Source organism: Bacillus pumilus, assembly GCF_038738535.1.
Classification (GTDB): domain Bacteria; phylum Bacillota; class Bacilli; order Bacillales; family Bacillaceae; genus Bacillus.
Map to the genome: position 1 here is coordinate 1,375,988 of NZ_CP046128.1, position 115,343 is coordinate 1,491,330.

Genomic DNA, 115,343 nt, shown 5'->3' on the forward strand with positions numbered 1-115,343 from the left:
TTTGTGAAGATTGTCGTCATTATCTATCTTGCTGCTGTGTATGCAAAAAAGCAGCATTATATTGATCATATTTTAAGAGGAGTCACACCTCCCATCGTGATTGTCTCGATCTTATGCGGATTTATCATTTTGCAGCCAGACTATGGGACAGCCTTTATCATTGGCATGATTGCTCTCGCGATGATTTTATGCTCAGGGTTTAGCGGGAAAACACTTGCGAAGCTGCTGGCGCTATTTAGTGCCGTGATGGTCGTCGTGACCCCATTTATTATTCTTTTTTGGGATAAAATTTTCACGCAAAATCGTCTCGGGCGTTTTGAGAGTTTCCAAGATCCATTTAAAGATGCAGGGGCGACTGGACATCAATTGATTAATTCCTATTACGCTATTGGATCAGGCGGCTTTTTTGGACTGGGTCTAGGAGAAAGCGTTCAAAAGTACGGATATCTTCCAGAGCCGCATACAGATTTTATCATGGCGATCATTTCAGAAGAGCTTGGCTTTTTCGGTGTATTTTTTGTTCTCGCTCTCCTTGGCTTCATCGTTGTGAAAGGTTTTTATATTGCAAGAAAGTGTGAAGATCCATTTGGAAGTTTGCTTGCAATAGGAATTTCCTCCATGATTGCGATCCAAACATGCATTAATTTAGGCGGTGTTTCAGGTCTGATTCCGATTACAGGGGTCACACTTCCATTTATCAGCTACGGGGGATCGTCCATCATTTTACTTAGCGGCTGTATGGGAATATTGCTGAATATCAGCATGTTTACTGAATATAAAGAGCGTTACAAAAAGAAAAAATCAATGAGCAAGCCATCAGTTCAAAAAAATGGATTGCAGAAAACTTTGAATCTTTAGAAAACAAAAGTGTACAGTTTTCATTTCTTCCTTTATTATAGAGTACATATAAAATTTTAAGGGATATGGAGGAGTGAGAAATGTCACAGAGAACAATTCAAAAGGTTCTAGTTGCAAACAGAGGGGAAATTGCTATCAGAGTCTTCAGGGCCTGTACGGAGCTCAATTTACGTACAGTGGCCATTTATTCCAAAGAAGACTCGGGCTCTTATCATCGCTATAAAGCAGATGAAGCATATCTAGTTGGAGAAGGGAAAAAACCGATTGATGCCTACCTTGATATCGAGGGGATCATCGAAATTGCAAAACGAAATGACGTGGATGCGATCCATCCAGGTTACGGATTTTTATCTGAAAATATTCATTTTGCAAGACGATGCGAAGAGGAAGGCATTCAATTTATCGGTCCAACTTCTCAGCATTTAGATATGTTTGGAGATAAAGTAAAGGCAAGAGATGAAGCGAAAAAAGCTGGAATTCCAGTCATTCCAGGAAGTGACGGACCAGTTGATTCGGTCAAAGAAGTCGAAAAATTCGGTGAAGAATACGGTTACCCGTTTATTATTAAAGCTTCACTAGGCGGCGGCGGCCGAGGTATGCGGATTGTCAGAACGAAAGAGGAGCTGAAGGAAGCCTATGACCGTGCGAAGTCAGAGGCAAAAGCTGCTTTTGGAAATGACGAAGTATACGTTGAAAAACTGATTGAAAATCCGAAACATATTGAGGTGCAGGTGATTGGTGACAATCACGGCAATATCATTCATTTATATGAGCGTGACTGCTCTGTTCAAAGGCGGCATCAAAAGGTCATTGAAGTGGCGCCAAGTGTGTCTCTTACAGATCAACTGCGTGAAGATATTTGCGAAGCGGCTGTTCAGTTGGCCCAGAATGTATCGTATATTAATGCAGGGACTGTAGAATTCCTTGTCGCAAATGGAGAGTTTTACTTTATTGAAGTCAATCCAAGGGTACAGGTAGAACACACGATCACTGAAATGATCACAGGTGTCGATATCGTCCAAACCCAAATTCTTGTCGCAAAGGGTCATGACCTTCACAGCAAGGAAGTCGGTATACCAAAGCAAGAAGATATTTTTACACATGGCTTTGCCATTCAATCAAGGGTCACAACAGAAGATCCTTTAAATGATTTTATGCCAGACACAGGAAAAATTATGGCCTACCGTTCAGGTGGGGGATTTGGTGTACGACTTGATACAGGGAACAGCTTTCAAGGTGCAGTCATTACACCTTATTACGATTCACTATTGGTCAAGCTGTCCACATGGGCGCTCACATTTGACCAAGCGGCTGCTAAAATGGTCCGAAATTTACAGGAATTCAGGATTCGCGGGATTAAAACAAACATTCCGTTTCTTGAAAACGTGGCAAAGCATGAGAAGTTTCTAAAAGGGGAATACGATACGTCGTTTATCGATTCAACGCCAGAGCTATTTAATTTCCCTAAGCAAAAAGACCGTGGAACGAAGATGCTGACTTATATTGGTAACGTGACCATTAATGGATTCCCTGGTATAGCGGAGAAAAAGAAGCCTCATTTTGACAAGCCAATTGTACCGAAGCTTCCTCTACATCAAGAGATTCCGTCTGGGACAAAACAATTGTTAGACACACATGGACCTGAGGGCCTTGCCAATTGGGTGAAAGAACAAAATAGCGTCCTTTTAACAGATACAACCTTTAGGGATGCGCATCAGTCTCTGCTTGCGACACGCTTCAGAACACATGATTTAAAGAAAGTTGCCCAGCCAACAGCAGGTTTATGGCCAGAGCTGTTTAGTATGGAAATGTGGGGCGGTGCTACATTTGATGTTGCGTACCGTTTCTTAAAAGAAGATCCTTGGGAACGATTAAAAGAGCTTCGCCAAGAAGTGCCAAACACGTTGTTCCAAATGCTTTTAAGATCATCAAACGCTGTCGGATATACAAACTATGCGGATAATGTGATTAAAGCATTTGTAAAGGAGTCGGCCGAAGCAGGCATTGACGTCTTCCGTATTTTCGATAGCTTAAACTGGGTCAAAGGCATGACGCTTGCCATTGATTCTGTTCGTGAATCAGGCAAAGTGGCAGAGGCAGCCATTTGTTATACGGGGGACATTCTTGATCCATCTCGTCCGAAATATGATCTTGAGTATTATGTATCTCTTGCCAAAGAGCTTGAATCTGCCGGTGCACATATTTTAGGTATTAAAGATATGGCGGGATTATTAAAGCCGCAGGCAGCTTATGAGTTAGTCTCTGCTTTAAAAGATGAGCTCACGATCCCTATCCATCTTCATACACATGATACGAGTGGAAATGGACTGTTCACCTATGCAAGAGCGATTGATGCAGGCGTTGATATTGTGGATGTGGCCGTCAGCTCTATGGCAGGACTCACATCGCAGCCAAGTGCAAGCTCACTGTATTATGCTTTAGATGGACATGAAAGAAAGCCAGACATGAACGTCCAATCTGTCGAACACCTTTCTCAATACTGGGATTCTGTCAGAAAATACTATCGTGAGTTCGAAAGCGGCATGAACTCACCTCATACAGAAATTTATGAGCATGAAATGCCTGGCGGTCAGTATAGTAACTTGCAGCAGCAGGCGAAAGGTGTTGGCCTTGGCGACCGCTGGAACGAAGTAAAAGAAATGTACAGACGTGTGAATGACATGTTTGGTGATATTGTGAAGGTCACACCTTCCTCTAAAGTAGTTGGAGACATGGCACTTTATATGGTGCAAAATGATTTAACAGAGGAAGATGTCTATGAAAAAGGAGCAACATTAGACTTCCCGGATTCTGTTGTGGAATTATTTAAAGGCTATTTAGGCCAGCCGCATGGCGGATTCCCTGAAAAATTACAAAAGCTGATTTTAAAAGGAGAAGAACCGCTCACTGTCAGACCTGGTGAGAAGCTGAAGCCAGTGGACTTTGAAGACATTAAGCAGCAGTTCAAAGAATCTCATGACCTGACGCTGACAGAGCAAGACGCGATTGCGTATGCCTTATATCCAAAAGTCTTTTCTGAATTTGTCCAAACAGCAGAAAGCTATGGGGACATCTCTGTTCTTGACACTCCAACGTTCTTCTATGGGATGAGGCTTGGTGAAGAGATTGAGGTAGAAATCGAAAAAGGAAAAACCCTGATTGTCAAACTCGTGTCGATTGGAGAACCGAATCCAGATGCCACAAGAGTTCTTTACTTTGAGTTAAATGGCCAGCCGCGTGAAGTGGTGATTAAGGATGAAAGCATCAAATCCTCCGTTCAAGAAAAAATGAAGGCGGACCGTTCAAATCCAAATCACATTGCCGCATCAATGCCAGGCACTGTCATCAAAGTGCTCGTGGAAAAAGGACAGAAAATCTCGCAAGGTGAGCATTTGATGATCAATGAAGCCATGAAAATGGAAACGACTGTACAAGCGCCATTCACTGCGGTCGTAGATGAAATACATGTGACAAATGGAGAACCGATTCAAACCGGTGATCTGCTGATTGTGTTAAAGCCTGAATAATAAGTGAGACACATCCATCGTGATGTGTCTTTTTTTGAGCGCATTAAAATGTGCAGCAGCCTGCGAGAGTGATTACACTATAGAGTGAGGTGAAGAAAGTTGGAAATTGTCGTGATTTGGTTTCGCCGAGATATGCGATTGGATGATCATATCGCCTTATCAAAAGCGATCACATATGCAAAAAAACACGAGTACAAATTATTGGCTCTTTATCATCTAGATCCATTTTTTACTGAAATGGAACTGGATATAAACAACGAACATTTCTTTCAAAACTTGGCGCATTTCGTCAAGGAAGCGAGAGAATCTCAAATTTATGTTCACCTTCTCCATGATGATGTCCTGCGCGCCTTTCAGCAGGTCATGGATGTGTATGACATCAAAGCCGTCTTTTTTAATGAAGATGAAGTGGGTATCGGCCAAAGGCGTGACCAGCAAGTAACCGATTTTTTAGAAAAGAAGGCCATTCATGTGTCAACGTGGCAAGATACACATCTTCACGGGGCACGAGATATTTTAAAAGCAGATGGCTCACATTATCAAGTGTTTACCCCATACTATCAATCATGGCGGAAGCAAGAGAAGCAGCCTGTGATAAAAGTTGACAAATCATTTTTCAGCAGCGAGCATACGATTTGTGATGAGTCACTTTCGCAAAAAGGAAATGACAAACTGTGTGACATGATAAAGGGCTGCTCAAGGAAGTTTGAACAAATCGGCTCTGACAAAGCGATGAACACGCTGCATCACTTTATCCAAAAAAGATTAACGCGTTACCATGAGAAACGAGATATTCCGTCTCTTTTTGGAACGAGCAAGCTGTCGCGTTTCTTAAAAACAGGCACTATTTCCATCCGAACGATTTTTCATGCGATGTATGAAGAAGCGCTATTTGAAGACGAGGGCAGAGAGACCTTTATCAAAGAGCTGGCATGGCGCGATTTTTACCATATGATTTATGCGCATTATCCAGAGATGAAAGAAAAAGAAATCAATTCGGCGTTTCAAGGAATGAAATGGAATGAAGATGAGGCGCTGTTTGAAGCTTGGTGTAAAGGGGAAACAGGCTTTCCGCTCGTTGATGCAGGGATGAGACAGTTAAATGAGGAGGGCTGGATGCATAATCGCTTGCGAATGGTCACAGCCTCATTTTTAACAAAGGATTATTTGATTGATTGGAGAAAGGGCGAAGCGTATTTTGCAAAAAAACTTGTGGATTATGATGAGGCGTCAAATATCGGAGGATTTCAGTGGGCTGCCTCTGTCGGGACAGATGCCGTGCCGTACTTCCGTATTTTTAACCCAACGACCCAGTCGAAGCGATTTGATCCGAGCGGGGAATATATTAGAAGATATGTACCAGAGCTAGAGCATGTCGATGAAAAGTGGATACATGAACCAATTAAAATGCCATTAGATGAACAACTGAAATCGGAATGTGTGCTAGGTGATACATACCCGCTGCCGACAGTTGATCATCAGGAAAGACGCAAAAAAGCCATTTCGCTATTTGAAGAAGCAAAACAACAATAAAACAAATCCCCCATTCCGCATGAAAGGGGGATACAAATTCTTATTTGAATGGTTCTTTGCTTTCATATTTAAACCGGGCAATGAGTAAGCAGAAGTAACAAAGTATCCCAAACAAACCGGAAATAAAGAATGAATGAGCCAGCGCGTAACCAAGTGCAAGCTGAGAATAAACAGACATCACACCTGAAATGGCTTGAAGTGTAATCAGAATGGCTGAAATAATCCATCCATAATACAGCTGCTTCTGTTCTTTATAATATTTCATGGCATGGAACATCGCAACAAATATCCAGACGAATAAAAGAAGTGCTGCTGCTCGGTGAGACATTTGCACCCACTGATTAAAGTACGCTGGAAGTGCACCGTCTTTTGAACAAAACGGGAAGACAGAACAAGCAAGGCTTGACTTTGTATGCCTCACATAAGCACCCGTATACACCACGATATACGTATAGGTGATCAAACCATAAATATGGAACTGCATTTTTTTGCCGATATGAAGCGGCTTCACAAGCTTTGTTTCAGATCTGGTTGCTTCAAATACAAGAAGCGCAAGCAGTAACACTGAAGCAAAAGAAATGAGTGAAATACCGAAGTGCAGTGCCATCACAAGGGCGTTAGAACCAAATACGACGGCAAGAGCCCCTAACAGCGCTTGCAGCAGTAAGAATATAATCGACATGATGACCAAAAATTTGGTTTCACGGAATACTGGACTAATCTTTTTCCAGCATAAGACCGCCAGTGCCAGAACAAGAATGGTGGAAACCCCTGTTGACATGCGGTGACTCCATTCGATAATGGAAGCAGGGTTCATTTCAGGGAAGAAACGTCCGTGGCAAAGGGGCCACTGCCGGCCGCAGCCAAGACCCGAGCCGGTTTTCGTCACAAGCGCACCGCCAATCAAAACGATCAGCATCACAAACGTTGTGATCACGCTCAATAACCTTAAAGCAAATTTCATCAAATTATTTCACCTTCTCTAAAAAACTTCTGATCTAAATGAAAAACCTCATATGCTCTCAAGTTTAAGCCAAATGCGTGTTCTGTTGCAATTCATAATGACCAAAGTTCACAAAAAAATGATATGTTAGTTCACAAAGTTTACAGATTTAGAGTGCTTGATCTTTCTTTGACAGTCTGATAGAAATAGAGGAGAGAATATTTCATTTTGCACCGCCTTCTGAAACACACATAAATCCTTATAAATTCACGAAAAGTTCACAAATAACTTCAAGATTGTCGTTTATTATTTAATAGGATGTTTTTTTACAGCTGTTTATCTTGTATGATAGAGTTGTAACGAATTTACGTTTCATTTGTTCGTTTGAAGGTTTGGGCAAGGGAGGTTATACACATTGGCAAATTCCAAAACAGCCGCGGAAGCAGCTATTCATGGACAAATAGAAGAAACAACAGCTTGGAAAGATTTTCTTGCTCTGATTAAAATGGGCATCGTTAATTCCAACTTCATTACAACATTTACTGGAATGTGGCTTGCTTTTTATTTTACAGGTATGAGTTTCCTTGGGAATCTTGATATTGTGCTGTTAACAATGATTGGTTCTTCTCTTATTATTGCCGGTTCATGCGCCATTAATAATGCGTTTGACCGTGATATTGATATATTAATGGAAAGAACAAAAACAAGACCGACGGTTACAGGTAAGATTCAGCCGGGGCAAGCGTATGCATTTGGTATTTTGCTTGTTGTACTTGGACTCATCATGCTTCTGATGACAACCATAACATCAGCAGTGATTGGATTTATCGGAGTCTTTACTTATGCAGTTCTTTACACCATGTGGTCTAAACGTCATTACACCATCAATACCGTTATTGGAAGTGTATCTGGTGCGGTGCCGCCATTAATCGGCTGGACAGCTGTCACAGGTACAATTGACACAACGGCTTGGGTTTTGTTTATGATTATGTTCATTTGGCAAATCCCTCACTTCCTGTCACTTGCGATTAAGAAAACGGAAGATTACCGTAAGGCAGGTATTCCAATGCTGCCAGTCGTTTATGGCTTTGAAGTCACGAAACGCCAAATTATCATTTGGACAGCATGTCTTCTTCCACTTCCATTTTTCTTAGGTGGATTAGGATGGCCGATTGTCGCACTTGGCACATTGCTGAATATTGGATGGCTCGTCATTGGCCTTATGGGCTTTAAAATGAAAGACGTCATGAAGTGGTCAACGCTCATGTTCGTTTATTCATTAAACTACTTAACCATCTTTTTCGTCGCGATGATTATCATTACACTATTCTAGAGTAAAATACACTTTGATCACTTCAAAACAATGGCTATATCTTATAACACAACATTTTCTAACAACTATGAAAGCCGCCTGATATTCAGTTCTATTTAGGCGGCTTTCTGTTTATACATAGATGGTATTTTGAGTAAAAACATCATTTTTTTATGAAAAGAGGAAATGTAAGTGCTTTTATAAGAGGCGGGGGTTATGAATGGGTGAAAAGTGATTTTATAAATAAGAGGTAAAAAGCGAAAGGCAAAGGAGATCAAGCAAAAGGGGTTGGGACAAATTATGATAAGAAAATGGCGTGTTTATTCACTGTTTCTCTTACTGACGCTCGTTTTGGCGGGCTGTGGTGAACCATACTTATCAACACTCAAACCAGTTGGGGAAGTAGCAGATAAACAGTTTTTCCTAACGGTACTGAGTACACTCATTATGGTTCTTGTCGTCATTGTTGTATCGATCATTTTCTTTTACGTCATCATTAAATTCAAACGTTCTAAAGTGGGAGAAGATACGATTCCAAAGCAGGTGGAAGGGAACCGTAACCTAGAAATTACGTGGACAGCGATTCCGATTCTTCTCCTCATTATTCTCGTTGTGCCTGTTGTGGCATACACGCTTGAGCTTGGGGATACAAGCGCTATGGATAAGAAAAAACGAGATCCTGAAAAGACACTTGTTGTCAATGTAAGAGCCAGTTTATATTGGTGGGAATTCGAATACCCTGATTATGGGATTGTCACAAGTCAGGAATTGATTGTACCGACAGATCAAAAGGTGTACTTTAAGCTGAAAGCATCCGATGTGAAACACTCTTTCTGGGTTCCATCGGCTGGCGGTAAAATTGATACAAACACAGAAAATGAAAACAAGTTTTATTTAACCTTTGATTCAAAACGAACGAAAGATGCAGGAGAATATTTCTACGGGAAATGTGCAGAGCTTTGCGGTCCCTCGCATGCTTTAATGGACTTTAAAGTTAAAACGCTTTCTCAAGATGAGTTTTTAGGATGGACGAAAAAAATGGCTGATTACAAGAAGCCTACATCCACAAAAGATCTCGCTCTTGAAGGTGAAAAATTATTTAAAGAGAAAAACTGCTTGAGCTGTCATGCAGTAGAGCCTGGTGACGAACGGCCGGAAGCGGCAAGGACGGCACCAAACCTTGCGACCTTCGGAGACCGAACGAAAGTAGCTGGAATCAAAGATATGAACAAAGAAAATGTGAAAGCATGGCTGAAAGATCCAGAGAGCTTTAAACCAGGGAATAAAATGACAGGGACGTACCCTAAATTAAATGACTCAGAAGCAGATGCACTTTATGAGTATTTAAAAGGACTTAAAATCGAGTAATTTCTAATGCGAATGTGCAAGAGGGTATGTGATCGATGTGAAGTTTTTGTTAAGAGCTCCCGAATATGTCTCTACAACCGAGAGTAGCCATCTGTCAGACACAGTCTGTGTAAAGTTAAGATAGACATCTATATGAAAAGGGGCAAATGGGAGATAAGAGGGGGATTTCATGGTGAGTACAATAGCTAAAAAGCGGGGGTTTGGCGCTGTCTTATGGGATTACTTGACGACGGTTGACCACAAAAAAATTGCCGTACTATATTTAGTGGCAGGGGGATTTTTCTTTTTAATTGGCGGCCTGGAAGCGATGATTATCCGTATTCAGCTAGCCATCCCTGAAAATGATTTTGTAAGTGCAGGGTTTTACAATGAAGTCATGACGATGCATGGAACAACGATGATTTTCCTTGCAGCAATGCCGCTTTTATTTGCATTAATGAATGCGGTTGTACCCATTCAAATTGGTGCACGTGACGTAGCGTTTCCGTTTGTGAATTCACTTGGTTTTTGGCTGTTCTTTTTCGGAGGAATTTTCTTAAACCTTGGATGGTTTATGGGTGGATCACCTGATGCAGGCTGGACTGCATACGCCTCGCTCACGCTTAATTCAGAAGGGCACGGCATGGATTTCTATATTTTAGGTTTGCAGATAGCGGGTATTGGTACGCTGATTGCCGGGATCAACTTTCTTGCAACGATTATTAATATGAGAACGCCTGGTATGACGTATATGAGAATGCCGCTCTTTACATGGACGACATTTGTCGCCTCAGCACTGATTTTATTCGCATTCCCGCCACTTACAGCAGGGCTTGCGATGCTGATGCTTGATAGAATGTTTGATACGAGCTTTTTCAATCCAGAGCTCGGCGGAAATACAATCATCTGGGAGCATTTGTTCTGGATTTTCGGACACCCAGAAGTATATATCTTAATCCTGCCAGCATTCGGAATATTCTCTGAAATCATTCCAGTGTTTGCAAGAAAAAGGTTGTTTGGCTATTCGTCCATGGTGTTCGCTACTGTATTGATTGGTTTCCTTGGATTCATGGTATGGGCGCATCACATGTTCACAACAGGACTTGGTCCGATTGCCAATGCGATCTTTGCTGTAGCCACAATGGCGATTGCGGTGCCTACAGGAATTAAAGTATTCAACTGGCTGCTCACCATATGGGGCGGTAATGTGAAGTTTACAACGCCGATGCTGTATTCCGTTGCCTTTATACCGTCGTTTTTACTTGGCGGGGTAACCGGAGTCATGCTTGCAGCAGCTGCAGCAGATTATCAGTTCCATGATACGTACTTTGTCGTGGCGCATTTCCACTACGTCATTATTGGCGGGGTCGTATTCGGTATTTTAGCTGGTGTGCATTACTGGTGGCCGAAGATGTTTGGAAAAATACTGAATGAGAAGCTTGGGAAAATTGGCTTTGTGCTGTTTTTCATCGGTTTCCATTTAACCTTCTTTATCCAGCATTTTCTCGGGCTTTGGGGCATGCCGCGCCGAGTCTTTACATTCCTGCCAGGTCAGGGGCTAGACCTTGGGAACTTGATCAGTACGATTGGGGCACTGTTTATGTTTGTAGCTGTTGTCATCATGCTGATTAACATCATCTGGACTACAGCAAAAGGAGAGCGTGTATCGAGCGATCCTTGGGGAGACGGAAGAACGCTTGAATGGGCAGTGTCTTCACCTCCGCCAGAATACAACTTTAAACAGCTTCCGCTTGTCAGAGGACTAGATCCTTTATGGATTGAAAAAATGGATGGTAAAACAGGAATGACAGCATCTGAACCGCTTGATGATATTCACATGCCGAATAATTCCATCTTACCTGTCATTATCTCATTCGGTCTATTTGTTTCAGCGTTTGGCTTCATGTATCGTCAAGAGCACAGCTGGGGACTTCCAGTGATTTTCATTGGTCTTGGCATTACATTTGCCACCATGCTGGTTCGCTCTCTTAAAGATGATCATGGGTACCATATTCACAAAGAAGATTTGACCGATGACGATGATAAAGGGGTGAAAGCATAATGGAACCACAAAAAATGACAGCAGAAACCTTTCCGGCTTCTCCTGAGAAAGCCACGTTAGAAGGAAAGAATAAGTTCGTCGGGTTCTGGTTGTTTCTTGGGGGAGAAACCGTTCTGTTTGCATCGCTCTTTGCCACGTATTTGGCGCTGAAAAACTCTAATGCAGGCGGAGCAAAAACAACTGATATGTTTGATCTCACACTTGTCTTTATTGCCACGATGCTTCTGCTGACGAGCAGTTTAACGAGTGTGTATGCAATGTATCATATGAAAAACTTTGCCTTTAAAAAGATGCAGCTTTGGCTTGGCGTGACTGTGCTATTAGGTGCTTCATTTCTAGGGGTTGAAATTTATGAGTTCTATCATTATGTGCATGCGTATGAATTTACAATTACCAGCTCAGCTCTTGGTTCTTCCTTCTATACACTTGTCGGAACTCACGGGGCTCACGTCGCCTTCGGACTTTGCTGGATTACCGCTCTTATGATTCGAAATATGAGACGCGGACTCGATTTATACAATGCGCCGAAATATTATGTGGCAAGTCTGTATTGGCACTTCATTGATGTTGTGTGGGTCTTCATCTTTACCGTTGTATATTTAATGGGAATGGTGGGATAAGAATGGGAAATAAAAACACAAATCAGTCTAAAGTCGATCTTGTATACCGTAAAAAGAAAAATGCCGAAGAAATGAAGCATCAGCTCATTTCTTTCGGCTTGATGATTGGATTAACCTTTGTTGCCTTTTTAACAATCGCTTCTGAAGACGTTGGGAACTGGTTCGCAGTACCATTTATTTTATTGCTTGCAGTTATTCAGGTGGCTTTTCAGCTTTATTATTTTATGCACATGAACCAAAAAGGGCATGAAACACCCGCATTGTTTCTTTACTCAGGTGTGTTTGTCGCGTTTATTACCGTATTAGCCTTTTTGACCATTATTTGGTGGTAAGCCCGCTTTGCCCTTGAAGGAGGCGCAGCAATGGAGAACTTAGAAATATTCGGATTTCGGGCATTATGGAGCCCTTACTATTTGACTAGTATTGTCATAGCAGCTGCTCTTTATCTGCTTCTTGTGACAAAGGGAAAGCACCGTGCGACGGTGAAAGAGAAAACGTTGTTTCTGACGGGGCTTGTCCTGTTATACGCCGTGAAAGGAAGCCCAATTGATTTAATGGGGCATATTATGTTTAGTGCACATATGGCGCAAATGGCGGTGCTCTATTTAGTCATTCCGCCTCTCCTTATTACAGGATTACCTGCGGCCATTTGGGAGCGGATCATACAAACACCAGGCATTCAGCAAATTTTTCGTTTGTTTTCCAAGCCTTTAATTGCATTGCTTGGATTTAACGGCTTGTTTTCGATGTATCACATTCCGCTTGTGTTTGATTTTGTGAAAACAGATCCGTTTTATCATGCGTTGATGACGGTGGTCATTTTTATCGCTGCCTTTTTCATGTGGTGGCCGCTCGTTCATAAAGTCCAAAGTCAGCCGCAGATTACAGGCATTTTAAAGCTTGGTTATATCATGGCAGACGGAATATTGATGACTCCTGCGTGTGCTCTCATCATGTTTAGTGAGGCACCGATCTATGCAACCTATTCTGATGCTGGCGCTTGGATACAGGCACTGCACTTATGCGTGCCAAGTGATATGCTGGCAGGCCTTGCGCTCACAGGTCCTGAAATGTTCCATACCTTGCCGCTGCTAGAGGACCAGCAGCTAGGCGCGATTTTGATGAAAATTATTCAGGAGATTGTGTACGGCTCGATCCTTGCTGTTGTGTTCTTTGACTGGGCAAGAAAAGAAAGAGCGAAAGATGCCGTACCAGATGCGCTGATTCCGAAATATGAATGAAAAAAGCACAGCCGTATGGCTGTGCTCAGATTGTTGACAAAGGGCTAAAATGATCTTGATTTAGCCCTTTGTCTTCTTTTCATTTTCAGCGTGATAGAAAACCTTTGAAGTCTAGGAAGGACGAGCACTGGCGCGGAGCGAATTTGACATTCGTGAGCACCAGCGCACAGGACTGACAAAGAATGCAAGGGTTTGTCTACACGCTGAAGCACAGCCATATGGCTGTGCTTTCGTTTATGCTTCAGCAGTCATTGCTTCTAGTTTATCTTTCAGCTGTTCAAGCGTTTTCTTGCTTGATTGGATGAGAGATTTAGGGAAATCTTCGCCTTCGCCGTATTCAACACCGTGCGGATAATAATGTTTTCCAAGTAAAGGTGTTAGAAGCTGTATGTGTGCTCTTTTGGAACCAACATCTCCTTCGGTGGCGTAGCCGGAAATCCGTAAATAAAAGGTTCCCTCTACCATGTTATACTTTCTGTCGTACGTCACACGCTCATAATCCCATTGATCGGCTCGTACAAATCCTTCACTTTCCATGATGAAATCTAATTTATTTAAGTCAGCTGCCACCTTTTCAATCCCCGTACCTTCAAACTTCACCCAAAACCCCTCCTTATAAAAATTCCCTTTACTGACAATCATAGTATGAAAGCGTTAAACTTTCAACTGTGAAAGGTATGTTCTTTTATAACCTGGTTACAGTAATAAAGAAAATAACAGATGGAGGAATCGATGTGAAAACGAAAAAAATCAAAGATATTATGACAAAAAAAGTAGTGACATGCCAGCAAGACGACAATACGTATGAAGCGGCAGTCAAAATGAGAGACGCGGACATTGGGGCCATTCCGGTGGTTGACGGAGATCAGCTCGTTGGCATAGTGACAGACCGTGACCTTGTACTCAGAGGCATTGCAGAAAAAAAGCCAAACTCACAGGAAGTGGGCTCGCTGATGACGAAGGAAGTACTGACAGCTGAAGAAGATGCAACGCTTGAAGAAATTGTCCGGCTGATGTCAGAGCACCAGCTCCGCCGCATTCCTGTTGTGAAAAATGGCGCATTAACAGGGATTGTCGCTCTTGGAGATTTATCAGTCGAAGATTTATCAAATGATCGCGCGGGAGATGCACTGACAGAAATCTCTCAACAGGATCAAGATCACGGGCAAGGATTTCTTCATTAAGAGGGGCATATTTTAAATTCGTGTTAAATAGGCTGTATTGTCGTTGATAAATGAAGCGAGTTTTGTTTAAATGACAGTAGAAGGTACTTTTTGTACCTTGCCAATTTAACGGAGGTGTTTATTTGAAAACTGTGCTCAAAACACTCCTCATCCTCCTGATTATATCTGGAACGTACGTTCTGTTTATTCAATATGGATCTTCACCAGAAAAAGAAAACAGCAATGAACCGAAGGTGTCTAATGAAGAAACATCTAGCGATAAGCCGATCAACATCCCGAAAAAGGGGCTCATGTCCTTTATGGGGAAATCTTCAAACGAAGTGCTTAAACAGCTGGGAGAACCAGATCGCATTGATCCTTCCGCATATGATTATGACTGGTGGATATACAACCAATCGAAGAAGCACTATATTCAAGTAGGGGTAAAGGATAGTAAAGTGGTGACCCTGTTTGCAACAGGAGACGGGCTCAATGTCGAACCGTTTAAAATCGGTCAAGCCACAAGTGAAGTATTTAAAAAAACACAAATTGCACCTTACATTCATGTAGAGGATGAACAAAATTCATACCGCTTTGAATTCTCAGAGGATGATATGAATACAAGACCCACTGTGAAAGTGGGAGAAGATGTGTATGTTCAGCTTTACATGGATAAGTTTGAAAGCACTCTTTCAAGTATCAGGGCGTTTAACGCAGATACATTTGTGAAACAAAAGCCATATGAGGTCGTCTATCGTGGTCAATTGATAGAACCTGAGGCAATATCAGGTGAAAAATGGAAAGAGATCGAAGCTTCCAGTCAAAAACAAATTTTTGATATGACCAATATTATCCGTCATAAGTACAAACTGCCGACCTTAAGGTGGGATGATGAAACCTCTGAAGTGGCATTCATGCATAGTGAGGACATGAAAGGGAATCATTATTTCTCCCATGAATCTAAAAAATACGGTACGCTGAAAGACCGGTTAGAAAGAGGCGAGGTGGCATTTCAGCTCGCAGGTGAAAACATTGCCTATAATTATGTAGATGGACCTGCAGCGGTAGAAGGCTGGCTCAATAGTGAAGGTCACAGGAAGGCGTTATTAAATAAAGATTACACACACCTTGGCGTAGGTGTGAAAGAAAAATACTACACTCAAAACTTCATCAAGAAAACATCTTAAACGAAAGCAGCTGCACAATCGCAGCTGTTTTTTTGATTGAAAAAGAGGCTCACCAAAATAGCTGCTGGTGTATATAGTATAGTAGGCATTTGTATGGGGGGTGAGGATTTGACAAACAAACAAAAACAAACATCCATTGATGAATTTAAACAATTCGTCAGACGCCATCCGAAGTTAATTCAAGAAGTGCAAACGCAAGAAAAAAGCTGGCAAAGTGTATACGAAAATTGGATCATGTTTGGTGAAGAAGACGAGATGTGGTCTCCTTACCGGCAAACGCAATCTGAAGGCGGTAAAGAAGAAAAAGCCTCTAAGCCAAGTGAATTGGGAAAAGCAGATTTTATGTCTAAAATGGTTTCTGCTGTGAAAAAAATGGACGCTGATCAAATGAATGAACAAATCAACAAAATGAGCCAGTCTATTTCCTCTTTACAAAGCTTACTCGGACAATTTTCATCAAATGGCTCAAAGAAAGGTTCATCTGGAGGCAGTCAGCACCCATTCTCCTTCAGGAAAGATTAATTGAAAGGGGATGCTTTTGGTGCGGAAAGAAGTACAGGAGTTTGTCATGGCCGAAGAGGATCGAATCAAATTCATCAGACAGCGTCCTCTCTGGTACAGACAGCTGACTCGACATCCTGAAAAGCTATCGTCCTTTGAATTAGATAAAATGAATTTTTACGAAAAAACCATTCCTCATCGTGTGAGTCAGTTGAGCAACAGTGTCCAAATGGCTGAAATGATGATTCAAATGTTCCAAGCAATGCGCAATCAAAATGGAGCCGGGTGAGGCTTTTTTGAGTTGATTAAGATGTCTATTTCCTGAGCATCCTATAAAAGTAGATGAAAGGAGAATCAGAAGATGAAATGGATGCTGTCAATATGCGCATTGCTTTTTCTTGTCACCGGGTGTCAAAGTCAACATGGAGAGAAGCAAGTCACGAAGCAAGATCCAGCTGTACCAGTGATGCAGCAAGCCGAAAGCGAAATGAAGCAGCAAGGCTTTTTAAAATACAAAGTGCAGGGGTCTTCTGTCTATATAGAAAGTACACTACAAGATTTTCATCTTGAACCTTCGCGTCTAAAAAAGAATGAGAAGACGGGATATTTTACAGTGTATGTAGACGGAAAACGTGCAGGCAATGAGTATACTGCTGCATTTGTGGTCAAGCATCTTTCAAAAGGAAAGCATAAAATGACCGTTGTGCTCAATTCCCGTCATCCAGAATATAAGCAGAAAAGAGAAACATGGGATGTATTTGTCACGTAAAAGCATTTTCTGATCCATAGGTTTCGTGGTAAACTATGAATTGGAGGTGCAACATTTATGTATGCGACAATCGAATCTGTGGAGCTCCAAGAGGAAGCGAATCAATTGGCTGCCATGATTCTTCAGTCGGAGGAGGCTGAACATTACCGCAACTGCTTTAAGCGTCTCCAGCAAGACGAAGAAGCCCAACAAATTATTGCCCATTTTACAAAAGTAAAAGAGCAATATGAGGATGTGCAGCGGTTCGGCAAATACCATCCGGACTATAGAACGATCTCAAAGGAAATGCGTGAGGTCAAAAGAAAGTTAGATCTTCACGATACAGTGGTTGATTTCAAAAAAGCAGAAACAGCGATTCAATCCATCTTAGATGAGATTAGTATTGAAATCGGTCAAGCTGTATCAGCATATATCAAAGTTCCAACAGGGAACCCATATTTTGATGGTCTATCATCATGCGGCGGTGGCTGTGGATCAGGTGGCAGCTGTGGCTGTAAAGTATCTTGACGAGACTTGAATGTCTCGTCTTTTACATAATGACTGAAAAGAATTGAAAAAGCGGCAGGTGAAAAGATGGAAACCAAACGTCAAGGGATGGTCGTTTGGCTGCATTCGTTAAAGCAGTCAAAGGCGCTAAGAAAATTTGGAAATGTTCACTATATTTCAAGGAAAATGAAGTATGCAGTGATCTATTGTGATATGAATGATCTCGAGCGTCATATGGCTAAGCTCAGCTCATTGCCATTTGTGAAGCGTGTTGAGCCTTCATATAAACCTTTTATTAAATTAGAGTACGAATCCAAATTGGACAAAGCAAAAGAGTATGATTATAAAGTGGGCTTTTAAAGACACAAAAAAATCCCCGCGGCATCACCCGCGGGGTCCTTCTATTCTTAATGATTCATTAAGGAGAAGGCAAAGGGAGAGGAGAAACCGGAGGAAGAACTTATGGGGAAACGTAAGTCTTCTCCGCGGTTGGCAACAGCACCACATCAGATGCTGTTATAAATAGTATGACCCCGCTTTCCTTGATCTATACATAGAAAATGAATGAAAATCCTTGCATTGTCCCCTGCGGAGTGTTGTGGTAAGATAATGTTGAATTTTTTGTCATAAACAATAACCAATAGAAGCAAGCAGAAAAAGTGGTGGGAAAATGAGAGTCATCTCTGGAACGAGAAAAGGCCGCACACTTAAAGCGGTACCAGGTCAATCAACAAGACCGACGACAGATAAAGTAAAAGAATCGATATTTAATATGATAGGCCCGTATTTTGATGGCGGATGGGCCCTTGATTTATTTGCGGGAAGCGGTGGTTTAGGAATTGAAGCGCTTTCCAGAGGATTCGATCATTGCATTTTCGTTGATCGAGATATGAAGGCAATTCAGACGATTAAAGGAAACCTCAATCAATTGTCGCTGCTCGATCAAAGTGAAGTGTTTCGAAACGAGGCAAAGCGTGCACTCACAGCCGTTGTGAAACGAGAGGAATCCTTTCAAGCGATCTTTCTTGATCCGCCTTATAAAGATCAACAGCTGAAAGCACTTCTTGAAATGATTGACGAGCATGCCTTATTAACAGATGACGGCGTGATCGTGTGTGAGCATGATAAGGACGTCACACTGCCAGAGGAAGCTGGACAGCTTTACATATCAAGACAGGAACTGTACGGGTTGACTGGTATTACGATCTATAGAAAGCGGGGAAATTAAAGCATGGGAAATATAGCCGTTTGTCCGGGCAGCTTTGATCCAGTCACATTGGGCCATTTGGATATCATCAAAAGAGGTGCAAAGATCTTTGATGAAGTGTATGTATGTGTACTAAATAACTCATCCAAACAACCGTTATTTACCGTTGAAGAACGGTGTGAGCTCATTCGCCAGGCGACGAAGGATCTGCCAAATATCAAAGTTGAATCCTTTCACGGTCTGCTTATTGATTATGCGAAACAAAAAGAAGCCAAAGTCATTTTACGCGGATTAAGAGCTGTGACGGACTTTGAATATGAAATGCAAGGCACATCAATGAATAAAGTGTTAAACGATGAAATTGAAACGTTTTTCATGATGACCAACAATCAATATTCCTTCTTAAGTTCCAGCATTGTCAAAGAAGTAGCGAAATATCATGGATCAGTCAAAGATCTTGTCCCAAAAGAGGTAGAAGCAGCGCTGAAAGAAAAATTTAAAGGATGAGTGCACCGTGCACTCATCCTTTTTTAAATTTCTGATAGTATAGCGCGATATACAAGATCAAGCTGCATAGCGTGATCAATGGGCCAGCTGTCACAAGCTGATTCCAAAGCACACTGCTGTACACGACGACCTGCTGGCTTGCTTCAAAGGCACCTGCTGGGAGAGCCATGTCAGATCGAGAGACATAAAGAGGCTTGAACAATAAAAAGGCAAAAACAGCTGCATAAATTCCGTGAAGCAAACGAGCAAAGAAAAACGGTTTAAAGCGTATATCTGTTGCCGCCAGAATGCCGGCGACCTGAGCTTGAACAGAAAACCCGCTGAATCCTAATATAAAGCTGACGACAATCGTTTTAGCAAGAAGGGTGACTTCCTGTGACCCTGTCAGCTGACTTCCTAATGTGATTTCAAATAAACCGGCAATCATCGCAAGATCTAATTCTGGCGGAAGATGCATCGTTTGCAGCATATATCCGATCCCTATGGATAAGAGGTCCGTCACATGAACAACTGACAGCATTTTACTAAATACAGAAAATAAGATAATAAAGCCGCCAATCATAAAGAGAGTTTGGACTGATGACATCACCGCATCACTTAAAATTTGGCCGAGCGGTCTTTTCTCTGCGAGTCTTGCTGTATGAAGAGCGCTGAATGCCTCTTGAAACGGTGGGAATAAAAATCGCTTACGGCTTCTCAGATGTGCATCATGCCGTGCTTTATATCCCCGCATCGTCACACCAACAGCGAGATTCCCTAAATAATGTGCGCATGCCAAAACAATCCCTAAAGCCGGGTGATGAAAAAAACCAACAGCCACCGCACCGAAAATAAACAATGGATTCGATGAATTTGTAAAAGAAACGAGGCGCTCTGCTTCGATTTGTGTCAGTTGTCCTTCCTGCCTGAGTCTTGTGGTTAATTTCGCACCAGAAGGGAAGCCTGATGCCATTCCCATTGCTAGGACAAATCCGCCTACACCAGGCACTCGAAAGATGGGGCGCATAAATGGCTCTAATAATACCCCGACAAATCTGACAATCCCGAAACTAATTAATAGCTCGGACAAAATAAAAAAAGGAAGCAATGATGGAAATACAACCTCCCACCACATTGCAAGTCCATTTTTAGACGCTTGCAAAGAGGCTTGTGGATGTGTAATCACAGTGGCTGTTAAAAAGATAAAAAAAGCAGCGATGAACAGAGTGTTCCATTTTTTCATGGAGATTTCGCCCCTTGCTGTTATGATCTATTGGCGAGCTCGTGATCAAAAAAGAAAGACACTAGCCGAGCCTGTCTTCTATTACTATACGAGCAGAAGGGGCATGTTTAGACCAATAGATTCGTATATATACATAGAAAAGAGGAGGGTGGATTTTCATGAGGCGACCAGTCATTGGACTTGCGTTAGGCTCCGGGGGTGCGAGGGGAATGGCGCATATCGGAGTTTTATCTAGTCTTGAGAAACAAGGAATTCAGGTAGATATGATCGCTGGCAGCAGTATTGGCGCACTTGTTGGGAGCTTTTATGCGGCAGGACAAGACGTAGAAAAAATGAAAAAACTTGCACTTGTCTTCAGAAGAAAGTATTATGCTGACTATACACTGCCAAAAATCGGTCTTTTAAAAGGGAATCGAATGTTGCAGCTGATTCACACGTTTACATATGGGAAGAAATTTGAAGAATTAAGAAAGCCCCTTGCGGTGGTTGCCTGTGACCTCGAGACAGGGGAGAAGGTCGTGTTTAAAAAAGGGTCTGTTTCACAAGCAGTCAGAGCAAGCATCAGCATTCCGGGCGTGTTTGTTCCTCATGAAATGGGCGGCAGACAGCTAGTCGATGGAGCGGTTGTTGACCGCATTCCTGTGTCTGTTTTAAAAGAAATGGGCGCAGACCTCATTATCGCCTCTGATGTATCAAGGGTGAAAAAAACAGAAAAGGCGACGAGATTATCGGATGTGATTATGCAAAGTTTGGACATCCTTCAAAATGAATTGGTCCGTCATCAAACCATTCACGCTGATGTCATGATCCGGCCGAGGCTTGAAACATTTAGCTCGAGTGCATTTACACAGGTGCAGGAGATGATTGAAGCAGGTGAGCTCGCCGCAGATCAACTAACAGGTAAAATGAAAGATGTCATTGATAAATGGGAGTGTTAATCGAATGAAAAAATTGAATATTCGCTGGCTCAGCTTTTTTGTCGTTATCCTTGTATTATTTGGCTTAACCTTTGTCAAACTGCCATATTACGTGACAAAGCCGGGTGATGCAACCGAGATTGCTCCCCACATTCAAGTAGACGGCGGATATGGCGAGAAGGGCAGCTTCTCACTTATGACGATAAAAGTAGGTCCAGCCAATCCGTATACGTATTTGCTTGCGAAAATGAATAAATATGACGAGATCGTCCCGGAAGAAAATATTAAAGCGGACGGGGAGTCGGATGAAGATTATATGAAAAGACAGCTTCAGCTGATGAAAAGCTCTCAAGAAAATGCCATGATTGCAGCGTATACAAAAGCAGGCAAAAAAGTAGATTATACGTTTAACGGGGTATATGCAAGCTACGTGATGAAAGGAATGCCTGCTTACGGCAAAATTGAAGTGGGCGACCGAATCAAAAGCGTTGATGGCAAGACCTATGATTCTGCTGATAAAATGGTTTCGTATATCAGCAGCAAAAAAGCAGGTACATCTGTCCGTTTTGTCCTTGAACGAAATGGCAAAGACATCACGGAGAAAGTGACGTTAAAACCATTTAAAGAAGAGCCGAATCGAGTTGGAATCGGTGTATCATTATTTACAGATCGAAATGTGAAAGTCTCGCCTTCCATTAAGGTGGATATTGAAAATATCGGCGGCCCATCAGCAGGTCTCATGATGTCACTTGAAATTTATAACCAGCTGACAAAAGAAGACGAAACACATGGCTATGCGATTGCGGGAACGGGGACGATTGACGCCGATGGAACGGTCGGTCCAATTGGCGGAATCGATCAAAAGGTCGTGGCGGCAGATAAAGCCGGAAAAGATATATTCTTTGCACCAAACGATAAAGGTGATTCAAATTCAGACTACCGAAATGCTGTCAAAACAGCGAAAGATATTAAAAGTGATATGAAAATTGTGCCTGTAGATACGATGCAAGATGCCCTGAACTATTTAAACAAATTAAAAGAGAAAGCATCTTAATCAAAGAAGAGCAGCCTTCATCAAGGCTGCTCTTCTTGTTAAGACTGGAAGAGACCAGTCTCTTCATCATATCGGATCGGTGAGGTTTTAAACTCCGCTTCCGTTAAGTCCGTTTGCATTGGCTCACTAACGGGCAGACTGAAGACGCGGGACGCGCGAATATCAAGATCAAGTGCGGGATGTGAAAAGGCAGACAGCTTGCTTATGAGCGGCACGTCCAATTCTTTTTTCACAAGAGATAAGTATTGCTGCCCTTTCTTTGACATACCAAGTAAACGAATGTAAGGCGCTTCTCTCTCTTTCAGCAGCTCATGCATGGCACTCTTTTTCACTCTCATTAAGAGATGTGTATTCATCCGCTGCAGCCTTGTCCACGTATATCGTTTTGTTTTCACAAGAGATAGATATTTCTCGTAGGAGGACGCATGTGAAATCGCCTTTTGCATGCGGTGTTCGATGCCTTCTTCGATTTCATAGATGTCTTCTAGTTCTGCTGTATCCATTGTGTGAAAGACTTGTTTTAAGAAGCTAAAGTAGGCTTCTTGCGTATGTAAAAGACCATAAGAAGAATGATAGTCATGTAATTGCTTGAGCGTAGCTTCTGGGAGATATGGGGCGACTGTTTCAAATGTGCCGTGATCTTTTAAGGCTTTTCGTATACTTGTTGCGCTTGCGATTTTCTGATTTTTAGGAAGTTCTTCATCATGATAACCAGATGAAATCCTTTGAGAGGTAAAGGGCTGCATGTGAGGGGATCTCTCCAAGATGGCTTTGACATAATGGAAACCTAAAATGTTATTTGGCTTGGACAGATCCAGTAAGTGCTTAGGATCAATCACCTCTTGAAACGCAGCTGCTGCAGCTGCTGGATAACTAAGGCCTTCTTTCACCTTTTCTTTTGTGAAAAGGTCAATTTCTCCTTTTTTCTCATGCCAAGCATGAGCCGTTCGCTCAAATGCTTTAATGTCACCATCCTCGCTGCCGAAAAAAAGGGAGCGGCATTTTAAAGCATCTAGAATCGCCACAGCACCGTTTGCAAAGGTTTCTGCCTTTTGCACTGCGTATATGTATGGAAGCTCACACACAATGTCTACACCGTTTTGCAGCGCCATTTTTGTCCGCGCCCATTTTGAGACGATGGCAGGCTCACCGCGCTGGAGGAAGGAACCGCTCATGACGGCAATGGCAACATCTGAGGAGGTATGTGTTTTCGCCTGACGAACATGATAGGCATGTCCATAATGAAATGGATTATACTCGACAACGACTCCTGTTGCTTTCAATAGATGTTCCGCCTTTCTTGCTATGGTTAAATGGTCTATGCTACAGTAGCATAAGGGAAAAATGAAGCCCATTTTTTCAGTGTAGGCATTCCGCGAACTGATGTCAAACAACCCTCTGACATCACAAAGGACTGTAAAGAAAAAATATTGACAAATAACATGATGAAAGCTATAATCATGTTTGTTGCTCTTAGAGGTGATACAATTGAAATGGACAGTTTATCAGTTACATCAAAAAGCTAAAAACAGCTTCGATTTTCATGAGACGGTTGACTTAAATGAACTTACTAGCCTTCATTCAGATATACGTCGCATTTCACCGGTAGAGGTGAAAGGGACTGGAGTGATCGAATCAAAGCAAGTCGCATTTGATTTAACCATCACAGGTGAAATGACATTGCCTTGTTCAAGAACGCTTGTTGATGTAAATTATCCATTTGCGATTTCAACGAAAGAACTATTTGTACTTCATAAGACAGACGATATAGAAGATGAAGACGTTTCTATTGTAGAAGACGACATCATCGACTTAACGCCTATAGTCAAGGAAGAAATTCTTCTTGAAGTGCCGATGCAAATCTTTTGCGACCAAACGGATGTAAAAGGTGCTGCACCACAAGAAGGGAATGACTGGGCGGTCATTTCGGAAGATGCACATCAAAACCGAATTGATCCGCGTCTGGAAGGCTTGAAGAAGCTCTTAGAAGAAAATAATGAATCTTAACTCTTTAAGGAGGTGGGAATAATGGCTGTACCTTTTAGAAGAACTTCTAAAATGAAAAAAAGATTGCGTCGTACGCATTTCAAACTACAAGTACCTGGTATGGTAGCTTGCCCAGAATGCGGTGAAATGAAAATTTCTCATCGTGTCTGCAAATCTTGCGGAACATACAAAGGCAAAGACGTAAAAAGCAACTAATGCTTGATAAAAAAACGTGAGGGAATCTTCCCTTGCGTTTTTTTATTTGTCTATTTTTTAGGTTTCTCTCCTGCAAATAGTCTATCTACTCTAGTAGGCGCATATGATGTGGTATTCAGATTCAGGGGGGATGATCAATTGACGATTACAAGGCAGGACGCATGGACACAAGATGAAGATTTACTTTTAGCAGAAGTCGTCTTAAGGCACATTCGAGATGGAGGAACGCAGCTTTCCGCATTTGAGGAAGTCGGGAAAGCATTGTCAAGAACAGCTGCAGCATGTGGTTTCAGGTGGAACTCATACGTTAGAAAACAATATCAGGCAGGCATAGAGCTGGCGAAAAAACAGCGGAAAGAACTGCGTAAAAAAATCGGTATTCATTCCTCTGGTTTACCACAGCATGCGTTAACCATAGAAGAGAAGACATCTTCAATTCAGGCTGAATTGACCCTTCGAGAAGTGATTCAGTTTTTAGAGCAGCTTGAAAAAGAACCTGATGGACCTGCTCATTTACGCGAGAAACTGGCAGATGCACAGCATCAATTGAAGTCACTTACAGAAGAAAATGAACACTTGAAGCGGCAATTAAAAATGACAGAAGAAGATTACCGGGCACTCATTGGTATTGTTGAAAGAGTCAAACAGAATATCAGCTTAAAAGAATATGCTAAATAAAGAGACGCCCCTCACAGAGAAAGGAGGGGCGTTTTGTGATCAGTCTTTAAGCGGATTCACCTGTATTTTTTTGAATATGAGCGGGCTCCCAGATGAGTGGATTTTCACCCTTATCGCGCTCCATATCATATTTTACTGCTTCAAAGCCCATTTTATCCCAAAAACCGGCTGATTTGACGCGCGGATTGGTCCGAATTGGCAACCCGAACGATTTGGCGAATTCAACAAGTGCTTCGCCGTACCCTTTGCGCTGATACCCAGGAAGCACTTCCAGCTTCCACAGCTCTAAATAATCATGGTTGTGGTTAAAATACGTTGTCGTTGAGCCGTCCACTTGATAAAGGCTCATACGTGCCACTAGCTTATCTCCAAAATAAATCCCGTAAAATGGAGAGTTGCTGTCATTTTCAATCATATTGCTTTCAAGGTCTTCAAGCATGGATAGCTCTTGTATGCCGTATTCCTTAAATTGTTTAAATTCCTCTAAAGTTTTGTAATTAATTAGAAGTCGTTTTACTTGTGCCATATGATCTTCCCCCTTACACACATAATGTCGACAGTGATGTCATTGAAGGCGTTTTCATCCCACCCGCCTCGAAAAGTTTTTACACTTATTATTATAGTTTTTAAATTAAAAAAATTCAATCATAGCGCGCCATCTGCTTTTTGCATCACGACATGAACCTGTTACAATAATTGATATAATGAAGTAAACAGAAAAAGGGAAGTGCGGCAGTTGAACATTGGAATCATTGGCGGCGGTGCGATTGGTCTGCTTTGTGCTAGTTATTTATCACAGCATCATGACATCACGGTCATTACAAGAAGAAAAGAGCAGGCAGAAGAGATTCGAGCATCAGGCATTCAGCGAACAGTAAAAGGAGAAACATGTCAGGCGGCTGTTCATGCACAGACAGGAATAACAGGAGTATTTGATTTGCTCATCGTGACGGTGAAATATCATCATTTGCAAGATGTGCTCGATGAACTAACGACATTACCTCGTCAGCGTATCTTATTTTTACAGAACGGAATGGCTCACTTATTAGATTTGGAGAATTGGAAAACGGCACATTCATTATATATAGGTGTGGTAGAGCACGGGGCTATGAAGATGTCAGATCATGCAGTGGACCATACAGGTATCGGTGTTATCAAGTGGGGGGCATTTCAGCATGAGGAAGCAGCTGATATAAAAAATGCATTGAATGAGACATCATCTCATTTTCAAATGATCTATACGGATGAATGGAAAAAGGTGCTGGAGGAAAAACTGCTTGTCAATGTCTGTATTAACCCGCTGACAGCTTTGCTGCATGTGAGAAACGGGGAATTGATCGCAAACCCCTCATATGAATACATGATGAAATGTGCATTTGAAGAAGCGGTATCCATCTTGGGCTTGTCTGAAAAAGAGCGGCTCTGGCCTTATGTCATCTCTATTTGTGAGAAAACGGCTGCTAATCAGTCGTCTATGCTTCAAGATATAGTGAAAGGCCGCCAAACCGAAAGAAAAGCCATCGTTGGCTATCTTTTAAAAAAGGCTCAAGCTCAAGAGATTCTGGCGCCACATCTCACTTTCTTTTATCGAAGCTTGGAAGTATTGGAAAAAAAGCAAACAAAATCTTTTGAGTGAGATCATTTACATGCTATACTTTTTTCGGGAAACTAACTATTTATTGAAGAAAGGAAGTTCTAAACATGCAATTGACTGAACTTTCCATCCGAAGTCAGAATTTATTCATACGTGATTATATAGAAGAAAAAAAAGAGATGACGACTTTTTTTGATTATGATATACATTCTGAGCACACATGGAAAAAGAGATACGACGATCTCATGGAAATGAGCTTCCCGCGCGAGGCTTTAGCGGATTATATGAGCGCATACCATGCAAAGTTTGAATCGGAAGCGATGCGTCAGAACATTGAAAAGATCCGTGATGAACGGAGTGTCATGGTGGTTGGAGGACAGCAGGCTGGTCTATTAACAGGACCGCTTTATACCATACATAAAATCATATCCATCATTCAGTTTGCAAAAGAAAAAGAAACAGAGCTTGGGGTCCCTGTGATTCCGGTCTTTTGGGTAGCCGGTGAGGATCATGACGTAGATGAAATTAATTTTGTATACACGTCTGGCGAAAAAGGACCAGTGAAACAAAAGCTGCCATTACATAACGTCAAAAAAGCGGCTGCGAAAAGAATCCCGCTTGATCAAGAAAAAACCGAGAAATGGCTCCGTGATGTGTTTTCAACATATGAAGAATCTGCGTATACCAATGACTTGCTCGATCAGCTTCTTCGATGTTTACGCAAATCACAAACCTTTACTGATTTCTTTGAATGGATTGTAAGTGACCTCTTTGAAGAAGATGGGCTGCTTTTATTTAATTCAGGCGACTTAGGTGTCAAACCGCTTGAGCGTGCGTTATTCAAGCACATTGTCGAGACAAATGATGCAGTCACTGCTCGCTTAAAAGACACGCAGGCCGCCATGAAACGAGCAGGATATCAGCCGATCATTGAAGCTGGTGACAGTCAGGCAAACCTATTTTACGAATATGATGAGGAACGTTTCCTAATTGAGAAAGAGAACGGCCGGTTTTCTATATCAGAAGTGGGGCTTACATGGACAAAGGAAGAGCTTCTGCAGGAAGTTGAGGAGCACCCAGAACGGTTTAGCAACAATGTGGTGACGCGTCCCTTGATGCAGGAAACCCTTCTCCCAACACTTGCTTTTATGGCAGGATACGGTGAGGTTAACTATTGGGGAGAACTGAAAGGAATCTTTGAGCATTTTAAATTGAAGATGGCGCCTGTTCTTCCAAGACTGCATGTGACCATTCTTGAAAGACACATCAACAAGAAACTGCCGGTTAGAGAACTGTCGGTAGAAGAAGTGCTGACAAGCGGAGTGAATGAAAAGAAAGAAGCGCACTTTCAGCAAAGTCTTCCGGACAGCTTTGTTCAAGCAGTTCAACAGGCTAAACGTGAATTAGCGAATGCTCATGGTGTGATGAGACAAGAAGCACTGGAGATTGAACCAAACTTCGAGCAGCTGCTAGATAAAAATGCCAAATTTATCGAAGACCAGCTTCAATTTGTTTATCAAAAGGTGGCGCAGCGTGTGGAAGAGAAGGAAGGATATATCCTTCGGGACTTTGAACGGATTGAAAATAGTTTAAAACCACTGGACGCCCCGCAAGAAAGAATTTGGAATATCATGTATTTTTTAAACAAATATGGACCAGAATTCTTCAAAACGTTCAAAAATCTGCCATTTTCATTTCAAAACAAGCAACAAATTGTCAAACTTTGAAATAAAGTTTTAATGAACCCTGACTAGTTCAGGGTTTTTTTTTATGTAGAAACAGTGTAGAATAAGTTTTGTGGAGAGAAGTGGTGGATAGTGGAGAGTAAGGGTGAGAAAGTGGGGCTCTGATTATCATGTTCATGGGTGAATACCAGCATACGATTGATACAAAAGGGCGCATGATCATCCCTGCTAAATTTAGAGACGGTCTCGGAGAACAGTTTGTGCTGACGAGAGGGCTTGATCAATGTTTATTTGGCTACCCTATGAGTGAGTGGAAACTAATCGAAGAGAAACTCAAAGCACTACCGCTAACGAAAAAAGATGCACGTGCGTTTACCCGGTTCTTCTTCTCTGGCGCAGTCGAATGCGATCTGGACAAGCAGGGGCGTATAAACATCGCATCAAACCTACTCCAATATGCAAAACTCGAAAAAGAATGTGTGGTCATCGGCGTTTCAAATCGAATTGAGTTGTGGAGTAAGTCGATCTGGGAACAATATACAGAAGAGCAAGAAGATTCTTTTGCTGAAATTGCTGAAAACATGATTGGATTTGATATATAATAATCCCTTGTGCAGCAAGCTTTCTACACATTCATTTCTATTTGAAAAAGGTGGGACCATAACATCATGTTTCAACATGAGACAGTATTATTAAAAGAAACAGTTGACGGTTTAAACGTAAAAGAAGACGGTACATATGTGGACTGCACGCTGGGCGGAGCAGGTCATAGCTCATATTTACTATCTCAATTATCAGAAAAAGGAACATTGATTGGATTTGACCAAGACGATGCTGCACTGGATCATGCACGAGAGAAGCTCGCGGATGCTAAAGCGAACATTCTTTTCATAAAAAGTAACTTCCGATATTTAAAAGAACGTCTGAATGAACAAGGTATTACAAGCGTAGACGGTGTGATTTTTGACCTTGGGGTTTCATCTCCTCAGCTCGACACACCAGAGAGAGGCTTTAGTTATCACCATGATGCACCTCTTGACATGCGAATGGATCAATCAGCCGCATTGTCGGCAAAAAAAGTGGTGAATGAATGGCCATTTGAAGATCTAGTTCGGATTTTCTACAAATATGGGGAAGAAAAATTCAGCAAGCAAATCGCACGCAAAATTGAAGAAGCAAGAAAAAAAGCGCCAATTGAAACAACGGGTGAGCTTGTCGACATTATCAAAGAAGGAATTCCGGCACCTGCAAGACGAACTGGCGGACATCCAGCGAAAAGAGTGTTTCAAGCGATCCGAATTGCCGTAAATGATGAATTGAAAGTATTTGAAGAAGCACTAGAACAAGCAATAGAGTTACTCAATCCGAAGGGGAGAATTTCTGTCATTACATTCCATTCACTTGAAGACCGGATTTGTAAAAGTACATTTAGAGAAATGTCTTCTCTTCCAGAACTTCCGCACGGACTACCAGTGATTCCAGAAGGACTTGAACCAAAGCTGAAGCTGATCACGAGAAAACCGATCGTTGCATCAGAACAAGAGCTGGAACATAACAACCGTGCCCGTTCAGCGAAGCTCCGAATTGCAGAAAAAAAGTAAAACGACACCATAGATGATGATAAAAAGGAGGTTTCTTATGAGTAATTTGGCTTATCAAAGAGAAGTGAAGCAACATCAAACAGAGCAGCAAGGCCAATCGGTTGTCATTAAAAGAAGAGGTTCTATCACACTTGGTGAAAAAATCTTACTTGTCATGTTTGTCATGGCTCTTATGTGCAGCTCCATTCTCATCATTTCTAAAGCCTTTGCTGTCTATCACGCCAATATTGAAGTGCAGAAATTAGAACAGCAAGTATCTTTAGAATCGAAGAAGATCACTGAGCTTCAAAAGGAAAAAGACTTGCTGAGTGAACCAGAAAGAATCATCGAAGCCGCGAAAAAAGCAGGCTTGAGCATATCGAAAGATGTTAAGAAGGTCGATTAACATGGCGATGCCTAAAAAGAATAAAATGATGAACAGAGGCGCGGCAATTGCAAGTATTTGCTTCGCCCTGTTTTTCTTTATCATCCTATCACGTTTTATCTATATTCAGATTACAGGAACGGTTGATGGACAAGTGTTAGCCGCCAAGGCTAATGAACAATATCAATCGAAGAAAACACTTGAAGCCAAAAGAGGGTCTATTTTAGACCGGAATGGAAATGTGATTGCTGAGGATACATCTGTGTATAAGCTCATTGCGGTCATGAGCAAGAAAATGACAGTGGACCCTAAGCACCCAATGCATGTCGTCGATAAAGAAAAGACGGCAAAAGAGCTCTCAAAAGTTATCGATATGAGTGAAAGCGAAATTTTAAAGCGTCTCAATACAAAAGATGCATTCCAAGTTGAGTTTGGTAAAGCGGGGAAAGATATTAGTTTTTCAACGAAGGAAAAAATTGAAAAGCTAAAGCTTCCAGGGGTCGCATTTGAAAAAGACACGAAGCGATATTATCCAAACGGCATGTTTGCTTCTAACCTGATCGGTTATGCCAGATTAGATGAGGCGACAAAGGACATGTCAGGTGCAATGGGACTTGAGAAGGCACTGAACAAATATTTAAAAGAAAAAGACGGCTATGTGACATATAACAGTGACAGAAGCGGATGGGCCTTGCCGAATAGTAAAGAAGACATTGTCGCCCCGAAAGACGGGAAAAATGTCACGCTGACCATCGATCAAAAAATTCAAGCGTTTCTTGAAGAAAGTATGACGCAGGTTGCCAAAAAGTATAAGCCGAAGAAAATCATTGCCACAGTCGTTGATCCGAAAACTGGAAAGGTTCTCGCGATGGGGCAGCGGCCAAGCTTTAATTTAAATGAACTAAACATTACGAATTATAACAATGATGTCATTTCATATGCGTTTGAACCAGGTTCGACGATGAAGATCTTTACCCTCGCTGCGGCGATCCAAGAAGGGGTCTATCAAGGCAGTGACAAATATCAATCTGGTACTTATAAAGTAGGCGGCGGCCTTGTGAGAGACCACAACAACGGAAATGGCTGGGGGAAAATTGACTTTCATCAAGGGGTTCTCCGCTCATCAAACGTGGCCTTTGCAAAGCTGGCGAAAGAAAAACTAGGCTTCACACGATACGAACAATATTTGCAGAAGTTCCATTTCTATGACAAAACGGGGATTGACTTGCCGAACGAAGCGTCTAGCAAAATCAATTATAGATACGAATATGACAAAGCATCGACGGCTTATGGTCAAGCGTCAGCCATCACACCGATTCAACAAATCGAAGCAGCCACAGCGATAGCAAACGGCGGAACAATGATGAAGCCATATGTCATTGACCATATTACAGACCCGAATACAAACAAAACGATTTTGCAGCACGAACCAACAGCAGCAGGAAAACCGATTTCATCTGATACAGCGAAGCAAGTTCGCGACATTTTAGGTGAGGTTGTTTCCTCAAAAATTGGAACAGGTCAGCCTTACCAAATCAAAGGATTCGACGTTGCTGGAAAAACAGGAACGGGGCAAATTGGGGGTGCCGGCGGTTACCTCCAAGGAAGAAACGATTACGTCTTTTCATTTATGGGAATGGCGCCAAAAGATGATCCGAAGCTGCTTGTTTATGTAGCTGTACAGCAGCCGCAGCTGTCTGAAACAGAAACAGGGTCTGCCCCGGTTTCTCAAATCTTTAACCCTGTGATGAAAAATAGTCTGCTATATTTAAATATTGCACCAACAAAAACAGACGATAAAAAATCAGGCGAACAAAAAGTGAAACAAGAAACGATGCCTTCATTCCTTGATTTAGAAGTGAAGCAGGCAGAAACAGAAGCCAAAAATAAACACTTAGCGCCTGTTGTCATCGGCGACGGCCTGTCTATTAAACGCCAGTGGCCGAGTGCGGGCTCTGAATTCTCTGAAAGCCAGAAAGTCTTCTTGAAAACAGCAGGGAAAACCATTAAGATGCCTGACATGACAGGCTGGTCCAGAAGGGAAGTCCTTCAATATGCTTCGATTTCCGGTGTGCATATAGAAACAAATGGACAAGGATATGCTGTAAAACAAAGTGTCAAAAGTGGAGCGGAGATTTCAGACAAAGTCGTCACTGTGACATTTAAAAGCCCAAATTAACTTTAAACCTAGCAAACCGCTTGCTAGGTTTTTTCTTTTGCTCCAGCTGAATATCACGTAGCGTTCTACAAAGGGACGGGCCTGCATATGATGAAAACAAGCCATATGTAAGGAGTGAACCGGGCGTGCGAGTGTCAAGTGTAACAGTGAGAAAACGATTGCTTTTCGTGCTGCTGTTTGGGGTGATCATTTTTTTCATCATAGATACTAGATTAGGATATGTGCAGTTTATTATGGGCGAGAAGCTGACAAGCTTAGCAAAAGATTCATGGAGCCGAAACCTTCCATTCGAACCGGAAAGGGGAGATATTTTGGACCGGAATGGGGTAGAGCTTGCGACGAACAAAAGTGCCCCATCTATATTGGTCGTCCCTCGGCAAATTAAAGATCCCGCAGAAACAAGCAAGAAATTGGCAGCAGTACTGAATATGTCTGAAGAGAAAGCGTACAAGCATGTCACGAAGAAAACATCAATTGAACGAATTTCTCCTGAGGGCAGAAAGGTATCTCATGAAAAAGCAAAAGAAGTAAGAGAGCTTGATTTAGAAGGTGTGTATGTAGCAGAAGACAGCATCAGACATTATCCGTTTGGCAGCTTTCTTTCACATGTACTGGGCTTTGCTGGAATCGATAATCAAGGTTTACTTGGACTGGAAGCCTACTATGACGATGACTTAAAAGGCGAAAAAGGCTCTGTAAAGTTTTATTCCGATGCAAAAGGGCAGAAAATGCCAGATGAAGCAGACGATTATACACCACCTAAAGATGGTCTTGATATGAAATTAACAGTCGATTCAAAAGTACAAACCATTATAGAACGGGAATTAGACAATGCGCAGGCAAAGTATAATCCAGATGGTATGATTGCGATTGCGATGAATCCGAAAAATGGTGAAGTGCTGGGAATGTCAAGCAGACCAGATTTTGATCCAGCTGACTATCAATCAGTTGACCCAAAAGTGTTTAACCGAAATCTTCCGGTGTGGAGCACATATGAGCCGGGTTCGACGTTTAAAATTATTACACTTGCAGCAGCATTAGAAGAGAAGAAAGTTAATTTAAAACGAGATTCATTTTTTGACAGCGGATCTGTGACAGTTGATGGTGCAAGACTCAGGTGCTGGAAAAAAGGCGGGCACGGATCACAGTCATTCTTGGAAGTGGTTCAAAATTCCTGTAACCCCGGCTTTGTAGAGCTAGGAGACCGTCTTGGGAAAGATAAATTATTTTCCTATATTAAAAATTTCGGATTTGGCCAAAAAACAGGAATCGACCTTCAAGGGGAAGGGCGGGGGATTTTGTTCCCGCTTGATCGTGTAGGTCCTGTAGAGCAGGCGACAACGGCCTTTGGGCAAGGTGTATCTGTTACGCCGATTCAGCAAGTAGCTGCAGTAGCAGCTGCGGTAAATGGCGGGACACTTTACACGCCTTATATTGCAAAAGAATGGATAGATCCAATCACAAAAGAGGTCGTGAAAAAGCAATCACCGATTGCCAAAAAGAAAGTGATTTCAGCAGAGACATCTAAAGAAATCAGGTATGCACTTGAAAGTGTAGTCGCCCAAGGAACTGGCCGAAATGCATTTGTTGAAGGGTATCGGGTCGGCGGAAAAACAGGAACAGCACAGAAGGTAAAGGACGGAAAGTATATGGAGAATAACCATATTGTGTCGTTTATCGGATTTGCGCCTGCAGATGACCCAAGTATTGTAGTCTATGTGGCTGTGGATAACCCAAAAGGCACCATTCAATTTGGCGGTACCGTGGCCGCACCAATTGTTGGTCATATTATGCGGGACAGCCTGCCAGAGATGGGTGTGAAAAAAAGAAAAGGGCAAATTGAAAAGAAGTACCAGTGGCTGGACACAAAAACCATTGAAGTACCGAATCTTGTAGGAGGATCTGTTTCAGATCTTGAATCCCTCTTGATCAACCTAAAGATCGATGCCTCAGGAACTGGCAGTAAAGTAGTGAAGCAATCACCTGCTGCTGGGACAAAGATCAAAGAAGGCTCCACGATCAGATTATACTTAAACGATGAATAATAAAGAATGAACAGAGGGTAGCCGCACTCATTCGGCTGCCTCTTTTTGTTGAAAGAGAAGGACCGTTTGAAAAAAAGAGTCCAAAGTGTGTTTTTTCCAACAGAAACTTAAGGAATACGCTGGATGTATCCTTTTTTTTACGATAAAATATAGACTGTGTGTTTTTTTCACAAGACATGCACGTGAACGAATTTGAGAGGTTTGATATGAAAATGAAATTACAAGAACTGCTTACATACTTTAAAAGTGAAAACAACGAATTGATAAACGAAAATCCTGATATCACTTCCATTGAAATGGATTCAAGAGAGGTGAAAAAGGGAAGCCTTTTTGTCTGTATAAAAGGCTATACAGTAGATGGACACGATTATGCTGAAAAAGCGGTGAAAAGCGGGGCTGCAGCAATTGTAGCGGAACACCCTCTTAACATAACAGATGTACCAGTCATTATTGTGAAACACTCTCAAAGAGCACTTGCAAGAATAGCTGATGCGTTTTACGAACAGCCCACTCATAAGCTGAATCTCATCGGGATCACAGGCACAAACGGAAAAACCTCAACAACACACATGATCGAACAAATGATGAGAAAAGCCGAAAAGAAAACAGGCTTAATCGGTACGATGTATATGAAGGTGAATGATGACATTCTCAACGTGAAAAACACCACACCTGAAAGTGTCACACTTCAGAAAACGTTTAAACAGATGCTTGATCAAGATGTAGATACAGCCATTATGGAAGTATCATCACATGCACTCCATCTTGGCAGGGTGCATGGATGTGATTATGATATTGCTGTTTTCACAAACCTTACGCAGGATCATCTTGACTACCACAACACAATGGAAGAATATAAACATGCGAAAAGCTTGCTATTTTCTCAGCTCGGAAGCGCCTTTCATCATAATAAACCCAAGCATGCGATTTTAAATGCAGATGATGAGGCTTCGAGTTATTTTGAAAAAGTCACAGCTGCTGAAGTCATGACGTATGCCTTAGAGCAAAAAGCAGATGTCATGGCAAAGAATATTCAAATTATGCCAAAGGGAACTCAATTTGATTTGGTCACTCCAATCGGCACCAAGAATGTGACGGTTGCCCTCGTCGGAAAGTTCAATGTGTATAATATCCTGGCAGCTGTATCAGTCGGGATCGTATCTGGCTTAACGTTTGAGTCGATCGTTAGTGCGATTGAAGAGCTGGAGGGAGTCAAAGGCAGATTTGAACTTGTAAACTGCGATCAAGATTTCCCTGTCATCGTCGATTACGCGCATACACCTGACAGTTTAGAAAATGTCCTCACAACGTGTAGAGAATTAACAGAGGGCAAAATTTTCTGTGTGATTGGCTGCGGTGGCGACCGTGATAAAACAAAGCGCCCTCAAATGGCCCAAATCGCTGTGAAATATGCAGATGAACCTGTATTTACATCAGACAACCCAAGAAGCGAAGATCCTTCAGCCATTTTAAAAGATATGGAAAATGGGGTGCCAGACGCATATTATCATAGCTTTGTGAATCGGAAACAAGCCATCTTCTTTGCCATTGCCAATGCGAAAAAAGGCGATACAGTCTTAATAGCGGGTAAAGGCCATGAGACATATCAAATCATTGGCGATCAAGTCTATGACTTTGATGATGCAAAGGTTGCTGTTGACGCTATTTTAGATCTAAACAAATCTTAAAATGATGAAAAGAGTGTAATGAAATGAAGCATTTTGTACAAAAACAACATACGAAGAACGCGAATGAATACCATAATAATGAATGCAATTTTCTGATGGAAAACGGCTTTGGAAATTCGGAAGGAGTAAAGAACGATGCTTGAACAGGTGATATTGTTTACAATCATAATGGGATTTTTAATCAGTGTTCTTTTATCCCCGATTTTTATACCGTTTTTAAGAAGACTTAAATTTGGTCAAAGTATTAGAGAAGAAGGCCCGCAGTCTCACCAAAAGAAATCTGGTACTCCGACAATGGGCGGAATTATGATTATCTTTTCTATCACCATTACTACGATTGTGATGATCAACAAATTCTCTGAGATTAGTCCAGAAATGTTTTTACTGTTATTTGTCACACTTGGTTACGGCCTATTAGGATTTTTAGATGATTATATTAAAGTAGCGATGAAACGAAATCTTGGATTAACATCGAAACAGAAATTAATCGGTCAAATTGTGATCGCAGTGATCTTTTATGCAGTTTTCCATTATTATCAGTTTGCAACGACGATTCGCATTCCAGGAACAGACGTCAGCTTTGATTTAGGATGGGCTTACTTTATCCTTGTCGTTTTCATGCTTGTCGGAGGTTCTAATGCCGTGAACTTAACGGATGGACTGGATGGTCTCTTATCTGGAACCGCTGCTATTGCTTTCGGAGCTTTTGCCATACTGGCTTGGAATCAATCCCAGTATGATGTAGCGATCTTTTCAGTAGCTGTTGCAGGAGCCGTCCTTGGTTTCCTTGTGTTTAACGCACATCCTGCAAAAGTATTTATGGGTGATACAGGTTCTCTAGCATTAGGCGGAGCCATTGTAGCAATTGCGATTTTAACGAAGCTTGAAATTTTACTTGTCATTATTGGTGGAGTATTTGTTGTTGAGACGCTATCCGTTATTCTTCAAGTGATCTCCTTTAAAACAACCGGCAAAAGAATCTTTAAGATGAGTCCGCTTCACCACCACTATGAGTTAGTTGGCTGGTCAGAGTGGAGAGTAGTTGTCACCTTCTGGACAGCTGGTTTATTACTTGCTGTTTTAGGAATTTACATCGAGGTGTGGTTATAATTGAATAAGATGCAAATGTTAAAAAACGAACATGTACTAGTATTAGGTCTTGCAAAAAGCGGATATGCGGCAGCTTCAATTCTTCATGAACATGGAGTAAATGTGACGGTAAATGATCAAAAACCGTTTGAAGAAAACGAACCTGCTCAGCTACTTTCTGGAAAGGGGATTGATGTCGTTTGTGGCAGTCATCCTCTTCGTATATTCGAAGATAAAGACATTACGATTTTAATTAAAAATCCAGGAATTCCATATGAAAATGTGATGGTTCAAGAAGCGCTTCGCCGCCAAATTCCAGTTTGGACGGAAATAGAATTAGCGTATCATTTAACCTCATCCCCTTTTATTGGGATTACTGGATCGAATGGAAAAACCACTACCACGACTTTGATTTATGAAATGCTGAAAAAAGACAGCCAAAAAACATTAGTGGCGGGTAATATTGGAACAGTTGCCAGCGAAGTCGCTGCAAATGCAGCTGGCGATGAGTGGATCGTAACGGAACTCTCTTCTTTTCAGTTAATGGGAACAGTTGAGTTTAGACCTAAAATCAGTTTAATATTAAATATTTTTGATGCACATTTAGACTATCACCACACTCGTGATGAGTATGAAAAAGCAAAGCAGAAAGTATTCGCACATCAACATGAAGATGATATCGCTGTAATTAACCTAGATGATCCATCGGTCGTAAAACTGGCAGAAGGTTCAAAAGCAAAAAAAGTGTTTTTCTCAGTGAAAGAGCCAGTAGAACATGGTGCGTTTATTCAACATGGTGCAATTTACTACATGAATGAACATATCATTGATGTAAAGGATGTTGTCCTTCCTGGTGAGCATAACCAAGAAAACATTCTGGCAGCTATTTGTGTTGTGAAAAATGCAGGCTGCTCAAATGAAGCAATCGTACACGTTCTCACGACATTTAGTGGAGTGAAGCATCGTCTGCAGTTTGTAGATACAATTCAAAGTCGGAAATTTTATAACGATAGTAAAGCAACCAATATTTTGGCAACAAGTAAAGCATTGTCAGCCTTCGAACAACCGACCATTTTATTAGCAGGTGGACTTGATCGCGGCAATGAATTTGATGAATTGAAACCTTTCATGAAAAATGTAAAAGGAATTATCACATTTGGTGAGACTGCACCTAAGTTTGTGAAGCTTGGTGAAGAGCTTGGAATACATCACGTAAAACATGTCGATAATGTTGAACAAGCAGTACCTGCGGCGTTTAACATATCTGAAGAAGAAGACGTGATTTTATTATCTCCGGCTTGTGCAAGCTGGGATCAACATAAAACATTTGAAGAACGTGGAGACATGTTTGTAAACGCCGTGCATATGCTTAAATAAGGGCTTGTCTCTCATATGACTGACAGCCCAAATGAAATTATGCTTGGGGTGTCGGTCTCTTGACGAATAAGAAAACTTCTCCGGATTTTTTGCTTGTTGTCATTACGTTACTTTTATTGACGATTGGTTTAATTATGGTGTACAGCGCTAGTGCTGTGTGGGCATCGTATAAATTTGATGATTCGTTTTATTTTGCAAAAAGACAGCTTTTGTTTGCCGGAATCGGAGTTATCGCAATGTTTTTCATTATGCGAGTCGATTATTGGACGTGGCGGACTTGGTCAAAGATATTGATTGCTGTTTGTTTTCTCCTTTTGCTGCTTGTACTCATTCCTGGTATCGGTATGGAGAGAAATGGATCAAGAAGCTGGATCGGTGTCGGTGCGTTTAGTATTCAGCCCTCTGAATTTATGAAGCTTGCGATGATTGCGTTTCTTGCAAAATTCTTATCTGAAAAACAAAAAAATATCACATCCTTTCGCAAAGGTTTTGCCCCAGCTTTAGGCATTGTATTTTCTGCATTTGCCATCATTATGCTTCAGCCGGATCTGGGAACAGGAACGGTGATGGTTGGAACCTGTATTATTATGATATTTGTTTCAGGTGCGAGAATTGCTCACTTTATATTTCTCGGTCTTATAGGACTCAGCGGGTTTGCTGCACTTGTCTTATCAGCACCCTACCGAATAAAACGAATTACATCGTACTTAAATCCTTGGGAAGATCCGCTAGGCAGTGGGTTTCAAATTATTCAATCCTTATACGCTGTTGGTCCAGGTGGTCTGTTCGGAATGGGACTTGGTCAAAGTAGACAAAAATTCTTCTATTTACCTGAGCCCCAAACGGACTTCATCTTTGCGATATTGTCTGAAGAGCTTGGCTTTATAGGGGGATCACTCATTTTACTCCTCTTTAGTGTTCTATTATGGAGAGGCATACGAATAGCACTTGGAGCCCCAGATTTATATGGAAGTTTCCTGGCAGTTGGTATTATTTCAATGGTTGCCATTCAAGTAATGATTAACATCGCAGTTGTCACTGGACTTATTCCTGTGACAGGTATCACGCTCCCATTCCTTAGTTATGGCGGCTCATCACTGACATTAATGCTGATGGCGATTGGCGTACTTTTGAATGTAAGCAGGTACGCAAGATATTAACGTGCTGAAGCTCATGAAACCATGTTGACGTTTATTTTGCAAAAGTACAAAAAAATGATTTGAAGAGTGAAAATGACAGTTTTTGTTTCGAAAACGTGTTTTTTGACTCTTCTTTACAGGTTTTAACGGAGCCCTGTTGTTTAAAACAGGGTTTATACTTTGTTCAGAGCAGAAAAAAATTGAGGGGAAATGGTATAATGCGTATAGTAATCAGTGGAGGCGGAACAGGCGGACATATTTATCCGGCCTTAGCCTTTATTAAAGAAGTGAAAAGACTGCATCCTGATGTGGAATTTTTATATATCGGTACTGAAAATGGACTTGAAAAGAAAATTGTAGAAAGAGAAAATATCCCTTTCAAGGCGATAGAAATTTCAGGTTTTAAACGAAAGCTTTCCTTTGATAACGTCAAAACGGTGATGAGATTTTTGAAAGGCGTTCAAAAAAGCAAATCTTACTTAAAAGAATTCAAACCTGATGCGGTCATTGGAACAGGCGGTTATGTGTGTGGGCCTGTGGTTTATGCGGCTTCTAAGCTGAAGATCCCGACTATTATACACGAACAAAACAGCCTGCCTGGTATTACAAATAAGTTCCTAGCGAGATATGTTAATAAAGTAGCCATCTGCTTTGACGAAGCAAAGGCACATTTTCCTTCTGAAAAGGTTGTATTTACGGGAAACCCTAGAGCCTCTGAAGTCGTCTCTATAAAAGAGGGGAAATCTCTTAAAGAATTTGGGCTCGATGAACAGAAAAAAACGGTTCTTATTTTCGGCGGGAGCCGAGGTGCTGCTCCTATCAATAGAGCAGTGATCGAAATGCAAGATGATTTAAAGGCTAAAAACTACCAGCTTTTATATATCACAGGTGAGGTTCATTATGAAAAAGTGTTGAATGAACTAAAGGAAAAAGGTGCAGCACCTAATATGATCACAAAACCTTTCTTGCATCAAATGCCGGAGTACCTGAAATCGATCGATGTGATTGTTGCAAGAGCGGGAGCTACAACAATTGCTGAAGTAACGGCTCTTGGAATCCCAACCATTTTTATTCCGAGCCCATACGTGACGGCAAATCATCAGGAAATCAATGCAAGATCACTTGAAAAACATGATGCTGCGATTGTTTTAAGAGAATCAGAGCTTTCAGGGGATCGTCTGCTGCATGCAATTGATGAAATTGCCGGTAATGAAGAAAAACTCAACCAAATGAGCCGTTTAACGAAAGAACTCGGAGTACCAGATGCGGCTGCACGTTTATATAATGTGTTAAAAGAAATTACGACTACATGATGGAATGATATTAGGTAAGGCGGAGGGTAATATGGAGAACTTGAAGAATGAATTATTAGAAGCGCAAGTTGGTAAAGTACTTGAAAATGAGCCGCTTGCTAATCATACAACAATGAAAATAGGCGGACCAGCAGATCTTTTGATCATCCCTAAAGATATCGATGCAGTTAAAACGATCATGGATCAGGTGAAAAAACACCATACGAATTGGACGGTCATTGGAAGAGGATCGAATTTACTTGTACTTGATAAGGGAATTCGTGGAGTTGTTCTCAAGCTAGGTGCTGGACTGGATCACCTAACTGTAAATGATGAAGAAATTACAGTTGGCGGCGGCTATTCTGTCGTAAGGCTCGCGACATCTCTTAGTAAGCAGGGTCTTTCAGGGTTGGAATTCGCAGCTGGTATTCCAGGGTCTATTGGAGGCGCTGTTTATATGAACGCAGGTGCACATGGATCTGACATCAGTAAGATTCTTGTGAAAGCTAGAATCTTATTTGAGGATGGAAGCATCGAGTGGCTCACAAATGAACAGATGAATTTCAGCTATCGAACATCAGTCCTTCAAAAGGAACGACCTGGCATTGTTCTCGAAGCCGTGTTTAAGCTCAAACAGGATGATCGCGAAAAAATCACTAAGAAAATGCAGCAAAATAAAGATTATCGTAAAGAAACCCAGCCTTATAACCGGCCATGTGCTGGCAGTATTTTTCGAAATCCGCTGCCTGAATATGCAGGACAGCTTGTAGAAAAAGCGAATTTAAAAGGATACCAAATCGGCGGAGCTAGAATTTCTGATATGCACGGCAACTTTATTGTCAACGCTGGTGGAGCTACTGCTCAAGACGTGCTGGACTTAATTCAGTACATCCAAAAGAAAATTAAAGAAGACTACAACGTAGATATGCATACAGAGGTAGAAATTATCGGTGAAGAAATTTAACAGCTAGTTTTTATGAATGATGGCATCACAGGAAAACAAACGGCATGAAAGAATGCCGTTTGTTTTCTCATCAAAATGATGACCCAAAGGTGTGGACAAGCAGCTTTGAATGAGGTGAAGAGTATATATGCGGCCTGATCATGAAAATGAAAAGATCGTCAATATAGAAGAGCGAATTCCTAAAATTAAAGAACAAAGGAAGCAAAAAGCGAATCGGAGACTGATCTCTTTTATACTACTGTTTTTTATCATGGTTTTAATTATTATTTATTTGCAGACACCTATCAGCAAAATTTCTTCTTTAACCATCACAGGTAACGAGCATGTCTCTACAAAACAGCTTGTTAAACTTTCACAAATTAAAGAAGGCGAAACAGAGTTTTGGAATTTAAATAAAGATATAACAGCAGATCATATTAAACAAAATAAACTGATTAAAAGCGTTAGGATCAAAAAGCATTTCCCAAATAAGGTCAGTATTGCTGTCAAAGAATATGCAAATATTGCGTATCTTCAAAAGGGAAATCTATATTATGAGCTTCTTGAAAATGGGACCGCTTTACCAGAAGAAGTTACACCGAGTCATGCAGGACCTATTTTTGTCGATTGGGACAATAAGGAGAAGCTGAAGCAAACCGTTAGATCTTTAAATCAGCTGCCAGCCTCTATTCAGGAACTCATCTCAGAAGTATATTATGTGCCGACAAATTCAAACCAGTGGCTAGTTAAATTTTATATGAATGACGGAAACACTGTGATTGCATCAATTAAAACATTCGGTGATAAAATGAAAACCTATCCAGCCATTGTAAAAGAACTTTCGTCTTCTGAAAAAGGCACAATCCATATGGAAGTCGCTACGTATTTTGAAGCGTTTAAATCTAAGAAAAAGGAAGATGAGCGTTGAGAGGCAAAACAGTTATATTCTCAATTGTCATGCTTGTTCTTGGTTTTCTGATTTCTTTTTCATACCAATATACAAAGCAGCATCAGGCAGATGTCATTCGAACAGAGCAATGGAAAAAAGAATACTCTCTGAAAAGTCAGCTCACAAAGCAAGAAAAGGCGAATCAGAAACTCGAAAAAGAATTATATAGTCTTCAATCAAAGGTTCAAGCGACAGAGTCCAATTTGAAAAATGAAAAAGAGCAGTATTTTAATGTATTGGAAGATGTTGAGAAATACAGAATGTTTACAGGAGAGATTGGTGTAAAAGGAAAAGGGGTCAAAGTATCTCTTGAAGATGCATCTTATATCCCGAGTGGACAAAATGTCAATAATTACATTGTGCATGAGAGCCACATTTTTCATGTGATAAACGAACTATTTATATCAGGGGCTTCTGCTGTATCTATTAATGGGCAAAGAATCACACACCAATCATACATACATTGTAATGGTCCAGTTGTCACAGTTGATGGTGTTCAGCATCCAGCACCATTTGTCATTTCTGGTATTGGAGATCCGGCTGTGTTAATACCTGCTTTAAATATTGCAGGAGGAGTGGTCGATCAGCTGACAAGTGATCACATTTCAATGACGATTGAGAAAACGGATATTCGTATGAACCCTCTTTTAAGAAACAAAGATTAAAAGTGAAAAGGTGAGTGGTGTTGAGGAAAAAGAAGCCTTTACTTAGTTTAACAGCTTTAATGATCATATTTGGCATCATGGTCTCCATCCAGTTTAATTCTTTACAAAAGCCCAAAGTTCGTGATACTCGTGATGTTTGGGAACTGAGAGAGGATTTATCTGCATCTAAAAGTAAGGAATTGGATTTGCTCAAAGAAATTGATAAATACGACGAGATGCTAAAAAAATATGGTCATCAAGGAGATCAATCAAAAGAAGCACAATTAACAAAAACGTTAAAAGATTTAAAAGAAAAGGCTGGTTTTACAGAAGTGGAAGGGGAGGGGATTGAAATTGAAATTTCTCAGCTTTTTTCAAAGGATCTTACCGGAGAAGAAGTGAAAAATATCCCGCCTGATCTTCTGAAAAAATTAATTAATGAAGCCAATATGTTTGGGGCAAAACATATTTCCATCAATGATCGCCGTGTAATTAATACAAGTGTGATTCGAGATATTAATGGCACGACAAAAATAGATGGTTACAGCTTAGATAGTGATGAAGTCAACATTAAAATGATTAGTGAGCAGGCCGACAAATTATACAGCCGTTTAAATGTATCAGATATTGGTGATTTGTTTGCTCAGGAAAACTTCAGCTTGAGTATGAGCCAGCCGAAGAAAAAAATCCATTTAAAAGCATATGACGGTGCAATTCAAGTAAACGAATTGAAGCCTCTTGAAGATGTAAAGGAGGGAAAATCTTAATGTGGCTTCCTGTACTTGGCTTAATCATAGGAGTTGCGATCGGTTTCTTAACAAATTTTACGATACCGAATGAGTATTCTAACTATCTTTCCCTCGCTGTACTTGCTGCGCTTGATACATTGATTGGTGGAATCCGAGCACATCTGCAAGGGGCATACGATGAACTAGTGTTTGTATCAGGCTTCTTCTTTAATATTATACTCGCAATAAGTTTAGCTTTTCTGGGCGTCCATCTTGGTGTAGACTTGTACTTAGTCGGAATGTTTGCATTCGGCGTTAGATTGTTTCAAAATATAGCAGTTATCAGAAGAATTTTACTAACAAAATGGACAATTTCAAGAGAAAAAAAGAAAAAAAGTGAGTCATAAAAAAGGATATACATATGATGTAACGAATATTTTCAGTAATCCTAATAAAAAATGTTGATTTTTTAAGTTTTGTTACACACTTGTAAAAACACATTCATTGTATTGTTGTTCAGCAAATAATAGAATAGAAAGTATTGATATGTGAGGAGGTGCCATAGAATGAACAACAATGAAATTTACGTCAGCCTTGACATCGGTACATCCAATATAAAAGTCATCGTCGGAGAAATGGCGGATGATTCGCTTAACATTATAGGTGTTGGAAATGTCCCTTCAGAGGGGTTAAAAAAAGGATCGATTGTTGATATAGATGAGACAGTTCATTCTATTAGACAAGCATTTGAACAGGCTGAGAGAATGGTAGGATTTCCTTTACAAAAGGCGATTGTCGGAATTAACGGAAACCACATTCATATTCAGAATACGAGCGGCGTGGTCGCAGTATCTAGTGAAAACAAAGAAATACATGCTGAAGATGTGAGACGTGTCTTAGATGCAGCACAAGTAGTATCTATTCCTCAAGAACATCTCGTCGTAGACGTGATTCCGAGACAATTTATCGTCGACGGAAGAGATGAGATCACAGATCCGAAAAAAATGCTTGGTGTTCGGCTAGAGGTGGAAGGATCGTTAATTACAGGTTCTAAAACGATTCTACATAACTGGCTCCGCTGTGTAGAAAGAGCTGGAATTGAAATTATGGATATTTGCTTGCAGCCAATCGCATCGGGCTCAGCAGCATTATCGAAAGATGAAAAAAATCTCGGGGTAGCTCTTGTCGATATTGGCGGCGGATCTACAACGATTTCCGTATTTGAAAACGGGCATCTCTATTCTACTCACAGTATCCCTTTGGGCGGAGAGAACATTACAAAAGATTTGTCTATAGGACTTAGAACTTCCACTGAAGAAGCTGAACGAATCAAAAAACAATTTGGGCATGCGTTTTATGATGAGGCATCGACTGAGGAGACATTTGAAGTTTCTGTGATCGGTACCGATCAAAAACAAACGTATACACAACTTGATGCGGCTAACATTATTGAAGCGCGGCTGGAGGAAATCCTGCTCTTTGTGGCAGAGGAATTAAGAAATATGGGTGTCCATGATTTGCCTGGTGGATTCGTTCTAACAGGTGGACAGGCAGCCATACCAGGTATCCTTTCTCTTGCACAAACGGTCTTGCAAAACAATGTCAGGATTGCAAGTCCGAATTATATCGGGGTGAGAGAGCCTCAATATATGACAGGAGTGGGTCTGATCCACTTTGCTTATCGCAATGCAAAGATTCAGGGCAGACAGGTTGGATTCCAAATGCCAGATGAGGCGTTTCATGAAGTAGGCGCATCCATGGAGCCGGTTTCTTCTGCACCACAAGTGAAAGAAGCGCAGCCAAGACCGAAAGTAAAACAAAAAGCACAACAAGAGACAAATAAAAAACCGGGCAAAATGAAAAAACTATTTAATATGTTCTGGGAATAGAATTAGATTTTCGACGGATTAGGAGGATTCAGCATGTTGGAGTTTGAAACAAATATAGACGGCCTAGCATCAATTAAAGTAATCGGAGTAGGTGGCGGCGGGAATAACGCTGTCAACCGAATGATCGAAAATGACGTACAAGGTGTCGATTTTATTGCAGTCAATACAGATGCACAGGCGTTAAATCTATCAAAAGCAGAAACTAAAATGCAAATCGGTGCTAAGCTGACAAGAGGGCTTGGAGCAGGTGCGAATCCTGAGGTCGGTAAGAAGGCTGCTGAGGAAAGCAAAGAGCAGATTGAAGAAGTACTAAAAGGCGCAGACATGGTCTTCGTTACAGCTGGTATGGGCGGTGGAACTGGTACGGGTGCTGCACCTGTCATTGCAAAAATCGCAAAAGATTCTGGTGCATTGACAGTTGGAGTCGTGACTCGTCCTTTCACATTTGAAGGAAGAAAGCGTCAGCTTCAAGCAGTTGAAGGAATTGCTTCTATGAAAGAAGCAGTTGACACATTAATCGTGATTCCAAACGATCGCTTGCTTGAAATTGTTGATAAAAACACGCCAATGCTGGAAGCATTCCGCGCGGCAGATAACGTGCTTAGACAAGGTGTTCAAGGGATTTCCGATTTAATTGCAACACCAGGTCTGATTAACCTTGACTTTGCTGACGTGAAAACAATCATGTCCAATAAAGGTTCGGCTCTTATGGGTATTGGTGTCGCAACAGGTGAAAACCGTGCTGCTGAAGCAGCGAAGAAAGCCATTTCTTCACCACTTCTAGAAACAGCGATCGATGGTGCTCAAGGCGTCATCATGAACATTACGGGTGGCACAAACCTAAGTCTTTATGAAGTGCAAGAAGCAGCGGATATTGTGGCTTCTGCATCTGACGAAGATGTAAACATGATTTTCGGGTCTGTCATCAATGATAACTTGAAGGATGAAATTGTGGTGACTGTGATCGCAACTGGATTTATTGAGCAAGAGCCAGAAGTGACAAAACCACAAAGAAATCCACTAGGACAAGGATTAAAGCAAAATCAATCCATTCCTCAAAAACGTGAAGTAAAACGTGAGGAACATCAGCAGCCATCATCTCAGCCGAGACAAAATACACAATCAAGTGATGATACGCTGGACATTCCAACGTTCTTACGCAACCGCAATAAACGCTAATCGAGTATAGCTTAACCCCTTCCATTGGAAGGGGTTTTTTCATGTCTCAACGTATAAGGGGACTCTAATCAAAAAGTCTTAAATGTGTGAGAGCCACTTCATCTTTCATATGTAATTTGACTTAAGGTGCTTAAGAAAAAAGAATCATTTTTAACCCCTCTTACAAAAAACGACAAGATGATGAACTTTATTTGACTACATTAAAAAGAACACCATGAATCTTGTCATGAACAAATGAAGGAAAGGAGTGAGACATATACTCTGTTTGGCCATTTGAGGAGGAGGGATTTGATTGAAATTGAAGTTTCGCAAGACCGCCAACTATCGTTTGATGAGTCTTATGGTGATTGGTACTTTAACGATGACAAGCTTTGGGATGGTTCAAGCAAAATCGACTTCTACCTCATATCAGGAGGAAGCTGTTTCCTCTAAGACAACAAAAGCAAAGATCTCATCAAGATTAATGAAGCAGTTTCAGCAGGATGACAAGGTGACCTTTTTAATCAAAATGAAGGAGCAAACAAATACGCAAAAAGTGGCGAAGGAAGCTGTGTCCAGAGCCAAAAAACAGAAATTAACAGCGGCTAGAACGCAGTACACAAAAAGATCAGCTGTCTTATCAGAATTAAGAGCAACGTCTGAGGAGACGCAGCAAGCGCTGCTTACGTATTTACAAAAGGAACAAAAGAAAAAGCAAGTGAAGGAGATTCATTCGTACTATATTGTGAATGGTCTAGCGGTGACGGGAACGAAAGAAGTCATGGAAAAGGTGGCTTCCTTCCCAGAAGTAGATCAAGTGCTGCCGAATGAAACCCGTCAAATTCATCGGCCCGTTGATTTGAAGACGTCTAAGCAGAAAAAACAAATGAAAGCAGTAGATGGAGTCGAGTGGAACATTTCTCAGGTTCATGCTCCAGAAGCGTGGGCTTTAGGCTATGACGGTACTGGTACTGTTGTGGCAAGTATTGATACAGGAGTGGAATGGGATCATCCTGCTTTAAAGGAAAAATACCGCGGATTTGATCCAGCACACCCGAATGATCCATCTCATGAATTCAATTGGTACGATGCTACAACAGGATCTGAAGCGCCATACGACGATTTAGAGCATGGTACACATGTGACGGGAACGATGGTTGGCTCTGAGCCAGATGGAAAGAATCAGATCGGAGCCGCACCAGGCGCAAAATGGGTTGCGGTGAAAGCTTTCTCAGAAGATGGTGGTACAGATGCTGATCTGCTTGACGCAGGAGAGTGGATTTTAGCACCAAAAGATGAGGACGGAAACCCACATCCAGAAAAGGCACCAGATGTCGTCAATAATTCTTGGGGCGGTGGGCCTGGTCTTGATGATTGGTATAAAGATGTGGTCAATGCTTGGAGAGCGGCGGACATCTTCCCAGAGTTTTCAGCTGGCAATACCGATTTATTTAACCCTGGTGGTGAGGGATCAATTGCAAATCCTGCGAACTATCAGGAGGCCTTTGCAACGGGTGCAACGGATCAAGACAACAAATTGGGGTCTTTCTCGCTGCAAGGTCCGTCTCCATATGGCGTCATGAAACCAGATATTGCGGCCCCAGGGGTAAACATTCGTTCATCTATTCCAGGGAAAGGGTATGAAGATGGCTGGAATGGGACGTCGATGGCTGGTCCGCATGTTTCAGCTGTTGTGGCTCTTCTTCGCCAAGTACAGTCAGATCTTTCTGTTGAAGAGATTGAACAAATTCTCATTGATACAGCGAAGCCGTTGACTGATCAGCAATTCCCGGAATCCCCTAACAATGGCTATGGGGCAGGTTTAGTTGATGCAAAAGAGGCGATTACGGCATTAACAGATGGAATTGGCACGATTGAAGGACAGGTGACAAACGAAGATGTTAATTTAGGTGATATGAAAATAACAGATCAAGCCCTGCCTCAAAAAGAAAAGGCTGTACATCCACATAAGAAGCCTGCAAAAACAAAAGAATTGAAAAAGGAAAAAAATCTTGATGCTCCGTCCATCAAAGCTCTTCCTATGAAAGCGGAAATCAGTGTTCTTGAAAGCGGAAAATCAACTTACACAGATGAAGCGACAGGGAGATATCAGCTTACTCACAGTGCAGGGGAATTCACGGTGAAAGCGGAAGCTTACGGGTTTGAATCACGCAAACAAACAGTCAATATTTCTTCAAATGAAACGGCTGAGGCAAATTTCGCCTTACAGCCACTAAAGAAACGAACGATATCCGGTACAATTGTCAATGAAGCAACGGGTGAAAAAGTAAAGGATGCCACGGTTTATCTTGTAGAGGATGCGAAAATTAAGCCGGTGAAAACAGATGAAGATGGCGAATTTTCTCTAGAGGCATTGAGCGGTGTCTATACCGTCAAAGTATTTGCGAAAGGGTTTAAAGGATATTCTTTTACAGCAGATGTGACAGAAAAGCCGGTTGAAAAAGCCATTCAGCTGGAGCCATTCATCGGCTTTGCTGGTGAAATTGGCTACGATGACGGAACAGCTGAAAATGCGCGAGCCTTCTATGATCCTGGCAATGGCTGGGCTGTGAAGTTTTCGTTAGAAAAGGGGAAGAAACAAGCGCAACTCACAGGAGGGCTTTTCCGTTTCTGGTCATCAGAGTGGCCAGCTCCTGGCGGGAATGAATTTGCGGTTGAAGTGTATGATGCTTCTGGGAAGAATGGAGCTCCAGGGGAGAAAATTGCAGGACCTCTAAAAGCGAATGCGCTGCGTAATGGTGAATGGACAAAAGTAGATTTAGAAGATCAAGCCATTACGGTGGATGGAGATTTCTATCTTGTCTATATTCAAACGAAAAAGAATACGGAGTCTCCAGGACTTGCAACGGACGAAGATGGTCCAAATGCTGAAAGAAGCTGGCAGCTGACAAGCGGTGCTTTTTCTCCTTCTCCAAAAGAAGAAGGGAATTATATGATTCGGGCGCTTGTTGACTATGAAGCAGATGTGCCAGAGATTATATCTCCGAAGGCCGGAACCATTTCGAACAAAGGTGAACTGGAGATTGAAGGCAAAGCCTCCCCTGGGCTTGATGTAGCGATTTATCAAAACGATGAAGAGATTGCCAAAGTGAAAGCAGATCAGTCAGGCGCTTTCAAAGAAAAGGTCACAGTTTCAAGTGGAGAGCATGTATTCACAGCTGCGACTGTTACGGATAAAGGCGCAACGAAACGATCCAAACCAGTAAAGGTGATCATTGATCAAACAGCTCCAGCGCTCACCATAGATACACCTAAAAAAGGGGGAAAGTCTAATAAAGAATCACTCACTGTAGAAGGAAAGGTCACAGATGATCATCTTGATCAAGTCACTGTAAATGGAAAAAAGGCAACCGTAAAAGATGGAAAATATTCCGCAAGAATACTGCTTGAGAACGGGAAAAATACAATAAAAGTAACAGCGAAAGATGCAGCAGGAAACAAAACGACTAAAAAAGTCAATATCGATGTCCAATACGAGGCACCTGAAATTTCTAAGCTGACTCCAGCAGAGAATGTCCATCTATCATCAGGAGAGTCTGTTAAAATTTCATTTAACAGCAGGGAAAAGCTAGACGCAACGTTTGTTATTCACATGCCGCTGACAAACGCGAGATCAAAGCTTCAAAATACAACAGAGCTGCCGCTTCGCGAAGTATCTAGCGGAACATATGAAGGCTACTGGACAGCTACTTCTACCGCCAAAGCAAAAGGTGCGGTCATTGAAGTAATTGTGCGAGATGATTATGGAAATGTCACAAGACAAAAGGCTTCAGGCACATTAAACATCAATGAAAAGTAACTTAAACAAAAGACACGATTTCCAGGAGCGTGTCTTTTTTTCTTTCGAGCAATTGTTTGAAAGCTTGTCCAGAAGAACACTCTCTTGCTTCGCGCTCTCATTCCTCGACAAAAACAATAATAATCCACCAAAAGTTCTCTATCATCCCCAACAAGAATTGACAGACTTCCATCTCTTGACTGTTTTATACTGGTACAAACAAGTGCAAGTACTGCTTTTGATTCTTTGTTTCAGATGAAAGGAGCAGAAGGTGGTCATTTATTTAGATGTGATCTGGCTGTTAAACTTTTGTTTTGATCTATTGCTTCTCTTACTCACTGCATTTATTCTCAAACGACAAGTAAAAAAAAGGCGATATATGTTAGGAGCTCTCATTGGATCGAGCATTGTTCTCTTGCTCTTTACACCATTTGCAATGGTTGTGTCACACCCTTTAGGCAAACTATTTTTTTCTGTCTTCATCGTTCTTGCAACCTTTGGTTTTCAAAGATTTCGTTCCTTTTTTCAAAATCTGTTTGCTTTTTACTTTGTAACATTTTTGATGGGAGGAGGCATGATCGGGGTTCATTCGTTTTTGCAAACCAACACAGTGATCCAAGATGGCCTGCTCATTTCACAAAATGATGGCTTTGGTGATCCGATTAGCTGGCTTTTTGTTTTAACCGGCTTTCCTGCGATATGGCTGTTTTCAAAGAAAAGATTAGGAGAGGTTGGTGCGAAAAAAAGACAGTATGATGAACAAGTGCTTGTAGAGATACACATTCACGGGGAGACCATCCGCTTAAATGGACTCGTCGATTCTGGCAATCAGCTGTATGATCCTATGACAAAAACACCTGTCATGATCGTTCAGGCCGATCAGCTAACGGCCATTTGCGGAGAGCCATTTATAGAGCTCATGAAACAGTCTCATCCTGTTGAAGTGATGCAAAAGATCGATGATCAATTTCCCCTTCTTGATCGATTAAGACTTGTTCCATATCGAGCAGTCGGTCATGATCACGGTTTTCTACTATGCCTAAAACCAGATACTGTCGTCATTTATTCAAAGACGCATATGATTCAGCCGGCCAAGTGTTTTGTAGGGTTGAGTCTGAGCGGTTTATCAGCAGATCAGGAATTTCAATCCATCATTCATCCAGATATGTTAGACGGGAAAATCATCCAGGGAGTGTCGTAGTTTTTTGGTGATGTCTTTTATCTTACGAGGTCAACTTGACATTTAGAAGGGAGAAGAAGATGAAAAAATTAAAATTTAAACTCACTTACTACTGGTATAAACTCCTCATGAAGCTAGGTCTAAAGAGTGATGAAATTTATTATATTGGTGGAAGTGAAGCGCTGCCGCCTCCATTATCAAAGGATGAAGAGCAGGAACTGCTTGTCAAATTACCAAAAGGTGATCAAACCGCAAGGGCGATTCTGATCGAAAGAAATTTGCGTTTAGTCGTTTACATCGCAAGGAAATTTGAAAACACAGGTATTAATATCGAGGATTTAATTAGTATCGGAACCATTGGCCTGATCAAAGCAGTCAATACATTTAACCCTGAAAAAAAGATCAAGCTGGCAACATATGCTTCGAGATGTATTGAAAATGAGATTCTGATGTACTTGAGGCGAAATAATAAAATCCGTTCAGAAGTCTCGTTTGATGAACCGCTCAACATTGATTGGGACGGAAATGAACTGCTTTTATCAGACGTACTTGGAACAGATGATGATATTATCACGCGGGATATTGAAGCAAATGTAGATAAAAAACTGCTGAAAAAAGCGCTGGAGCAATTAAATGACCGCGAAAAGCAGATCATGGAACTGAGATTTGGCTTGGTCGGCGGTGAGGAAAAAACCCAAAAAGATGTCGCTGACATGCTTGGGATTTCCCAGTCGTATATTTCGAGGCTTGAAAAAAGAATCATTAAACGATTACAAAAAGAATTTAATAAAATGGTCTAAAAAAATTTTTTGAAAGCTCGATCCCTGTACTGCCAAAGGGATAACCATTTTTTCACATGATTCTCGTCATCGCTCGTGCATATTTTTCCATCCCAAGGAGATACTGAACTTTGTACAACAGCTCCTGTAGGGAGGGAAAAAAGTGTCCAGAAATAAAGTGGAAATCTGCGGAGTCGACACCTCCAAACTGCCTGTTCTGAAAAACGACGAGATGAGAAAATTGTTCAGACAGCTGCAAGATGAGGGTGACGATACAGCAAGAGAAAAGCTAGTCAATGGCAATTTACGGTTGGTTTTAAGTGTGATTCAGCGTTTTAACAACAGAGGCGAGTATGTCGATGATCTCTTCCAAGTAGGCTGTATCGGATTAATGAAATCAATTGATAATTTTGATTTAAGCCACAATGTCAGATTTTCAACTTATGCGGTTCCTATGATCATAGGAGAAATCCGTCGATACTTGCGTGATAACAACCCGATTCGGGTGTCTCGTTCACTAAGAGATATTGCCTATAAGGCACTTCAGGTCCGTGAGAGGCTGATTAGTGAGACAAGCAAGGAGCCAACAGCAGAAGACATTGCCAAAGTGCTGGAAGTGCCTCATGAGGAAATTGTCTTTGCCCTAGATGCGATTCAAGATCCTGTATCTTTGTTTGAACCGATCTATAATGACGGAGGAGATCCGATTTATGTGATGGATCAAATTAGTGATGAACGGAACAAAGACACACAATGGGTGGAAGAATTGGCCTTAAAAGAGGGCATGCGCAGATTGAACGACAGGGAAAAAATGATTCTTCGTAAACGCTTTTTCCAGGGCAAAACGCAAATGGAAGTCGCTGAAGAGATCGGGATTTCTCAAGCACAAGTCTCAAGGCTTGAAAAAGCAGCCATCAAACAAATGAATAAAAACATCTTTTAAAGCCGCCGCTTGATGTGCGGCTTTTTTCATTCTTGTTAGAGAACACGCCTCTAGTATTGACTCGGTTATTTTTTTCATTTAATCTGTTTTTAACAAATGTTATTTTAGATATCATTTGTTAGGGAACACTTAAGCGGAAAGAAGGGTTATTATGACATTCCATGATGAAAGAAGGCTGCTCATTAAGGTTGCGCATATGTATTATGAAGAAGGCGCCACCCAATCTAACATTGCAGAAGCTGTTGGGGTTAGCCGTTCGCTCATATCGAAATATTTGGCAAAAGCACGTGAAGCAGGAATCGTGGAAATCATTATTCATGATGAAGTCAATCAACAGTATGGATCGTTAGAAAGAAAAATAGAACGCAAATATGGGCTGCGAGAAGTCGTCTGTGTGGAAACGCTTAGCAAAGACACAACCAAAAGCCGAATCGGTGCCGCGGCAGCAAGCTTTTTATTAAAAGTGATGAAAGATGGACAAGTCATCGGGTTTTCCTCAGGGACAACGCTGCATGAAATGGCGAAAGCGCTTACCTCTGTTCAGCACTATCCATCCGTGACATTTGTTCCGCTTGTCGGAGGTGTGGGAAATGAAGATGTCGATATCCACGCTAACTATATTATTGCGAGATGCACAGAGGCACTCAAATCTAAATGTGAGTTTTTACATGTACCCGTCATGCTTGATACGAAAGAAGCGAAAGATGTACTGATCCGGCAGCCGTCGATCAAAAAAGTGATTGAACTAGGAGAATCATCAAATATCGCGGTTGTCGGAATTGGCGGTGTTCCGCAGCATTCAACGATGGTGAAATCTTATATGACAAGCGGCGAGGAGGACATCCTTCAAGCGAAGGATGTAGCAGGTGACATTTGCTATAACTTTATTGATCATCAAGGGGAAGTATATCCCCACCCATGGAACGACCGGGTGATGGGCATAAGCCCGCAAAAGCTGAAAGAAATTCCGCTTGTCATAGGTGTCGCTGGTGGCGAAGAGAAAATTGAAGCGATCCGGGCGGCATTAGCAGGTGGATTAATTCATGTATTAATTACCGATGAACGAACAGGAGATGCCTTATTAAAGTAACTACCTAATATCATTAGGTAGTCAGCGTGTAGATAAACCCTCGCATTCGGTGTCAGTCCTGCGTGCCGGTGCTCACGAATATCAAATTCGCTCCGCTCCGGTACTCGTCCTTCCTAGACTGCAAAGGTTTTCTATCACGCTGAAAAGAAGACAAAGGGCTAAAATGAAGATCATTTTAGCCCTTTGTCAAGAATCTGTAACTACCTAATATCATTAGGTAGTTTTTTTTGAGTCTAAAGACTCAAAAAGATTGAAAATTTTATCGATTTTAGCTTGACACAAAGTTGACACATCATATAAACTAAGTTCATAACAAATGATAAATAAAATAACAAATGTTACAAGAAACAGATTTTTGTTAATTTTTATAACATTTGTTAAAAGTTTCAGATTATATTTCTAGCAATCTATTGAGAAGCAAGAAAACCTGAAAGGATGATTTAGATGTCAATCTATCAACAGTTGTTAGCTCGAGAACGCAGTGGAGACCCGATCAAAGTAGGGATTATTGGAGCAGGCCAAATGGGCTTTGGACTCATTTCACAAATTTCTAAAATTCCAGGCATGATTGTCGCTGGTGTTTGTGATATTCACCTTAGTGCAGCAGAAAAGGCAGCAAATTTCTACAAGCAGCATGCGAAGCCGCATCAAATGGTTGTCACAAATGATTACAGAGAAGTGATTCAATCAGATTTCGTGGAAGTTGTAGTAGATGCAACAGGTGTCCCAGAGGTCGGAGCAAACATTTCTTTGGAAGCGCTTAATTCGAAAAAACATCTCGTTCTTTTAAATGTAGAAGTTGATATTACTATCGGTTTGGTCATGCATAAGTTATTCACAAATGCAGGGCTTGTTTACTCAGGATCAGCTGGAGACGAACCAGCAGCAACACTAGAATTATATGAATTTGCGAAAACAATGGGTCTTGAGGTGCTCGTTGCCGGGAAAGGAAAGAACAACCCATTCTTCCCAGAAGCAAATCCAGATACGTGTAAAGCAGAAGCAGATAGTAAACATATGAGTGCACATATGCTGGCTGCATTCCAGGACGGCACAAAAACAATGGCCGAAATGAACTTATTAAGTAATGCGACAGGGCTTCTGCCTGATAAAGTCGGTATGCACGGAGTCGAAGCGAATTTAGAGAATGTAGCAGATAAATTGAATCAAAAACAGCAAGGCGGCGTGCTGGATAACTTCGGAGTCGTTGAATATGTAAATGGACTTGCACCAGGCGTATTTGTCATCGTCAAGAGTGATCTTGAGCCAGTGGATGAAGAACTGCGCTATTTAAAAGTTGGAAAAGGTCCGCACTACACACTTTACCGTCCTTTCCACTTAGCCAGTCTTGAAACACCTGTCACCATCGCAAAAGCGGTCTTACAGCATGATTCATCCATCCACCCAATTGGTGTACCAGTGTCAGAAACAGTAGCTGTTGCGAAAAGAGAGATTAAAGCAGGGGAATCACTTGACGGAATTGGCGGGTACTCCGTAAGAGGTGTACTTGAAACACATCAAGACATGAAAACGAACGGCCACATTCCAATTGGCTTAATCAGCGGAAAAGTCGTAGCGAAAAAAGACATCAAATTAGGACAATTCCTGACTCATGATGATGTAGAACTTGATTCAAACACAACGGTCTGGAAGCTGCGTTCATTACAAGATCATTTATTTCAATCATAAGGACGTGAAGCTATGGAAAAATTAGCAATCGTACTTTGTATCATTCTCATTGTGCAGTATGGGTTATCTTTTATTCAAATCAAGTACTACCGCAAGAGCATGGATTCACTTATTGATGACTACAAAGGGAAGCAAGGCTATCACTTGTTTTCGGGAATGGAACGGCGCAAAGTTGGCCCTGGAGCCATAGCGCTCATCATTGTGGATGAATCTTATATCATTCAAAAATGCCATGTGCTTGGCGGTGTGTCGATCTTATCTAAATTTAAAGAAGTTCCTTCATATGAAGGAAAGCATGTTGGTGCAGTGCTAGACGAGCACCATATGATGAAGCAGACATTGAAAAAACGCAAAAAGGGGCCAGCTGTCATGCACGCACTTTCCATGGCGGCTGAACAAGCACTTGTCTCGATTTCGAAAAAAAATATAACAAATGTGAACTAGAGAAAGGGGAGATGAAACATGGAATGGATTCAATGGTTTGGAGAGCACTTTATCGGAATGTTTGAAGCCGGTGGAAAGCAATTCATGGGTCTTGTTACAGGCATCGTTCCAACGCTTGTTGTGTTACTTACTTTCACTTATGCTGTCATGAAGTTTATTGGAGAAGAGCGAGTGAATAGAGCGATCCAGTTTGCAGCGAAATATACGATTTTGCGCTATACGTTAATGCCGATCTTATCTGTTCTTATTTTGACAAACCCAATGGCTTATACGTTTGGCCGCTTCTTACCTGAAAAACAAAAACCAGCATTCTATGATTCAGCTGTTTCATTTGTTCATCCGGTGACATCACTGTTCCCGTATGCCAACGCAGGAGAACTGTTTGTCTACTTAGGGATTGCAAACGGGATTAAAGAAGCAGGATATTCAATGTCAGAACTTGCTGTTCGTTACTTCTTAGTCGGGATCGTCGTCATTTTACTTCGCGGTATTATTACTGAATGGATTACAAAATACTTGGCAGGAAAAATGAAAGCGAATTCACAATAGGGGAGGGTTAGACATGACAAACCACAAAGTATTTGTTGCAAAAGGTGCTGGCGGATGGGGAAAAGGCTTAGAGCTTGAACCGACTGGTAAAAGAAGAAAGGTTGTTTCCATTACAGGGGGAGGCATTCACCCAGTTGCTCGTAAAATTGCAGAAATGACAGGGACAGAAGCATGTGACGGCTTTAAAAACTCGATACCAGAAGATGAAATGATGTGTGTTGTCATTGACTGCGGTGGAACCGCGCGAATCGGACTGTATCCAATGAAGCGCATTCCAACTGTAGACGTTTTGGCTTCCTCTCCTTCTGGACCGCTTGCAAAACATATTACAGAGGATATCTTCGTATCAGGCGTAACAGAAAAGGATATTTCCTTTGCGGAAGCATCTGATGGTGAGGCGAAAGTAGAAGGTCAAGAAAACAGTGAGCCGATTGACAAAGAGAATTTCAAAGAAACCTATTCAAAACTGAAAGAGGAAAATATCGAGCGTCAGGAAAAAGGTAATTTCCTCATGAGATTCTCAAGAGGAATCGGGAAAGTCACCGGTACGTTCTATCAGGCTGGCCGTGATTCCGTTGATATGCTTTTGAAAAACATTATTCCATTCATGGCATTTGTCAGTATGTTAATTGGAATTATCAATTATACAAAAATCGGTGACTTGATTGCTCATTTTCTATCGCCACTGGCAGGATCTATATGGGGGCTCTTACTGCTCGTCGTGGTCTGTACATTGCCGTTCCTATCGCCTGTCTTAGGACCTGGAGCAGTCATTGCACAAGTCATCGGTGTTCTCATTGGTAGTCAAATTGCACTAGGGAATATCCCGCCTCAATTTGCACTCCCTGCACTATTTGCCATCAACGGTCAAGTAGGGTGTGATTTCATTCCAGTTGGGCTGTCACTTGGTGAAGCGAAGCCGGAAACGGTACAATATGGGGTACCAGCTGTTTTGTATAGCCGTCTCATTACAGGGGTTCTATCTGTTGTGATCGCATACGTTGCCAGCTTCGGTATGTATTAAACGTATTAAAGGAGGAATCGAGATACATGGTAACACAATCTGTCGTAAAAGAAATCGGGATCTTAGTCCCGCAATTTAAAGAAGATAAGCTGATTGTTTTATTTGGACCCGCAGCGCCGCAGGAATTAAGAGATATGTCCGTCATTCATGAGTTCGAACATTTAGAAGAAGAGCCGCTGAAGCTGGGCGGTACCATTCAAGTGGGCGATCAAACGTACACGATCACAGCCCTCGGCAATAAAGCAAATGACAACTTTAAAGAGCTCGGCCATATTTCGATCTACTTCCAAGAGCCGTTTGATGATGTATTACCGGGAGCTGTCTTTGCATCTCCGCACAAGTTTCCTGATATAAAAGAAGGCGTACGAATTGAAATTTCGTAACGATAAAGAAAAGCTGTTCCGTAAAAGGAGCAGCTTTTCTTATGTGAGGTTTACCAGAAAGAGCAATTGCGATATGCTGTAAACATTCATTATTTGTTTATTCAGAATTTTTACTCAGGGGGAAATGATGGTGTCACTTGAATTGAAGGATGTTTCTTTAAAACGAAATGGGAAATGGCTGCTGCAATCTGTTGACTGGCAGGTGAACAAAGAGGAGCACTGGGTGCTTTACGGTTTAAATGGTGCGGGAAAAACCGCTTTATTAAATATGCTCTGCTCATATTACTTCCCCACGTCAGGTGAGATGACCGTGCTGGGACATGTCTTTGGCAAGGAGGCGCTTGGCGAAAAGCTCAGGAAGAAAATTGGCCTCATTTCTGCGGGACTTGAAAAGAAACTGCACAGAGACGACAATGCATTTGAAATAGTTCTCAGCGGAGCATTTGCTTCGATCGGGCTTTATGAAACCCCGACAGATGAGATAAGAGAGAAAGCCATTGATCTATTAAAAGCATTTGGTTCATTCAAATATGCGAACCGGACATATGAAACACTCTCACAAGGAGAAAAGCAAAAAGTCCTGATTGCGAGGGCTTTAATGAATGATCCCAAGCTCTTGATTTTAGATGAGCCTGTGACGGGTCTTGATTTTTTAGCAAGAGAACAGGTGCTGGAGACCATCTCATTCATTGCTTCAAAGCCTGATGCGCCTACTTTACTTTATACGACCCATCATGCAGAAGAGATTTTGCCTGTTTTTCAGCACACCTTATTATTAAAAGATGGGACTGTTTTTGATCAAGGAGAAACAAAAGAGATGATGACAAGCGATTTGCTTTCTTCCTTCTTTGAATGTCCGGTAGATGTGATGTGGAGAAATGGCCGTCCTCACTTAAGTAAATTGTAGATGAAAGAAACTATTGGTCTGTATCCCTGCTTTTCCATCATACATATTATAGTAGAAAACGAAAGGCGGGGAAGGACAGATGATCAGTATTTCTGAATTCCAAATCAAGGATGTCGTCGATGTGTCGAGCGGAAAAAAACTAGGCACCATTGGGGACATTGATATTAATGTCACGAGCGGTAAAATACAAGCGATCATTATCGGCGGCACAGGTAAAATGATGGGATTTTTCGGAAAAGAAGAGGAAATGATTGTGCCGTGGCGAAATATAGTAAAAATTGGCGAAGATGTGATACTTGTCCGATTGTCTTCTTAAAATTCGTATAACTCCTCAATGAATTATTCAATGATCCTTAAAATAAGCTCTCCATTCTTAGCAAACAATGTCTTTTTCGGGTAAAAAGATTACGTTTTCATATCAATTTGAAAAAAAACCTGTAGAAAGGGCACATTTGAGTGTAATATTTAATGAATCCCACTAACTGTCTACGCATGTCTTGTGGTAAAATAGGAGCGAAATAAAGAGAGATGAATGAAAGGTGGGAGGGCAGCTTTGACACACAAATATGACCCCTTTCAGCAGAAATCACCTTATGCAATGACCATTCATGATTGGACGAACATGACATGTTCTGGTAAAGAGGTATTGGCCGGATTTACGACAAAAAATGGCGGCTTCAGCCTTTCTCCATATCAATCATTGAACACTGGACTCCATGTAGGAGATGATGCTTCTAGTGTCCAAATGAATCGTCAAGTCATAGCAGATGCTACTGCTGTGCCGCTCTCTGATTGGGTGTTTGCAGACCAAACACACGATGACCGCATCAAGAAAGTCACCAAGGAGCAAAGAGGAAGAGGAAGTCTTCATTATCATGAGGCACTGCCTGGAACAGACGGTTTATATACGTCTGAACCGAACATGATGCTCGCTCTTTGTTTCGCCGATTGTGTTCCGCTTTATTTTCTAGCTCCGCAAAATGGACTCATCGGAACAGCCCATGCCGGATGGAAAGGAACCGTCAAGCAAATTGGTGCAAAGATGGTAGATCTATGGGTCAACCAAGAAGGTGCCAAGACCGATCAAATACAAGTCGTCATTGGACCATCCATTGGCAGCTGCTGCTACATAGTCGATGACGTGGTCATGGATCAAGTGAAACAGCTTCCCTTTTCAACAGAGGATGTGTATTCCGAGATTTCACAGGGACAATATAAATTAGACTTGAAAACATTAAACAAAAACGTATTGCTTCATGCAGGGATGAAAGAAGAAAACATACATGTCAGTTCGATGTGCACAAGCTGCAGTGATCAGCTTTTCTTCTCACACCGCCGTGATCAAGGGAAAACAGGACGTATGATGTCTTTTGTCGGGTTTAAGGAGGCATAAGTGCAATTGAATGTACGAGAGAATCTCAGACAAATAAATGAACAAATAAACGAAGCATGTAAAAGAGCCGGCCGGAACCCAGTGGATGTATCGGTCGTCGCTGTCACAAAGTATGTCTCGATTGAGCGAGCACAAGAAGCCAAGGAAGCAGGAATTTTGCACTTTGGAGAAAATCGTGACCAAGGGTTACTTGAAAAACAAGCGGCCATAACCGATGAAAGCATTAGCTGGCACTTCATCGGCAGTTTACAAACACGAAAAGTAAAATCTGTCATTCAAACAATTGACTACTTACATTCGCTCGACAGGATGTCTCTTGCGAATGAAATTGAAAAAAGAGCGGATCACACGGTTCGCTGTTTTGTACAGGTAAACACATCGCTGGAGGAGTCAAAACACGGCTTACAAAGTGAAGACGTGATTCCATTTGTGAAGCAGCTCGCTGATTTCAAAAAGATTGAAATTGCTGGACTGATGACGATGGCTCCATTTACAGATGATCACACTGTGATACGAAACTGCTTTAAAACATTAAAAAATCTTCAAGAAGAAGTAAAACATCTTAACCAAGTAAATGCACCTTGTCAGCATTTATCGATGGGCATGTCAAATGATTTTGAAATCGCAATTGAAGAAGGTGCGACATTCGTTCGGATTGGCTCTTCACTTGTTGGAAATGAAACAGGAGGTGCGTGACATGAGCATAAAAAATAAGTTTAAAAGCTTTTTCACTCTCGACGATGAAGAGTATGAGTACGAATATATTGATGAAGAAAGAGAACCAGTCCAAGAAGAAAAAGGAACGAAGGACAAAGCGGCATTTCAAGAGCGTCCGCAGACTGGAAAACAAAATGTCGTCAGCTTGCAAAGCTTGCAGAAATCCTCTAAAGTGGTGTTAAGTGAGCCGCGTGTTTATGCAGAAGCGCAAGAGATTGCAGACCATATTAAAAACAGACGTGCAGTCGTCGTGAATTTGCAGCGCATTCAGCACGATCAAGCAAAGCGAATCATTGACTTCTTAAGCGGAACTGTTTATGCAATCGGTGGAGACATCCAGCGCATTGGCTCGAATATATTCCTCTGCACACCTGATAATGTGGATGTATCTGGCACAATATCAGAACTTTTGACAGAGGAAGAACCTCAGAGGTGGTAAATCAAAGTGATTTTATATTACATTTTCCAGCTTTTACAGACTGTATTAACGATTTACTCATTCGCGATTATTATTTACATCTTTATGTCATGGGTGCCATCTGCAAGAGAAACATCGATTGGGCGTTTTCTGACAAATATTTGCGAACCGTATTTAGAACCATTTCGTAAAATTATTCCGCCAATTGGCATGATTGACATCTCGCCAATTGTGGCATTGCTTGTGATTCGTTTTGCATCATCATATGGACTAACTGGTCTTTACAATATGATTGTACGCTTCATGTAGACAGGCTGCCGGGCTTGGCGCTGCCAGGCTCTTTTACATAAGAGGGGAACAATATGAGCGATATTTATCAACATTTTAGAAAAGACGAACAGCCATTTGTCGACCAAGTGTTAGGCTGGAAAAAAATCGCACTCGACCAGTATCGAATGAAATTAACAGACTTTCTTGATCCGCGTGAGCAGTTTATTACCGAGTCCGTCATCCAGCATGCTGATGAGCTTGGGATCATGTTTTTTGGCGGGTATGAAGGAGCGGAGCGCAAAAGAGCTCTCATTTATCCTGAATATTTAGAACCGGCTACTCAGGATGTTGAGCTGTCTTATTTTCAGGTGAATTATGCGAAAAAGTTTATTTCCTTAGAACACCCGAAGCTTCTCGGCTCACTGATTGGGACAGGCTTGAAGCGTCAAAAATTCGGAGATCTGTTATTTTCAGAGGAAGATGTGCAGTTTATTTGTACAAGTGATGTCGCTGATTTTGTGCGGGCGCAGCTGACGCATGTCGGCAGAGCCTCCGTTTCATTAGAGGAAATCACGCAGGCAGATTTAAAACCGGTTATGAGCAAGACTGACATCAAAGAAGATACTATTTCTTCACTGCGGCTTGATGCGGTATGTGCTGCAATCAGCCGTCAGTCTCGGCAAAAGGCACAGCTTTTGGTCAAAAATGGGCTTGTCAAAGTTAATTGGAAAGTCACTGAGGACCCTTCCTTTACAATCGGCGAAGGCGATCAGCTCTCTGTACGGGGATTTGGCCGATTTAGCTTGAAAACGATTGATGGGAAGACCAAAAAAGATAAATTTAAAGTAACATTTGAGCTTCTGACATAACGAACTTGAATCTGGAGGTGGCGAGGTTGCCATTAACACCTAATGATATTCATAATAAAACGTTCACAAAAAGCTTTCGCGGCTATGATGAAGATGAAGTAAACGAGTTTTTAAGCCAAGTACGTAAAGATTACGAAATCGTGCTTCGCAAAAAGAACGAACTTGAAGAAAAAGTAAACGAACTTGACGAAAGACTTGGTCATTTTGCGACAATTGAAGAGACATTAAACAAATCAATTCTTGTGGCGCAGGAAGCAGCAGAAGACGTCAAACGTCATTCTGATAAAGAAGCGAAATTGATTATTCGTGAAGCAGAGAAAAATGCAGATCGTATTATCAACGAAGCGCTATCAAAATCAAGAAAGATTGCGATGGAAATCGAAGAGCTGAAGAAACAGTCGAAGGTCTTTAGAACTCGCTTCCAAATGCTCATCGAAGCTCAGCTTGATCTTCTAAAAAATGACGATTGGGATCATTTACTGGAATATGAAGTTGACGCTGTCTTTGACGAAAAAGAATAAGCGCGTCATCTTGACATGACGTGCACATGTTGCATATAATACCATCATAAATTAACAAGAGATAAACGTTTGAAAGGGACACTCGCAGTTGTCATATGCGTAATAAAGCGAATCAGGGATGGTGGAAGCCTGACATTACGAGACGCTGCAATGAGATCACCCCTTTAGTTCCTTTTCTGAAATGAATGAGTAAGAAAAGGCGTCTGATCACGTTACGATTTTAGAGTGGATAAGCGGCTGTTTCATAGCGCTGTCTAAAAGGGTGGTACCGCGAGACAAGCCTTCTCGTCCCTTATGGGATGAGAGGGCTTTTTTTATTGTTTTTTAATCAGAATTTGCATATGGAGGAATGGGTATGAACTACAAAGACACCTTATTAATGCCGAAAACAGAATTCCCAATGAGAGGGAACTTGCCGAACAAAGAGCCTGAAATCCAAGAGGAGTGGGCAGAAAAAGACATCTATCAAATGGTTTTAGAGCGGACAAAAGGACGCCCGACCTTTATTTTGCATGATGGACCTCCATATGCGAATGGTGACATTCATATGGGGCACGCACTCAATAAAATCCTAAAAGATTTTATTGTCCGTTTTAAATCAATGAATGGGTTCCACGCACCGTACGTACCGGGCTGGGATACACACGGCTTACCAATTGAAACGGCTCTTACTAAAAATAAAAAAGTCAAACGTAAAGAAATGTCGACAGCTGAATTCCGCAAACTATGTGAAGAGTATGCTTGGAAGCAAATCGAAGGTCAGCGCAATCAGTTTAAGCGATTAGGCGTAAGAGCAGACTGGGACAATCCATATGTAACCTTAAAGCCTGAGTACGAAGCGCAGCAAATTCTTGTCTTTGGTGAAATGGCGAAGAGAGGCTATATTTACAAAGGACTAAAGCCTGTTAACTGGTCTCCTTCAAGTGAGTCAGCACTTGCTGAAGCGGAAATTGAATATAAAGACAAACGTTCACCATCCATTTACGTTTCATTTAAAGTGAAAGATGGCAAAGGCGTACTTGAAAACGGCGAACAATTCATCATCTGGACAACAACCCCTTGGACACTTCCTGCAAACCTTGGGATTTGTGTTCATCCAAACCTAGAGTACAGCGTTCTTCAAGTGGGTGCTGAGCGATATGTTGTCGCATCTGAGCTAGTTGAACAAGTGGCAAAAACACTTGGCTTTGAAGAGTATGAAGTCGTGAAAACATTAAAAGGAAAAGAATTAGATACCATCGTTGCAGAGCATCCGATCTACGGCAGAGATTCTCTTGTCATGCTTGGCGACCACGTGACAACGGATGCAGGAACAGGCTGTGTTCACACAGCTCCAGGTCACGGGGAAGATGACTTTATTGTCAGTATGAAATACGGTCTTGATGTGCTATGTCCAGTAGACGAAAAAGGTGTGATGACAGAAGAAGCGCCTGGTTTTGAAGGATTATTCTACGAGGATGCCAATAAAGCGATCACAGAACAGCTTGAAGCAAAAGGCGCACTGAAAAAGCTCGACTTTATCACGCACTCTTACCCGCATGACTGGAGAACGAAAAAACCAACCATTTATCGTGCGACAGCTCAGTGGTTTGCATCGATTAAGGATTTCAGAGAAGCGCTATTAGACAATATTAAAGAAACGAAATGGGTTCCAGCATGGGGCGAAACACGCCTATTCAACATGGTGCGAGACAGAGGCGACTGGTGCATTTCAAGACAGCGTGTATGGGGCGTTCCAATTCCGGTCTTTTATGCGGAAAATGGCGAGCCGATCATCACAGATGAAACGATTCAGCATGTCTCTCAATTATTTAGAGAACATGGCTCTAATATTTGGTTTGAAAAAGAAGCGAAAGAACTATTGCCAGAAGGCTTTACACATCCAGGAAGCCCGAACGGTGAATTCACAAAAGAGCAGGACATCATGGATGTATGGTTTGATTCCGGTTCTTCTCACCAGGCCGTTTTAGAAGAAAGAGATGACCTTGTCCGTCCGGCAGACCTTTACCTTGAAGGCTCTGACCAATATCGCGGCTGGTTTAACTCTTCCTTATCAACAGCAGTTGCTGTCACTGGAAAAGCACCGTATAAAGGTGTTCTAAGCCACGGCTTTACGCTTGATAAAGAAGGACGCAAGATGAGTAAATCATTAGGCAATACGATTGACCCAACAAAGGTAGCGAAGCAGCTTGGGGCGGAGATTCTTAGACTTTGGGTATCTTCTGTCAACTATCAAGCCGATCACCCAGTGTCTGATGATATCTTGAAACAAGTAGCAGAGGTCTATCGTAAAATCCGTAACACGTTCCGATTCCTGCATGGAAACCTATTTGACTTTAACCCAGCAGTCAATGCGGTGCCGGTAGAAGAGCTTCGCGAAGTGGATCAATATATCTTGATCAAATTAAACAAATTGATTGATAAAGTGAAAAAGGCCTATGATGATTACGAATTTGCGGTCGTATATCATGCGATTCACAATTTCTGTACGATTGAGCTAAGCTCTTTCTATCTCGATTTTGCAAAGGATGTCGTGTACATTGAGCATGCAGATCATCCAGACCGCCGCAGCATGCAAACGGTCTTCTACGAAACATTAATGGCATTAGTGAAGCTGACTGCACCAATTCTTCCGCATACAGCAGATGAATTATGGAGCCACTTAAGCTTTGTTGAAGAGCCAAGTGTTCAGTTAACAGATATGCCAGAAGGTGTGACTGTTCCTCAAGCGGAAGCGACAGAAGTGAAGTTTGACCGCTTTATGGAAGTGCGTGACGATGTTCTAAAAGCGCTCGAAATTGCGCGTAATGAGAAAGTCATCGGACGTTCACTTGAAGCAAGTGTGACCCTTTATGCGACAGATGAAGTGAAAAATCTTCTTGAATCTATCAAAGAAGATGTGAAGCAGCTCTTTATCATCTCAGAATTAACGGTAGAAGATGAGCAAAATGCTGACGCTTCAGCGCCTGAATACACATCAGGACGGATTCTGGTTCAAAAAGCAGAAGGAGAACTGTGCGAACGTTCCCGCATTATTTCAAAAGATGTTGGTGCAAATCCGAAATACCCAACATTGTCACTGAAAAATGCTGAAATCGTGGAAAAATATTACCAGAATTAACAGTGTGATATGACCAACTAGCGCCCCGCCATATGCGGGGCGTTTTCTTTTTTGAGAAAATGACAGCGTTTAGAACGAAAGGAAAAATCTTATGGCTTTAAAGTGGACAGCCGGGGCAACAATATGATTATCACGACAGGGCAGGAGTTGAAATAGCGACATGAATGGCGATCTAGAGACGATTTACACGGAACTCCTTCAAATGAAAGAAGAGCTGCAATCTAAACTGTTTGAATACGCATCATTTCGTTCACCCGCTGAGCATGTCTCAATGAACGAGGTCCAAACGACCACGCTTCTTTATCACATCAAAGAAGAGCTGCAAGATGTGTCTCTCGCTATTGCAAAAATTGAGCAGGGAACCTATGGTATATGTGAGGCGACAGGTGATGCCATTCCGCTTGAACAAATGAGTATTCTTCCTACCGCCCGCACGGCTGACGACTTTCTATATCATAAGCAATACGAGAAAAAAGCATTCACTCCTTATCCTCATGAATCAGATGATTCTCATTTTGAAGCCTTCCACATGTAGGGAGGTTTTTGTCTGTCAACTAAAGTTTCTTTACTCCTTCCTGTTTTCTTGATAAAATGCTTAAAGACCAAAGTATGAAGATGGAGGAACGTGTGTGTTCTATTACATAATCGCATTCGTGATGATTTGTTTAGATCAATTAACAAAATGGCTCATTGTCAAAAATATGATGCTCGGAGATTCTTATCCAGTGATTGATGGCTTCTTTTATATCACGTCTCACCGAAATTCAGGAGCCGCATGGGGAATTCTCCAAGGACAAATGTGGTTTTTCTATGTGATCACACTCGTTGTTATTGCGGGAATTGTTTATTATTTGCAAAAGCATGGGCAAAAGGACAAGCTGCTTGGAGTAGCACTGGCCTTAATGCTTGGCGGAGCAATTGGAAACTTTATCGACCGCGTTTTCCGTCAGGAAGTGGTAGATTTTGCTCATTTCGTCTTTGGGAATTATCACTACCCAATCTTTAATATTGCAGATTCTTCTCTATGTGTAGGGGTTATTCTGCTCTTCATTCAAATGCTGTTAGATGGAAAGAAAACGAAGGAGTCAACTACATGAATCAAGTAAATATTGCCGTTTCAGAAGAACAAACGAGTGAACGGCTTGATAAATTTCTAAGCACGACAGAACCAGAATGGTCAAGAACCCAAGTCCAGCAGTGGGTAAAGGATGGGCTGATCGAAGTAAACGGGAAACAAGTGAAAGCCAATTACAAAGTACAAGCTGGAGATCAGATTAAAGTCGAGATTCCAGACCCAGAAGTACTAGATGTAGAAGCAGAACCAATGGATCTTGATATTTATTATGAGGATGCAGATGTGCTAGTGGTGAATAAACCACGAGGAATGGTTGTTCATCCAGCGCCAGGTCACGTCTCTGGAACACTTGTAAATGGCCTGATGGCACATTGCACGGACTTATCAGGCATTAATGGTGTGATGCGTCCTGGAATTGTCCACCGAATTGATAAAGACACGTCTGGACTGTTAATGGTCGCGAAAAACGATATGGCGCATGAATCACTCGTCAATCAGCTCGTGGCTAAGACCGTCACAAGAAAATATACGGCCGTTGTCCATGGCATTATCCAGCATGATACAGGCACAATTGATGCCCCAATTGGCAGAGACAAAAAAGACCGCCAAAGCATGACGGTTACAAAAGAAAGTGCAAAACAAGCAGTCACTCACTTTGATGTGATTGAACGCTTTCAGGACTTCACGGTTGTGGAGTGCCGTCTTGAAACAGGAAGAACACACCAAATTCGTGTTCATATGAAATATATCGGCTATCCGCTTGCAGGAGATCCGAAATATGGACCGAGAAAGACAGTCGATTTTAATGGACAGCTGCTTCATGCAGGTGTTCTAGGATTTGATCATCCTAGAACAGGAGAATATATCGAGTTCACAGCACCGATTCCTGCTGATATGCAAGCTTTTATCGATTCATTAAGAAATAACGATTGACAGGCAGTTCTTTTTTTGAAATAATAAACGAAGAAATGAAGATTCTTTAAAACAGTCCAGAGAGGCTGAGAAGGATAACGGATCAATTTGTGCACGTGTATGCACAAATGAACGCCCCTCTCTGCCCTTTGCAGAAGGGGCTTTTTATTTGTCAAAAAGAGGTGTAAAAGATGGAACAAAAAGCAGTCATTCTTGATGAACAAGCGATCAGACGAGCGCTTACCCGAATTGCACATGAAATGATTGAGCGCAATAAAGGGATGAAAGATGTCATCCTTGCGGGGATCAAGACAAGAGGCATTCATCTTGCAAAGCGCCTTGCAGAGCGCATCGAGCAAATTGAAGGAAATCCAGTCACAGTGGGTGAACTTGATATTACGCTGTACCGTGATGACCTGACAAAAAAGACAGACAACCAAGACCCGCTTGTAAAGGGTGCAGACATCCCAGCTGACATTAATGACAAAACACTGATCGTCGTTGACGATGTCCTGTTTACAGGCAGAACCGTCAGAGCGGCCATGGATGCCCTTGTGGATGTAGGAAGACCATCTTCCATTCAGCTTGCTGTTCTCGTTGACCGGGGACACCGGGAGCTTCCGATTCGAGCGGATTATATCGGGAAGAACATTCCGACATCAAAAGCAGAGACCGTCATGGTTCAGCTGAATGAAGTAGATCAAAACGACCTTGTCGCTATATATGAAAAATAACCTTTTTAAATGCATTCCAGAGAGTTTGCAAAGAGGGCAATAACAGAGACACCGAGCACACGGCTTAAGTTGCGTGTACGGTTTTTCTAGGCCTCTTTGCGCATACTCGCAAAGAGGCTTTTTTAATGAAAAAGGACACATCTAGGAGGAAAATCATGAGTCAGCAAAAAGCCAATTTAGGCATTCGAGATATCCCAAAACCGTTCACATGGCTGTCACTTAGCCTTCAGCATTTGTTTGCCATGTTTGGCGCGACCATTCTTGTACCAAAAATCATTGATATGAGTCCGGCCGTCGCGCTCATCTCAAGTGGTGTTGGAACCATTGTTTACTTAATCATCACAAGAGGACAAATTCCGGCGTATCTTGGATCGTCCTTTGCCTTTATCGCCCCCATACTGAATGTCAAAGCAACAGGCGGCCCTGGAGCCGCAATGGTTGGTGCCTTCATGGCGGGTGTCGCTTATGCACTCATTGCACTATTTATTAAATGGCTCGGCACAGGCTGGCTGATGAAACTTCTGCCGCCGGTCGTCGTAGGGCCAGTCATTATGGTCATCGGACTCGGACTCGCTGGAACAGCTGTCAACATGGCGATGTATGTTGATCCGAATGCAACCGAGCTTGTTTACAGCCTTAAGCACCTAATGGTCGCCGGCTTCACACTGGCTGTCACGATTATCAGCATGATCTTCCTAAGAGGATTCCTAAGCTTGATCCCAGTATTAATCGGAATTATCAGCGGCTATCTCTTTGCTTTAACACAAGGCATTGTGAACTTCCAGCCGGTCATTGACGCGAAATGGTTTGCTGTACCAGACTTCGTCGTACCATTTGTCGACTACACACCTGCTGTGACTTTAAGCATTCTCACAGTGATGGTGCCGGTTGCCTTTGTGACAATGTCTGAGCACATCGGCCACCAAGTGGTGTTAAGTAAAGTTGTAGGGCAAGATTTTATTAAAAAACCTGGTCTTCACCGCTCCATTTTAGGAGACAGTGCAGCGACGATCTTCGCTTCACTCATTGGCGGACCGCCAACAACAACGTATGGAGAGAACATCGGGGTCCTTGCCATCACAAGAGTGTTCAGTATCTTCGTCATCGGCGGAGCAGCAGTCTTTGCGATCTGCTTCGGCTTTGTCGGAAAAATTTCAGCATTAATCAGTACAGTGCCGTCCGCGGTCATGGGAGGCGTTTCGTTCCTGCTCTTTGGGATCATTGCCTCAAGCGGTCTGAGAATCCTGATTGATCATAAAGTGAATTTTGAAGAAAAGCGTAATCTCATTATCGCATCAGTCATCTTAGTCATCGGAATTGGCGGGGCATTCATTGAGGTGAAACAAATCAACCTCACTCTATCTGGAATGGCACTTGCTGCCATCACGGGTGTCCTGTTAAACCTGATCCTGCCACAGCAAAAAGCGGAGGATGACGAGTCAAATGAATCGAATACAGAAAACCTTTTAAAAGAAGTCCAGTGAGGCTGACAAGGGTTCTAAAATGAGCAGAATGCACGAAAGTGCCGCTGCTTCTTTTGGAGAACCCTAAGCTGCCGAGGCTTAGGGTTTTTTTGAACCTGAAAGTGATGAAAAACTAGAGGGGGAAGAAAAAATGAATGATCTATCGACAATGAGCAGCTTGTCTAAAGAAGAGATTTTACAGCTGATTGAAGAAGCAGCGGCTCTCAAAAAGGGGAAGCAAGAACTTGGCTTAGCGGGAGAATTTGTAGCAAACCTCTTCTTTGAACCAAGCACAAGAACACGATTTAGCTTCGAAGTTGCCGAAAAGAAACTGGGGATGAATGTACTGAGCTTAGATGCAGCAAGCACCTCCGTTCAAAAGGGCGAAACACTTTACGATACGGTAAAAACGCTCGAATCCATCGGCGTGAAAGCATGTGTGATTAGAGACAGCACCGATGAATATTACAATGAGCTGATCGGGAAGGTTGGGATTCCCATCATCAATGCTGGAGATGGCTGCGGGCAGCACCCGACCCAATCACTGCTTGACCTAATGACCATCTATGAAGAGTTTGGCGGCTTTGAGGGCTTAACGATTTCGATTCATGGAGACATCAAACACAGCAGGGTGGCAAGGTCAAATGCTGAGGTTCTCTCAAGGCTGGGAGCAACAGTCCTTTTTTCAGGGCCTGCTTCCTTCCAAGATGAGCAAAACCCTCACGGAACGTATGTCCAGGTAGATGAAGCCATCACACAATCTGATGTGGTGATGCTGCTCAGAATTCAGCATGAACGACATGCTGAAAAAATGGGCAGTGAAGATTACTTATCGACTTATGGATTAACAGTAGACAGGGCAAACAACATGAAAGAACGAGCCATTATTATGCATCCAGCACCAGTAAACAGAGGTGTGGAGATAGATGATTCTTTAGTGGAATCAAAGCAGTCACGAATTTTCAAGCAAATGGAAAATGGCGTTTATGTCCGAATGGCCGTATTAAAAAGAGCTTTTCAAAATAGCAGACTACATCAAAAAGGGAGAGATTCTGTCTATGTCGTATCTCATTAAAAACGGTTTTATCTTAACAAGCACAGGTGAAAAAGTGCAGCAGGATATTAGGGTAGAAGGAGAAGTGATTCAAGCGATTGGTCACTTAGAAAGAGAAGATGGAGAAGAGGTCATTGATGCTAAAGGGCTATTTGTTTCACCAGGCTTAATTGATCTGCATGTACATTTAAGAGAGCCAGGTGGAGAGAAAAAGGAAACGATTGAAACAGGCTCTAAAGCAGCAGCAAGAGGCGGCTATACAACGATTGCAGCGATGCCGAATACACGCCCAGTTCCGGATACAAAAGAGCAAATGGAATGGCTCATGAATCGGATCGAAGAGACCTCTTCTGTCAGAGTACTGCCATACGCCTCCATCACAACTAGGCAAATTGGGGAAGAGATGACAGACTTTGCAGCACTAAAAGAAGCAGGCGCCTTCGCTTTCACAGATGACGGGGTTGGCATCCAAACAGCAGGCATGATGTACGAAGCGATGAAAAAGGCAGCAAGTCTTGATCAAGCGATTGTGGCACACTGTGAAGATAACTCGCTCATTTACGGAGGATGCGTTCATGAAGGAGAATTTTCAAAAGCAAATGAATTAAACGGTATACCGTCCATTTGTGAATCGGTGCATATTGCAAGAGATGTTCTTTTAGCAGAAGCAGCGAACTGCCATTATCATGTATGTCATATCAGTACGAAAGAATCTGTGCGAGTCGTTCGCGATGCAAAAAAAGCAGGCATCCGTGTGACAGCTGAGGTGTCACCGCATCACCTGCTGTTATGTGATGCGGACATCCCTGGTCTTGATACAAACTATAAAATGAACCCGCCGCTCAGAGGAAAAGAGGATCGCGAGGCACTGATCGAGGGACTTTTAGATGGAACGATTGATTTCATCGCAACAGACCATGCGCCGCATACTGAAGAAGAAAAGAACGAAACGATGCAGCGTGCACCTTTTGGAATTGTCGGGCTTGAAACAGCGTTCCCGCTTCTGTATACACGATTTGTCAAAACAGGCGAATGGACATTAAAAGAACTCGTTGATTATATGACAATCAAGCCAGCAGAAGCCTTCTCTCTTCCATATGGAAAGCTGGAAGAAGGACAAACAGCTGATATCACACTCATTGATTTAAACAAAGAAATGGCAATCGATAAAAAAAGCTTCTTATCAAAAGGGCAAAATACACCGTTTGACAAATTGACTGTATCAGGATGGCCGGTCATGACACTTGCATCTGGGAAAGTCGTGTATGAAGAGGGGAGACTAGTAAAATGAAGAGACGCTTAGTGCTAGAAAACGGAACAGTATTCGAAGGAACAGGCTTTGGCAGCTTAGAATCGTCAGTCGGAGAAGTCGTCTTTAATACAGGGATGACGGGCTATCAAGAAATTTTGTCTGATCCATCATACTGCGGACAAATTGTCACACTCACTTATCCGCTCATCGGCAACTATGGCATTAACCGTGATGATTTTGAATCGATCACACCGTTTGTAAAAGGGCTGATTGTGAAGGAGCTTTGTGAAAAGCCCTCAAACTGGCGCTCTTCATATTCACTAGATGAATACTTAAAAATGAAAAACATTCCAGGTCTTAGCGGAATCGATACACGGAAGCTGACGAGAATGATTCGAAGTGCAGGGACTTTAAGAGGGGCGTTTGCAGGACCGGAAGAACAAGTGGAAGACGTAGTCCGCCGCCTTCAAACAATGCAGCTGCCGACTGATCAAGTGAGTCAAGTATCTGTGAAAAATGCGTATCCAAGCCCGGGAAGAGGAAAAAGAATTGTCCTTGTCGATTTCGGCATGAAGCATGGCATTTTGCGCGAGCTCAATAAACGTGACTGTGATGTCATCGTGGTGCCGTACAATATCACGGCAGATGAAGTGCTGCAGTTAAAGCCTGATGGAATCATGCTTTCAAACGGCCCTGGGGATCCTGTTGATGTACCGGAAGCAGTCGAGATGATTCAGCAATTGATTGGAAAGGTTCCGCTCTTTGGCATTTGTCTTGGACATCAATTATTCGCTCTTGCGTGCGGCGCAAGTACTGAAAAAATGAAATTCGGTCACAGAGGCTCGAATCACCCAGTCAAAGAACTAGCCACCGGCAAGGTGACACTGACATCTCAAAATCACGGCTACACAGTTAGTGCAATTAACGAGGACGTGCTCGAAGTCACACATATCGCCCTAAACGACAATACGATTGAAGGGTTAAAACATAAAGAAGCACAAGCATTCACTGTCCAGTATCACCCAGAAGCGTCACCAGGTCCAGAAGATGCGAACTACTTATTCGACCAGTTCATGGACATGATTCATACAACTGAGAAAGAAGGGGAAGAAGTATGCCAAAACGCGTAGACATCAAAAAGATTTTAGTCATCGGTTCAGGTCCAATCATCATCGGACAGGCAGCGGAGTTTGACTATGCAGGCACACAGGCTTGCTTAGCACTGAAAGAAGAGGGCTATGAAGTCGTTCTTGTGAATTCCAATCCAGCGACCATCATGACAGATACAGAAATGGCCGATAAGGTATACATCGAACCACTGACACCAGAATTCTTAACACGAATCATTCGAAAAGAACGTCCTGATGCGATCTTGCCAACACTTGGCGGACAAACTGGACTTAACCTTGCTGTTGAATTATCAGACCTTGGCGTATTAGCTGAATGCGGTGTTGAAGTATTAGGAACAAAGCTGTCAGCTATTCAAAAAGCAGAGGACAGAGATTTATTCCGTAATCTGATGAATGAACTAAATGAGCCTGTACCAGAAAGTGAAATCATCCATAACCTTGAAGAAGCGATGGCGTTTACGAATCAAATCGGTTTCCCTGTCATTGTGAGACCAGCTTATACATTAGGCGGAACAGGCGGCGGAATTTGTACAAACGAGCAAGAGCTGAAGGAAATCGTCGAAAACGGACTGAAGTTAAGCCCAGTCACACAATGCTTACTTGAAAAAAGCATTGCAGGTTTTAAAGAAATTGAATATGAAGTCATGCGTGATAGCGGTGATCATGCGATCGTTGTTTGTAACATGGAAAACTTTGATCCTGTCGGTATCCACACAGGTGACAGTATCGTTGTGGCGCCAAGCCAAACATTAAGTGACCGTGAATATCAGCTGCTTCGCAATGTGTCGCTCAAGCTGATCCGGGCACTTGGCATTGAAGGCGGCTGTAACGTACAGCTGGCGATTGACCCAGACAGCTTTCAATACTATATCATCGAAGTAAACCCGCGCGTCAGTCGTTCTTCTGCACTTGCGTCGAAAGCAACTGGTTATCCAATTGCCAAACTTGCAGCGAAAATTGCTGTCGGCTTAACGCTTGATGAAATGATGAATCCAGTCACAGGGAAAACCTATGCTGCCTTCGAACCAGCACTTGACTATATTGTGTCTAAAATCCCGCGCTGGCCGTTTGATAAATTCGAATCTGCCAACAGACGTCTTGGGACGCAAATGAAAGCAACTGGTGAAGTGATGGCGATCGGCCGTACATTAGAAGAGTCTCTTCTAAAGGCTGTCCGTTCACTTGAAGCTGATGTGCATCACATTGAATTAAAAGATGAAGCAGATATCACAAACGAAGTGCTTGAAAAGCGGATTATCAAGGCGGGAGACGAACGATTATTCTATATCGCCGAGGCGCTTAGAAGAGGCTATACGGTTGAACAAATACATGAATTCTCAAAAATTGATTACTTCTTCCTTCATAAGCTGGAAGGCATCATCGCATTTGAAAAGACATTAAAAGAAAACAAAGGCAATACAGACGTATTAAAAGAAGCGAAAGATAAAGGCTTCTCAGACATCTATATTAGCCGTGAGTGGAATATGAATGAAGCGGATGTCTACAAGCTAAGACAAGAAGCAGGCATCGTACCTGTCTACAAAATGGTAGATACTTGTGCGGCTGAATTTGAATCCGAGACGCCATATTTCTATAGCACGTATGAAGATGAAAATGAATCAGAACGCACAGACAAGAAAAGCGTCATCGTATTAGGCTCAGGTCCTATCAGAATCGGTCAAGGAGTTGAATTTGATTATGCGACGGTTCATTCTGTGTGGGCAATTAAACAAGCAGGCTATGAAGCAATCATTATTAACAACAACCCTGAAACGGTCTCAACAGACTTTAGTATTTCAGATAAGCTCTACTTTGAACCACTCACTGTAGAAGATGTGATGCACATCATTGATCTTGAGCAGCCTGAAGGAGTCGTCGTCCAGTTCGGCGGACAAACGGCGATCAACCTAGCAGATGAATTATCAAATAGAGGGGTGAAGATTCTCGGCACTTCTCTTGAAGACCTAGACCGCGCCGAAAACCGAGACAAGTTTGAACAAACATTAGAAGCACTCGGCGTGCCGCAGCCTAAAGGGAAAACAGCTACGTCTGTGCCTGAAGCTGTAGCGATTGCCAATCAGATCGGCTACCCAGTCCTTGTCCGTCCTTCCTATGTATTAGGCGGTCGTGCGATGGAAATCGTTTATCAAGAAGAAGAGCTTCTTCACTACATGGAGAATGCGGTGAGAGTCAATCCGCAGCACCCAGTGTTAATTGACAAATATTTGACGGGAAAAGAAATTGAAGTAGATGCCGTATCTGATGGGGAAACTGTCGTGATCCCAGGCATTATGGAACATATTGAAAGAGCCGGGGTTCACTCTGGTGACTCGATTGCGGTTTACCCGCCGCAAACATTGTCTGTTGAGATCAAAGCGAAGATCGCAGAATACACGATCAAGCTTGCAAAAGGCCTCAATATTATTGGGCTGCTAAACATTCAATTTGTTCTCTCGAAAGGTGAAGTGTACGTACTTGAAGTGAATCCTCGTTCAAGCCGGACAGTTCCTTTCTTAAGTAAAATTACAGGCATCCCGATGGCAAATCTAGCGACAAAAGTCATTTTAGGTGACAAGCTTAAAAACTATAGCTACGAAGAAGGACTTCACACAGAGCAAGAAGGGGTGTACGTCAAAGTTCCAGTCTTCTCTTTTGCAAAACTAAGAAGAGTGGATATTACACTCGGGCCTGAAATGAAATCTACAGGTGAGGTCATGGGGAAAGATGTCACAATTGAAAAAGCCCTCTACAAAGGATTAATTGCATCAGGCATTCAAATTCCTAAAGACGGGACAGTTCTTCTAACAGTTGCTGATAAGGATAAAGAAGAAGGACTTGAGATTGCAAGAAGATTCCACTCGATCGGCTATCATATTTTAGCAACAGAAGGAACGGCGAATTACTTAAAACAAGCCTCCATCCCATCAAGTGTTGTCGGCAAAATAGGAGAAGAAGGCAAAAACCTTCTCGATGTCATTCGAAACGGGGAAGCCCAATTTGTCATCAACACTCTAACAAAAGGAAAACAGCCGGCAAGAGACGGCTTTAGAATCAGACGTGAAGCTGTTGAAAATGGCGTAGCTTGCTTAACGTCGCTAGATACAGCAGAAGCCATTTTAAGAGTGCTGGAAAGCATGACATTTAGAGCGGATGAAATGCCAGAAGTGAAAACGAATGCTGAGGTGACAGTAACGATATGAAAAAAGCATACTTGACGGTCGTCTCAAACCGAGAGATCGCTGATCATATTTACGAAATGATATTAAAAGGTGACCTTGTGGACTCCTTTCAAACGGCTGGACAATTTCTTCATATCAAGGTCAGCGAGTCTATGACACCGCTGCTGAGAAGACCGATCAGTATTGCCAATATTCATGCCGAGAAACAAGAAGCAACTATCATCTACCGCGCAGAGGGAGAGGGCACAAAGCTTCTTTCCCAAAAGCGGGAGGGGGAATCCATCGATGTATTAGGACCGCTTGGCAACGGGTATGATCCTTCAGTAGTTCAGCCAGGTCAGACAGCCTTACTAGTCGGCGGTGGAATTGGAGTACCGCCGCTATATGAGCTGTCCAAGCGTTTAACGAAAAAAGGTGTCATCGTCAAGCATGTCCTTGGCTTTCAATCGAAAAAGGATGTATTTTACGAGGAGAAATTCCAAGCACTCGGAGATACGTTTATCGCGACAGTTGATGGGACATATGGTTCAAAGGGCTTCGTGACAGGTGTCATTGAAGAGAATGATTTGAGCTTTGATGTCATGCTTTCCTGCGGACCGACACCTATGTTAAAAGCACTAAAAGACTCTTATCCCGATAAGCCTGTCTACATTTCAATGGAAGAACGAATGGGCTGCGGGATTGGTGCTTGCTTTGCATGTGTGTGTCATACCGACCAGCACGAAAAATCTTACGTCAAAGTCTGTCTGGATGGACCTGTATTTAAAGCAGAGGAGGTGGCATTGTCATGCTAAACGTTGAGTTACCCGGCTTATCTTTAAAGAATCCGATTATCCCTGCATCAGGCTGCTTTGGATTCGGAAGGGAATTTGCTTCATTATATGACTTATCCTTGCTTGGCGGTATCATGATCAAGGCCACAACCCTTGAACCGAGATTTGGCAATCCGACACCAAGGGTAGCGGAGACAGGTGCCGGTATGCTCAATGCCATCGGTCTTCAAAATCCAGGCCTAAAAGTCGTTCTGGAAAATGAATTGCCTTGGCTTGAGCAGTTTGATACGCCGATCATTGCAAACGTCGCTGGCTCACAGGTCGATGATTATGTCGAAGTAGCCAAGCAAATCAGCCAAGCAAAAAATGTCCATGCCCTTGAACTGAATATTTCATGTCCGAATGTCAAAACAGGCGGAATTGCCTTTGGTACAGATCCTCATATGGCAGCAGCATTGACAAAAGCGGTGAAGGAAGTCTCTTCGGTACCTGTCTATGTCAAGCTGTCTCCTAACGTAGCCAATATTGTGGAGATTGCTCAAGCGATTGAATCTGCTGGAGCGGATGGACTCACGATGATTAACACGTTAATCGGTATGCGTTTAGATTTAAAAACGGGGAAACCGATTCTTGCCAATAAAACAGGCGGATTATCAGGCCCTGCTGTCAAACCTGTCGCTGTGCGCATGGTACATGAAGTCAGTCAAGCAGTGTCTATCCCGATTATCGGAATGGGCGGGGTGCAAAATGCTGAAGACGTACTTGAATTTTTACTAGCAGGAGCGAGTGCAGTAGCTGTTGGCACAGCCAATTTTGTGAACCCATTTATTTGTCCAGAAATCATTGAAGAACTGCCAAGAGTGTTAGCAGCATATGGCTATTCATCTGTAGAGGAATGTATCGGAAGGAGCTGGAAACATGAAGCACTTGCCCATCATCGCACTTGATTTTCCGGTAGCGCAGGAAGCGCTCGCCTTTTTAAAACCCTTTGAAGGGACACGATTATTTGTGAAGGTCGGCATGGAGCTGTTTTACCAAGAAGGACCTGCTATCCTTGACGCGCTCAAAGAAAAAAATTGCCGCATTTTCCTCGATCTCAAATTACATGACATTCCAACAACGGTGCAAAAAGCAATGAACCGGCTTGCCGCACTTGGTGTTGATTTGGTCAATGTGCATGCTGCTGGCGGGAAACATATGATGCAAGCTGCGGTAGAAGGGCTTGAAAGCGGGACGCCTGCTGGACAAAAACGTCCAGGCATTATTGCAGTGACTCAGCTGACGAGTACGTCAGAAGACATGATGAGGAGCGAATTACTCATAGACCGTCCGCTGCAAGAGACTGTCATCCGGTACGGTCAATTGGCATATGAAAGTGGACTAGACGGTGTTGTTTGCTCTGTTCATGAATCCAAAGCCCTTCATGAGCACATCTCACCTGCCTTTCTCACTGTCACGCCGGGGATTCGCTTACAAAATGATCAAACCGATGACCAAAAGCGTGTGGCGACTCCTGCTTATGCAAAAGAGCAAGGTGTTTCACAAATTGTTGTCGGAAGGTCAATCACGAAAGCTGAAAAACCATTGGAAGCCTATCATCAAATTTTAAAAGAGTGGGAGTGACTGCCAGATGAAAACAAAAATCGCTAAACACCTATTACAAATCAAAGCGGTCTCATTAAAACCAGACGAACCGTTTACATGGGCAAGCGGTATCAAATCACCGATCTATTGTGACAACCGTCTTACCTTGTCCTACCCAGAAGTAAGACACGACATTGCTGAAGGTCTTAAAGAGTTGATTCTCACCCATTTTGAGGGAGCGGAGGTTGTTGCTGGTACTGCAACAGCAGGCATCCCGCATGCGGCATTAGCGGCAGACCGTCTGAACGTGCCGATGTGTTATGTGAGAAGTAAGCCAAAAGCACATGGAAAAGGGAATCAAATTGAAGGAGCCGTATCAAAAGGTCAAAAGGTGGTCGTCGTAGAAGACTTGATTTCAACAGGAGGCAGTGTGCTTGAAGTGGTCGCTGCTCTTCAAGAAGCGGGCTGTGACGTACTAGGAGTTGCCGCGATCTTCACATACGGACTGCCAAAAGCTGCGGCAGCATTTCAAGAGAAAAACATTCCATATGTCACCCTAACAGACTATGACACACTGACAGACGTGGCACTTGAGCTGAAAGCGATCGAGCCTTCTGCTATGAATAAACTAAAACGCTGGAGACAAGATCCTTCCTCTGAATCTTGGATGAAAGAAACCGTCTAAAAAGCTGCGCGTACCCGCACAGCTTTCGGCGTGTAGACAAACCCTCGCATTCTTTGTCAGAACTGCGTGCCGGTGCTCACGAATGTTCAATTCGCTCCGGTACTCGTCCTTCCTAGACTGCAAAGGTTTTCTATCACGCTGAATACAATATGAAGCTGCGCGTACCCGCACAGCTTTTTTATTTGGTTAAAAATAGTAAAATAGACTCAAATTCAAATAAAAACTAATCCTATCAATAAAGTCGGGTTGACTTTTGTTTGAATTGTGTTAATATTTAAGACAAATTAAAACACTTATCCAGAGAGGTGGAGGGACTGGCCCGATGAAGCCCGGCAACCTGCGATTTGCAAGGTGCTACTTCCTGCAAAATGATTCTATTTTGAAAGATAAGGAAATGAGCTTCCTCATCTTTCTTTCGGACTGAAAGGAAGTTTTTTTATTTTAACGGTGAGGAGGAAGACGAGATGGAAGTGAAGCGAAATCAGTATGAAGACTTATTGAAGCATATGCAGAAACTGATTGGGGATATGAATTCGGTTCAGTTATGTTGATTGTTCAGGACGGTCAAGTGATTCAAGTGGAAGAAAACAGAAAAATTCGGTTGACGTAGTGCGGAGAGTAGTGATACTCCGGAAGGGGAGAAACAATGTTAACTTATGAAAATTGGCAAGAGCCGTCCATTACATTTCAAGAGGATGATTTGTATAAAGGGGCCTTATCTGTGCTGAAATGGGCATACGGTCATTATGGTGATCAGCTCGTTTATGCATGCAGCTTTGGTATTGAAGGCATCGTCCTCATTGATCTTATTGCGAAAGTAAAAAAGGATGCAAGAATTGTCTTTTTAGATACAGGTCTGCATTTTAAGGAAACGTACGACACTATTGATGCGGTAAAGGAAAGATACCCTGGTTTAGATATTGTGCTGAAAACCCCTGAGCTGACGGTTGAGGAGCAAAACGAGCAGCATGGTGATCAGCTATGGAAAACGGACCCTCAAAGCTGCTGCCATATGCGTAAGGTCATTCCTTTGCAAGAAGCGCTATCCGGCTATCCGGCATGGCTTTCTGGCTTAAGAAGAGAGCAGTCACCCAAGCGAGCAGGGACGAACTTTTTAAATCAGGATGAAAAATTCAAATCAGTGAAAGTATGTCCGCTTATCCACTGGACGTGGAAGGACATATGGAGATATGCATCTAGAGAGGAACTTACTTATAATCCGCTGCATGATCAGGGATATCCAAGTATCGGCTGTGCCCCGTGTACACAGCCGGCATTTACTGCCGAGGATCTTCGTTCTGGCAGATGGTCAGGCACAGCTAAGACTGAGTGCGGATTACATGAGTAAGGGAGCATAATGTATGGAAATCGCCGCAATTTTATTTAGTTTATTTTTCGCTCTAAACATTGGCGCGAGTGGTGCAGCTGCTTCGATGGGCATCGCGTACGGGTCAGGTGCTATTCAAAAGCCTATCTATGCACTCAGTGTATGTGCAGTTGGGATTTTAGCAGGTTCAGTCATTGGCGGCGGTGAGGTCGTCAAAACGATTAGCTCTGGAATTATGCCTGAATCCGTCATTACACTTGAAATTGTTTGTATTATTATTGGTTCTGCTGCATTATCACTCTTTATAGCGAATCTGATGGCCATCCCTTTATCAACAAGTGAGGTCACAGTAGGTGCTGTCGTTGGAGTTGCGGTAGCGTATAAAGTATTGTATGTGAAATCCATTTTAGTCATTGTGTCATTTTGGGTCATCATTCCTATTGTTGCTTTTCTTTTTACATTCGTTGTAGTCAAAATCATCAGAATGTTCCCGAAACGAACCTTTTCAAAAAAAGGCACCATGATTTTATCGATCGTTTTGATCATCAGTGGATTTCTAGAAGCGTTTTCTGCTGGGATGAACAATGTCGCAAATGCTGTAGGCCCCCTTGTTGCTTCAGGCATTTTATCCGTTGGGCAAGGAACGCTTTACGGCGGACTTTTCGTTGCACTGGGTGCCCTTTTATTAGGAAGAAGAGTGCTTGAAACAAACGGAAAGAAAATCACCCGCTATCAAACAGGTGAAGGGATTTTGCTTTCGAGTACCGGTGCTGGACTTGTCATCGTCAGCTCTATTTTTGGGCTGCCAGTTCCACTTACCCAAATCACCTCCTCGTCTATCATTGGGCTTGGAATGGCAAAAGGCGGACCAAATATTTTTCATAAACATGTGGTGAAAAAAATGCTGAAAGTGTGGGTAGTGTCACCCTTTTTATCACTCAGCCTATCGTATTTGCTGGTGAGCCTTTTCTTAAAAGGAGACTATTATTCTATCTTTATTATGATGAGTGTACTGCTTGCCTCACTTGGTGCGCTGAGTCTGATGAAGGCAGTCAAAAATGAAAGCAGCTCGATTCATGAACAGGGCGGCGGGATTTAACGACAAATCCGACTATTTACATCTAATAAATATGAACATTGAGAGGAAGATGAACAAATGAGTTTAACACCACATGGTGGCGTATTAATTAATCGAGTAAATGAAGAGTATGATCTCAGCACGGCTGCAAAGGAAATTGAACTAGATGCTATCTCATTTGCAGACCTTGAACTCATAGCAATTGGCGGGTATAGTCCAATTGAAGGGTTTTTAACAAAAGCTGATTATGAAGCCGTTGTGAGCAGTATGCGGTTAGCAAGTGGTGTCGTTTGGTCTCTTCCTATTACACTGCCAGTGACAAAGGAAAAAGCAGCGGAAATCCATCAAGGCGATATTGTGCGTCTATCGTATAATGGAACTGTATATGGGGTGATTGAAGTAGAGGATCAATACACACCAGATAAGGAAAAAGAAGCGGTGAATGTATATAAAACTGATGACCGCAATCATCCAGGCGTGAAAAAATTATTTGAACGCGGTGACATATACATTGGTGGTAAAATTACACTGACGAAACGCAGTGAAAAACCATTCCCTCAATTTACGTATGAGCCAGAAGAAACAAGACGGCATTTCAAAGAAAACGGCTGGAAAACCATTGTTGGTTTCCAAACGAGAAACCCTGTTCACCGTGCCCATGAATATATTCAAAAGACAGCACTTGAAACAGTAGATGGTTTGTTTTTAAATCCACTTGTCGGTGAAACAAAATCAGACGATATTCCGGCAGACGTGAGAATGAAAAGCTATCAAGTGTTATTGAACGGTTATTATCCAAAGGATCGCGTCTTTTTAGGTGTTTTTCCTGCGGCAATGCGTTATGCTGGACCAAAGGAAGCAATCTTTCACGCGCTTGTTCGTAAAAATTACGGCTGCACTCATTTTATTGTGGGAAGAGATCATGCGGGTGTTGGTGATTATTACGGCACATACGAGGCGCAGGAGTTATTTGAACAATTTACAAGTGAAGAAATTGGCATTACCCCGTTAAAATTTGAACATAGCTTCTACTGTAATACATGTGAAGCAATGGCAACACCAAAAACATGTCCTCACGATAAAAGCGAGCATGTCATTCTTTCAGGTACAAAGGTTCGAACGATGCTGAGAAACGGTGAAATACCGCCAAGCACGTTCAGCCGAAAAGAAGTTATTGAAACATTAATCGAAGGATTAAAAACGACGGTATCTTAATGGGAGGGTATGACATGAGCAATGAACATATCGTGTGGCATGATTCATCTATTACAAAAAAAGAATATCAACAGAAAAACAATCATACGAGCGGCATTATTTGGCTCACGGGTCTAAGTGGGTCAGGTAAATCAACAATCGCAAATGCAGCGGCTAGAGAGCTGTTTGAACAAGGCTATCAAGTCACCGTTCTTGATGGCGATAATGTAAGGCATGGACTGAATAAAGATTTAGGATTTTCAGATGATGACAGAAAAGAGAACATCCGCCGCATCGGAGAAGTGGCAAAGTTATTTGTTGAACAAGGAACGATTGTCATCACGGCTTTTATTTCTCCATTTCAAGAAGACCGCCGCATTGTCAGACAGTTAGTTGAAGCGGGAGAATTTCACGAAGTGTTTGTGAAATGTGATCTGAACGTATGCGAAGAGCGTGATCCAAAGGGCTTATATAAAAAAGCTAGAAATGGCGAAATTCCATTTTTCACCGGAATTGATTCGCCGTATGAAGAACCAGCAGCACCTGAGCTCGTTCTAGATACAGGTGAATTATCTCGTGAAGAGTCCAAACAGCGTCTTGTTGATTATGTAAAGGGAAGAGCGAAATAATCGCCTGATGGCAGGGGGAGAAAAGCACGATGGGGAAAGTATACATTGTGGGGGCTGGACCTGGAGATCCAGACTTAATTACATTAAAAGCCCATAAGGCAATACAGCAGGCAGATGTCATTTTATATGATCGCCTTGTCAATCAAGAAATACTCGCCCACGCCAAACCCGAGGCGGAATTAATCTATTGCGGCAAGCTGCCGAATCATCATACGATGAGACAGGAAGCCATCAATGAAGCCCTTGTGGCCCATGCAAAGGAAGGGAACGTTGTCGTTCGGCTGAAAGGCGGCGACCCCTTTGTATTCGGCCGAGGCGGTGAAGAAATCGAATGCTTAGCTGAGCACGGAATTCCGTATGAAGTCGTCCCTGGAATTACCTCTGGTATTGCAGCGGCCGCTTATGCAGGCATTCCCGTGACGCATCGTGAATTCAGCTCAAATGTCGCTTTTGTCACGGGTCACTATCAAAAGGATGAGCATTTTGAAGAAAAGTGGGAAGCGCTGGCTACAGGGATTGATACCCTTGTGATTTACATGGGCGTCAAAAATGTGAAAAGAGTGCAGCAGCTTCTTTTAAAAAATGGACGCGATCCTGAAACGCCAGCAGCGTTTATACACTGGGGAACTACGACGAGGCAAAAGACGACTTGCTGCACTGTGGCGACACTGTCTGAAACAGTTGAAAAAGAAGGCATCGAGCATCCAAGTTTAATTGTAGTTGGAGATGTCGTTCATTTTCACCAAAAACTGAGCTGGTTTGAACCCGCCTTAATCGAGAAATGAGAATGATAAAGAAAAGACACGTACATCGATCGTGTCTTTTCGTCTGATCAAAACAAGTAGAGGGAGGAGCCACATGAAACAAGCTGTACTTTATGTCGGGCATGGAAGCAGAGTAAAAGAAGCACAAGATAAAGCCATTTCTTTTATGAAAAGCTGTATGCCGTTAGTAGAAGCAGATATACAAGAAATTTGTTTTTTAGAACTGACAGCCCCTTCTATAGAAGAAGGATTTGAAGCCTGTGTGAAAAAAGGAGCTACACACATTGCGATCGTCCCGCTCCTCCTTTTAACTGCCATGCATGCCAAATCAGATATTCCAGTCGAGATTGAGAAAGTACAAAAGCGATATCCGCAAGTGAAGGTCACATACGGAAAACCAATCGGGGTCAATCAAGAAGTGACAAAAGCGGTTGCTGCAAGAATTGAAGAGGCAGGATATCAAGGCGGGAAAGCACAGATTCTTTTAATTGGCCGCGGAAGCTCTGACCCCGATGTGAAGCGGGATGTGTTTGGCATTGCAGACGATGTCCGGCGCCTGCTCCCTTTCGCAGAGGTCTTGCCATGTTTTATTACGGCATGTGAGCCAAATTACCGAGATGTTCTTGCGCAATTAACAGCAGATGATGATGCGCCTGTTTATCTCGTTCCTTACTTGTTGTTTACGGGTATTTTAATGAAAGAGATTGAAAATGAAGCGGCTCAGGCGAGAAAGAGGCTGAAAGATGTCCGGGTATGCCGGTATATTGGCTTTCATCCGCATGTAAAAGCGGCTTATATTGAACGCGTGCAAGAAACCATTTTAAACAAAGACGATGCGTTTCATTTCCAAGGAGAAAGCCATGCTTCCAGTCCATCTTGATTTAACCGATCAACAAGTGCTCATCGCCGGCGGTGGACGAATAGCCGCAAGAAGGGCAGAGGCGCTATGCATAGAGCCTTGCCATATAACCGTCGTGAGTCCTGATATTTCTAAAGAGATGGCACGTCTCATTGATACATACAACCTGAATTGGAAGGAAAAGAAAGTGGACGTGGAAGATTTAGAGGGTGCATTTTTCATTGTAGCTGCTACAAACGATCCAGCGGTAAATGAATGGATTGCACAAACAGCCCGGCCTCACCAGCTTGTGAATTGTGTGAGCCAATCAGAGCTTGGCAATGTGATCGTGCCAAAGGTGGTCAAAGCAGGGAAAGTGACGATTTCAGTCTCTACAAGCGGTGCGAGCCCAGCTCGGACAAAACAACTGGCTGCGGAAATTGAGGCGTTGCTTGAACAAGAGGATGTAGATGCACTTGACGCTCTCTATATCGAAAGAAAAAAACAACAAAGAAAAAGCCGATAAAATCTCTTTAAGGGATTTTATCGGCTTTTATTATTTTCGCAGCTTTAGGACCACATCTTCGTCAGGCGTGACAAATAATGTTTGCTGCTGATCATACGTCACAAATCCTGGCTTTGCTCCATTTGGTTTTTTCACATGCCGGATTTTCGTATAATCGACAGGAACGGAGCTCGACTCTTTTGCTTTCGAGAAGTAGGCAGCGATTTGAGCCGCTTCAAGCAGCGTCTCTTCATCAGGCGCTTGATGACGGATGACGACATGTGATCCAGGAATATCCTTCGTATGCAGCCAAATGTCGTCACGGGCAGCAGCCTTTGTGGTTAAATACTCGTTTTGTTTGTTGTTTTTTCCGACTAAAATCGGAATACCTTGAGACGATTCATACGTTTCAAGCTGAATGGCCGCCTGTTTTTTCTTTTTGGCGTTGCGCTTTTGTTTGGCGCGTAAATATTTTCCTTCAACAAGTTCTTCTCTCATTTCCTCTAAATCCTTCGGTGAGGCAGAGGATAGCTGCTGAATCAACTCTTCAAAATAAGCAATCTCTTCATGCGTCCGCTCAATTTGTTCATTGACCGCTTCTACTGCATTTTTTGCCTTTTGATATTTTGTGAAATATGCCTGTGCATTTTCAGAAGGGGTTTTGTTTGTTTTAAGCGGGATCGTGATCTCTCCGCCATCTTCATCGTAATAATTGATGACAGTCGCTTCTTTATCCCCTTTTTTGATGGCATATAAATTGGCTGTTAACAATTCGCCATAGAGCTGATATTTATGTGCATGTTGAGATTCTTCAAGAGTTCTTTTCAGTTTTTTGAGCTTGTTTTCATTTTTCTTTTTTTCATTTACGACAAACCGTTCAAGGTCAGACGCCTGCTGTTTAACTCTGTCTCTCTCAGCTTTTCCGAAATAAAAGCGGTCAAGCAGCTGGCTGAGAGAGTCGAATGTCTTCATCTCGCCATGGACATGCTGAAGTTCTAATAAATAGAAATATTCTTTCCCGTCTTTTCTTGTGAGCTGCGGGGTAAAGGAGTGCATGCGAATAAGCTGGAACATGTCGAGCAGTGTATTTGGAATCGTTTCCTGATTGGCAAGACCGGCCCTGTGTACAGCTTCCTTTGCAAACAGCGGAGAAACCCCAGAGAATGTATCGACAATTTGATTTGCGATCTTTCCTTCTTGAAAGCGTAAATGCTTTAAAATATCATCCTTCGTCACTTCAAACGGATTCAATTTTTGCTGTGCAGGCGGCAGAAGGTATTCGTGACCAGGAAGTACCGTTCGATAGCTGTTCACAGATGGAGAAAGATGCTTTAGGCCATCGATGATCTGCTGCGTGTCATCTTCGACAAGAATCAAATTACTATGCCTTCCCATGATTTCAATGTAGAGCTTTCGAGTCTGTTCGTCGCCAATTTCATTGCGGCTTCGTACATGAAGTACGATTACCCGGTCAAATCCAATCTGTTCAAAACGTTCAATGAATCCGCCCTCAAGATGCTTTCTGAGGAGCATACAAAACATTGGAGGTTCGCTTGGATTGTCATATTGATGCTCTGTGAGCTGAATTCTAGCGTAGCTCGGATGAGCGGATAAAAGGAGCTTATGATTTTTTCCGTTTGCCCGGATATGAAAAATCAGCTCGTGCTTATATGGCTGATGAATTTTTGAAATTCTTCCGCCAGTTAATGTCTCTTGCAATTCATTTGTCATACCATATGTAAAAATGCCGTCAAATGACATGTTGGATACACCCTCTTCTTTCACACAAATCTACTGAAAGAACCTTCCGTTTCTCGTTCTTTAGGCAGTCTTATTATTATAGCATGATTTAGGACGAGTCTGAATAAACTGGCTTATAGAACACTGCATATGAGAGAGAACAAAAGAGGAGTGGACGAGGTCAAATGAATTGGCATGAACTGAACCAAACCGATTTATTAAAAACAATGAATACATCGATAGGTGACGGACTGTCAGAAAAAGATGTGCAAAAACGGCTTGAAAAACACGGGCCAAATGAATTGCAGGAAGGGAAAAAGGCGTCGGCTCTGATCATTTTTTTAGCGCAATTTAAAGATTTTATGGTGTTAATTTTGCTTGCGGCAACGATCATTTCTGCTTTTTTAGGCGAATACATTGATGCTGTAGCAATTGTAGCGATTGTTCTGATTAATGGAGTGCTCGGCTTTTATCAAGAACGTCGCGCGGAAAAATCTCTTCAAGCGCTAAAGGAATTATCAACCCCGCATGTGTATGCAAGGAGAAATAATGAATGGGTCAAGATCCCGTCTAAACATCTCGTGCCAGGGGATATTGTGAAATTTTCGAGTGGAGACCGGATTGGGGCAGACATTAGATTACTAGAAACCAAAAGTTTAGAAATTGAAGAGTCCGCTCTCACTGGCGAGTCCATCCCTGCGGTCAAACACGCAAGTCCGCTTTCACGAGACCATGTCTCGCTTGGAGATTTGACGAACATGGCCTTTATGGGGACGCTTGTCACTAGAGGAAGCGGCGTGGGCGTTGTGATTGGTACAGGAATGAATACAGCGATGGGACAAATTGCCGGCATGCTGGATGCAGCAGGGAATATGGAAACACCGCTGCAAAGACGTCTCGAACAGCTGGGAAAAATCCTGATTGTTGCTGCTTTATTTTTAACGGTGCTCGTTGTGGTTCTTGGCGTTGTACAAGGACATGATTTGTATCATATGTTCCTGGCGGGAGTATCTCTTGCAGTTGCTGCCATTCCTGAAGGACTGCCGGCGATTGTTACCGTCGCACTTTCCTTAGGAGTGCAGCGGATGATCAAACAAAAATCGATTGTCAGAAAGCTTCCGGCGGTGGAAACACTTGGCTGCGCGTCGATCATTTGCTCAGATAAAACAGGAACTATGACGCAAAATAAAATGACTGTGACACATGTATGGGCAGAGGGCAAAACGTGGAATATTTCTGGTACGGGCTATGAGCCATCTGGTGATTTCACCTTAAACGGAGAACTTGTCCATGTAGACAAACATCCAAGTCTGCAAAAGGTGTTATTATACGGGGCGCTTTGTAATACATCGACCATCATTGAAAAAGATGGGGAGATGAGGCTTGATGGAGATCCGACAGAGGGGGCACTTCTCACCGCAGCACGTAAAGCAGGGTTTACAGAGCAATTCATCGAAGCCGGATTTCACGTTGTAGAGGAGTTTCCTTTTGATTCAGAAAGAAAGATGATGTCAGTCGTCGTCGAAACGAATCAAAAAGAGCGGTATGTCATTGCAAAAGGTGCGCCGGATGTCCTGATGAACCGTTCAAGTCATATCATGCACGGCGGCCGCACAGCTTCTTTTTCAACCACTCACAGGCAAGAAACAGAGGCTGCGATTCAAGGCTTAGCAAGACAAGCGCTGAGAACGATTGCCATTGCGTATAAAAAAGTCGGTCTGACAGAAAAAATCAACTCTGTCCAGCAGGCTGAAACCGATTTGACATTTATCGGGTTAGAGGGCATGATCGATCCACCTCGTCCTGAAGTCAGACGAGCGATTAAAGAGTGCAGGGATGCTGGCATAAAAACAGTCATGATTACAGGGGATCACGTGGAAACAGCCAAAGCGATTGCCAAAGACTTGAGCCTTTTACCAAAGCAAGGAAAGGTGCTCGACGGAAAAGCGCTGGATCAGATGAGTGACAAAGAGCTTGAGCAAACGGCTGAAAATGTATACGTCTTTGCACGGGTATCACCTGAGCATAAGCTGAGAATTGTGAAGGCCTATCAAAAAAATGGACATATTGTGGCGATGACAGGTGACGGGGTCAATGATGCGCCTGCGATTAAGCAAGCAGATATCGGCATCTCCATGGGCATCACTGGAACAGACGTAGCCAAAGAAGCATCTTCTCTTATTTTACTTGATGACAACTTTGCGACCATTAAATCCGCCATTAAAGAAGGCCGGAATATTTATGAAAACATTCGGAAGTTTGTCCGGTATTTGCTGGCATCCAATGTTGGAGAAATTTTGGTTATGCTGTTCGCGATGCTCCTAGCGCTTCCGCTTCCTCTCGTTCCTATTCAAATTTTATGGGTCAACCTTGTCACAGATGGTCTTCCAGCGATGGCACTTGGCATGGATAAGCCAGAAGGCGATGTCATGAAGCGAAAGCCGAGGAACATGAAAGAGGGCATTTTTGCTAGAGGGCTCGGCTGGAAGGTTGTATCTAGAGGATTCCTCATCGGGCTTGCGACCCTTTTAGCATTTATGTTTGTGTATCACCGCGATCCAAACAACCTGCAATATGCACAGACTGTTGCATTTAGTACGCTTGTTTTGGCGCAGCTCATTCATGTATTTGACTGCCGCAGTGAACGGTCCATCTTTGAACGCAATCCATTCGGGAATCTTTACTTGATCGGTGCGGTTTTGTCATCACTTTTACTTATGTTTGTGGTCATTTATTATCCGCCGCTTCAGCCGATTTTCAAAACGGTGGCCATTGCACCAATTGATTGGCTGCTGATCATCGGTATGTCTGCACTGCCAACTTTTTTACTGGCAGGATCACTTTTGACAAGAAAAAAATAATTCGTTATGGTATAATTTTGAGGTAATAGTGTCTGCTATTACCTTTTTCATTTTATTAATATGAAAGAATTGGGTGTTTTGACATGATACGCAGTATGACGGGATTCGGCCAAGCGAGTAAAACGGATGGAGAACTGACAGTGTCAGTTGAGCTAAAATCGGTCAATCACCGTTTTAAAGAGGTTCATGCCCGTTTGCCGAGGCCGCTTTTATATTTCGAAGACACATTAAAAAAAATCATTCTTCGTTACGTGCAGCGCGGTAGAATTGAGCTGTTTGTCACGATTGAAGGCGGTAAACTAGCAAGCCGGTCCTTGCAGATCGACTGGCCGCTGCTTGATGAATACATGAAAGCCGCAAAAGACCTCGAGAAGCGCTATCACATTTCAGGCATTCAGCATGTACATGACTTACTGGGGCTGGAGCATGCCGTTCAAGTAGAAGAGTCGGCCAGCCGAAATGAGCAGTTAGAGCAATTGCTGATGGATGCTTGTGAAACGGCTGTCAAGGAGCTTTGCTTCATGAGAGAGCAGGAGGGGACATCACTTCAAAAAGACTGTGAGCTGAGGCTTTCTGAATTAGAGGCCTATACAGAAGAAATCAAAGTCTTTGCACCAGAAGTTGTGACTCAGTATAAAGACAGGCTCAATCAGCGATTGCAAGAATGGATCGGAGAGGCGCTTGACGAAAGCAGATTGACAACAGAGGCTGCCATCTTTGCTGACCGCTGTGACATTACAGAAGAGATTACGAGATTGAAAAGTCACTTTCAACAGTTCCAGCAAATCTTGATGCAAGGCGGTGCTGCCGGCAGAAAACTTGATTTTCTTGTACAGGAGCTCAACCGTGAAGTGAACACCATTGGCTCAAAAGCGAACCATCATCATTTAACAAAGCTGGTGGTTGAAATGAAAAGTGCTATTGAAAAAATAAAAGAACAAGTGCAAAATATAGAATAGTCATTGTGTATGCTGTTTACAGTACGTCTCTTTCGGCGAGACTAGAGACGTTTATATTACAGGGGGACGTTAGAAGATGACCATAAAGTTGATCAATATCGGATTTGGAAACATCATTTCAGCGAATCGGATGATTTCGATCGTCAGTCCAGAATCAGCACCGATTAAACGAATGATACAAGACGCAAGAGATCGAGGCATGCTCATAGATGCTACATACGGAAGAAGAACCCGTGCTGTTGTCATTATGGACAGTGACCATGTCATCTTATCTGCCGTTCAGCCTGAGACTGTCGCGCAAAGACTTTCTGTAAAAGAAGAAATCATAGATGAAGGGCAGGGGTAATACGCCATTATGAAAGAAAGAGGACTTTTAATCGTTCTCTCTGGACCTTCGGGAGTTGGAAAAGGAACGGTCAGACAAGCCATTTTCTCCCAGGAAGATACGAAATTTGAATACTCTATTTCTGTGACGACACGTAAACCGCGTGAAGGTGAAAGAAATGGTGTCGATTATTTCTTTAAATCCAGGGAAGAATTTGAACATATGATTGAAAACAAAAAGCTGTTAGAATGGGCAGAGTATGTCGGGAATTACTACGGCACGCCTGTTGACTATGTAGAACAGACATTAAGCGAAGGAAAAGATGTTTTCCTTGAAATCGAAGTGCAAGGTGCACTTCAAGTAAGAGAAGCATTCCCAGAAGGTCTTTTTATTTTCCTTGCACCGCCTAGTCTTTCAGAACTTCAAAACCGCATCATTACACGTGGTACAGAGTCTGAGGAACTCATTCGCAATCGAATGGCTGCTGCAAAAGAAGAGATTGAAATGATGGATGCTTACGACTATGTCGTGGAAAACGATGATGTCGAGCTTGCTTGTGAAAGAATCAAAGCGATCGTCCTTGCAGAACACCTGCGCAGAGACAGAGTCGCACCAAGATATAAAAAAATGCTGGGGGTAGAATAAACTATGTTAGATCCTTCAATTGACTCATTGATGAACAAACTTGATTCAAAATATACACTTGTGACAGTGTCTGCACGCCGTGCACGTGAAATGCAGATCCACCAAGATCAGCAAATCGAAAATACAAAGTCTTACAAATTCGTAGGCAAAGCACTGGAAGAAATCGATGCCGGTCTTTTGACATTTGAAAAAGAGGATCAAGAATAACACATCGCTTCTGCTATGCAGATACGATACGTTCAAAAAAGTCAAAACTATGATTGGTTTTGACTTTTTTGAATTGTAGACGAATTTGTGAAAAAGGCCTTTAAGGGGGACAAACAAATGTTACAGTCAAAAAATATTTTGCTCGGCGTCAGCGGAGGAATCGCCGTATATAAAGCAGCTGCTCTTACTAGTAAACTCGTACAGGCGGGCGCAAATGTAAGAGTGATTATGACGGAATCTGCCCGTGAATTTGTGTCTCCGCTTACCTTCCAAGCTCTGTCTCGACATGAGGTGTATGTGGATACATTTAAAGAAAACAATCCAAAAGTCATTGCGCATATTGACGTAGCTGACTGGGCCGATCTCATTCTTGTTGCCCCTGCAACAGCACATACGATTGGTAAAATGGCGGCAGGGCTTGCAGATGATATGCTCACGACGACCTTACTTGCTTCAACCGCTCCTGTATGGATCGCACCAGCAATGAATGTGCATATGTATGATCACCCGGCTGTAAAGCGGAACATTCGCACATTATATGAGGACGGCTACCGGTTTATTGAGCCGAGTGAAGGTTATTTAGCCTGCGGCTACATTGGAAAAGGGCGGTTAGAGGAGCCTGAAAAAATTGTTGAGCACATCCGTGCATTTTTTGAAAAGCCAAAAAGCTTACCGCTTTCAGGTAAAAAAGTCGTGGTGACAGCAGGTCCTACACGAGAAGTCATCGATCCTGTGCGTTTCTTTACAAATCGATCGTCAGGAAAAATGGGCTATGCGATTGCAGAGGCTGCGCAGCAAATGGGGGCTGATGTCACGCTCATTTCAGGACCTGTTTCTTTAACGGCACCTGACCATGTACATGTGGTGCACGTTGAATCGGCAGAGGACATGTATCAAGCCGTATTAGATGTGTACGAGGAAGCGGACCTTGTCATTAAATCAGCAGCTGTCGCCGACTATACCCCTGTGACATCATATCCTCATAAAATGAAAAAACAGGACGGCGCCTTAGAGATTGAATTCACCCGGACAAAAGATATTTTAAAAGAGCTGGGGAAAAGAAAAGAGCATCAAGTGCTTGTCGGTTTTGCAGCTGAAACGCAGGATGTAGAATATTACGCGAAAAAGAAAATCGAATCCAAGCATTTAGATATGATTGTGGCCAACAACGTCACAAAAGAAGGTGCAGGCTTTGGCACAGACACAAATGTAGCAGCCGTCATCAAAGCAGATGGTACAACAAAAGAGCTGCCGATGATGAGCAAAAAAGACCTCGCTTTTGAAATCTTAAAGGAGGCAAAACAGCTGTTGCCAAAAGAGCGTGATCGAGCATGATTGCTGAAGTCATCGTGGATGTCACAACGAAAGCCATTGACCGGCCATTCGATTACCGTGTACCAGATCGATTCAAAGATCTCGTCAAAGCGGGAATGAGGGTGGTCGTTCCCTTTGGCCCAAGGAAGATTCAAGGGTTTGTGACAAAAGTCAAAGACGAAACAGACATAAAGACAGGAAACATCAAGGACATTGTCGATTTATTTGATTTATCACCTGTTCTGACAGATGAGCTATTGGAGCTTTCCCACTGGCTGACGGAAAAAACATTGTCCTATCACATTACGGCACTTCAATCGATGCTGCCTGCAGCCATGAAGGCGAAGTATGAAAAAGAAATTCAGGTGCTGTCAGATGAAGAACTTCCGCAGTCATTGAAAGAGCTTTTCGGTCAGCGAGATAGCATTCTTTACGCTGACATCCCGGCCGAACAACTAAAACAGATTCAAAAGCATGTCCAAAAAGGTCATCTAGAGGTAAGGTATCATGTCTCGCAAAAATCTGGAAAGAAAAAGGTACGCATGCTCCATCTAGCTGTATCGAAAGATAAGCTTGAAGAAAAACAACAGCAGCTTAAGAAAAATGCGGTGAAACAAAAGGCACTGCTCTCCTTTTTGCTTCAAGCGAGTGAGACGGCCTTTTTAGCGAAAGACTTGCAGCAGCAAACAGGCGCGAGTTCTCAAACGCTTAAAACCTTTATTCAAGAAGGGCTGCTAACAGAAAGCTATGAAGAGGTCTACCGTGATCCTTATCGTGACCGGGCGTTTACACCATCTGCTTCACTTGATCTCATGCCAGAACAAGCAGAAGCGGCAAAACATATTCATCAAGCAGTCAGTGATGACCGGCATGAAACCTTTCTGCTGCACGGGGTGACAGGAAGCGGTAAAACGGAAATATACTTGCAGACGATTGATCATGCCCTTCAAAAAGGAAAAGAAGCGATCGTCCTCGTTCCTGAAATCTCGTTAACCCCTCAAATGGTTCAGCGGTTTAAAGAACGATTCGGCTCAAATGTGGCTGTACTTCACAGCGGCTTATCGACAGGGGAAAAATATGATGAATGGCGGAAAATCCACCGCAAGGAAGTCAAGCTTGTCGTGGGCGCGAGATCTGCTGTTTTCGCTCCATTTGAAAATCTAGGCATGATTATCATAGATGAAGAGCATGAATCTTCTTATAAACAAGAAGAAATGCCTCGTTATCATGCCAAGGATGTCGCCATTGAACGAGCCAGAAGGCATCGATGCCCAGTCGTATTAGGCAGTGCAACCCCTTCACTTGAAACCTATGCGCGTGCGAAAAAAGGCGTGTTTACATTGCTGGCGCTCAAAAACCGCGTCAACCAGCAGCAGCTGCCGCACGTTTCGTTAATTGATATGAGAGAAGAATTGAGAAATGGCAACAGGTCCATGTTTTCAGAAGAATTAATGCTCAGATTAAAGGAAGTGCTTGAAAGAAAAGAACAAGCCGTCTTATTTCTGAATAAAAGGGGCTATTCATCCTTTGTGATGTGCCGTGATTGCGGATATGTGGAGCAATGTCCTCATTGCGAAATTTCTCTCACCTATCACCGCTATCAAAAACGGCTGAAATGCCATTATTGCGGGCACGAAGCACCGGTGCCTGCTGAATGTCCAGAATGCCATAGTGAGCATATTCGCTATTTTGGGACGGGTACGCAGCGTGTAGAAGAAGAGCTTACAAAAGTACTGCCTGAGGCAAGAGTGATCCGAATGGATGTGGATACAACGTCTCGTAAAGGTGCTCACGAAAAGCTCCTCACGTCTTTTGGCAATAAAGAAGCGGACATTTTGCTCGGGACGCAGATGATAGCAAAAGGGCTAGATTTCCCAGATGTCACACTTGTTGGTGTTCTCAGTGCGGATACGTCTCTTCATATTCCTGATTTTCGTTCAAGTGAAAAAACATTTCAGCTTCTCACGCAGGTCAGCGGCAGGGCAGGACGTCATGAAAAAGCGGGTTCTGTGATCATTCAATCGTATACGCCTTCTCACTATAGTATTGAATTAACGAAGCAGCATGACTATGAAGCCTTTTATGAACAGGAGATGCTGCATCGCCGCCACCAGTCCTATCCGCCGTATTACTATTTGGCAATGGTGACGGTATCACACGAGGAAGTGACGAAGGCAGCGCATGTCACTGATCAAATTGTCCAGTTCCTAAAAATGAACTGTGCACCGAATACAAGAATCCTTGGTCCGGCTGCATCACCAATCGCTAAGATCAAAGATAGATATCGATATCAATGCGTGATAAAATACAAAAGGGAAAATGAACTGGCAAGTTTACTACGGAAAATACAAGATCATTATCAAAAGGAAATGGAACAAAAACAATTGATGATTTCAATAGATATGAATCCATATATGATGATGTAAAACGGAGGGCTTTAAGTGGCAGTAAAACCAATAGTCATACATCCGGCAGAAGTACTTGAACAAAAGGCAGAGCCTGTTGATACGTTCGATAAAAAGCTCAAAAAACTGCTTGATGATATGTATGATACAATGCTTGAGCTAGATGGAGTCGGACTAGCAGCACCACAAATCGGCATTTCACAAAGAATGGCTGTTGTCGATATCGGAGAAGAACCTGGCAGAATTGATTTAGTGAATCCCGAGGTTCTTGAAGTGAAAGGAAGTCAAACAGATATTGAAGGCTGCCTGAGCTTTCCATCTTTATATGGCACAGTAGAAAGACCGAGCTATGTGAAGGTAAAAGCCTTTGATAAGAAAGGCAAACCATTTACAATAGAAGCAGAAGGATTTTTAGCAAGAGCCTTATTGCACGAAATTGATCATTTAGACGGCATATTATTCACGTCGAAAACCATTCAAACCTATACAGAAAAAGAACTTGCGGAAATGGAAGGGTGAAGAAAATGGCACGTATTGTATTTATGGGAACCCCTGATTTCTCAGTACCTGTGCTGCAAACACTCATAACAGAAGGATACGAAGTTGTCGGGGTCGTCACGCAGCCAGATCGCCCAAAAGGCAGAAAACGAGTACTCACACCGCCTCCTGTGAAAGTAGAAGCCTTAAAGCACGGCATTCCTGTACTGCAGCCTGAAAAGGTGCGTCTTGATGAAGAAATTGATAAAGTGCTTTCATTAAAGCCCGATTTAATTGTAACGGCGGCATTTGGACAAATTCTACCAAAACGATTACTGGATGAACCTCAGTTTGGCTGTATCAATGTTCATGCCTCACTGCTGCCAGAACTAAGAGGCGGCGCGCCGATCCATTATGCGATCCTTCAAGGTAAAAAGAAAACAGGCGTCACCATCATGTACATGGTGGAACGACTCGATGCAGGGGACATGATCAGTAAAGTAGAAGTAGAAATCGACGAATTAGACAATGTCGGTACATTACATGACAAATTAAGTGTAGCAGGCGCCGCATTGCTGAAAGATACTGTGCCAAATGTTCTGAGCGGATCTATTTCTCCAATTCCGCAAAATGAAGAAGCGGCAACGTACGCACCTAATATAAAGCGAGAGCAAGAAAGGTTAGACTGGACAAAGACCGGAGAAGAGCTTTACAACCAAGTTCGCGGCTTAAATCCATGGCCAGTTGCCTATACTGAATGGAACGGGGCTCATCTAAAAGTATGGGAAGCGAAAAAAGTTCCACTTCAAGTGCAAGAAGAACCTGGGAAAGTGATTGAGCTTCAAAAAGAAGGTCCGGTCATTGGAACTGGGAATAAGCAAGGCCTTTTATTAACAGGTGTGCAGCCAGCTGGTAAGAAAAAAATGAGCGGCGAAGACTTCTTAAGAGGCGCAAATATCGAAATTGGACAGAAATTAGGGTTAATGAATGAAGAAAAGTAATGTGAGAGAAGTAGCGCTGGACGCTTTAATCAAACTTGAACAAAACCAAGCTTACAGTAATTTGCTTTTGCAGTCAGTCATGAAAGACAAAGACTTGGCAGATCAGGACAAACCGCTCTTAACAGAGCTTGTGTACGGTACACTGCAAAATAAGCTGGCATTAGATTATATGCTGGCACCATTTGTGAAAAAACCGCAAAAGGTGGCTTCATGGGTCATGCAGCTTTTGCGAATGTCTCTTTATCAAATGGTCTACCTTGAAAAGATTCCAGACCGTGCAGCCATCCATGAAGCAGTTGAGCTAACGAAAAAGAGAGGGCACAAGGGCATTTCTTCACTTGTGAACGGCGTTCTTCGTTCCGTGCAAAGAGAAGGTGTTCCGGCTTTTGATGACATCAAAGATCCGGTCAAGCGGCTTTCAATTGAGACAAGCCACCCATTATGGCTCGTGCAGGAATGGGTTCAGTCGTACGGATTTGAAGCGGCAGAAAGCATGTGCCGCATTCATTTAGTACCGCCAAAGCAAACCCTCCGTGTCAATCGAATGAAAACCGGCCGCGCGGCATTGCAGCAAGAACTGCTGGATGCTGGAATCGAAACGGAGCTCGGCGACTTATCTGAAGATGCACTCAAGCTGATGAAAGGGTCCATCGTTTCAACCCCTTCTTTTCAAGAAGGCTATGTGACCATTCAAGATGAAAGCTCAATGCTTGTCGCAAGAGCACTAGACCCTCAGCCGGGAGAAACAGTGCTTGACGCCTGTGCGGCTCCAGGCGGAAAATCAACACATATCGCAGAGCGTATGAACGACGAAGGACAAATTGTTTCACTTGATTTACATGAACACAAAGTGAAACTCATCAAACAAGCAGCAAAACGCCTGAACCTTACTCAGATTGAGGCAAAAGCGCTTGATGCGAGGAAAGCGAAAGACTATTACAGCGAAGCTTCATTTGACCGTATTCTGATTGATGCGCCGTGTTCTGGTTTTGGCGTCATCAGACGAAAACCAGATATGAAATATACTAAGTCTCCAGAAGACTCAGCAAGGCTTGCTGCTATTCAGCAGGCAATTTTAAAAGAAGCAGCTCCGCTTTTAAAGCCTGGCGGAACCCTTGTATATAGTACATGTACAATGGACCCAACAGAAAATCAACAAGTGATTCATGCGTTTTTACAAGAACACCAAGACTTCGAACCCGATCTATCTCTTAATGAACGGCTGCCTGAGCAGGTTGCTCCGTTTGTTCAAAACGGAAGTGTACAAATTCTTCCTCATTATTTCGGAACAGATGGTTTCTTTATTTGCAGCATGAGAAAGAAGGGATAAAAAATGACAGAACAAAAAGTAAGAAAAGAACTGAAAACAGATATGCCGTCGATTTATTCATTTGAGCTTCACGAAATGAAAGAATGGTTAAAAGAACAAGACGAAAAGCCTTTCCGCGCAGCTCAAATTTTTGAGTGGCTTTATGAGAAACGTGTGACATCCTTTGATGAAATGTCTAACCTCTCCAAAGATTTAAGAGAAAAATTAAAAGATCAATTTACTATCACAACTTTAAAAACCGTGATCAAACAAACGTCTCAGGACGGAACGATCAAGTTTTTATTTGAACTGCATGATGGCTATACAATTGAAACAGTGCTTATGCGTCACGAATATGGAAACTCTGTCTGTGTCACAACTCAGGTTGGCTGTAGAATTGGCTGTACATTCTGTGCATCTACACTTGGCGGTTTAAAACGAAACCTTGAAGCGGGAGAAATCGTTGCACAAGTATTAAAAGTGCAGCAGGCACTTGACGAAACAGATGAGAGGGTCAGCTCTGTTGTCATCATGGGAATTGGCGAACCGTTTGATAACTTTGAAGAAATGCTTGCCTTCCTTAAAATCATCAACCATGACAACGGCTTAAATATTGGTGCACGTCATATTACAGTTTCGACAAGCGGAATCATTCCAAAGATCTATCAATTCGCTGATGAGCAAATGCAAATCAACTTTGCTGTATCTCTGCACGCACCGAACACAGAGATCAGAAGCCGCCTGATGCCGATCAATAAGGCATATAAGCTGCCAAAATTAATGGAAGCCATTGAATACTACATTCAAAAGACGGGTAGACGTGTCAGCTTTGAATACGGCCTGTTTGGCGGAGTAAATGATCAAGTTCACCATGCGGAAGAACTTGCAGACCTATTAAAAGGAATCAAGTGCCACGTAAACCTCATTCCGGTGAACTATGTACCAGAGAGAGATTATGTGAGAACACCTAGAGAACAAATCTTCCTATTTGAAAAAACGCTGAAAGAACGCGGCGTAAACGTAACGATTAGACGAGAGCAAGGCCATGACATTGATGCTGCTTGCGGTCAGCTAAGAGCGAAGGAGCGTCAGGAAGAGACGAGGTGACGAATGTTGATAAGGGCAGCCTTTCTTACCGATACAGGAAAAGTCCGTCAGCATAATGAAGATGATGCAGGTATTTTTGAAGCAAAAGAAGACTCACTTCTCGCTGTTGTAGCAGACGGCATGGGAGGTCATCTTGCTGGTGATGTCGCCAGCAAGATGGCAGTCTCTTCTTTGAAAGAATACTGGGAAAAAACATCTTCAATTCCAGAAAAGCCAGCCGATCAAGAAAGCTGGTTAATCTCAAAAATCAGTGACATTAATGACCAAGTATATGAACATGCGAAAAACAATGAGGAGTGCCAAGGAATGGGGACGACCATTGTGTGTGCGCTCGTTCATTTGCAAACGGTCACAATTGCGCATATTGGAGACAGCCGCTGCTACCTGCTAAGAGAAGGAGCGCTGACCCAATTAACGGATGATCATTCACTTGTGAATGAACTTGTGAAAACAGGTGAAATTTCAAAAGCGGATGCAGAATATCATCCAAGAAAAAATGTGCTCACGAAAGCATTAGGAACAGATAAACGTGTTCAAATTGATGCACGCACCTTTGAAGTGGACCCAGGAGATCAAATCCTGCTTTGCTCAGATGGTCTATCGAATAAAGTAGAAGAAGAGAATTTGATTCATATTTTAACGCAAACGAACGCACCAGATGAAAAAGTAACAGAGTTAATTCAAACAGCGAATGACAACGGCGGTGAAGATAACATTACAGCAGTACTGTTAGAAATCTCCTCCCAGCCAGAGGAGGGTGACAGCAAGTGTTGATCGGAAAAAGGATCAGCGGCCGTTATCAGATTCTTCGCGTCATAGGCGGAGGCGGAATGGCAAACGTCTATTTGGCGGAGGATATGATTTTAGATCGCGAAGTAGCGATTAAAATTTTGCGGTTTGACTTTGCGAGCGATGATGATTTTATTAGACGATTCCGGCGGGAAGCGCAATCAGCTGCAAGCTTAGATCATTCGAATATTGTCAGCATCTACGATGTAGGGGAAGAAGATGACATTTATTATATTGTCATGGAATATGTCGAGGGGATGACGCTGAAAGAATACATACACGCCAATGGCCCGCTTCATCCGAAAGAAGCCGTTCGCATCATGGAGCAAGTCGTTGCGGCGATGGAAGAAGCCCATGCGAAACAGCTCGTCCACCGTGACATTAAGCCTCACAATATATTAATAGACAATATGGGGAATATCAAAGTCACTGATTTTGGGATTGCCATGGCACTCAGCTCAGCGACCATTACCCATACAAATTCTGTCCTAGGCTCCGTGCACTATTTGTCTCCAGAACAAGCACGCGGAGGTCTTGCAACGAAAAAGTCAGACATCTATTCGCTTGGGATTGTGCTTTATGAACTCATCTCAGGACGCATGCCATTTGAAGGGGAATCGGCTGTCAGTGTCGCACTGAAGCATTTGCAATCAGAGCCTCCATCTGTGAGGAGATGGAATCCTTCTGTTCCACAAAGCGTGGAAAACATCATTTTAAAGGCGATGGCCAAAGATCCATTTTATCGATATGAAGATGCATCTGAAATGCAAAAAGACTTAAAAACCGCTTTCGATCCAGCCAGATTAAAAGAAAAACGCTTTGTCATTGAAGAAGACCATGAAGCAACGAAAGCGATCCCAATCATTCAAGATCATCTAATCGATCAAGACAATGAAAAAACAGCTGTCCACCCGGCTCAAAAACCGAAGAAAAAAGAGAAACAAAAGCCGAAAAAGAAACGAAAAAAATGGCCATGGATTGTGGCATCCATCTTATTTATATTGACTGCTGCGACAATTTTAGCCATCACTGTGTTTCCAGGGCTGCTTTTTCCAAAAGATGTGGAAGTCACAGATGTATCTGGCATGACGGTTGAAAAAGCAGAAGATGCCTTGAAGAAAGCTGGGTTTACCGTCGCTTCGGAGTCAATAGAGATCGCTGATGAGAAAATTGAAAAAGGTCTCGTCGTCAAAACAGATCCGAAAATCGGCACAAAGGTCAAAGAAGGAACAGAGATTCAGCTTTACGAAAGTACTGGCAAGGAAAAGACCGAATTACCTGATGTTACAGGCGAAAAGGTCGATAAAGCAAAAGAAATATTAGAGAAAAAAGGGTTTAAACAGGTCGTTGTGGAGGAAGTGAATGATAATGACACCGAATCTGGGATTGTCATGGAACAGAATCCATCAGCGAATACAGAGCTTGTAGCAGCAGATGAGGAAGTCACGTTGACTGTCAGCATAGGTCCTGCCGATATTACATTACGTGATTTAACGACGTATAGTAAGCAGGCGGCATCGAATTATTTAGAGGATAACGGATTAAAGCTTGATGAAAAAGAAGCGCATTCTGACGATGTGCCAAAAGGCGAGGTCATGAAGCAGGAACCAGGAGCAGGAACTGCTGTTAAACCAGGTGATACGGTTAAGATTACATTCTCTCTTGGACCGAAGGAAAAACCAGCCAAAACGGTGACTGAAAAGATTGCGATTCCTTATGAACCAGAAACGGAAGGGCAGGAGATGAATGTCCAAATTTCCATTGATGATGCGGAGCATAGCATCTCTGATTCATATGAAAGCTTTACAATCACTGCGCCGACTGAGCGGACCATTAAGTTTAAGATTGAACCAGGTCAAAAAGGATATTATCAAGTGACGGTTGATGATAAAGTCGTAAGCTCTAAAACGATCGAATACCCTGATGATGAATAAAGGAGGGACTTTATGCCTGAGGGCAAAATTATAAAAGCATTAAGCGGATTCTACTATGTGCTGGATGAATCGCAAGAGAGTGGAAAAGTGGTTCAGTGCAGAGCGAGAGGCATCTTTCGAAAAAACAAAATTACACCTCTTGTTGGCGATTACGTCGTGTATCAAGCAGACAACGATAAAGAAGGCTACTTATTAGAAGTAAAAGAACGGACAAACGAACTTGTTCGTCCGCCTATTAGTAATGTTGATCAAGCGGTACTTGTTTTCTCAGCAGCAGAACCAACTTTTAGTACATCACTTTTAGACAGATTTTTAGTGCTTGTTGAAGCCAATCATATTGAGCCGATTATCTGCATCACTAAAATGGACTTATTGAAAACAGACGAAGAGCGTGAAACGATCATGGCATATGCAGACGACTATCGGCAAATTGGCTATGAGGTTCATTTAACCTCTACGATTGAAGGAGATGGCATTGAGAAGCTGACTCCGCACTTTCACAATAAAATTACGGTATTTGCCGGTCAGTCTGGTGTAGGCAAGTCCTCTCTTTTAAATGCGATGAGTCCTGAATTGGCGCTGAAAACAGATGATATCTCATCCCATCTCGGACGAGGAAAGCATACGACAAGACATGTCGAACTCATTCGAACAGCAGACGGGCTCATTGCAGATACTCCGGGCTTTAGCTCGCTTGAATTTACTGGCATCGAAGCAGAAGATCTAGGTCTATACTTTTTAGATATTAGAGACCGAAGTGCAGATTGTAAATTTCGAGGCTGCCTGCACGTGAAAGAGCCTGGGTGTGCGATAAAAGATGCGGTCGAGCATGATCAAATCAAAGAGTATCGTTATCAGCATTATTTAGAGTTTTTAACTGAAATCAAAGACAGAAAGCCGAGGTACTAAATCATGGTTTATATTGCCCCTTCCATTTTATCAGCAGATTTTGCCAATTTGGAGAAAGATATCCGTGATGTGGAACAAGGCGGTGCGGATTACATTCATATCGATGTCATGGACGGTCATTTTGTACCGAATATGACATTTGGGCCAAATGTCGTCGAAGCGATTAGACCGCATACGCGTCTTCCGCTTGATGTTCACTTAATGATTGAGCAGCCAGACCGGTATATTCCTGCATTCGCAAAAGCAGGCGCTGACATTATTTCTGTTCATGTGGAAGCTTGTCCGCACTTACACCGAACAATACAGCACATTAAAGAACAAGGTGTAAAAGCAGGGGTCGTCTTGAATCCTCACACACCTGTTTCTCACATTGAGCATGTATTAGAGGATGTGGACCTTGTGTTATTCATGACGGTGAATCCTGGTTTTGGGGGACAGGCATTTATTCCATCTGTCCTCACGAAGGTAAAAGAAGTAAAAGCACTGAGTGAACAAAAGGGCTTAACCGATTTACTGATAGAAATAGACGGCGGTGTCAATGTAGAGACTGCAAAGAGCTGCAGGGAAGCAGGCGCTAATTTACTTGTAGCGGGCTCTGCGGTATACGGTAAAGACAACCGCGCAGCAGCTATCCAGGCAATTCGAGAAGCGTAAAGAAAGGAACCAAAGTCATTGTGATCTTTGGTTCTTTTTATATAGAGAGGAGCGTATATCATGCACATACATATCGTAGCCGGCGGTCCTTTTGAATACATTCCGCCACTTGAACATGAAGCATCACAGAAGGATATTCTCTGGATTGGCGTAGACCGTGGAACCCTCTTCTTACTAGAGCAAGGCATCATCCCTGCCAAAGCCTTTGGTGATTTTGACAGTGTGACAGAAGAAGAGCTTCGGGAGCTGAAAGAAAAATTGCCTGCCCTGAATGTATTTCAAGCTGAAAAGGATGAAACCGATTTAGAGCTTGCACTGAACTGGGCACTGAGTCAGCATCCAGCACATATTTACATCTACGGTATTACGGGAGGAAGGGCTGATCATTTTCTAGGAAATATCCATCTTCTTTACAAAGGGATTCAGCACAAGCAGAATATCACCCTTGTAGACAAACAAAATATCATTCAAATGTTTGAACCTGGTACATACGAAATAAAAGAAGATCAGGATAAAAAATATGTGTCGTTTCTACCCTTTGGAACACCGGTTGAAAAGCTGACATTAAAAGGTTTCAAATATCCTCTGAAAAATTGTCATATTGAGCCTGGTTCCACACTATGTATTAGTAACGAACTCATCCACTCAAATGGTACTTTTTCTTTTCATGAAGGCATATTAATAATGGTAAGAAGCAAAGATTGACCAACCTATCAATGTGGATGGCTGATTAAGCTCAATTGTGCTGCAAGCGGTACTTTTAGGAGGGGGACAAAATGAAATTTTATACAATCAAACTGCCTAGATTTCTTGGCGGCATTGTCCGTGCGATGCTTGGTTCATTTAAGAAAGATTAATGAGTAATCTCCTTTATTTCCACATAAAAACGCCTGCTACAATTAATTGTAGCAGGCGTTTACTCTTGCTTATACACGCTCAACTTTACCAGATTTCAAAGCTCGAGCTGATACATATACTCTTTTAGGCTTACCGTCCACTAGAATACGAACTTTTTGAAGGTTCGCGCCCCATGTACGTTTTGTAGAGTTCATTGCGTGAGAACGGTTGTTCCCAGCTTTTGTTTTTCTGCCTGTAATAACGCATTTACGTGCCATTTGTTTCCCTCCTAACTGCGAAAACATCATCATATTCTTCATATACGTACTTAGAGATGCCTCAAGATACTTTAATAATTTACCACAGCTTCAAGGGGTTTGCAAGGATTGTTTACTCCTCTTTCAAGAAAAATACCTTGACATCTTGATAAAAAATCAAGGCTATAGTATAAGTAGGATTGGGTCGGATTGAATGATTTCTTTTAAAAAGAAGGGTCTTATAGTAAAATAGTGATAACTCAGGGCAATTTCTCAAAAAGGGGGAACCAATGTGTCCATTGAACTTAGAACGAAATACGGACAAATTGATATATCAAATGAAGTCATTGCAATGGTGGCAGGAGGCGCTGCGATCGATTGCTATGGTATTGTTGGGATGGCGTCCAAAAATCAAATCAAGGACGGCTTGACGGATATTCTCCGCAAAGAGAACTTCAGCCGGGGTGTTCTTGTGCGTCAAAAAGAAGACCGCATTCATATTGATATGTACATCATCGTCAGCTACGGTACAAAAATATCAGAAGTCGCACATAATGTTCAAACGAAAGTCAAATATACGATTTCTCACACAGTTGGACTTTCTGTTGATTCGGTCAACATTTATGTACAAGGAGTAAGAGTTACGAACCCGTAGTAAGGAGGAAATATATTGTCTATTAGAAATCTTGATGGCCGCTCATTTGCAAAAATGATTCTTGCAGGTGCTCACCATCTTTCTCAAAACGCACAAATTGTTGATGCGTTAAATGTTTTTCCAGTGCCAGACGGAGACACGGGGACAAATATGAATTTGTCGATGACTTCAGGGGCAAAAGCAGTTGAAGAAACAAATACCGATCATATTGGGAAGGTCGGCGTGGCCCTGTCAAAAGGGCTATTGATGGGCGCAAGAGGAAACTCAGGCGTGATCCTTTCACAGCTCTTTAGAGGTTTCAGTAAACATATCGAACAAAAAGAAACGATTGATGCAAAAGAATTTGCCCTTGCCTTACAGGCAGGTGTTGATACAGCATATAAAGCCGTGATGAAACCGATTGAAGGGACCATCTTAACGGTTGCAAAGGATGCAGCAAAGAAAGCGGTTGCTGTTTCAGCGGCAGAAAATGACATTGACCGCGTTCTTGAGTTAACGATTGAGGAAGCGAGAGCATCACTTGATCGAACGCCGGATCTGCTTCCTGTTTTAAAAGAAGTGGGCGTTGTCGATAGTGGGGGTAAAGGACTTCTATGCGTATATGAAGGTTTCCTTGCTTCATTAAGAGGAGAGGACCTCCATCTGAAAGCGGCCTCTTTGCCAACGTTAAAAGAACTTGTCAGTGCAGAGCATCATAAAAGTGCACAAAGCCATATGAACACTGAAGATATCGAATTTGGTTATTGTACTGAATTTATGGTGAAATTTGAAGAAGACAAACAGTCCTTTGATGAGAATGCCTTCAGAGAAGACTTAAGCGAATTCGGAGATTCACTTCTTGTGGTGTCTGATGAAACGCTGGCGAAAGTTCATATTCATGCAGAGCAGCCTGGAGATGTCTTATCCTATGCACAGCGCTACGGCAGCCTGATCAATATGAAAATTGAAAATATGAGAGAGCAGCATAGCTCGATTGTGAATGAAGAAAGAGAACACGCGCCCGCTGCACCAGAGGCACCTGCTGCTGAAAAACAGCGCTTTGGAGTCGTCAGTGTCGCAATGGGAGAAGGAATTGCTGACTTGTTTAAAAGTATCGGAGCTTCCGTCGTCATTGAAGGCGGACAGACGATGAACCCGAGCACAGAAGACATTGTCACAGCAATTGAAAGCGTACATGCCGAAACCGTCTTTATCTTACCTAATAATTCTAATATTGTCATGGCAGCGAAACAGGCGGCAACTGTCTCAAGCCGTGAGGTCGTTGTCATTCCGACGAAGACCGTTCCCCAAGGAATGTCGGCACTTCTTTCTCTAAATGAAGCAGCTTCAAATGAAGACAACGAAGCAGCAATGCTAGAAGCGATTGACCACGTGAAAAGCGGCCAAATTACCTTTGCAGTGAGAGATACCCAAATTGATGGAATCGACATTGCCAAAGGCGATTATATGGGTCTCTTTAACGGGAAAATTACCTTAACCTCGAAAAATCAATTAGATGCAGCAAAAGAGCTTTTGACCAAAATGGTGACAGAAGATGATGAGATTGTCACGATCATTAAAGGGGAAGATGCATCATCTGAAGAGATGGATGCGTTAGAAGCCTTTATTGAAGAAACATTTGAAGATGTAGAAGTTGAAGTCCACGATGGAAAACAGCCGCTTTATTCATATATTTTGGCTGTTGAATAACGAAAGAAGGGCAAATAAAGCCCTTCTTCTTCTTTTGCAATTTTTTACTAGTGATTCAACGGTGAAATGAGTTGCGGGAAACGAATGAATCCATTAGTCTAAAGAAAGAACCAAACCAATATGTGAGTGGTTATGAGAGGGGAAGACCTATGAAATTTAGAAGTGTGTTTGATATTATTGGACCCGTCATGATTGGTCCATCAAGTTCGCACACAGCGGGTGCGGCTCGTATAGGGAGAGTGGCTCGCAGCTTATTTGGAAGAGAACCGAAACAAATTGTCGTTTCATTTTATGGCTCTTTTAAAGATACGTATAAAGGACACGGTACAGATGTCGCCATTATCGGCGGTGTTCTTGATTTTGATACATTTGATGAACGCATCAAAACAGCGATTGATATTGCAAAAAGCAAAGAGATCGACATTGAATTTAAAGAAGAAGATGCGGTGCCAGCGCATCCGAATACAGCAAAAGTAGAGATATCAGATGCAAATGGAAAGCTTGAATTAATCGGGATTTCCATCGGCGGTGGTAAAATTGAAATCACTGAACTGAATGGCTTTGAGCTCAGGCTTTCAGGAAATCATCCTGCCATTCTTGTGGTTCATAACGATCGCTACGGCACGATTGCAGCAGTGGCCAATGTGTTAGCGAAATTCGCCATCAACATCGGTCATATGGAAGTGGCACGTAAAGATGTCGGGCAAGAGGCTCTGATGACCATCGAAGTGGATCAAAATATTGACCCAGCTGTCCTATCAGAGCTTGAAACGCTGCCAAACATTATTCAAGTCACACAAATTGCAGAGTAACAACAAGGAGGTTATGAATGATGTTTAAAAACGTCAAAGAACTCGTGCAGCTAACAGAAGAACGGAATACCTCCATTTCAGAAATAATGATCGCGCAAGAAATGGAAGTGACAGGGAAGTCACGTGAAGATATTTTCTCCCAGATGTACCGCAACCTAGAAGTGATGGAACAGGCCGTAGAAAACGGGCTGAAAGGTGTGAAATCATTATCAGGTTTAACAGGCGGAGATGCGGTCAAACTTCAAGCATATATCGCATCAGGCAAAACGCTGTCTGGACATACAATATTAGATGCTGTCAGTAAGGCAGTGGCAACGAATGAAGTCAATGCCGCAATGGGGACGATTTGTGCAACGCCTACAGCAGGCTCAGCAGGTGTTGTGCCGGGTACGTTATTTGCAGTAAAAGAAACATTAAAGCCAACTAAGGAACAAATGGTCAGATTCCTATTCACCTCTGGCGCATTTGGCTTTGTTGTGGCCAATAATGCGAGCATCTCTGGTGCAGCAGGCGGCTGTCAGGCAGAGGTAGGTTCAGCATCAGGTATGGCGGCAGCAGCCATTGTCGAAATGGCAGGCGGTACACCTCAGCAATCTGCTGAAGCGATGGCGATTACACTGAAAAATATGCTTGGACTTGTTTGTGACCCAGTAGCTGGACTTGTCGAGGTACCGTGCGTAAAACGAAACGCAATGGGTGCATCAAATGCGATGATCGCAGCAGATATGGCACTTGCCGGCATCACAAGCCGTATTCCATGTGATGAAGTCATTGATGCGATGTATAAAATCGGTCAAACCATGCCAACGGCACTTCGTGAAACAGCACAAGGCGGACTTGCTGCAACACCGACAGCAAGAGAGCTTGAAAAGAAGATTTTCGGAGGTGTGACCTCATCTCGTGATACAGAAACTGCAAGATAACGTCTCTGTCCTCAAAGGGATTGGAGAAGAAACCGAAAAAACACTCAATGAACTTGGAATCTATACAGTAGCCGATTTGCTTGGCTACTTTCCTTATCGATATGACGACTATGAGCTTCGTAATTTAGAAGAAGTTAAGCATGATGAACGTGTCACAGTTGAAGGGAAAGTGCACAGTGAGCCCGTCCTCACCTATTATGGAAAAAAACGAAGCAGGCTGACATTCAGGCTGCTTGTCGGGCGTTTTCTCATCACAGCGATTTGCTTCAATCGCCCTTATTTAAAACGAAGCCTTGTTTTAGGTGATACAGTATCCGTCACTGGGAAATGGGATAAAAACCGTCAATCCATCATGGTGCAGGAATTTAAAAAAGGGACGCACGAGCAAGATGGCAGTATAGAGCCTGTTTATTCAGTAAAAGAAAATGTAACCGTGAAGATGATGAGACGCTTTGTGAAACAGGCCCTGTCACTTTATGTAGACAAAGCCGAAGATCCACTGCCAAAGCAGCTTGCCTTTGCCTATAAACTCATGTCCTATCAGGAAGCGTTAAAAGCCATTCACCTGCCAGAAACAAGAGACTCGCTCAAGCAAGCAAGACGCCGCTTTGTGTACGAAGAATTTCTCATCTTTCAATTGAAGATGCAGGCAATCAGAAAGAAAGAGCGAGAAAAAACATCAGGCATCCAGCATCCGTTTTCCAAAGAGGCTGTTTTTGAGTTTGTTCACAGCCTGCCATTTCCGCTGACGAAGGCACAATCAAGAGTGCTTGATGAAATTATGTCTGATATGGCATCCCCGTACCGGATGAACCGTCTGCTCCAAGGAGATGTTGGCTCAGGGAAAACAGCTGTTGCAGCCATTGCGCTTTATGCCGCTCATTTATCCGGCTATCAAGGTGCATTGATGGTCCCAACAGAGATTTTGGCAGAACAGCATGCAGATTCACTTTACCAGCTGTTTGAAAAATGGGGACTGAATATCGCCCTTCTGACAAGCTCTGTGAAAGGAAAGCGCCGCAGAGAATTGCTGGAACGTCTAAAAGAGGGCGAGATTGATATATTAGTCGGTACGCATGCGCTCATTCAAGACGAAGTCGAATTTCAGCAGCTCGGTCTTGTTATCACAGATGAGCAGCACCGATTTGGCGTAGAACAGCGAAAAAAACTAAGAAGTAAAGGACAGGATCCAGATGTCTTGTTTATGACTGCCACACCTATTCCGCGAACACTTGCGATCACTGTTTTTGGAGAAATGGACGTATCCGTCATTGATGAATTACCAGCCGGCAGAAAACAGATCGAAACGTATTGGGTCAAGCATGACATGCTTGAGAGGATTCTTGCATTTGTGGATAAAGAGCTGAGAAAAGGAAGACAGGCGTATATTATTTGTCCGCTCATAGAAGAATCAGACAAGCTGGATGTGCAAAACGCGATCGATGTCCACAGTATGCTGACAGAGGCTTACCGCGGTAAGTGGTCGATCGGCTTAATGCACGGGAAACTGGCGAGTGATGAAAAAGATCAGGTGATGAGAGACTTTACAGCAAATGAAGTTCAAATTCTCGTTTCAACCACAGTCGTTGAAGTCGGGGTCAACGTACCGAATGCGACTATCATGGTCATTTATGATGCAGACCGCTTCGGACTGTCTCAGCTTCATCAGCTCAGAGGCCGGGTTGGACGCGGAGAGCATCAATCATTTTGTGTTTTAATGGCGGATCCAAAATCAGAAACGGGGAAAGAGCGGATGCGGATCATGTCCGAAACAACCGACGGTTTTGAGCTGTCAGAAAAGGACTTAGAACTAAGAGGACCCGGCGATTTCTTCGGTAAAAAACAAAGCGGAATGCCTGAATTTAAAGTAGCAGATATGGTTCATGACTACAGAGCGCTGGAAACCGCTAGAAAAGATGCGGCAGAACTTGTGCAATCAGACGCATTTTGGACAGATCCCGAATACAAAGAACTTCGGCAAACGCTGGTAGACAGCGGGGTGCTGGGCGGAGATAAATTAAGCTGATCAAGCGCTGGAGGAATTTTCTTGTCTTTTTGAAACAAGGATTGATTTATCATCTATGAGATTATATACTACTATTAGTACCTAGTCATAAATGTACGGATGGTGTCTGCATATGAAACTAAATAAAAAAGAACGTCAAAAGCTTCTCCAGCAAACGATCAGCTCGACTCCGTTCATTACTGATGAAGAATTGGCAAGTAAATTCGGTGTAAGCATTCAAACGGTTCGTCTTGATCGTTTGGAACTGTCGATTCCTGAATTACGCGAAAGAATTAAGCATGTGGCCGAAAAGACATTAGAGGATGAAGTGAAGTCACTTCCGCTGGATGAAGTGATTGGAGAAATGATTGATGTAGAGCTTGATGACCAAGCCATTTCCATTTTAGAAGTGAGAAAAGAGCATGTATTTAGCCGAAATCAAATTGCCAGGGGACATCATCTCTTCGCCCAGGCAAATTCGCTGGCAGTAGCCGTCATTGACGATGAACTGGCGCTGACAGCAAAAGCGAATATTAGATTTACAAGGCAGGTTAAACAAGGCGAACGAGTCGTCTCGAAAGCTAAAGTAGCCTCACATGATAAAGAAAAAGGCAGAACTGTAGTTGAAGTAAACAGCTATGTCGGTGAGGAAGTTGTCTTCTCAGGTGACTTCGTCATGTATCGCTCAAAACAAAAGTAAAAGGTGGCACGTAATATGAGAATTGCAGTCGATGCAATGGGGGGAGACCATGCCCCTAAAGCCATTATTGACGGTGTGCAAAAAAGCTTAACGGCATTTTCAGATATCGAGATTACACTTGTCGGCGATGAAAACAAAATCAAACCATACATAACAAATAAGGAGCGCATCACGATTTTAGATGCAAAAGAAGTCATTGAACCGACAGATGAACCAGTGCGTGCAGTTAGACGTAAAAAGGATTCATCTATGGTGAAAATGGCGCAGGAAGTATCCGAGGGACGTGCAGATGCCTGCATCTCAGCAGGAAATACTGGAGCTCTCATGACAGCAGGACTGTTTATTGTAGGAAGAATTGATGGCATAGACAGACCGGCACTTGCTCCAACACTGCCAACACTTGATGGCAGCGGGTTTTTATTACTGGATGTCGGCGCAAACGTTGATGCGAAACCAGAACACCTAATGCAATATGCCATGATGGGATCAATCTACGCAGAGCGTGTCTTTCCAAAGAGCAATCCGCGCGTTGGATTGTTAAATGTAGGAACAGAAGATAAAAAAGGCAACGATCTCACGAAAAAAACCTTTGAATTATTAAAAGCATCAGACTTGAATTTCGTAGGGAATGTGGAGTCTCGTGATTTACTAGAAGGTGTTGCTGATGTTGTTGTCACAGATGGTTTCACAGGAAATATCGCCCTGAAAACGATTGAAGGCACAGCCCTTTCTGTATTTAAAATGCTGAAAGAAACATTAACATCCAGCTTCACAGCAAAAATAGCAGCTGGCATGATGAAGCCGAAATTGATGCAGATGAAGTCTAAAATGGATTACTCCGAATATGGCGGGGCCGC

113 protein-coding genes and 1 riboswitch (2 of these 114 running past the window's edge) are annotated in these 115,343 nt (G+C 42.5%); of the genes, 106 read left to right on the forward strand and 7 right to left on the reverse strand.

Annotation, left to right across the window (positions count from 1 at the left end; all coding sequences use genetic code 11):
* From ftsW to GKC25_RS06825, 3 genes are all read left to right on the forward strand, one after another.
* A protein-coding gene (gene ftsW, locus GKC25_RS06815; RefSeq protein ID WP_034662626.1) for a putative lipid II flippase FtsW crosses the window boundary here: on the forward strand, nt 1-858 show its 3' portion. It extends 354 nt beyond the left edge of the window; 858 of the gene's 1,212 nt are visible here — the last part of the coding sequence; the start codon falls outside the window, past its left edge; the stop codon is at nt 856-858.
* Nucleotides 859-938: 80 nt separating this feature from the next.
* The gene (gene pyc / locus GKC25_RS06820; protein ID WP_095285105.1) at nt 939-4,385 is read left to right on the forward strand and encodes a pyruvate carboxylase; all 3,447 of its coding nucleotides are present in this window, start codon (nt 939-941) and stop codon (nt 4,383-4,385) included.
* A gap of 99 nt (nt 4,386-4,484) precedes the next feature.
* Nucleotides 4,485-5,918, forward strand: coding sequence for a cryptochrome/photolyase family protein (locus GKC25_RS06825; protein ID WP_187704483.1), 1,434 nt, complete (start codon nt 4,485-4,487; stop codon nt 5,916-5,918).
* Nucleotides 5,919-5,958: 40 nt separating this feature from the next.
* Here GKC25_RS06825 and GKC25_RS06830 read toward each other — a convergent pair whose 3' ends face one another.
* On the reverse strand, nt 5,959-6,882 hold the full coding sequence (locus tag GKC25_RS06830) for a COX15/CtaA family protein (protein ID WP_034663864.1): 924 nt from the start codon (nt 6,880-6,882) through the stop codon (nt 5,959-5,961).
* 394 nt (nt 6,883-7,276) lie between these two features.
* Here GKC25_RS06830 and cyoE point away from each other — a divergent pair, with 394 nt between their 5' ends.
* The 6 genes from cyoE (at nt 7,277) to ctaG (ending at nt 13,443) form a co-directional block, all read left to right on the forward strand.
* Complete coding sequence (gene cyoE / locus GKC25_RS06835) at nt 7,277-8,194, forward strand: heme o synthase (RefSeq protein ID WP_003211774.1); 918 nt, start codon at nt 7,277-7,279, stop codon at nt 8,192-8,194.
* 279 nt (nt 8,195-8,473) lie between these two features.
* A complete protein-coding gene (gene coxB, locus GKC25_RS06840) occupies nt 8,474-9,541 on the forward strand; it encodes a cytochrome c oxidase subunit II (RefSeq protein WP_034662616.1) in 1,068 nt (355 codons plus the stop codon).
* Between the two features lie 169 nt (nt 9,542-9,710).
* Nucleotides 9,711-11,582, forward strand: coding sequence for a cytochrome c oxidase subunit I (ctaD, locus tag GKC25_RS06845; protein ID WP_034662613.1), 1,872 nt, complete (start codon nt 9,711-9,713; stop codon nt 11,580-11,582).
* Complete coding sequence (gene ctaE / locus GKC25_RS06850; protein ID WP_034662610.1) at nt 11,582-12,202, forward strand: cytochrome c oxidase subunit III; 621 nt, start codon at nt 11,582-11,584, stop codon at nt 12,200-12,202. The genes ctaD and ctaE overlap by 1 nt, the downstream gene beginning before the upstream one ends.
* Nucleotides 12,203-12,204: 2 nt before the next feature.
* Nucleotides 12,205-12,534: a cytochrome c oxidase subunit IVB gene (gene ctaF / locus GKC25_RS06855; protein ID WP_003211520.1), complete on the forward strand. Its 330-nt coding sequence runs from the start codon at nt 12,205-12,207 to the stop codon at nt 12,532-12,534.
* A gap of 30 nt (nt 12,535-12,564) precedes the next feature.
* Complete coding sequence (gene ctaG, locus GKC25_RS06860) at nt 12,565-13,443, forward strand: cytochrome c oxidase assembly factor CtaG (protein ID WP_060596178.1); 879 nt, start codon at nt 12,565-12,567, stop codon at nt 13,441-13,443.
* 234 nt (nt 13,444-13,677) lie between these two features.
* On the opposite strand, the gene GKC25_RS06865 is transcribed toward ctaG, so the two are convergent.
* Entirely contained in the window at nt 13,678-14,043 is a 366-nt protein-coding gene (locus GKC25_RS06865) for a YugN family protein (RefSeq protein WP_060596179.1), read from the reverse strand.
* A gap of 161 nt (nt 14,044-14,204) precedes the next feature.
* On the opposite strand from GKC25_RS06865, the gene GKC25_RS06870 reads away from it, so the two are divergent.
* From GKC25_RS06870 to coaD, 9 genes are all read left to right on the forward strand, one after another.
* Nucleotides 14,205-14,627, forward strand: a complete 423-nt coding sequence (locus GKC25_RS06870) for a CBS domain-containing protein (protein WP_034663862.1) — start codon at nt 14,205-14,207, stop codon at nt 14,625-14,627.
* A gap of 122 nt (nt 14,628-14,749) precedes the next feature.
* Nucleotides 14,750-15,793, forward strand: a complete 1,044-nt coding sequence (locus GKC25_RS06875; RefSeq protein ID WP_309415501.1) for a CAP domain-containing protein — start codon at nt 14,750-14,752, stop codon at nt 15,791-15,793.
* Nucleotides 15,794-15,901: 108 nt separating this feature from the next.
* The gene (locus GKC25_RS06880) at nt 15,902-16,315 is read left to right on the forward strand and encodes a YlbD family protein (RefSeq protein ID WP_034662600.1); all 414 of its coding nucleotides are present in this window, start codon (nt 15,902-15,904) and stop codon (nt 16,313-16,315) included.
* Nucleotides 16,316-16,334: 19 nt separating this feature from the next.
* Entirely contained in the window at nt 16,335-16,583 is a 249-nt protein-coding gene (locus GKC25_RS06885; protein ID WP_034318044.1) for a YlbE-like family protein, read from the forward strand.
* 72 nt (nt 16,584-16,655) lie between these two features.
* On the forward strand, nt 16,656-17,063 hold the full coding sequence (locus GKC25_RS06890; RefSeq protein WP_034662597.1) for a hypothetical protein: 408 nt from the start codon (nt 16,656-16,658) through the stop codon (nt 17,061-17,063).
* A gap of 57 nt (nt 17,064-17,120) precedes the next feature.
* The gene (locus GKC25_RS06895; RefSeq protein ID WP_007499807.1) at nt 17,121-17,570 is read left to right on the forward strand and encodes a YlbF family regulator; all 450 of its coding nucleotides are present in this window, start codon (nt 17,121-17,123) and stop codon (nt 17,568-17,570) included.
* A gap of 66 nt (nt 17,571-17,636) precedes the next feature.
* The gene (locus GKC25_RS06900; RefSeq protein ID WP_003212137.1) at nt 17,637-17,909 is read left to right on the forward strand and encodes a YlbG family protein; all 273 of its coding nucleotides are present in this window, start codon (nt 17,637-17,639) and stop codon (nt 17,907-17,909) included.
* 280 nt (nt 17,910-18,189) lie between these two features.
* A complete protein-coding gene (gene rsmD, locus GKC25_RS06905) occupies nt 18,190-18,777 on the forward strand; it encodes a 16S rRNA (guanine(966)-N(2))-methyltransferase RsmD (protein ID WP_262417225.1) in 588 nt (195 codons plus the stop codon).
* A gap of 3 nt (nt 18,778-18,780) precedes the next feature.
* Nucleotides 18,781-19,263 (forward strand): pantetheine-phosphate adenylyltransferase, encoded by a 483-nt coding sequence (gene coaD, locus GKC25_RS06910; RefSeq protein WP_034662590.1) that lies wholly within the window; start codon nt 18,781-18,783, stop codon nt 19,261-19,263.
* 13 nt (nt 19,264-19,276) lie between these two features.
* Here coaD and ylbJ read toward each other — a convergent pair whose 3' ends face one another.
* Nucleotides 19,277-20,485, reverse strand: a complete 1,209-nt coding sequence (ylbJ, locus tag GKC25_RS06915; RefSeq protein ID WP_034662586.1) for a sporulation integral membrane protein YlbJ — start codon at nt 20,483-20,485, stop codon at nt 19,277-19,279.
* Nucleotides 20,486-20,643: 158 nt separating this feature from the next.
* Between ylbJ and GKC25_RS06920 the strand changes: the two genes are divergently transcribed.
* Nucleotides 20,644-21,423, forward strand: coding sequence for a patatin-like phospholipase family protein (locus tag GKC25_RS06920; protein ID WP_095285120.1), 780 nt, complete (start codon nt 20,644-20,646; stop codon nt 21,421-21,423).
* A 4-nt stretch (nt 21,424-21,427) separates the two neighbouring features.
* Entirely contained in the window at nt 21,428-22,456 is a 1,029-nt protein-coding gene (locus tag GKC25_RS06925) for a SepM family pheromone-processing serine protease (protein WP_034662581.1), read from the forward strand.
* A 38-nt stretch (nt 22,457-22,494) separates the two neighbouring features.
* Here the strand turns inward: GKC25_RS06925 and GKC25_RS06930 are convergent, their stop codons facing one another.
* Nucleotides 22,495-23,739, reverse strand: a complete 1,245-nt coding sequence (locus tag GKC25_RS06930) for a nucleotidyltransferase (RefSeq protein WP_034662578.1) — start codon at nt 23,737-23,739, stop codon at nt 22,495-22,497.
* Nucleotides 23,740-23,944: 205 nt separating this feature from the next.
* On the opposite strand from GKC25_RS06930, the gene GKC25_RS06935 reads away from it, so the two are divergent.
* The 3 genes from GKC25_RS06935 to gerR all read left to right on the forward strand — a co-directional run bounded on the left by GKC25_RS06935 (nt 23,945) and on the right by gerR (nt 25,336).
* The gene (locus GKC25_RS06935) at nt 23,945-24,463 is read left to right on the forward strand and encodes a YceD family protein (RefSeq protein WP_034662575.1); all 519 of its coding nucleotides are present in this window, start codon (nt 23,945-23,947) and stop codon (nt 24,461-24,463) included.
* A gap of 21 nt (nt 24,464-24,484) precedes the next feature.
* Nucleotides 24,485-24,658, forward strand: coding sequence for a 50S ribosomal protein L32 (gene rpmF / locus GKC25_RS06940; RefSeq protein WP_008354700.1), 174 nt, complete (start codon nt 24,485-24,487; stop codon nt 24,656-24,658).
* 138 nt (nt 24,659-24,796) lie between these two features.
* Nucleotides 24,797-25,336 (forward strand): sporulation-specific transcriptional regulator GerR, encoded by a 540-nt coding sequence (gene gerR, locus GKC25_RS06945; RefSeq protein WP_034662572.1) that lies wholly within the window; start codon nt 24,797-24,799, stop codon nt 25,334-25,336.
* Nucleotides 25,337-25,382: 46 nt separating this feature from the next.
* On the opposite strand, the gene GKC25_RS06950 is transcribed toward gerR, so the two are convergent.
* Complete coding sequence (locus tag GKC25_RS06950) at nt 25,383-25,862, reverse strand: N-acetyltransferase (protein ID WP_003211702.1); 480 nt, start codon at nt 25,860-25,862, stop codon at nt 25,383-25,385.
* Nucleotides 25,863-26,072: 210 nt separating this feature from the next.
* On the opposite strand from GKC25_RS06950, the gene GKC25_RS06955 reads away from it, so the two are divergent.
* The 59 genes from GKC25_RS06955 to GKC25_RS07245 all read left to right on the forward strand — a co-directional run bounded on the left by GKC25_RS06955 (nt 26,073) and on the right by GKC25_RS07245 (nt 87,993).
* The gene (locus GKC25_RS06955) at nt 26,073-26,972 is read left to right on the forward strand and encodes a 2-dehydropantoate 2-reductase (RefSeq protein WP_034662569.1); all 900 of its coding nucleotides are present in this window, start codon (nt 26,073-26,075) and stop codon (nt 26,970-26,972) included.
* A gap of 65 nt (nt 26,973-27,037) precedes the next feature.
* Complete coding sequence (gene bshC, locus GKC25_RS06960; RefSeq protein WP_095285127.1) at nt 27,038-28,657, forward strand: bacillithiol biosynthesis cysteine-adding enzyme BshC; 1,620 nt, start codon at nt 27,038-27,040, stop codon at nt 28,655-28,657.
* A gap of 128 nt (nt 28,658-28,785) precedes the next feature.
* Nucleotides 28,786-29,217 (forward strand): division/cell wall cluster transcriptional repressor MraZ, encoded by a 432-nt coding sequence (gene mraZ / locus GKC25_RS06965; protein ID WP_003211163.1) that lies wholly within the window; start codon nt 28,786-28,788, stop codon nt 29,215-29,217.
* A gap of 66 nt (nt 29,218-29,283) precedes the next feature.
* Nucleotides 29,284-30,216 carry a 16S rRNA (cytosine(1402)-N(4))-methyltransferase RsmH gene (gene rsmH, locus GKC25_RS06970; protein WP_034662564.1) on the forward strand — a complete coding sequence of 311 codons (933 nt, stop codon included), beginning with the start codon at nt 29,284-29,286 and terminating at the stop codon, nt 30,214-30,216.
* A 37-nt stretch (nt 30,217-30,253) separates the two neighbouring features.
* Nucleotides 30,254-30,601: a cell division protein FtsL gene (gene ftsL, locus GKC25_RS06975; protein WP_012009864.1), complete on the forward strand. Its 348-nt coding sequence runs from the start codon at nt 30,254-30,256 to the stop codon at nt 30,599-30,601.
* Nucleotides 30,602-30,608: 7 nt separating this feature from the next.
* Nucleotides 30,609-32,759: a penicillin-binding protein gene (locus tag GKC25_RS06980; RefSeq protein ID WP_034663859.1), complete on the forward strand. Its 2,151-nt coding sequence runs from the start codon at nt 30,609-30,611 to the stop codon at nt 32,757-32,759.
* A 125-nt stretch (nt 32,760-32,884) separates the two neighbouring features.
* Nucleotides 32,885-34,804 carry a stage V sporulation protein D gene (locus GKC25_RS06985; protein WP_034662561.1) on the forward strand — a complete coding sequence of 640 codons (1,920 nt, stop codon included), beginning with the start codon at nt 32,885-32,887 and terminating at the stop codon, nt 34,802-34,804.
* 212 nt (nt 34,805-35,016) lie between these two features.
* Entirely contained in the window at nt 35,017-36,492 is a 1,476-nt protein-coding gene (locus GKC25_RS06990; RefSeq protein WP_034663857.1) for a UDP-N-acetylmuramoyl-L-alanyl-D-glutamate--2,6-diaminopimelate ligase, read from the forward strand.
* A 135-nt stretch (nt 36,493-36,627) separates the two neighbouring features.
* Nucleotides 36,628-37,602, forward strand: a complete 975-nt coding sequence (gene mraY, locus GKC25_RS06995) for a phospho-N-acetylmuramoyl-pentapeptide-transferase (RefSeq protein ID WP_003211854.1) — start codon at nt 36,628-36,630, stop codon at nt 37,600-37,602.
* A 9-nt stretch (nt 37,603-37,611) separates the two neighbouring features.
* Complete coding sequence (gene murD, locus GKC25_RS07000) at nt 37,612-38,958, forward strand: UDP-N-acetylmuramoyl-L-alanine--D-glutamate ligase (protein ID WP_425389372.1); 1,347 nt, start codon at nt 37,612-37,614, stop codon at nt 38,956-38,958.
* Nucleotides 38,959-39,017: 59 nt separating this feature from the next.
* A complete protein-coding gene (gene spoVE, locus GKC25_RS07005; protein WP_003212197.1) occupies nt 39,018-40,118 on the forward strand; it encodes a stage V sporulation protein E in 1,101 nt (366 codons plus the stop codon).
* 197 nt (nt 40,119-40,315) lie between these two features.
* On the forward strand, nt 40,316-41,410 hold the full coding sequence (gene murG / locus GKC25_RS07010) for an undecaprenyldiphospho-muramoylpentapeptide beta-N-acetylglucosaminyltransferase (protein WP_095285129.1): 1,095 nt from the start codon (nt 40,316-40,318) through the stop codon (nt 41,408-41,410).
* A gap of 31 nt (nt 41,411-41,441) precedes the next feature.
* A complete protein-coding gene (murB, locus tag GKC25_RS07015) occupies nt 41,442-42,353 on the forward strand; it encodes a UDP-N-acetylmuramate dehydrogenase (protein WP_187704486.1) in 912 nt (303 codons plus the stop codon).
* Between the two features lie 127 nt (nt 42,354-42,480).
* A complete protein-coding gene (locus GKC25_RS07020; RefSeq protein WP_060596191.1) occupies nt 42,481-43,260 on the forward strand; it encodes a cell division protein FtsQ/DivIB in 780 nt (259 codons plus the stop codon).
* On the forward strand, nt 43,257-43,946 hold the full coding sequence (locus tag GKC25_RS07025; protein ID WP_060596192.1) for a DUF881 domain-containing protein: 690 nt from the start codon (nt 43,257-43,259) through the stop codon (nt 43,944-43,946). The genes GKC25_RS07020 and GKC25_RS07025 overlap by 4 nt, the downstream gene beginning before the upstream one ends.
* Before the next feature lie 20 nt (nt 43,947-43,966).
* Nucleotides 43,967-44,692, forward strand: a complete 726-nt coding sequence (locus GKC25_RS07030) for a DUF881 domain-containing protein (protein ID WP_066030945.1) — start codon at nt 43,967-43,969, stop codon at nt 44,690-44,692.
* On the forward strand, nt 44,692-45,060 hold the full coding sequence (locus GKC25_RS07035) for a small basic family protein (protein WP_003210988.1): 369 nt from the start codon (nt 44,692-44,694) through the stop codon (nt 45,058-45,060). Before GKC25_RS07030 ends, GKC25_RS07035 begins: the two co-directional genes overlap by 1 nt.
* 159 nt (nt 45,061-45,219) lie before the next feature.
* Entirely contained in the window at nt 45,220-46,542 is a 1,323-nt protein-coding gene (gene ftsA / locus GKC25_RS07040) for a cell division protein FtsA (RefSeq protein WP_034662541.1), read from the forward strand.
* A 33-nt stretch (nt 46,543-46,575) separates the two neighbouring features.
* Nucleotides 46,576-47,721, forward strand: coding sequence for a cell division protein FtsZ (gene ftsZ, locus GKC25_RS07045; protein WP_024424252.1), 1,146 nt, complete (start codon nt 46,576-46,578; stop codon nt 47,719-47,721).
* 292 nt (nt 47,722-48,013) lie between these two features.
* The gene (locus tag GKC25_RS07050; protein WP_187704487.1) at nt 48,014-51,520 is read left to right on the forward strand and encodes a S8 family peptidase; all 3,507 of its coding nucleotides are present in this window, start codon (nt 48,014-48,016) and stop codon (nt 51,518-51,520) included.
* A gap of 250 nt (nt 51,521-51,770) precedes the next feature.
* Complete coding sequence (gene spoIIGA, locus GKC25_RS07055) at nt 51,771-52,700, forward strand: sigma-E processing peptidase SpoIIGA (protein ID WP_034662538.1); 930 nt, start codon at nt 51,771-51,773, stop codon at nt 52,698-52,700.
* A gap of 59 nt (nt 52,701-52,759) precedes the next feature.
* A complete protein-coding gene (gene sigE / locus GKC25_RS07060) occupies nt 52,760-53,479 on the forward strand; it encodes an RNA polymerase sporulation sigma factor SigE (RefSeq protein ID WP_007499746.1) in 720 nt (239 codons plus the stop codon).
* Between the two features lie 142 nt (nt 53,480-53,621).
* Nucleotides 53,622-54,401, forward strand: coding sequence for an RNA polymerase sporulation sigma factor SigG (gene sigG / locus GKC25_RS07065; protein WP_003211879.1), 780 nt, complete (start codon nt 53,622-53,624; stop codon nt 54,399-54,401).
* A gap of 151 nt (nt 54,402-54,552) precedes the next feature.
* A complete protein-coding gene (locus tag GKC25_RS07070) occupies nt 54,553-55,491 on the forward strand; it encodes a sugar-binding transcriptional regulator (protein ID WP_034662535.1) in 939 nt (312 codons plus the stop codon).
* Between the two features lie 444 nt (nt 55,492-55,935).
* Complete coding sequence (locus GKC25_RS07075; RefSeq protein ID WP_034662533.1) at nt 55,936-57,180, forward strand: NAD(P)H-dependent oxidoreductase; 1,245 nt, start codon at nt 55,936-55,938, stop codon at nt 57,178-57,180.
* Nucleotides 57,181-57,192: 12 nt separating this feature from the next.
* On the forward strand, nt 57,193-57,624 hold the full coding sequence (locus tag GKC25_RS07080) for a transcriptional regulator GutM (RefSeq protein ID WP_034662530.1): 432 nt from the start codon (nt 57,193-57,195) through the stop codon (nt 57,622-57,624).
* A gap of 18 nt (nt 57,625-57,642) precedes the next feature.
* A complete protein-coding gene (srlA, locus tag GKC25_RS07085) occupies nt 57,643-58,173 on the forward strand; it encodes a PTS glucitol/sorbitol transporter subunit IIC (protein ID WP_003210918.1) in 531 nt (176 codons plus the stop codon).
* Nucleotides 58,174-58,186: 13 nt separating this feature from the next.
* Nucleotides 58,187-59,197, forward strand: a complete 1,011-nt coding sequence (srlE, locus tag GKC25_RS07090) for a PTS glucitol/sorbitol transporter subunit IIB (protein WP_034662527.1) — start codon at nt 58,187-58,189, stop codon at nt 59,195-59,197.
* A gap of 26 nt (nt 59,198-59,223) precedes the next feature.
* The gene (locus GKC25_RS07095) at nt 59,224-59,580 is read left to right on the forward strand and encodes a PTS glucitol/sorbitol transporter subunit IIA (protein ID WP_106037784.1); all 357 of its coding nucleotides are present in this window, start codon (nt 59,224-59,226) and stop codon (nt 59,578-59,580) included.
* 127 nt (nt 59,581-59,707) lie between these two features.
* Nucleotides 59,708-60,487 (forward strand): ABC transporter ATP-binding protein, encoded by a 780-nt coding sequence (locus GKC25_RS07100; RefSeq protein ID WP_106036777.1) that lies wholly within the window; start codon nt 59,708-59,710, stop codon nt 60,485-60,487.
* 79 nt (nt 60,488-60,566) lie between these two features.
* Nucleotides 60,567-60,803 carry a YlmC/YmxH family sporulation protein gene (locus tag GKC25_RS07105; RefSeq protein WP_008344958.1) on the forward strand — a complete coding sequence of 79 codons (237 nt, stop codon included), beginning with the start codon at nt 60,567-60,569 and terminating at the stop codon, nt 60,801-60,803.
* 237 nt (nt 60,804-61,040) lie between these two features.
* Nucleotides 61,041-61,880 (forward strand): peptidoglycan editing factor PgeF, encoded by an 840-nt coding sequence (gene pgeF / locus GKC25_RS07110; protein WP_080869533.1) that lies wholly within the window; start codon nt 61,041-61,043, stop codon nt 61,878-61,880.
* A gap of 6 nt (nt 61,881-61,886) precedes the next feature.
* Nucleotides 61,887-62,576, forward strand: coding sequence for a YggS family pyridoxal phosphate-dependent enzyme (locus GKC25_RS07115; protein ID WP_262417227.1), 690 nt, complete (start codon nt 61,887-61,889; stop codon nt 62,574-62,576).
* 1 nt (nt 62,577) lies between these two features.
* The gene (locus GKC25_RS07120; RefSeq protein WP_034662521.1) at nt 62,578-63,036 is read left to right on the forward strand and encodes a cell division protein SepF; all 459 of its coding nucleotides are present in this window, start codon (nt 62,578-62,580) and stop codon (nt 63,034-63,036) included.
* Between the two features lie 6 nt (nt 63,037-63,042).
* Nucleotides 63,043-63,324: a YggT family protein gene (locus tag GKC25_RS07125; protein WP_095285147.1), complete on the forward strand. Its 282-nt coding sequence runs from the start codon at nt 63,043-63,045 to the stop codon at nt 63,322-63,324.
* A gap of 53 nt (nt 63,325-63,377) precedes the next feature.
* The gene (locus GKC25_RS07130) at nt 63,378-64,154 is read left to right on the forward strand and encodes an RNA-binding protein (RefSeq protein ID WP_034662515.1); all 777 of its coding nucleotides are present in this window, start codon (nt 63,378-63,380) and stop codon (nt 64,152-64,154) included.
* 26 nt (nt 64,155-64,180) lie between these two features.
* On the forward strand, nt 64,181-64,675 hold the full coding sequence (locus GKC25_RS07135) for a DivIVA domain-containing protein (protein ID WP_003211323.1): 495 nt from the start codon (nt 64,181-64,183) through the stop codon (nt 64,673-64,675).
* Nucleotides 64,676-65,030: 355 nt separating this feature from the next.
* Nucleotides 65,031-67,796: an isoleucine--tRNA ligase gene (gene ileS, locus GKC25_RS07140; protein WP_034662512.1), complete on the forward strand. Its 2,766-nt coding sequence runs from the start codon at nt 65,031-65,033 to the stop codon at nt 67,794-67,796.
* A gap of 160 nt (nt 67,797-67,956) precedes the next feature.
* Nucleotides 67,957-68,331, forward strand: coding sequence for a TraR/DksA family transcriptional regulator (locus GKC25_RS07145; protein WP_034662509.1), 375 nt, complete (start codon nt 67,957-67,959; stop codon nt 68,329-68,331).
* A gap of 94 nt (nt 68,332-68,425) precedes the next feature.
* Nucleotides 68,426-68,893 (forward strand): signal peptidase II, encoded by a 468-nt coding sequence (gene lspA / locus GKC25_RS07150; RefSeq protein WP_012009890.1) that lies wholly within the window; start codon nt 68,426-68,428, stop codon nt 68,891-68,893.
* Nucleotides 68,890-69,804 (forward strand): RluA family pseudouridine synthase, encoded by a 915-nt coding sequence (locus tag GKC25_RS07155; protein WP_034662506.1) that lies wholly within the window; start codon nt 68,890-68,892, stop codon nt 69,802-69,804. Before lspA ends, GKC25_RS07155 begins: the two co-directional genes overlap by 4 nt.
* A gap of 170 nt (nt 69,805-69,974) precedes the next feature.
* A complete protein-coding gene (pyrR, locus tag GKC25_RS07160; protein ID WP_024424234.1) occupies nt 69,975-70,517 on the forward strand; it encodes a bifunctional pyr operon transcriptional regulator/uracil phosphoribosyltransferase PyrR in 543 nt (180 codons plus the stop codon).
* A 155-nt stretch (nt 70,518-70,672) separates the two neighbouring features.
* Nucleotides 70,673-72,001, forward strand: a complete 1,329-nt coding sequence (locus tag GKC25_RS07165; protein WP_060596204.1) for a solute carrier family 23 protein — start codon at nt 70,673-70,675, stop codon at nt 71,999-72,001.
* Nucleotides 72,002-72,131: 130 nt separating this feature from the next.
* Nucleotides 72,132-73,055, forward strand: coding sequence for an aspartate carbamoyltransferase catalytic subunit (locus GKC25_RS07170; protein ID WP_034662498.1), 924 nt, complete (start codon nt 72,132-72,134; stop codon nt 73,053-73,055).
* The gene (locus GKC25_RS07175) at nt 73,039-74,325 is read left to right on the forward strand and encodes a dihydroorotase (RefSeq protein WP_003211286.1); all 1,287 of its coding nucleotides are present in this window, start codon (nt 73,039-73,041) and stop codon (nt 74,323-74,325) included. The genes GKC25_RS07170 and GKC25_RS07175 overlap by 17 nt, the downstream gene beginning before the upstream one ends.
* On the forward strand, nt 74,322-75,416 hold the full coding sequence (locus GKC25_RS07180; RefSeq protein WP_106037781.1) for a carbamoyl phosphate synthase small subunit: 1,095 nt from the start codon (nt 74,322-74,324) through the stop codon (nt 75,414-75,416). Before GKC25_RS07175 ends, GKC25_RS07180 begins: the two co-directional genes overlap by 4 nt.
* On the forward strand, nt 75,401-78,616 hold the full coding sequence (gene carB / locus GKC25_RS07185) for a carbamoyl-phosphate synthase (glutamine-hydrolyzing) large subunit (protein ID WP_342689949.1): 3,216 nt from the start codon (nt 75,401-75,403) through the stop codon (nt 78,614-78,616). The genes GKC25_RS07180 and carB overlap by 16 nt, the downstream gene beginning before the upstream one ends.
* Entirely contained in the window at nt 78,613-79,389 is a 777-nt protein-coding gene (locus GKC25_RS07190) for a dihydroorotate dehydrogenase electron transfer subunit (RefSeq protein WP_106037779.1), read from the forward strand. The genes carB and GKC25_RS07190 overlap by 4 nt, the downstream gene beginning before the upstream one ends.
* Nucleotides 79,383-80,315, forward strand: coding sequence for a dihydroorotate dehydrogenase (locus GKC25_RS07195; protein WP_106037778.1), 933 nt, complete (start codon nt 79,383-79,385; stop codon nt 80,313-80,315). The genes GKC25_RS07190 and GKC25_RS07195 overlap by 7 nt, the downstream gene beginning before the upstream one ends.
* Nucleotides 80,287-80,991, forward strand: coding sequence for an orotidine-5'-phosphate decarboxylase (gene pyrF / locus GKC25_RS07200; RefSeq protein ID WP_106037777.1), 705 nt, complete (start codon nt 80,287-80,289; stop codon nt 80,989-80,991). Before GKC25_RS07195 ends, pyrF begins: the two co-directional genes overlap by 29 nt.
* A gap of 7 nt (nt 80,992-80,998) precedes the next feature.
* Nucleotides 80,999-81,637 (forward strand): orotate phosphoribosyltransferase, encoded by a 639-nt coding sequence (pyrE, locus tag GKC25_RS07205; protein ID WP_034662482.1) that lies wholly within the window; start codon nt 80,999-81,001, stop codon nt 81,635-81,637.
* Nucleotides 81,638-81,927: 290 nt separating this feature from the next.
* A riboswitch (SAM riboswitch) is annotated at nt 81,928-82,030 on the forward strand.
* Between the two features lie 151 nt (nt 82,031-82,181).
* Nucleotides 82,182-82,247: a DUF2292 domain-containing protein gene (locus GKC25_RS07210; protein ID WP_080869532.1), complete on the forward strand. Its 66-nt coding sequence runs from the start codon at nt 82,182-82,184 to the stop codon at nt 82,245-82,247.
* Nucleotides 82,248-82,283: 36 nt separating this feature from the next.
* Complete coding sequence (locus tag GKC25_RS07215) at nt 82,284-82,985, forward strand: phosphoadenylyl-sulfate reductase (RefSeq protein ID WP_034662479.1); 702 nt, start codon at nt 82,284-82,286, stop codon at nt 82,983-82,985.
* A gap of 13 nt (nt 82,986-82,998) precedes the next feature.
* Nucleotides 82,999-84,063: an inorganic phosphate transporter gene (locus GKC25_RS07220; RefSeq protein ID WP_034662477.1), complete on the forward strand. Its 1,065-nt coding sequence runs from the start codon at nt 82,999-83,001 to the stop codon at nt 84,061-84,063.
* Between the two features lie 57 nt (nt 84,064-84,120).
* On the forward strand, nt 84,121-85,257 hold the full coding sequence (gene sat / locus GKC25_RS07225) for a sulfate adenylyltransferase (protein ID WP_187704490.1): 1,137 nt from the start codon (nt 84,121-84,123) through the stop codon (nt 85,255-85,257).
* Between the two features lie 14 nt (nt 85,258-85,271).
* Nucleotides 85,272-85,865: an adenylyl-sulfate kinase gene (gene cysC, locus GKC25_RS07230; RefSeq protein WP_034662471.1), complete on the forward strand. Its 594-nt coding sequence runs from the start codon at nt 85,272-85,274 to the stop codon at nt 85,863-85,865.
* A 29-nt stretch (nt 85,866-85,894) separates the two neighbouring features.
* On the forward strand, nt 85,895-86,650 hold the full coding sequence (gene cobA, locus GKC25_RS07235; RefSeq protein WP_034662468.1) for a uroporphyrinogen-III C-methyltransferase: 756 nt from the start codon (nt 85,895-85,897) through the stop codon (nt 86,648-86,650).
* 73 nt (nt 86,651-86,723) lie between these two features.
* Nucleotides 86,724-87,509 carry a sirohydrochlorin chelatase gene (locus tag GKC25_RS07240; protein ID WP_034662465.1) on the forward strand — a complete coding sequence of 262 codons (786 nt, stop codon included), beginning with the start codon at nt 86,724-86,726 and terminating at the stop codon, nt 87,507-87,509.
* Nucleotides 87,490-87,993, forward strand: coding sequence for a precorrin-2 dehydrogenase/sirohydrochlorin ferrochelatase family protein (locus tag GKC25_RS07245; RefSeq protein WP_034662462.1), 504 nt, complete (start codon nt 87,490-87,492; stop codon nt 87,991-87,993). The genes GKC25_RS07240 and GKC25_RS07245 overlap by 20 nt, the downstream gene beginning before the upstream one ends.
* A 30-nt stretch (nt 87,994-88,023) precedes the next feature.
* Here GKC25_RS07245 and GKC25_RS07250 read toward each other — a convergent pair whose 3' ends face one another.
* Nucleotides 88,024-89,733 (reverse strand): Rqc2 family fibronectin-binding protein, encoded by a 1,710-nt coding sequence (locus tag GKC25_RS07250; RefSeq protein ID WP_342689950.1) that lies wholly within the window; start codon nt 89,731-89,733, stop codon nt 88,024-88,026.
* A 164-nt stretch (nt 89,734-89,897) separates the two neighbouring features.
* Here GKC25_RS07250 and GKC25_RS07255 point away from each other — a divergent pair, with 164 nt between their 5' ends.
* The 17 genes from GKC25_RS07255 (at nt 89,898) to spoVM (ending at nt 107,465) form a co-directional block, all read left to right on the forward strand.
* On the forward strand, nt 89,898-92,573 hold the full coding sequence (locus GKC25_RS07255) for a calcium-translocating P-type ATPase, SERCA-type (RefSeq protein ID WP_034662458.1): 2,676 nt from the start codon (nt 89,898-89,900) through the stop codon (nt 92,571-92,573).
* Between the two features lie 83 nt (nt 92,574-92,656).
* Nucleotides 92,657-93,532 (forward strand): YicC/YloC family endoribonuclease, encoded by an 876-nt coding sequence (locus GKC25_RS07260; protein WP_106037773.1) that lies wholly within the window; start codon nt 92,657-92,659, stop codon nt 93,530-93,532.
* A 76-nt stretch (nt 93,533-93,608) separates the two neighbouring features.
* Nucleotides 93,609-93,878, forward strand: a complete 270-nt coding sequence (gene remA, locus GKC25_RS07265) for an extracellular matrix/biofilm regulator RemA (RefSeq protein ID WP_008344898.1) — start codon at nt 93,609-93,611, stop codon at nt 93,876-93,878.
* Nucleotides 93,879-93,887: 9 nt separating this feature from the next.
* On the forward strand, nt 93,888-94,502 hold the full coding sequence (gmk, locus tag GKC25_RS07270; RefSeq protein ID WP_003212381.1) for a guanylate kinase: 615 nt from the start codon (nt 93,888-93,890) through the stop codon (nt 94,500-94,502).
* Between the two features lie 3 nt (nt 94,503-94,505).
* A complete protein-coding gene (gene rpoZ, locus GKC25_RS07275; protein WP_003211647.1) occupies nt 94,506-94,709 on the forward strand; it encodes a DNA-directed RNA polymerase subunit omega in 204 nt (67 codons plus the stop codon).
* Between the two features lie 117 nt (nt 94,710-94,826).
* Complete coding sequence (gene coaBC, locus GKC25_RS07280) at nt 94,827-96,044, forward strand: bifunctional phosphopantothenoylcysteine decarboxylase/phosphopantothenate--cysteine ligase CoaBC (protein ID WP_034662453.1); 1,218 nt, start codon at nt 94,827-94,829, stop codon at nt 96,042-96,044.
* Entirely contained in the window at nt 96,041-98,449 is a 2,409-nt protein-coding gene (gene priA / locus GKC25_RS07285; protein ID WP_034662451.1) for a primosomal protein N', read from the forward strand. The genes coaBC and priA overlap by 4 nt, the downstream gene beginning before the upstream one ends.
* Nucleotides 98,450-98,464: 15 nt before the next feature.
* A complete protein-coding gene (def, locus tag GKC25_RS07290; protein WP_187704491.1) occupies nt 98,465-98,947 on the forward strand; it encodes a peptide deformylase in 483 nt (160 codons plus the stop codon).
* Between the two features lie 5 nt (nt 98,948-98,952).
* Nucleotides 98,953-99,906 (forward strand): methionyl-tRNA formyltransferase, encoded by a 954-nt coding sequence (fmt, locus tag GKC25_RS07295; protein WP_060596221.1) that lies wholly within the window; start codon nt 98,953-98,955, stop codon nt 99,904-99,906.
* Nucleotides 99,893-101,236, forward strand: a complete 1,344-nt coding sequence (rsmB, locus tag GKC25_RS07300) for a 16S rRNA (cytosine(967)-C(5))-methyltransferase RsmB (protein ID WP_187704492.1) — start codon at nt 99,893-99,895, stop codon at nt 101,234-101,236. Before fmt ends, rsmB begins: the two co-directional genes overlap by 14 nt.
* Nucleotides 101,237-101,239: 3 nt before the next feature.
* Complete coding sequence (rlmN, locus tag GKC25_RS07305) at nt 101,240-102,322, forward strand: 23S rRNA (adenine(2503)-C(2))-methyltransferase RlmN (RefSeq protein ID WP_034662441.1); 1,083 nt, start codon at nt 101,240-101,242, stop codon at nt 102,320-102,322.
* A 3-nt stretch (nt 102,323-102,325) separates the two neighbouring features.
* A complete protein-coding gene (locus tag GKC25_RS07310; protein ID WP_187704493.1) occupies nt 102,326-103,096 on the forward strand; it encodes a Stp1/IreP family PP2C-type Ser/Thr phosphatase in 771 nt (256 codons plus the stop codon).
* Nucleotides 103,090-105,045, forward strand: a complete 1,956-nt coding sequence (gene pknB, locus GKC25_RS07315; protein ID WP_187704494.1) for a Stk1 family PASTA domain-containing Ser/Thr kinase — start codon at nt 103,090-103,092, stop codon at nt 105,043-105,045. Before GKC25_RS07310 ends, pknB begins: the two co-directional genes overlap by 7 nt.
* Nucleotides 105,046-105,057: 12 nt before the next feature.
* Nucleotides 105,058-105,954 carry a ribosome small subunit-dependent GTPase A gene (gene rsgA / locus GKC25_RS07320; protein WP_034662434.1) on the forward strand — a complete coding sequence of 299 codons (897 nt, stop codon included), beginning with the start codon at nt 105,058-105,060 and terminating at the stop codon, nt 105,952-105,954.
* 3 nt (nt 105,955-105,957) lie between these two features.
* Nucleotides 105,958-106,608, forward strand: a complete 651-nt coding sequence (rpe, locus tag GKC25_RS07325; RefSeq protein WP_034662431.1) for a ribulose-phosphate 3-epimerase — start codon at nt 105,958-105,960, stop codon at nt 106,606-106,608.
* A 60-nt stretch (nt 106,609-106,668) separates the two neighbouring features.
* Nucleotides 106,669-107,313: a thiamine diphosphokinase gene (locus GKC25_RS07330; RefSeq protein ID WP_060596226.1), complete on the forward strand. Its 645-nt coding sequence runs from the start codon at nt 106,669-106,671 to the stop codon at nt 107,311-107,313.
* A 71-nt stretch (nt 107,314-107,384) separates the two neighbouring features.
* Complete coding sequence (gene spoVM, locus GKC25_RS07335) at nt 107,385-107,465, forward strand: stage V sporulation protein SpoVM (RefSeq protein ID WP_008354550.1); 81 nt, start codon at nt 107,385-107,387, stop codon at nt 107,463-107,465.
* A gap of 69 nt (nt 107,466-107,534) precedes the next feature.
* Here the strand turns inward: spoVM and rpmB are convergent, their stop codons facing one another.
* A complete protein-coding gene (rpmB, locus tag GKC25_RS07340; RefSeq protein ID WP_003212514.1) occupies nt 107,535-107,723 on the reverse strand; it encodes a 50S ribosomal protein L28 in 189 nt (62 codons plus the stop codon).
* 271 nt (nt 107,724-107,994) lie between these two features.
* Between rpmB and GKC25_RS07345 the strand changes: the two genes are divergently transcribed.
* The 7 genes from GKC25_RS07345 to plsX all read left to right on the forward strand — a co-directional run.
* Complete coding sequence (locus GKC25_RS07345) at nt 107,995-108,357, forward strand: Asp23/Gls24 family envelope stress response protein (protein ID WP_003211680.1); 363 nt, start codon at nt 107,995-107,997, stop codon at nt 108,355-108,357.
* A 15-nt stretch (nt 108,358-108,372) separates the two neighbouring features.
* On the forward strand, nt 108,373-110,046 hold the full coding sequence (locus GKC25_RS07350) for a DAK2 domain-containing protein (protein WP_268495207.1): 1,674 nt from the start codon (nt 108,373-108,375) through the stop codon (nt 110,044-110,046).
* 149 nt (nt 110,047-110,195) lie between these two features.
* On the forward strand, nt 110,196-110,858 hold the full coding sequence (sdaAB, locus tag GKC25_RS07355) for an L-serine ammonia-lyase, iron-sulfur-dependent subunit beta (RefSeq protein WP_034662425.1): 663 nt from the start codon (nt 110,196-110,198) through the stop codon (nt 110,856-110,858).
* Nucleotides 110,859-110,878: 20 nt separating this feature from the next.
* The gene (gene sdaAA / locus GKC25_RS07360; RefSeq protein WP_034663849.1) at nt 110,879-111,781 is read left to right on the forward strand and encodes an L-serine ammonia-lyase, iron-sulfur-dependent, subunit alpha; all 903 of its coding nucleotides are present in this window, start codon (nt 110,879-110,881) and stop codon (nt 111,779-111,781) included.
* Complete coding sequence (gene recG / locus GKC25_RS07365; RefSeq protein ID WP_187704496.1) at nt 111,759-113,807, forward strand: ATP-dependent DNA helicase RecG; 2,049 nt, start codon at nt 111,759-111,761, stop codon at nt 113,805-113,807. The genes sdaAA and recG overlap by 23 nt, the downstream gene beginning before the upstream one ends.
* Nucleotides 113,808-113,919: 112 nt before the next feature.
* Nucleotides 113,920-114,486: a transcription factor FapR gene (fapR, locus tag GKC25_RS07370; protein WP_024424199.1), complete on the forward strand. Its 567-nt coding sequence runs from the start codon at nt 113,920-113,922 to the stop codon at nt 114,484-114,486.
* A 15-nt stretch (nt 114,487-114,501) separates the two neighbouring features.
* Nucleotides 114,502-115,343 carry the 5' portion of a phosphate acyltransferase PlsX gene (gene plsX / locus GKC25_RS07375; protein ID WP_187704497.1) on the forward strand. Its footprint extends 157 nt past the window's final position, so only the first 842 of its 999 coding nucleotides appear in the window; the start codon lies at nt 114,502-114,504; the stop codon falls past the right edge of the window.

Excerpts from the sequence above, each read along its gene's own strand:
- pyc (WP_095285105.1), top strand. The coding sequence starts at position 939 with ATGTCACAGAGAACAATTCAAAAGGTTCTAGTTGCAAACAGAGGGGAA.
- GKC25_RS06830 (WP_034663864.1), bottom strand. The coding sequence starts at position 6,882 with ATGAAATTTGCTTTAAGGTTATTGAGCGTGATCACAACGTTTGTGATG.
- coxB (WP_034662616.1), top strand. The coding sequence starts at position 8,474 with ATGATAAGAAAATGGCGTGTTTATTCACTGTTTCTCTTACTGACGCTC.
- ctaD (WP_034662613.1), top strand. The coding sequence starts at position 9,711 with ATGGTGAGTACAATAGCTAAAAAGCGGGGGTTTGGCGCTGTCTTATGG.
- ctaE (WP_034662610.1), top strand. The coding sequence starts at position 11,582 with ATGGAACCACAAAAAATGACAGCAGAAACCTTTCCGGCTTCTCCTGAG.
- ctaF (WP_003211520.1), top strand. The coding sequence starts at position 12,205 with ATGGGAAATAAAAACACAAATCAGTCTAAAGTCGATCTTGTATACCGT.
- ctaG (WP_060596178.1), top strand. The coding sequence starts at position 12,565 with ATGGAGAACTTAGAAATATTCGGATTTCGGGCATTATGGAGCCCTTAC.
- GKC25_RS06870 (WP_034663862.1), top strand. The coding sequence starts at position 14,205 with ATGACAAAAAAAGTAGTGACATGCCAGCAAGACGACAATACGTATGAA.
- GKC25_RS06890 (WP_034662597.1), top strand. The coding sequence starts at position 16,656 with ATGAAATGGATGCTGTCAATATGCGCATTGCTTTTTCTTGTCACCGGG.
- GKC25_RS06895 (WP_007499807.1), top strand. The coding sequence starts at position 17,121 with ATGTATGCGACAATCGAATCTGTGGAGCTCCAAGAGGAAGCGAATCAA.
- GKC25_RS06900 (WP_003212137.1), top strand. The coding sequence starts at position 17,637 with ATGGAAACCAAACGTCAAGGGATGGTCGTTTGGCTGCATTCGTTAAAG.
- coaD (WP_034662590.1), top strand. The coding sequence starts at position 18,781 with ATGGGAAATATAGCCGTTTGTCCGGGCAGCTTTGATCCAGTCACATTG.
- ylbJ (WP_034662586.1), bottom strand. The coding sequence starts at position 20,485 with ATGAAAAAATGGAACACTCTGTTCATCGCTGCTTTTTTTATCTTTTTA.
- GKC25_RS06920 (WP_095285120.1), top strand. The coding sequence starts at position 20,644 with ATGAGGCGACCAGTCATTGGACTTGCGTTAGGCTCCGGGGGTGCGAGG.
- GKC25_RS06925 (WP_034662581.1), top strand. The coding sequence starts at position 21,428 with ATGAAAAAATTGAATATTCGCTGGCTCAGCTTTTTTGTCGTTATCCTT.
- rpmF (WP_008354700.1), top strand. The coding sequence starts at position 24,485 with ATGGCTGTACCTTTTAGAAGAACTTCTAAAATGAAAAAAAGATTGCGT.
- GKC25_RS06950 (WP_003211702.1), bottom strand. The coding sequence starts at position 25,862 with ATGGCACAAGTAAAACGACTTCTAATTAATTACAAAACTTTAGAGGAA.
- bshC (WP_095285127.1), top strand. The coding sequence starts at position 27,038 with ATGCAATTGACTGAACTTTCCATCCGAAGTCAGAATTTATTCATACGT.
- mraZ (WP_003211163.1), top strand. The coding sequence starts at position 28,786 with ATGTTCATGGGTGAATACCAGCATACGATTGATACAAAAGGGCGCATG.
- rsmH (WP_034662564.1), top strand. The coding sequence starts at position 29,284 with ATGTTTCAACATGAGACAGTATTATTAAAAGAAACAGTTGACGGTTTA.
- ftsL (WP_012009864.1), top strand. The coding sequence starts at position 30,254 with ATGAGTAATTTGGCTTATCAAAGAGAAGTGAAGCAACATCAAACAGAG.
- GKC25_RS06980 (WP_034663859.1), top strand. The coding sequence starts at position 30,609 with ATGCCTAAAAAGAATAAAATGATGAACAGAGGCGCGGCAATTGCAAGT.
- GKC25_RS06990 (WP_034663857.1), top strand. The coding sequence starts at position 35,017 with ATGAAATTACAAGAACTGCTTACATACTTTAAAAGTGAAAACAACGAA.
- mraY (WP_003211854.1), top strand. The coding sequence starts at position 36,628 with ATGCTTGAACAGGTGATATTGTTTACAATCATAATGGGATTTTTAATC.
- murD (WP_425389372.1), top strand. The coding sequence starts at position 37,612 with ATGCAAATGTTAAAAAACGAACATGTACTAGTATTAGGTCTTGCAAAA.
- murG (WP_095285129.1), top strand. The coding sequence starts at position 40,316 with ATGCGTATAGTAATCAGTGGAGGCGGAACAGGCGGACATATTTATCCG.
- murB (WP_187704486.1), top strand. The coding sequence starts at position 41,442 with ATGGAGAACTTGAAGAATGAATTATTAGAAGCGCAAGTTGGTAAAGTA.
- GKC25_RS07020 (WP_060596191.1), top strand. The coding sequence starts at position 42,481 with ATGCGGCCTGATCATGAAAATGAAAAGATCGTCAATATAGAAGAGCGA.
- GKC25_RS07035 (WP_003210988.1), top strand. The coding sequence starts at position 44,692 with ATGTGGCTTCCTGTACTTGGCTTAATCATAGGAGTTGCGATCGGTTTC.
- ftsA (WP_034662541.1), top strand. The coding sequence starts at position 45,220 with ATGAACAACAATGAAATTTACGTCAGCCTTGACATCGGTACATCCAAT.
- ftsZ (WP_024424252.1), top strand. The coding sequence starts at position 46,576 with ATGTTGGAGTTTGAAACAAATATAGACGGCCTAGCATCAATTAAAGTA.
- sigE (WP_007499746.1), top strand. The coding sequence starts at position 52,760 with ATGAAAAAATTAAAATTTAAACTCACTTACTACTGGTATAAACTCCTC.
- GKC25_RS07070 (WP_034662535.1), top strand. The coding sequence starts at position 54,553 with ATGACATTCCATGATGAAAGAAGGCTGCTCATTAAGGTTGCGCATATG.
- GKC25_RS07075 (WP_034662533.1), top strand. The coding sequence starts at position 55,936 with ATGTCAATCTATCAACAGTTGTTAGCTCGAGAACGCAGTGGAGACCCG.
- GKC25_RS07080 (WP_034662530.1), top strand. The coding sequence starts at position 57,193 with ATGGAAAAATTAGCAATCGTACTTTGTATCATTCTCATTGTGCAGTAT.
- srlA (WP_003210918.1), top strand. The coding sequence starts at position 57,643 with ATGGAATGGATTCAATGGTTTGGAGAGCACTTTATCGGAATGTTTGAA.
- srlE (WP_034662527.1), top strand. The coding sequence starts at position 58,187 with ATGACAAACCACAAAGTATTTGTTGCAAAAGGTGCTGGCGGATGGGGA.
- GKC25_RS07095 (WP_106037784.1), top strand. The coding sequence starts at position 59,224 with ATGGTAACACAATCTGTCGTAAAAGAAATCGGGATCTTAGTCCCGCAA.
- GKC25_RS07100 (WP_106036777.1), top strand. The coding sequence starts at position 59,708 with ATGGTGTCACTTGAATTGAAGGATGTTTCTTTAAAACGAAATGGGAAA.
- GKC25_RS07105 (WP_008344958.1), top strand. The coding sequence starts at position 60,567 with ATGATCAGTATTTCTGAATTCCAAATCAAGGATGTCGTCGATGTGTCG.
- GKC25_RS07120 (WP_034662521.1), top strand. The coding sequence starts at position 62,578 with ATGAGCATAAAAAATAAGTTTAAAAGCTTTTTCACTCTCGACGATGAA.
- GKC25_RS07130 (WP_034662515.1), top strand. The coding sequence starts at position 63,378 with ATGAGCGATATTTATCAACATTTTAGAAAAGACGAACAGCCATTTGTC.
- ileS (WP_034662512.1), top strand. The coding sequence starts at position 65,031 with ATGAACTACAAAGACACCTTATTAATGCCGAAAACAGAATTCCCAATG.
- GKC25_RS07145 (WP_034662509.1), top strand. The coding sequence starts at position 67,957 with ATGAATGGCGATCTAGAGACGATTTACACGGAACTCCTTCAAATGAAA.
- GKC25_RS07155 (WP_034662506.1), top strand. The coding sequence starts at position 68,890 with ATGAATCAAGTAAATATTGCCGTTTCAGAAGAACAAACGAGTGAACGG.
- pyrR (WP_024424234.1), top strand. The coding sequence starts at position 69,975 with ATGGAACAAAAAGCAGTCATTCTTGATGAACAAGCGATCAGACGAGCG.
- GKC25_RS07165 (WP_060596204.1), top strand. The coding sequence starts at position 70,673 with ATGAGTCAGCAAAAAGCCAATTTAGGCATTCGAGATATCCCAAAACCG.
- GKC25_RS07170 (WP_034662498.1), top strand. The coding sequence starts at position 72,132 with ATGAATGATCTATCGACAATGAGCAGCTTGTCTAAAGAAGAGATTTTA.
- GKC25_RS07175 (WP_003211286.1), top strand. The coding sequence starts at position 73,039 with ATGTCGTATCTCATTAAAAACGGTTTTATCTTAACAAGCACAGGTGAA.
- GKC25_RS07180 (WP_106037781.1), top strand. The coding sequence starts at position 74,322 with ATGAAGAGACGCTTAGTGCTAGAAAACGGAACAGTATTCGAAGGAACA.
- carB (WP_342689949.1), top strand. The coding sequence starts at position 75,401 with ATGCCAAAACGCGTAGACATCAAAAAGATTTTAGTCATCGGTTCAGGT.
- GKC25_RS07190 (WP_106037779.1), top strand. The coding sequence starts at position 78,613 with ATGAAAAAAGCATACTTGACGGTCGTCTCAAACCGAGAGATCGCTGAT.
- GKC25_RS07195 (WP_106037778.1), top strand. The coding sequence starts at position 79,383 with ATGCTAAACGTTGAGTTACCCGGCTTATCTTTAAAGAATCCGATTATC.
- pyrF (WP_106037777.1), top strand. The coding sequence starts at position 80,287 with ATGAAGCACTTGCCCATCATCGCACTTGATTTTCCGGTAGCGCAGGAA.
- pyrE (WP_034662482.1), top strand. The coding sequence starts at position 80,999 with ATGAAAACAAAAATCGCTAAACACCTATTACAAATCAAAGCGGTCTCA.
- GKC25_RS07215 (WP_034662479.1), top strand. The coding sequence starts at position 82,284 with ATGTTAACTTATGAAAATTGGCAAGAGCCGTCCATTACATTTCAAGAG.
- GKC25_RS07220 (WP_034662477.1), top strand. The coding sequence starts at position 82,999 with ATGGAAATCGCCGCAATTTTATTTAGTTTATTTTTCGCTCTAAACATT.
- sat (WP_187704490.1), top strand. The coding sequence starts at position 84,121 with ATGAGTTTAACACCACATGGTGGCGTATTAATTAATCGAGTAAATGAA.
- cysC (WP_034662471.1), top strand. The coding sequence starts at position 85,272 with ATGAGCAATGAACATATCGTGTGGCATGATTCATCTATTACAAAAAAA.
- cobA (WP_034662468.1), top strand. The coding sequence starts at position 85,895 with ATGGGGAAAGTATACATTGTGGGGGCTGGACCTGGAGATCCAGACTTA.
- GKC25_RS07240 (WP_034662465.1), top strand. The coding sequence starts at position 86,724 with ATGAAACAAGCTGTACTTTATGTCGGGCATGGAAGCAGAGTAAAAGAA.
- GKC25_RS07245 (WP_034662462.1), top strand. The coding sequence starts at position 87,490 with ATGCTTCCAGTCCATCTTGATTTAACCGATCAACAAGTGCTCATCGCC.
- GKC25_RS07250 (WP_342689950.1), bottom strand. The coding sequence starts at position 89,733 with ATGTCATTTGACGGCATTTTTACATATGGTATGACAAATGAATTGCAA.
- GKC25_RS07255 (WP_034662458.1), top strand. The coding sequence starts at position 89,898 with ATGAATTGGCATGAACTGAACCAAACCGATTTATTAAAAACAATGAAT.
- GKC25_RS07260 (WP_106037773.1), top strand. The coding sequence starts at position 92,657 with ATGATACGCAGTATGACGGGATTCGGCCAAGCGAGTAAAACGGATGGA.
- remA (WP_008344898.1), top strand. The coding sequence starts at position 93,609 with ATGACCATAAAGTTGATCAATATCGGATTTGGAAACATCATTTCAGCG.
- gmk (WP_003212381.1), top strand. The coding sequence starts at position 93,888 with ATGAAAGAAAGAGGACTTTTAATCGTTCTCTCTGGACCTTCGGGAGTT.
- rpoZ (WP_003211647.1), top strand. The coding sequence starts at position 94,506 with ATGTTAGATCCTTCAATTGACTCATTGATGAACAAACTTGATTCAAAA.
- coaBC (WP_034662453.1), top strand. The coding sequence starts at position 94,827 with ATGTTACAGTCAAAAAATATTTTGCTCGGCGTCAGCGGAGGAATCGCC.
- priA (WP_034662451.1), top strand. The coding sequence starts at position 96,041 with ATGATTGCTGAAGTCATCGTGGATGTCACAACGAAAGCCATTGACCGG.
- fmt (WP_060596221.1), top strand. The coding sequence starts at position 98,953 with ATGGCACGTATTGTATTTATGGGAACCCCTGATTTCTCAGTACCTGTG.
- rsmB (WP_187704492.1), top strand. The coding sequence starts at position 99,893 with ATGAAGAAAAGTAATGTGAGAGAAGTAGCGCTGGACGCTTTAATCAAA.
- rlmN (WP_034662441.1), top strand. The coding sequence starts at position 101,240 with ATGACAGAACAAAAAGTAAGAAAAGAACTGAAAACAGATATGCCGTCG.
- GKC25_RS07310 (WP_187704493.1), top strand. The coding sequence starts at position 102,326 with ATGTTGATAAGGGCAGCCTTTCTTACCGATACAGGAAAAGTCCGTCAG.
- rsgA (WP_034662434.1), top strand. The coding sequence starts at position 105,058 with ATGCCTGAGGGCAAAATTATAAAAGCATTAAGCGGATTCTACTATGTG.
- rpe (WP_034662431.1), top strand. The coding sequence starts at position 105,958 with ATGGTTTATATTGCCCCTTCCATTTTATCAGCAGATTTTGCCAATTTG.
- GKC25_RS07330 (WP_060596226.1), top strand. The coding sequence starts at position 106,669 with ATGCACATACATATCGTAGCCGGCGGTCCTTTTGAATACATTCCGCCA.
- spoVM (WP_008354550.1), top strand. The coding sequence starts at position 107,385 with ATGAAATTTTATACAATCAAACTGCCTAGATTTCTTGGCGGCATTGTC.
- rpmB (WP_003212514.1), bottom strand. The coding sequence starts at position 107,723 with ATGGCACGTAAATGCGTTATTACAGGCAGAAAAACAAAAGCTGGGAAC.
- sdaAB (WP_034662425.1), top strand. The coding sequence starts at position 110,196 with ATGAAATTTAGAAGTGTGTTTGATATTATTGGACCCGTCATGATTGGT.
- sdaAA (WP_034663849.1), top strand. The coding sequence starts at position 110,879 with ATGTTTAAAAACGTCAAAGAACTCGTGCAGCTAACAGAAGAACGGAAT.
- fapR (WP_024424199.1), top strand. The coding sequence starts at position 113,920 with ATGAAACTAAATAAAAAAGAACGTCAAAAGCTTCTCCAGCAAACGATC.